Consider the following 115,343-nt stretch of genomic DNA (forward strand, 5'->3'; position numbering starts at 1 on the left):
TCTCCCAAGTCAACTTCTACCAAAGTCCGAACAGATAAGGATGGGCTGCATATTCCAGAACAAGCGGCCCATCCTTCGAGACAGCGCTTTGCGCTTCCTCAGGATGAGGTTGCAAGTGAATGAACGCGTAGACACAATTCAGGACCCTACCATGACCGACGCTATTTCTCCCCGCATCACCCTTGAACAGGACGGCAGCAAAGGCCGCTATGTGGCGGTCGTCGACGGCATCGTCGAACCCGCCGAACTGACCTTTTCCGTCGTCAACGACCACCTCATCATCGCCGACCACACAGGCGTGCCGGACACCATGCGCGGGCTTGGCGTCGGCAAGGTGTTGGTGGAACGGTTGGTGGAAGACGCCCGCAGGAATGAGGTCAAGATCGTCCCGCTCTGTCCTTTTGTGAACGCGCAACGGCAACGGCATCCGGAATGGGCCGACGTGTTTCAGGCCTGAACCTGCCGGACACCTGACGGCTGCAGGCCACTCGGCCCGGGACGGTCGCTCAGTTCGACGGCCCGTCTTCTTCCGCAAGCGGTCCGCAGCCTCTCAGTGCATAGAGCGCGCCCGTCAGCATGTCGCCCGCCTGCTCGAAGGCGGCGGCGGTGACTTCCGGTCCGGCTTCGCTGAGTCCTGAAGCGGCAAGCTTGAGATCGGCAAGGTTCCGGTTCAGCTCCTTGATCTGCTGCGCCATTTCCCAATGATCCTGCAGGTCCGGATTGGCGAGCTGCTTCGACAGGGTCTCGATCCGCCCGTCCAGGCCGTCGAGCCGGGACTTGAACTCCTCCGGCGAGACCTTGAGCCGCGTCAGCGCGGCTTCCGTCACGGTGCCGGCGATGCGCGCGCCGGCCGTATCAACCCGGTTCAGCACGATCAGCGCCAGGACGCAGGCGGCAATGACCAGGAGCGCCGTTGCGTTGACCAGCGCCAGCAGCAACTGGCCGGGCAGCCGCCGGAGGCGCCCGCCAAGACCGGGGGCATCATAATAGGACATCGCACGCTCCTTCGGGATTACCGGCGAATTCGCCGGATCGTCAGCATCTATTCAAGCGTGAGTCCGGGGAACGCACAATGAGCCCGTCCGCCGGAAACCAGCGGGATGGTTGATTTTCTTGGGAGAAGGAATGCGCCGTCAGGATTGTGCGCGAGCTGCGAAATCGCGCGTAGCCGCCTGACCCGACACACTTTTCACGCGAGTGGAAACCGGCACTTAACGGTTGGCGATATAGGACGGCACCCAGCAAACCATCGGCGGATATCCAATGAATTTCAGGCGACTGTTCCTCTTCATGGCGCTCATCTGGATCGCAGCAACCCTATCGAAATTCGCAAACCAGAATTACGAAGCCATCAAGACAGACTACAGTCTGGCTGCGCCGATCCTGCTGTTGTTGACAGGACTTGCGCTGCTCGTCACTGGTGTTCTGACGCTGTTCAGATCTTTCCGGAAATCCTGACCGCGCCGCGCGCAGTCGCAACAGGGCTGCCGGTGCCGCAACATATTTGCGGACATCACAATCGGTCGATCAATGATCGGGGACGGAATCAGTTTTGGGGAATGGTACAGACGAGTGGATTCGAACCACCGACCTTCGGAGCCACAATCCGACGCTCTAACCAACTGAGCTACGTCTGCATAACGGCATGAAGCGGTGCGGACCGAGGTGATCCGGAGCGCTGTTTGCAAGGGCGTCTTCTAACCCCGTTTTTTCCAACCGGCAAGCGGGAATTTTGGAAAATTCCGACCTGTTGAAAAGCAAATGCCCCGGGCAGAAGGTGTGGCCGCAGCAGTCGATGCGCGGCCGGGCCGGCCTCGCTTCTTCAGGAACGCGGGGCGCCGGTGGCTTGCTTTAGTTGACCTTCAGGTCCTTGAAGGACTTTTCGAAGGCTTCCTTGACCGGAGCGGAAACATCGGTGCCGAGCTTGGTGGCCAGTTCCTGCATTTCCTTGCTCTGAGCGCTCAGGGCGTCGAACTGGGAACGTGCGAACGTGGACTGCAGCTCGATGGCTTCGGCCAGGCTCTTCGCGGACATGATGTCCTTGATGAAGGTGAAAGTTGCGTCGGCATTTGCCTTGGCAGCGTCAACAGCCTTGTGGTTGAAAGCAACAACGCCCTGTCGGGAAGTTTCAAACGTGTCTTCCATCAGGTCGGTCGCGTCTTCGGCAGCGTTCTTGACCTTGGCATAGGCTTCACGAGCGTTCTCGATGCCCTTTTCCGTGGCTTCACGGAACACGGCCGGGACTTCCATATTCGGCATGGCAAAAGCCTCGAAGTCAGGGAAAGTAACGCCAGCGGTGGCCGACTTGGCTTTGGTGGCGCGTGCTTTCGGTGCCGGCTTTGCCGGTGCAGTGGTGGTGGTGTCAGTCATGATCTCATCTCCTTGAGTCCGGATGCGATCATTGGTGCAATTTGTTTCCGCCAGCCGTTGCCGGCGGACCTTGTCGTCATCCGCATTCCCTACATAATGCGGATCGTGCTGCATTGCAACATTTTTTTGCACTGCACAACAAACTTACCGTCGGGGAAATATCGGGTTTGCCGCTATCGCCTTGCAAATAAGGCAAGTTGCCGGTTCCAGCAAAATCGCAACCCTGAGCTAAAAATCGCGCGGGAAGCCACGAAAAGGCACCCGAACAGGAATACAACCAAAACATGCGAAATTCAACGCCGCACTGCATATAAATGCGCAGGGCCCTGCCCTGCGCGACTGGTAATGACCTTGAAAGAGGCCCGGACCGGAACGGCTTATTTCTTCTGTGCGGCCGCCATGGCGTCCTGCGCGGCCTTGGCCGCATCCTGCCCCATCTTGGTGGCCGTGTTGGAGAATTCGCGTGCCTGCTCGCCGAGCGCTTCCATCTGCTTGCGCAGATAGTCCTGCTGTAGCTTCATCATGTCCTCGACATTGTTCGCCTTGACGAGTTCCTGGGCAAACTTGAAAGCCGCGTCGACATGTTCCTCGGCATAACCGAGCGCCTTCTTGTTGACGTCGGCCGCGCCGGCCTGGACCTTGTTGGCGTTGTCTTCAGCGTCGGAGACCGCCTTATGGGTCGCGCCCATGAAGTCGTCAAAGGCCTTGCGCGCCTGGTCGACGCTCTTCTCGGCGAAGTCGCGCATCTGGTCGGGAATTTCAAAACCGGTCTTGTTCGTGCTCATGTCGGCGCTCCTTAAGGTCGGCGGAAAGGTCAGGCTGGTCTCCTGAATTCCTTCCATGCCAAAAATTCGTAACACGCAGATGGCAATCCGGCAAACTTGTCCGCCGGGATTAACCACGCCTTCATGTAACCCCTTTAGCAACCTTGCTTTACGTGGACTGTGCTGGTGATAGCTTGTATTAACGGAGTGTTTACCACTTCTGGCAAATCCGGCAGCCGCACGTCCGTCAACCGGTGGTGCAGACCAGTTTGGAGCAGAGCCATGGACGAACAGACCCAATCATTCCTGGAGCTGACGGCCAAGAATGATCTGGTTCAGCTTGCAGCTGACAAAAGAGCCGCCTGGCTCTGGTCGGCCGATGGCGCGCGTGTCCTTTGGGCAAACGCCGCCGGTGCGTCCTTTTTCTCTGCACGCACCGTTTCGGACCTGAAGACCCTTGCCGCGCTCGAGCGCTCGCCCGCACGCCCGCATATCGCCCGCATCGCCGAGACCGGCGCCAGCGACCGCTTCAGCATCGACCGGCTGCGGTTCTACCGCGGGCTGCGCGTCATGCTGCTCACCTGCCAGTGCAAGCGGCTGGTGTTGGACAATGGCGAGGCCGCGGCGCTGATCGTCTGCGGCGACAAGGGGCTGGCGCTCACCAGAGAACCGGTCGCTGCCTTTGCCCAGATGATTGCCTCCGAGGGTGTCACGGCTTTCCTGACGGTGGGTGGCAAGGTCGCAGAGCGGATCGGTCCGCTTGACGGTACACCCGAGGATCTCGACCTTCCCGAAGGCCAGAACGCTGTCTTCGGTCCGCTGGAACTCGGCGGCGGCTTTCACGAAGGCGTTGTGCTGAATCTGCCGGAGCACCGAAAACTCGTCCTTCTGGAAAACGCGCCGCTTGCCGAAGGCGACACGGATCTGGACGAGACCGGGACCGAGGCCGAAGAGGTGGAAGAAACATCTGCGGCCGGCACGGGTCTGCTCGCGGCCGGCCTTGCTGCCGGCGCGGCAATTGCCGGATCGGACCAAGACGCAAAGGACGTCCTTGACGCTACGGAAGATCTCGCTGTTCCCGCCGGTCTGTCCGGAGACCTGCGCGCGGAGGAAGACGCCGGCTGGGTCCGTGCGGACGATGAAGACGATGAGGACCGCGTCGAGGATGCCGGCGCCGACAAGGACACAAGCGTCGAGGACGAAGCGCCGGAAGGCGTCAGTGCCGAAGCGGCTGCAGACGGGACTGACGAAACCGCCTCCGTGGCAGATCTGATTGCCGGCGACGGCGCCGAGAGTGCGGCTGAACCAGCTACGCCGGTCCAGGCAGAGGCGAGCGACGACGGCCGCCAAGAAGAAGTGCAGCCGGAAGAAATCTTGGTCGAAGACGAACAGGCCGAAGACGCACAGTTCGCAGGTTCTGGCGAAGCGGAAGAAGGCAGCGCGCCGGACGAAAGTGCGGACGAGACCGACAGCCAGGCATCAGTCGGGTCTACTTCGGAAGCATCCTCCGACGAAGATGACGCTGCTGCGACCGGCCTCACGGCCGAAGAAGAGCCCGGCGAGGATATCAGCGAGATTGCGAGCGGAGCTACGGGCGAAGCAGCGGTCACTGAGGGTTTCACATTCCAGCCGCGCCGCCGGCCGGTGCGTTTTGCCTGGAAGATGGATATCGACCAGCGCTTCACGTTCCTGTCCGACGAATTTGCCGATGTGCTCGGCCCCATTGCGACCGACATTGTCGGCCTTACCTGGGAAGAGGTTTCCGACCGGTTCGATCTCGACCCGCGTGGGCAGATCGCCCGGGCGCTCGACCGGCGCGACACCTGGAGCGGCAAGACGGTCAACTGGCCTGTCAGCGGTGCGGCCTTGCGCGTGCCGGTGGATATGGCAGCCCTGCCCGCCTTCGACCGCCATCGCAAGTTCGAAGGCTATCGCGGCTTCGGCGTCTGCCGGACCGCGGACGCCGTGCCGGCCCCCGATGGCCTGATGCTGAGCCCGGCGCTCGCCGCCTTCGACCGGGGCACGGCGCAGATCCCGGCGGAAGACGAGACAGTCGCGGAAACCGCCGCACCTGAAGAGACCGTCCCGGAGCAAACCGCGCCGGAGGAGACCGACGCGGTCAGCGATGCGGACGCGTCCATCCACGACGATGTCCCGGACAAGGACGGTTGCTCCGCCGAGGAAGACGGCACTGCCCAGGAGCAAGCGCCTGCAGAACCCGAGCCTGGGAAGGCACCGGCCGCCGAAGCATCCGTGAACGATCTGAAGCCGGCCAAACCGGATTCCTTTGCCGGCAAAACATTCCTCGGCGCGAGTGCCGCGGCGTTGGTGGGCTCGCTAGCGAAGTTTACCGGCAAGTCGGCCCCGAAAGCGCCCGAAAAGCCTGCAGAACGCCACGTAGAGCAGCAGAAGCCGGATCCGGCTGCACCCGAAAAAGCGGCAGAAACGGCGGAAACCGAGCCGGAAACCGTTGCCGAGAAGGACATGGAGGGCCTGCCGGGCGCTGCGCTGGACGACAAGCTGCTGGCGCTGGAATCCGGAAAGGCCGGCGCGCCGAAACCGGAAGAGGCGACTGCGGACGCCGAGGACGCCGACGCTGACGCCGAGATGACGACCGACTTCGCCGAAGCACAAGACGAGGACCTGCTCGAGACCGAAGCCGAAGACACCGTCAGCGCCGAGGAGGCAACCGCTCCGGACATTCGTGACGATGCCGGTACGGATACGGACGAAGAGACTGATGCAGTTGAGGCGGCGGTATCGGAAGAATTGGACGACGACAACGCGGACACTGTGCTGAGCGACGACGCCGCATCAGAAGAAGAGCCGGACGCCGAAGAAGACGCGTTGTCGGACGAAGAGACCGCCGCCGAAGCAGAAGAAGAGCCGGAAGCTTCCCTGGAGGCTGCGGCTGAACCTGTTCGCGATCCGGAACCGACCGGCATTGCCGGCCCGGCCGCGCTGAAACCTGCCGAGATCGAGAGCGCCGTCAAATCGCTGGCGAAAGCCTACAAGCAGAACGAGAAGAAATCCCGCGACCTCTTCGATGAAACCGTGGACGCAGCGGATGGTGACGACGCAGCGGATGCGATTGCCGAAGAGCTGCTTGAAGAAGCCGAGGCCGCGGACACGCTCCTGTCGCTGCCGGAAGAAGCCGATGGCGACGAGGCGGAGGATGACAATCTCGGCGAGGCGGTGACAGAGACCGAAGATGACGAGGATCTGTTCGAACCGGTTCCCGCGTTCGAAGATGCCCACTTCGACCTGGTCGAGGAAGAAGACCGCGAGATCGAGGCGACCGCCGAAGATCTTGAGAAAGTGGACGAGCCGGAAGACGCGGGTGATGTCAGCGACGAAGAACGCGACTTCTTTGAAGAAACCGCGGCCTTCGAGAGCAAGGACAAGGCGGCCGAGACCGATGTAGAGGAAACGCCGCAACCCAAGAAAACCGGGGAAGTCATTCCGCTGGCCACGGTGAAACCGCGGCTGGTGCCGGTCGACACCTCCGGTCTTTCCCGCCCGGAACGGCAGGCCTTCCGCAAGATTGCCGAAGCGCTCGGTGCGCGGCTGGAAGGCGACCTGGACGATTTCGACGCCCCGGACCCCGAAAAGGCACCGGAAGAGGAACAGCTGCCCGAAGTTCCGGAAGCCGGCCCCATCGACCCGAGCCTGCTCGACCGCCTGCCCATCGGCATCGCCATCGCCCATGACCGCGACGTGCTTTATGCCAACAAGGCTCTGCTCAGGATGCTCGGCTACAAGTCCGTCGCCGCCCTTGCTGCGGCCGGTGGCCTCGAAGCGCTCTTCATCGACGACACCGAAGAGCTGCCGGATGCCGAGGGCATGGACGGCGAAGTCGACGAGACCATGAAGCTGCGCCTTGCGGATGGCGGCGTTCTCAATGTCGATGCGCATATGCATTCCGTACCGTGGAACGGCAATCGCGGGCTGATGATCTCCATCACCGAGCGCAAGGCGAAACCCGTGCCGCCAAGCGCTGCGCCCGCGTCGCCGAATTTCTTCGCCGAGGTGCGCGCGGAACTGGACAGTGCGCGCAACCAGATCGCCGAGATGGACACGATCCTGGAAACGGCGACAGACGGGGTGCTGGTGCTTGATCTGCACGGCACGATCATCAAGGTGAACGGCTCCGCCGAAGCGCTCTTCAGCGCCAACCGGTCGGACATGATCGGCGCGCCCTTCACGGAATTCCTGGCCCCCGAAAGCCACCGGGCGGCTGCAGACTATCTTGACGGCCTGACCCGCAACGGCGTCGCCTCGATCCTGAACGACGGCCGCGAAGTGCTGGGCAAGGTGCCGGCCGGCGGGCTGATTCCGCTTTTCATGACCATCGGGCGCATCAGCGGCAACAAGGAAGACGCCAAATACTGTGCGGTGCTGCGCGACATCACCCAGTGGAAGACGGCGGAAGAGGAACTCACCCAGGCCAAGCGCCAGGCGGAGAACGCCAGTTCGCAGAAGTCGGACTTCCTTGCCAAGATCAGCCACGAGATCCGGACGCCGCTCAATGCCATCATCGGCTTTTCCGAAGTCATGATGGAAGAACGCTTCGGCCCGATCGGCAACGACCGCTACAAGGACTACCTGAAGGACATCCGCACCTCCGGCTCGCATATCATGAGCCTGATCAACGACCTGCTGGATCTTTCCAAGATCGAGGCGGGCAAGCTGGACCTCAAGTTCTCCGCCGTCTCGACCAACGACGTCATCAGTGAATGCGTGGCACTGATGCAGCCGCAGGCGAACCGGGAACGGGTGATCATCCGCGCCAGCCTGCCGGAGAGCGTGCCGAACGTGGTCGCCGATCCGCGCTCGCTGCGCCAGATCGTGCTGAACCTCCTTTCCAACGCCATCAAGTACAACAAGTCCGGCGGCCAGGTGATCCTGTCGACGGCGCTGGAAAGCAATGGTGAGGTCGCCCTGCGGGTGCGCGACACCGGTACGGGCATGACCGCCAAGCAGCTGGCCGCTGCGCTGGAACCCTTCCGGCAGCTGCACACCGCCAGCCGTGGTGGCGGCACGGGCCTCGGCCTGCCGCTCACCAAGGCACTGGTGGAGGCCAACCGGGCGAGCTTCCATATTGACTCCACCCCCGATCAGGGGACCCTGGTGGAGATCACCTTCCCGACGCAGCGGGTTCTGTCGGAATAGCGGTTCCAATCAGACGCCGGCACCCACCTCGAAGCGGCTTTTGGCCGGTTGAACGCGTCAAGCGGCAACCGGGTCCGTGCCGTTTTCCCGGTACGCGGGCCGGGTGCGCGCTTTTGCCCCTGCCGGTAACGGTTTCGTGATCAGCTCTGTTCGGACCTGTGCTCGCGTATGGCCGCAGAAAGTAGACTTTTAAACTCCTGTTTTTTCATCGATTTTCCGGAAAATAGTGGAATGTGAACCTCCAGTTAGTTTGGAATCATTCTAAACTATTGATTTTGTTTGCTTTATTGACTTCCCGCGATGTCAACGACATATTCCCGGCCAGCTTCGGGAAGCGATTTTCCGACAAAACCAAACGAACTTCGGGAGTGTTCAAATGCGTTCAACATTGCGTGCCCTGACCGGTGCACTGGCCCTGACGACAGCAGCCCTCACCGCTGCGCCGGCACTGGCTGACGGTGAAGTGAACATCTATTCCTACCGCCAGCCGGAACTGATTCAGCCTCTGCTGGACGCTTTCACCGCCGAAACTGGCGTCAAGACCAATGTCGTGTTTGCGTCTGAAGGTCTGGGTGAACGCATTGCGGCGGAAGGCGCAAACTCTCCTGCCGACGTTCTGCTGACTGTTGATATCGGCCGCTTGGACGGTGCCAAGCAGCTCGGCATTTCGCAGCCGGTCGTCTCCGATGTGGTCAACGGGAACGTCCCGGCCGAATTCCGCGATCCGGAAGGTCACTGGACCGGCCTCACCAACCGCGCCCGCATCATCTATGCCTCCAAGGACCGGGTCGAGCAGGACAGCATCACCTATGAGGAACTGGCCGATCCGAAATGGAAGGGCCGTATCTGCACCCGCTCCGGCCAGCATGTCTATACCGTCGGCCTCGTAGCTTCGATGGTTGCCCATCACGGCGCGGAACAGACCGAAGAGTGGCTTGCAGGCGTTCGCGACAACCTGGCCCGCAAGCCGGCCGGTAACGACCGCGCCCAGGTTCAGGCGATCTTTGCCGGCGAGTGCGATATCGCTCTCGGCAACACCTATTACATGGGCCTGATGGAAACCAACGACAAAGAGCCCGAGCAGAAGGAATGGGCGAGCAGCGTGCGCATCCTGTTCCCGAACATGGACGACCGCGGCAGCCATGTGAACATTGCCGGTGTGGTTCTGACCAAGAATGCTCCGAACAAGGACAACGCTGTCAAACTGATCGAGTTCCTGTCCTCCGACAACGCCCAGAAGATCTATGCCGAAACCAACCACGAATATCCGGTGAAGCCGGGCGTGGACGTTTCCGAGCGCGTTCAGAGCTGGGGTGAAATCAAGAAGGACAGCCTGCCGCTTTCCGACATCGCCGAAAACCGCAAGACCGCCAGCGAGCTGGTCGACAAGGTCGGCTTCGACGACGGCCCGGCCTCCTGAGGCTTTACCGTTTCCGAAGTGAAAAGCGCCGCGTCCCGCGGCGTTTTTTGCATTTTCCGGCATTTGCCTATAGAGCTTCCTGCGAACCATTCTCAACGAATTGACCGGCCTTGCTGCGCACGCCCACCCTCACCTTCGCTGACCGTTTCTGGCAGGCCGCGGCGCTTGTGATCGCCGCATTGGTGCTGTTGCCGTTGGTGGCGATCCTGTGGATCGCGCTGACGCCATCAGGTGAGGTTTGGGGGCACCTGTTGACAACGGTCCTTCCGGGATCGTTGCGGACGACGCTGTTGCTCATGCTTGGCGTCGGCCTCACGACCGGCGTAACGGGGGTGGCGACGGCGTGGCTGGTCACGATGTGCAATTTTCCGGGACGCCGGATTCTCGACTGGGCGCTGCTCGTTCCGCTGGCCGTCCCGACCTATATCGTCGCCTTTTCCTATGTCGAGGTCCTGGACTATACCGGCCCGGTGCAGAGCCTGATCCGGGCGATCTTCGGCTTCAAGACTTCACGCGACTACTGGTTTCCCGAGATCCGCTCGCTCGGCGGCGCGATCTTCGTCATGGGGGCGGTGCTTTACCCCTATGTCTACCTGACGACGCGAGCGAGCTTCCTGATCCAGTCCGCGGTGACGCTCGACGTCTCGCGCACGCTTGGTGCGTCGCCCTACGGCCTCTTCTTCCGCGTGGCACTGCCACTCGCCCGGCCGGCGATCGTTATCGGCATCTCGCTGGCACTGATGGAATGTCTCAACGACATCGGCGCGGTCACCTTCTTCGGCGTGAAGACGCTAACCTTTTCCGTCTACGACACCTGGCTGCACCGCTCCAGCCTGTCGGGCGCGGCGCAACTGGCCATTGCGATGCTCATGATGGTGTTCGCGCTGCTGTGGCTGGAACGCTTCGAACGCCGCAAACAGCGGTTCGACGCAGGCGGTGGTTCCAAGCACAGGCCGCCAACCCGCTTCGACCTGAACCGGTGGCAGATTGCCTTGGCGCTAGTCCTGTGTCTGGCACCGATCTTCGCGGGGTTTGTTGTCCCCAGCCTTCTGTTGGCGGACCTTGCGAGCCGCCGGCTCGACGACCTGTTCTCGCCGGGCTTTCTCGATGCCATCTGGAACAGCTTCAGCCTGGCAGCAGTTGCGGCGCTCCTGACCGTCGTCGTTTCCGTGGCGCTTGCCTATGCCTTGCGGCTGAATGTCCGCAGCCCCTTGAAAGGCGCTGTCCGTCTGGCCTCGATCGGCTATGCGATCCCCGGCACAGTCCTGGCCATCGGCATCCTGATCCCCCTCGCCCGCTTTGACAATTTCCTCGACGCCCGCATGGAGTACTGGTTCGGACTGAACACCGGTCTGCTTCTGCTGGGCAGCGGCACGGGGCTCGTCTATGCCTATATCGTCCGCTTTCTGGCCGTCTCCTATGGCCAGGTTGAAGGCGGGTTTGGACGGATCACGCCGCATCTCGACATGGCCGCGCGCACGCTTGGACGCAATTCCAGCCAGGCTCTGACGCAGATCCATCTGCCCATCCTCAAACCCGTGCTGCTCTCGGCCGCGCTGCTCAGTTTTGTCGACTGCATGAAGGAGCTTCCGGCAACCATCCTGCTACGGCCGTTCGGGTTCGAGACACTCGCCACCACCGTTTACGAGGCCGCTTCGCGCGAAGCCTTCGGCGATGCCGCTCTGCCCTCGCTTGCCATCGTCCTCGTCGGGCTGATCCCGGTGATCTACCTTGCCCGTTCCAGCGCCTCCACCTTCCGCACCAGGCTCTCCAAGCGCCAGTCGGAAGGTGCTGCCTGAGCCTCTGATCCCTTGCCATTGCCGGTGCTGCTGAGCTTGACAGGTCAGCCGCGACCCCGCCCAATGGCAGAATTCTTCAGAGTGTTGTCGGGAAGCGTTCAATGGAAAAGAAACACCAGATCAATCTTTGGTACGCCTTCATTGCCATGATGCTGGTGCTGTCGTTCCAGAGCTGGTGGACAACCTACCGGACAGTCGAACAGATCCCCTACAGCCAGTTCGAGCAGTATCTGAAGGACGGCAAGATCGAAGAGATCGCCGTCAAGGACAACACCATCGAGGGCAAGTTCAAGGAAGCGCTCAAGGACGGCAAGCAATATTTCATCACCACCCGTGTCGACATTCCGCTGGCCGACGAACTCAGCAAATACGATGTGAAGTTCACCGGCGTGGTCCAGAGCACCTTCATCAGGGACCTCTTGTCCTGGGTGCTGCCGGTGCTGCTGCTCTTTGGCCTCTGGATGTTCTTCATCCGCCGTTTCGCGGAGAAACAGGGTCTTGGCGGCATGATGACCGTCGGCAAATCCAAGGCGAAGGTGTTTGTCGAAAAGGATGTGAAGGTCAGCTTTCAGAATGTCGCCGGTGTGGACGAGGCCAAGCGAGAGCTGAAGGAAATCGTCGATTTCCTCAAGGACCCGTCCGCCTATGGCCGTCTCGGTGCGCATGTCCCCAAGGGGATTCTTCTGGTCGGACCTCCGGGCACCGGCAAGACGCTGCTGGCACGCGCCGTTGCCGGTGAGGCCGGGGTGCCGTTTTTCTCGATCTCCGGTTCGGAGTTTGTCGAGATGTTCGTCGGTGTCGGTGCTGCCCGCGTGCGTGACCTCTTCGAGCAGGCACGCAAGGCCGCGCCCGCGATCATCTTCATTGACGAACTCGACGCGCTCGGCCGCGCCCGTGCCAGCGGGCCGATGGGTACGAATGACGAGAAGGAACAGACCCTCAACCAGCTGCTGACCGAGCTTGACGGTTTCGACCCCTCCAGCGGCATCATCCTGCTGGCGGCAACCAACAGGCCGGAAATCCTGGACCCCGCCCTCCTGCGCGCCGGCCGGTTCGACCGCCAGGTGCTGGTCGACCGGCCGGACAAGCTCGGCCGCCGGGCGATCCTCGATGTCCATGTGAAGAAGATCACGCTGGCACCCGGTACCGATCTCGACCAGATTGCCCAGCTCACCGCGGGCTTCTCGGGCGCGGATCTTGCGACGCTGGTCAACGAAGCGGCCCTGCTGGCCACCCGCCGGAACGCGGACGCGGTAACCTTGCAGGACTTCAACGAGGCGGTGGAACGGGTGATCGCGGGGCTGGAGAAACGCAGCCGCATCCTTTCGGACAAGGAACGCCGGACCGTCGCTTTCCACGAAATGGGCCATGCCCTGGTGGCCGCCAATCTGGAAGGCTGCGATCCGGTGCACAAGATCTCGATCATCCCGCGCGGCATCGGCGCCCTTGGGTACACCATGCAACGGCCGACCGAGGACCGGTTCCTGCTCTCGGCAAAAGATCTGGAAAACCGGATGGCGGTGCTGATGGGCGGCCGGGCGGCGGAGGAAATCGTCTTCAAGGAAATCTCCACCGGCGCGTCCGACGACCTGCAGAAAGTGACGGAGGTCGCCCGGGACATGGTCATGCGGTACGGCATGGACCCTGACCTGGGCAATCGTGCCTATGCCACCCAGCGGCAGAACTTCCTCGGCCAGCCGGCGGGCGATACTGCCGAGGTCTCGGAAGCCACCCGGCGCGAGATTGATCTTGCCATCAAGCAGCGGGTCGAAGCGGCTTTCCAGCGCGCCAAGGCGCTGTTGAACGAGCACCGCAAGGAACTTGATGAAGGGGCCGCGCTGCTGCTTTCCAAGGAAACGCTGACAGACGACGACTTCCCGGCAATCCGTCCGCTCAAGGAACGCCGCGAAAGCGCCGCAGCAGAGTAGCGGACCCAGGCGGGACCAGGCAGGATCAGGCGGGATCAGGCGGCGTTCGTCGCGCCGCCCTGGTCTTCCGGCCTTGTTGCCTGCGGCCCGGAAGAAGCGGTTGCCAGAAAACCCTTGGCCCAGGCGTCGAAGTGATCCGCAGGCATCGGCCGGGCGAACAGGAAACCCTGAGCCGTGGTGCAGCCGTTTTCGGTCAGGAAGATCTGCTGCTCCTCCGTCTCGACGCCTTCGGCGACGACCTCGTAATCAAGGCTCTTTGCCATGGCCAGGATCGTCTGGACGATCAAACGGCTGTGCTGATCGCCGGCAAGGCCGGAGATGAAGCTTCGGTCGATCTTGAAGGTGTTGAACGGCAGGCGCTGCAGATGCGCCAGGCTGGAATAGCCGGTGCCGAAATCGTCGATGGCAAAAGTGATGCCGGCCGCCAGCAAGGGCTTGGCCGTCTCCGACACCCGTTCAGGATCCCCCATGGCGACGGTCTCGGTTACCTCCAGCTGCAGCAACTCGGCCGGGAAACCGGTGACCTGGAGGATTTCAAGCACCCGCGCGGTGAACCCGGGCTTTTCCAGTTGGCGGATGGAAACGTTGACTGCCAGGGGCAAGCGCCAGCCCTGATCGAACCAGATGCGTCCCTGCCGGCAGGCAAGGTCCAGCACCTGGTCGCCCAACCGGGTGATCAGGTCGCTTTCCTCGGCAACGTCTATGAAGCAGCCCGGCGACAGCAGGCCGCGTTCGGGATGGTTCCAGCGTGCCAGCACTTCCGCGCCGACCACCTTCATCGACCGGCAGTCGATCTTCGGCTGGAAGACGATCTTGATCTCGTCCCGCAGCAGTGCCCGCTTCAGCTCCGCTTCCAGTCGGATACGTTCGTGGGAATGGGAATCGCGCTCGATCTCGTCATAGAAGCACGCCCGGTTGCCGCCGGTGCGTTTGGCCGCATACATGGCGATGTCGGCGTTCTTCAGGATCGCCGTATAGTCTTCGCCGTCTTCGGGATAGGTGGAGACGCCAATGCTTGCGCCGACCGTCATCGTCAGGCCGTTGATCTCCAGCGGCTGTTCGATGCATTGCACCAGCTGGTCTGCCAGCGCGTAAATTCCGGCCATGGGCGTTTCTGCCGGCAGCACGATCGCAAATTCGTCGCCGCCAAGGCGTGCCACCATCGGCGCGAAAGTCCCCGAACCGCCTGGTGACTTGCCCCCTGGAGTATTGCCGCCTCCAGCCTCTCCGGTCCGGTCCAGGAGACGCTGCAGGCGGGCTCCGACTTCCTTCAACAGTGCATCGCCATGATCGTGGCCGTAGCTGTCGTTGACCCGCTTGAAGCGGTCCAGATCGATGAAGAGAACGGACATGCGGTTCGCCGTGCCGTCACCGCCAAGCATGTTGGAGCTGAAATGCTGGCGAAAACACTCCCGGTTCGGCAGGCGCGTCACCGGGTCGACAAAGGCAAGCTCGTGAATGCGGGCCATGTTGTTGCGGATGGTGGCGACCATGTCGCGGTAGGCGCGCGCCAGAACGCCGATCTCGTCGGAGCGCTCGACCGGAAACGGCGCATCGAAATTGCCGGCGCTGACGGTGTGGGCCGTCTGCGTAAGCGCCTTGATAGGCCGGACGAAATTCTCGGCGAAATGAAAGGTGACCGGAATGCAGAAGATCAGCAGCACCAGTGTGATGACGATGTTGCGGCCCCAGATGGCAAAGAGCATGCCGTTGGCGGGAAGCCGCTTCACGGCAACGAAGGCAACGCCGAGCACACTGCCGCTTTCCATGTCGCGGACCGGCAGTGCAATTTCGACGAGATCGCGCGTCTGCCTGATCTGGTCGTCGCCGGTGCCGAGCGCCAGCTTGATCAGGGGGCGCAGCTCGGTCTCGTCGAAATAACTCGTTTGCGGATCGCTGTCGATAGTGACCGCACGCGCCGGATCGTGCACTTCCGCCATTTCGACCACGCCGCTGGAAGCGATGCTTTCCAGCTCCTGCTCCAGGATCAGGTAGTGGTGATTGGTCAGATGCGGCACTGCCAGGCGGCTGACAGTTGCGCCGATGGCGCGGGCATCGGAGACGACGCGCTGTTCCTCGTCCCGAAGGTCGAGATAGCTTGCCACCATGATCATGACCACCGACAGGACCAGAAACAGGCCGGCGACCAGCAGCACGAACCGTGCGCGCAGGCTCGGCAGCCAGCTTGGCAGGACCTCGATCAGTTTTGTGATGGCCTTCGGTGTTCCCGGCACGCGGCACCCCCTGCGATTACGGGCGCACCATAGGAGAGAAGTCTTGAAGGCCGATTGACCGCACCGTGCGCCAGGCCCTTCCCGCCGTAAACCCAAAGCCCATTCTTAGCCGGTGAAAAGATGTCTCAGCGTATCGGTCGAACGAGCGCCGTTTCGCTTCCATTTCCAGCCCTCCGGCAGGTGTGGCGGCGTTAACGAATTGGCGCCTTTCCCTGTCAATTTTACAGAAGGGTATCAATTCGGGACATTTGAGAACCGGAATTTTTCACCAATGCAGCAATCTTTCGCTGCACCGCATCAAAAAGGTCGAGACCCAACAAAAAAGGGTGCCCGCAGAGCCTGCGGACACCCTTCGATCTTGCGCTCCCGGCGATCTTACGACAGCAACGTTGCCTCGGTCATGCCGCGGACCTCCTCAAGAGAAACGTCCGGTGCCAGTTCGACCACTTTCAAGCCGCCTTCGGCGACGTCGAAGACACCGAAGTTGGTGATCACCCGATCAACGCATTTCACGCCGGTCAGCGGCAGGGAGCATTCCTTCAGGAGCTTCGGGTCACCCGCCTTGGAGGTATGGTCCATGATCACCACAACGCGCTTGACGCCGGCCACCAGATCCATGGCGCCGCCCATGCCCTTGACCATCTTGCCAGGGATCATCCAGTTGGCAAGATCGCCACCTTCGGACACTTCCATGGCACCGAGGATCGACAGGTCGATGTGACCGCCGCGGATCATGCCGAAGCTGTCGGCGGAGGAGAAATAGCTCGTCTGCGGCAGTTCGGTGATGGTCTGCTTGCCGGCGTTGATGAGGTCGGCGTCGACCTCGTCGTCGGTCGGGAACGGGCCCATGCCGAGCATGCCGTTTTCGGACTGCAGCGTCACGTGGACGCCGTCCGGAATGTAGTTGGACACAAGGGTCGGAATGCCGATGCCGAGGTTCACATAGAAGCCGTCTTCCAGTTCCTGCGCGGCACGCTTTGCCATGTCATCACGAGTCCAGGCCATGATGTTGTCTCCCTCAGGCTGCGCGCGTCGTGCGCTTTTCGATGCGTTTTTCGTGGCTGCCGACGATGATGCGGTCGACGAAGATGCCGGCGGTGTGGATCTGGTCCGGATCGAGTTCGCCGATCTCCACCAGTTCCTCGACTTCAACGACGCAGGTCTTGCCGGCGGTCGCCATCATTGGATTGAAGTTGCGCGCGGTCTTGCGGTAGATCAGGTTGCCTTCCTTGTCGGCTTTCCAGGCCTTGACCAGGGAGACATCGGCGACCAGACCCGTTTCCATGATGTAGGTCTCGCCGTTGAAATCCTTGTGTTCCTTGCCTTCGGCAATCAGCGTGCCGACACCGGTCTTGGTGTAGAAGCCCGGAATGCCCGCGCCGCCGGCGCGGATACGCTCGGCAAGGGTGCCCTGCGGGTTGAATTCCAGCTCAAGCTCGCCGTTCAGGTACTGCTTTTCGAAGGTGGCGTTCTCGCCCACATAGGACGACACCATCTTCTTGATCTGGCGGGTCTGCAGCAGAAGGCCGAGGCCAAAGTCATCGACACCGGCATTGTTGGAAATGGCGGTGATGTCCTTGGCTCCGGAATCCCGGAGCGCCACGATCAGATTTTCCGGAATGCCGCAGAGGCCGAACCCGCCGGCCATCACCGTCATGCCGTCAAAGGTCAGCCCCTCCAGGGCGGCCTTTGCGTCCGGATAAATTTTGTTCATGTTTCACTCCCGTATAAGACCACCAGAGCATCCCGCGACCGTAGATCCGCGGGATGATCTGACAATAGAAGCGATCAGCCTTCACCGTTCAACCGGGTTTGGTCGAACAGTTGCCGATCCTGATGCGTGAGGCGCACATTCGCCGCTTGGTTCGAACCGGTCAAGAGATCTTTACCGCATCGCAGCGAAAAATATGAACGGTCCGTCACTTAATCGATTTGAGGTGTTCTCCACCTTGGCCGGCACCCGCTTTGGTGGCGCAACCACGGGGTTTTGCCAGCTGTTTATGGTTTGTAAATTGTTAAAGCCAAGAATAACAGGGCGGTTCGGCAAGGTTTCCGTTTTGCTGACCCCACCTATTGATCAAAGCAACACCGAGAAAGACCACCGCATCCGTGTTCCCGTTCCTGTCGACCCTCTTCAAGATTGCGGCAATCTCCCTGCTGGTCGGCGCGGGCCTGTCCCTCGTCAATGTCAGCGCGGAGGACATCTTGAGCTCGGTCGGCCTCAGCCCGTTGCAGCTCTGGATCTACCTGATCGAGTTCCGTGACTGGGCGATCCCGACCATGATACTCGGCGCCTTCATCGTGGTGCCGGTGTGGCTGCTGATCTACCTGGTCCGCCCGCCGCGGGCCGGTTAGAGCATCTCTTTTGGCCTGATAACAAGCCCCCATTCAGACGAGCGCCCGAAACTCCTCCTCATCCTGAGGAAGCGCGCAAGCGCTGTCTCGAAGGATGGGCGTCAGACTCATGAGCAAGCGGCCCATCCTTCGAGACGGACCTGGCGGTCCTCCTCAGGATAAGGGTGAGAAATAAAATCACCCCTCCGCGCCGAAGGCCGCGCGTTCGTCGCGTTCGCGCTGCACCTGCTGGCGCTTGGTGACGATGGAGGCGGCGATCACGCCGATGGTGACCAGCCCGACCAGGATGGTACAGACCGCGTTGATTTCCGGCGTCACGCCGAGGCGCACCTGCGAATAGATCTTCATCGGCAGCGTCGTCGCACCGGGTCCGGTGGTGAAGCTGGCAATGACAAGATCGTCCAGCGACAGCGTGAAGGCGAGCATCCAGCCGGCGATGACACCGGGCAGGATGATCGGCAGGGTTATCAGGAAGAAGGTCTTCACCGGCGGACAGCCGAGATCTTCCGCCGCTTCCTCGATGGACTTGTCGAAGCCAACGAGGCGCGACTGGACAACGACAGCCACATAGCAGCTGGCAAAGGTCGTGTGCGCCAGCATCACCGTCCAGAAGCCGCGGGACGTGTCCATGGCAACGAACAGCAGCAGCAGCGACAGGCCGAGGATCACTTCCGGCATCACCAGCGGTGCGAAGATCATGCCGGAGAACAGCGAACGGCCGACGAACCGGCCGGACCGCACAAGAACCAGCGCCGCGATCGTACCGATGACTGTCGCCATGCAGGCGGATACAAAGGCGACACGCAGCGTCACCCAGGCCGCATCCAGCAGCTGGTCGTTATGCAGGAGCGACACATACCACTTGGTGGAAAAGCCGCCCCAGACTGTCACCAGCCGGCTTTCGTTGAAGGAATAGACCACCAGCAGCACGATGGGCAGGTAAAGGAACGAGAAGCCTGCCACCAGCGAAGTGATGTTGAACCAGGTGGGGCCGCGCGTCATCCGTCCTTCTCCGCCATTTTCTGCTGCTGATTCTGAAAGAGCACGATCGGGATCACCAGGATCATCAGAAGGATCACGGCGACCGCGGACGAGACCGGCCAGTCACGGTTGTTGAAGAATTCGCTCCAGAGGGTCTTGCCGATCATCAGCGTGTTCGATCCGCCAAGGAGATCCGGGATGACGAATTCGCCGACTGCCGGAATGAAGACCAGGAAACAGCCTGCGATCACGCCCGGGATCGACAGCGGCACGGTGATCTTCCAGAACGCCTTCCAGGGCGGACAGCCGAGGTCTTCGGCCGCCTCCAGCAGGCTGCCGTCAAGACGCTCCAGGCTGGCATAGAGCGGCAGCACCAGGAACGGCAGATAGGAATAGACGATGCCGATGAAGACCGCGATATTGGTGTTGAGGATCGTCAGCGGCTCGCTGATGATGCCGAGCGACAGCAGCAGTTGGTTGAGCAAGCCCTCGTTCTTCAGGATGCCGATCCAGGCATAGACGCGGATCAGGAAGCTGGTCCAGAACGGCAGGATCACCAGCATGAGCAGCGTCGGGCGCAGCGCTTGCGGGCTTCGCGCCATGCCATAGGCGATGGGATAGCCGATGATCAGCGTCAAGAGGGTGGAGATCGCGGCAATGATGACCGACGACAGATAGGACTTCCAGTAGAGGTCGTCCTCCGTCAGCCAGACATAGTTCTCGAAGGAGAAGCCGGAAATGCCGTCCACCAGCCCCCGCCAGCCTTCGCCGAGGTCGAAGGTGGGCGTATAGGGCGGAATGGAAATGGCGACTTGCGACAGCGAGATCTTGAAGACGATCAGGAACGGAGCCAGGAAGAAAACCAGCAGCCAGAGATACGGCACCGCTATCAGCAGCCAGCCGCCAAGCGTTCGCTTGGGTTGGGCGGGAACGTGTTCCTCGGACATCGTTTCCTCCTAACCTTTGAGAATAACGCCGGCGTCCCGGTCGAAGGAGAGCACCACTTCGTCGTCCCAGGTGATCGGGTTTTCCACCATGCGCGAGACGTTGGCGAAGGTGGCCCGCAGCGTGTTGTGGTCCCCCTCGCCGACCTTGGCGTGGATGATGGACATGTCGCCGAGATAGGCAATGTCCCAGACCAGCCCGTCAACGCGGTTGGGGACACCCTTCTCGCGCCGCCCGAGGGCAATGCGGACCTTTTCCGGCCGGATTGCGTACCACACCCGGTCACCGATGGGGGCATCCGTCACCTGGTCGGTCTCGATGGAGAAATCGTCGTTGATCGACCGCAGCCGTGTGCCCATGTCGGACTTTTCGGTGATCGTTGCCTCGATCAGGTTGATGTCGCCGATGAAGTCGGCGACGAATTTCGAATTGGGTGCCTCGTAGATTTCGGCCGGTGTCGCCACCTGCACCAGCTCGCCCTTGTCCATGACGGCGATGCGATCGGCGACGGTCATCGCCTCTTCCTGGTCGTGGGTGACGATCAGGAAGGTCATCTTCAGCTCATCCTGGATGTTCATCAGTTCGAACTGGGTTTCCTCGCGCAGCTTGCGGTCGAGAGCGCCGAGGGGCTCGTCCAGCAGCAGCACCTTGGGGCGCTTGGCAAGCGACCGGGCGAGCGCGACGCGCTGACGCTGGCCGCCGGAAAGCTGGTGCGGCTTGCGCTTGGCGAATTGTTCCAGCTTGGTCAGCCGCAGCATTTCGGCCACCCGGGCATCGATCTCCGACTGCGGCAGCTTGTCCTGCTTCAGGCCGAAGGCAATGTTCTTTTCCACGCTCATATGCGGAAACAGCGCATAGGACTGGAACATCATGTTGGAGGGGCGCTTGAAGGGCGGAATGCCGGCGAGGTCCTGGCCGTCAAGAAAGACCTGGCCTTTGGTCGGTGTCTCGAAGCCGGCCAGCATGCGCATCAGCGTGGTCTTGCCGCAGCCCGAGCCGCCGAGCAGGGCGAAGAACTCGCGCTCATAGATTTTCAGGGACAGATTGTTGACCGCGGTGAAGTCGCCGAACTTCTTGGTGACATTGCGGAATTCGATAAAGGGCGCCTTGTCGGGATCTTCCCATGGGCGATGTGCCCGGCGCACTGGTCCAATCGATTTTTTTGCCAAAACAATCCCCCACCCCTTAGAGGTCGTCCCTTAAAAAAACGCCGGGCCCGCTGGGGCCCGGCGCCTTGGTGTGCTTACTGTCCGCTCTTGACGTTCGTCCAGATGCGGGTGACGACACGCTGCACCTTCGGCGGATAGGGGGTCGTGGTGTAGAGCTTCGCAACGGTCTCTTCGTCCGGATAGATCGCCGTATCGCCGATCACATCGTCGTTCAACAGAGCCTGCGAGGCCTTGTTGCCGTTGGCGTAATAGACGTAGTTGGACGCCTTGGCGGCGACTTCCGGACGCATGATGTAGTTGAGGAACTCGTGTGCTTCTTCCATGTGCGGGGCGTCGGCCGGGATCGCCATCTGGTCAAACCACATCTGGGCGCCTTCCTTCGGGATGGCATATTCCACCGTCACGCCGTTATCGGCTTCGGCCGCACGGTCACGTGCCTGCAGCACATCGCCCGACCAGCCAATGGCAACGCAGATATCGCCGTTCGCAAGGGCGTTGATGTATTCGGAAGAATGATACTTCTGGATATAGGGACGGATTGATTTCTGCAGTTCACCGGCCTTTTCGATTTCCGCCGGATCCTTGCTGTCCGGGTCAAAGCCGAGATAGGCCAGCGCTGCCGGCATCATTTCCGCAGGTGCATCCAGCATGAAGACGCCGCAGTCTTTCAGCTTGGAGATGTTCTCTTCCTTGAAGATCAGGTCCCAGCTGTTCACCGGTGCATTTTCACCAAGCGCCGCCTTCACCTTCTCGACGTTATAGCCGATGCCGGTGGTGCCCCACATGTAGTTGATCGAGTAGTTGTTGTCCGGATCGTATTTCTCGACCCGCGCCTCGATGTCCTTCCACATGTGCTCAAGGTTCGACAGCTTGGACTTGTCGAGCGGTGCGAACACGCCGGCCTGGATCTGGCGGGCAAGGAAGGTTCCGGTCGGAACCACAACGTCGTAACCTGTGCCGCCGGCCAGCAGCTTAGTTTCCAGCACCTCGTTTGAGTCAAAGACGTCGTAAACGACCTTGATGCCGGTTTCCTTGGTGAAGTCTTCCAGGATCGATTCGTCGATGTAGTCGGACCAGTTGAAGACATTCACGACCCGGTCCTGGGCAAGTGCGGAACCGCCCATCAGGCTGAGAACGGCCACACCGGTCAACATGGATTTCAACGTCATTTGAGAACTCCCCTCAGAGTTTTTCGGGAGACCCTTTCCGGGCCTAGTCCCTGAATGCAAACGGACATTCGCGTTGTTTACGTCTTATCTGTCCCGCAGATTGGCTATGGTGCCGGTTTTTGTCCAGCGCCGATTTTGGGCATGCGAAGCGTCACAAATATGTCTGCCGCTCGAGAGACGAAATCTCCCGCCCAAATTCGTTCAGTTCCTCCCGTTTGATCTCCGTCAGGACCTTGTGCATTTCCTTGCCGACCGCCTGTTTCATCAGCTTGGAGGCTTCGAAGGCATCGATCGCCTCGTCCATCCAGGGCGTCAGCCGTTTCTTGCGTTTTTCATAGGCGTTGCCGGTCACCGGCGCAGGCGGATCCTTTTTCTGGCGCAGGCCCTCCATCATGCCGGCGAGCACGCCCGTCAGCACCAGATAGGGATTGGCATCGGCACCGGCGATGCGGTGTTCGACGCGCGCGGCCTCCGGCGTCGAGGCCGGCACACGCAGGGCGACAGAGCGGTTGTCGAAGCCCCAGCAGATCGATGCCGGAGCATAGGAGCCCGGCTGCATGCGGCGGAAGCCGTTGAAGGTGGAGATGAACAGAAGCAGCGCTTCCGGCATGGTCTTCAACAGGCCATTGATCGCATAGCCAAGCCGTTCGCTGCCGGTCTCCGGATCGGCAAAGAGATTGCCCTTCTCGTCTTCCATGGAAACATGGACATGCATGCCGTTGCCGGGCCATTCCACGAAAGGCTTGGCCATGAACGAGACCTTCAGCTCATGCTTTCTGGCGACGCCCGCAACAAGGCGGCGCAGCAGCACGACGTCGTCGGCGGCCAGAAGCGGATTGTTGCGGTGGTGCAGGTTGAGTTCGAACTGGCCGGGCGCAGCTTCCGAGACGGCGGCATCGGCCGGAATGCCCTGGGCCTCGCAGGCCTTGCGCAGGTCGTCGACGACCGGGAACAGCGCTTCCAGATCGGAAAGCGCATACATGTTCTGGCGCGCCGGGCCGAGATGGGTGGAAAAGAGCGGCTTCGGCGGTTCCGTCCAATCGCCGTCACTTTCCTCGAAAAGGTAAAACTCCAGCTCGAAGGCGCAGGTGGCCGTGACCCCGAATTCATCCTTCAGACGATCGACCATGGCCGAAAGCACATGGCGCGGATCGGCCATGAACGGATCGCCGTCCCGGTCATACATGGAGAGCAGCACCTGGGCGGTCTTGCGCTCGGTCCAGGGCACCAGCTTGAGGGTTTCCGGGATCGGCCAGCAGACGCCGTCCTTGTCGCCGGTTTCCAGATGCATGCCGGTGGATTCGACCTCGCGGCCCCACACGTCGAGACCATAGAGGGAGTAGGGAAAGGCGACGCCGCCCTGAAACACGCTCTTCAGTGCCTTGCCGGGCAGCCACTTGCCGCGCAGCACGCCGTTGGTGTCCGGCAGAATGACTTCCAGTGTGTCCAGATCCGGGTGAGCGGCCAGAAAGGCCTCGAACTCCGTCTTCCATCCATGCTCGGCAGGATGGTTCAGGATCTGGTGGGGGAACTCGTTCATTTAATCCCTGCTTTCGACCGGCAGTGACCAGGGACCCGCCCCTGCTCGCAGCCAGCTTTTGTTTGCGTCCGTTTCAAAAATGTGATCACTTTCGTAAAACACTGTCAAGCCGGTACGCGCATTTTGCCCGGCAGCCGCTGTCTGGAGAACGTGATTGGCCGTACGGCGCTCCGCATTGCAATCGGGTCCCGCAAAGCCCGCTTCCGGCACCGCCAGCACCCGCGGCGCCACACGCCTGCAGGTCGACAGCGCGGTCCGTTCCGGCCTGCTGACCGGGCGCTTCATTCCGGGAAAAGCCGTGACGATACGGGGACTTGCCGCGGAACTCGGCGTCAGTCCGATGCCCGTGCGGGAAGTACTTCAGCGGCTGGCGGCCGAAAACGCCCTGGAGGTCAAACCCAATGGCCGCGTCCAGGTGCCGGACATGTCTCCGGGACGGTTCGATGAAGTCATGAAGGCAAGACTGCTTCTGGAGCCGGAATTGGCCGAATTGGCGCTGCCGCACCTCACAGCCCGCGACGCCAAGGACCTCAGGGCCATCGACGACGACATCGACCAGCGCCTCGGCAGCGGCGATGCGGAAGCCTATATGCGCCTCAATCACGCTTTCCATTTCCGCATCTACCGGGCATCCGGCTCGAAGGTCCTGCTGCCGCTGATCGACAGCCTCTGGCTGCAGTTCGCTCCCTTCATGCGCACGGTCTACGGCCGCGTCGGCACCGCCAGCCTGATAGACCAGCACAAGGCGGCGATCCGGGCAATTGAGAAGAACGACATTCCCTCCCTCCGGGCTGCAATCGCCGCCGACATCTCCGACGGCATGGGCCTTCTCGGCAAGGAAATCCTGTCTGACGCATGAGGCAGTTGATCCGTGGCGCAAGCCGTGTCATTTTGTGATCACAAAATCACTCTTCCGGAAACGGTCTACCGGCCCACGGACCTGCCGCGGTTTGACGCGGCCTCCCCCTCAAGCCGCCGCCCGGTGCCGATTTCAACCAGTGGAGCCTTCTGTGACCGCCGAAACGCCTGCCAGCGAAAGTGCAAACCCTATCGACAGCCTGCGCGGCGTGCCGGATGTCGAAGCCGCCCGTGACTGGCTCAACGCGCGCAACATCCAGGACATCGAGTGTATCGTTCCGGACCTTGCCGGCGTTGCCCGCGGCAAGATGATGCCGGTGGAGAAGTTCTTTTCCGGCCCGGTCATGACAATGCCCGCCTCCATCTTCGCCCAGACGATTTCCGGCGACTATCCCGATGACGACGACTGGTTCCAGCACAATCCCATCGACGGTGACCTTTATTTCAGGCCGGACTACAGCACCCTGACCACCGTGCCCTGGGAAAGCGATCCGACCGCCCAGCTCATTCATGACGCCGTCACGCGCCAGGGTGCGCCAGTGGAGACCGCGCCGCGCAACGTGCTGAAGCGCGTCTTGAAGCTTTACGAGGACAAGGGCTGGGAGCCGGTCGTCGCACCGGAAGTCGAGTTCTATCTGGTCAAGCCCAACACCGACTGGGACTATCCGCTCGAGCCGCCGACAGGAAGGTCCGGCCGGCCGGAAGTCGGTCGCCAGTCCTATTCGATTTCGGCGCTGAACGAATTCGACGACCTGATCGACGACATTTATGACCTGTCGGAAAAGCAGGGCCTCGAGATCGACACCATGATCCACGAGGAAGGCGCGGCGCAGATGGAAATCAACCTGCGCCACGGCCATCCGCTGGCGCTTGCCGACCAGGTGTTCCTTTTCAAGCGCACCATCCGAGAGTCGGCACTGCGTCACGACATGTATGCGACCTTCATGTCCAAGCCCATGTCCAACCAGCCGGGCTCGGCCATGCATATCCACCAGTCGGTGATCGACAAGGCGACCGGCAAGAACATCTTCGCCGACGACAACGGCGACGAGACCTCGACGTTCCTCTCCTTCATCGCTGGGCACCAGCGCTACCTGCCGCGGGTCAGCTGCATCATGGCGCCCTTCGTGAATTCCTACCGCCGCTTCTCCAAGACCTCGACCGCACCGGTCAACGTCTATTGGGGTTATGACAACCGGACGGTGGGGCTGCGCGTGCCCTATTCGAACGCCCAGTCCCGGCGCCTCGAAAACCGCGTCCCCGGTTCCGACGTCAACCCGTATCTGGCCATCGCCGCCAGCCTGGCCTGCGGGTATCTGGGCATCGTCAACGGCTTGAAACCGGATTCGCCCAAGTCGGACGACTGTTCGCAGCGCTCGAAGTCGCTGCCGCGCAGCCTGCCCGACGCGCTGGCCAAATTCGAAAAATCCGACGAGATGATCGAGGTCTTCGGCGAGCAGTTCGTCGCCACCTACCGGGCGATCAAATACGAGGAATTCGAAACCTTCATGTCCGTGATCAGCCCCTGGGAGCGGGAATATCTCCTGCTCAACGTCTGATCCAGGACCGACCTATCCTGACTTTCCTTTTGGAGCATTTGCCATGACGGCCCATTCCAACATCTATCCGACCAAGGCGCTGCAGGAACTCGATGCCGCCCACCATTGGCATCCATTTTCCGACATGAAGTCGCTGAACGCGGAAGGCAGCCGGGTCATCACCCATGCGGACGGCGTCTGGCTGACGGATTCGGACGGCAAGCGCATCCTTGACGGCATGGCCGGCCTTTGGTGCGTGCAGGTCGGCCATGGCCGCCGCGAGATTTCGGATGCGGTCTACAAGCAGATGAACGAGTTGTCCTATTACAACACGTTCTTCAAGACGACCCACCCGCCGGCGATCGCGCTTTCCGAAAAACTCGCCAAGCTCGCGCCCGCGCACATGAACAAGGTGTTCTACTGCTCCTCCGGCTCGGAGGCCAACGACACCGTGTTCCGCATGGTCCGCACCTACTGGGACAAGATGGGCAAGCCGGACAAGAAGGTCATCATCGGCCGCTGGAACGGTTATCACGGCTCGACGCTGGCCGGCACCAGCCTCGGCGGCATGAAGGGCATGCACGGCCAGGGCGACCTGCCGGTGCCGGGCGTACACCACATCGACCAGCCCTACTGGTTCGGTGAAGGCTACGAGATGAGCCCGGAAGAGTTCGGGATCCATGTCGCCCGCAAGCTGGAACAGGCCATCGACGAAATCGGCGAAGACAAGCTCGCCGCCTTCATCGCCGAGCCGATCCAGGGGGCCGGCGGCGTCATCATCCCGCCGGAAACCTACTGGCCGGAAGTCAAGCGCATCCTCGAAGAGCGTGACATCCTGTTCGTCTGCGATGAAGTCATCTGCGGCTTCGGCCGTCTGGGCGAATGGTTCGGCGCCGATTACTACGGCATCAAGCCAGACCTGATGCCGATTGCCAAGGGCATGACCTCGGGCTACCTGCCGATGGGCGGTGTCATGGTGTCCGACCGGGTCGCGGAAGGTCTGATGCTGGCGGGCGGCGAGTTCTATCACGGCTATACCTATTCCGGTCACCCGGCCTGCGCCGCCGCCGCCCTTGCCAATCTCGAGATCATCGAACGGGAAGGTCTGGTGGATCGCGTCAAGAATGACATCGGGCCGTACCTTCAGGAACGCTGGCTGAAACTCGGTGAACATCCGCTCGTCGGCGAAGCCCGCATGATCGGTCTCGTCGGCGCGCTGGAACTGGTGCCGAACAAGAAAACCCCGCACAAGCCGTTCGAAAATGTCGGCACGGTCGGCACCATCTGCCGCGACATTTCCTTCGGCAACGGCATGGTCATGCGCGCAGTCCGCGACAGCCTGATCATCTCACCGCCGCTGGTGCTGACCCACGAGGAAGCCGACTACCTGGTAAAGACAGCTGAAAAGACGCTCGACGACACCTATCAGGCGCTGAAGAAGGACGGCTGGCTGGGCTGAGTTCCCCCGTCTCACCGGCCGGCTGCAGGACACGCATGCGTCAATCTGCAGCCGGCCGGATTTCCTTGCCTTTGACATAGCCTCTTGCCAGGAGCAGGGGGCGCGGGGTTAGAAGATCCTGTCAGCCGGTAGCATCACTGCGATCCGGCGGCAGGGTATTTTCGGCAAAGGCTTTCGAGGCAGTCATGCTCCGTCGTTTCTTCGGTCTGGGAAAACGGGATTTTTCCTCCCTTTCGGAACAGGAAATCCTCGCCCTTGCGATCTCGTCGGAGGAAGATGATGCCCGCATCTACCAGGCCTATGCCGAGGGCCTGCGCGAGCAGTTTCCCCAGTCCGCCAAGGTCTTCGACGACATGGCGGCGGAAGAGAACGAGCACAGGCAGCGGCTGATCGATCAGCACCGAGCCCGTTTCGGCGACACCATTCCCCTCATCCGGCGCGAACATGTGCGCGGCTACTATGAGCGCAAGCCCGACTGGCTGGTGCGCCCGCTTGGCCTCGACAAGGTCCGGACCATGGCCGAGGACATGGAAGGTCAGGCCTACCGGTTCTATGTCGAAGCCGCCAAGCGCACGTCGGACGCCGGCACACGCAAGCTGCTCGGCGATCTGGCGGTTGCGGAAAAGGGACACGAGAGCCTCGCCCAGCGCCTTGGCCTCAAGCACACGCCGAAGGACGTGCGCGAGGAGGAACGGCAGACCGAGCGCCGCCAGTTCATCCTGACTTATGTGCAGCCCGGCCTTGCCGGTCTGATGGACGGATCGGTCTCGACCCTGGCGCCCATCTTTGCCGCCGCCTTTGCGACACAGGACACCTGGCAGACTTTTCTGGTTGGCCTCTCCGCCTCGGTCGGCGCGGGCATCTCCATGGGCTTCACGGAAGCGGCCCACGACGACGGCGTCCTTTCGGGACGCGGCTCGCCCGTCAAGCGCGGCATTGCCTCCGGTGTCATGACCGCACTTGGCGGTCTCGGTCATGCCTTGCCCTATCTGATCCCGCATTTCTGGACGGCCACAACGATTGCCGCACTGGTTGTCTTTGTCGAATTGTGGGCGATCGCCTGGATCCAGAACCGTTTCATGGATACACCGTTCATGCGCGCCGCCTTCCAGGTCGTGCTCGGCGGCTCGCTGGTTCTTGCTGCGGGTGTCCTGATCGGGAATGCGTCCTGAGGACACGTACAAACCTCATCCTGAGGAGGACCGTCAGGTCCGTCTCGAAGGATAGGCAATGCACTCCGTGACAAGCGGCCCATCCTTCGAGACAGCGCTATCGCGCTTCCTCAGGATGAGGGAGGAGTTGGAGGCATGGCCCGGAAGCTCCACACAAAACTTTCTCTTTTTTCAGCTCCGCTGTCGGGTAAGCTCGCGACCGGACGTTCCTTGGGCACCAATCCCTGGAACTGGAGGTTATGACATGCTGTTTTCCGTTTTGATTTATGCCAGCGAAGATTTCATCGACGCGCTCTCTCCGGACGAGCTCGCGGCCGTCATGCAGAAGCACGGCGCCTTTCACGAACATACCAAGACCAACCGGACGTTCGCTGCCGCCACCAAGCTGATGTCGACGGGCACCTCCGTCACGATCAGCCGGGAAAGCGAAGAATTCGTCGTCACCGACGGGCCCTTCGCCGAGACCAAGGAACAGTTCATGGGCTTCTACCTGATCGACAGCGCCAATCTGGAGGAGGCTATCGAGGCGGTGAAGATCCTGCCGCTCGACCATGGCCGTATCGAGATACGGCCTGTGGAGTTCTTCGAAGGAGCCGACTTCAAGAATGCCGAGCGCCTGGTTATCAACGCATCTTAGAGCCGCCCGCCCGCGGGTTCTGGCCGCCCTCAATCGCGTCTTCGGCGATATCGACCTTGCCGAGGACGCGTTCCAGGATGCGTCGCTGAGAGCTCTTAATAGCTGGGCACCCGACCAGCTGCCCGACGATCCGGTCGCCTGGCTGATCGTTGCGGGGCGCAATGCCGGCATCGACACCTTGCGCAAGCGGCGCAGGGAAACTCTTTCGCCTCCCGAAGACCTGGAACCAGCCTTTGACGGGCCGCATCCGGAAGACAAGCTCAGCGAGGATCTCGACCGGTCCGTCTACCGCGACGATGTCCTTCGCCTGCTGTTCACCTGCTGCCATCCAGTGTTGCGCCGCGACCAGCAGATCGCGCTTGCCCTCAAGATCGTTGCCGGCCTGTCGGTAGAGGAAATCGCCCGCGCCTTTCTCGTCCAGCCGAAGACCATGGAACAACGCATCACCCGCGCCAAGAAGCGGTTGCAGGCGGCAAGACTGCCCTATGAGGAGCCGGATGCGGCAGGACGCGGCGAACGGCTTGCCGCTGTTGCCAACGCCATCTATCTCGTCTTCAACGAAGGCTATTCGGCTTCGCAGGGACCGGACCTGATCCGCGAGACCCTCTGCGAGGAAGCGATCCGTCTGGCCCGCCTCATCGTACGGCTTTTTCCTGAAGTACCGGAACTTCGCGGGCTTCTGGCGCTCTGTCTGATCCAGCACTCGCGAAAGGCCGCAAGGATCGCAGCCGACGGCAGCGCGGTCACGCTGGATCTCCAGGACCGTTCGCTGTGGAACCGCAAACTGATCGCGGAAGGCAATATCCTGCTGGAAGCCGCCTTGCGCGCGGCGCGTCCGGGGCCATTGCAGATCGAAGCCGCCATCGCCGCGACCCACAGCCAGGCGGCGACATACGCCGACACGGACTGGGAGGAACTCGACCGGCTTTACCGCGCTCTGGAGCATATCCGCCCCTCCCCGGTGGTTGCGCTCAACCGGTCGGTGGTGCTGTCGAAACTGAAGGACCCCGAGGAGGCTCTGGTGCGGCTCGACCGGCTTGCGGAACCGCTCGAACGCTATGCCGGGTTTCATATGGCGCGCGCTGCCTTTCTGACGGAACTCGTCCGGATCGACGAGGCTCAGCAGGCCTATGAAAAAGCGTTTACGCTGGCCGGAACCGCGGTGGAACGGGATCATATCCTCAAGAAGCTGGCTGCACTGGTTCCAGCCTGAGACTACAAACAGCCGGCCTCGAAAATCCTTCGGAAAAAATTTTACCACCCCTGTCGGATCTGCCGAAGTCCGTCCGTCCTTCGATTACCTGGGCCGACCCGGGCAATTTTTTTTCAAGAGGATGGACAGATGAGCAATGCGATGACAACCCATGGTGCCTTCAGCTGGATGGAGCTTCACTGCGGCGACGGCGACAAGGCTAAATCTTTTTACAAGGACCTTCTCGGCTGGGAAACAAAGGACATGGATGTGGGCGTTGGCCCTTACACCACGATCCTGAACGGCGAGACCATGGTTGGCGGCATACCGCCGATGGAGGCGGAAACGCCGCGCTGGCTGCCTTATGTGACGGTTGACGATGTCGATGCCCGCATTGCCAAGGCGAAGTCTCTCGGCGCCACCGTTGCCATGGAGCCGATGAGCGTTCCGAGTGTCGGCCGCATGGCAACGATCGTCGACCCGGTCGGCGGCGTCATAGCGCTCATCACCTTCGAAGCTCCGCCGGAAGCCTGATCTTCATCAAAAGGCCGGTCCGGGTTCAGCAATTGCCATGGCCGGTCTTTCTCTCTCTATTCACGGAAAGGAAATTGCGATGGAGATGATTTTCTCCTTACAGGTCACGCTCGTCTTCGTGGCCATATTCGCTTTGATCCAGGCACCGATGACGGTTGCCGTCGGCCTCAGGCGTCTGAAGACCAACATCATGTTCCTGGATGGCGGCGATCAGGTGCTGACCCGGCGCATGCGGGCACACGGCAATTTCACCGAGACGGTGCCGATGGGGCTCCTGGCGATGGGCGCGGCCGAACTCAGCGGTGCGCCGCACATGCTGCTGTGGACCGTCGGCGGAGGTTTCGTCGCCGGACGCCTGCTGCACTACGCCACCGTCGTCACCTCGGGCGACGGCATCGGCCGGGCCATCGGCATGATCCTGACGCTGGCCCCGCTGCTGATATTTTCCGGCTACGTTCTGGCCCGCTTTGCAGGCTTTTGACCACCACATGGCAACCGGAGCCTGTCAACGCCTCCGGTTGCCGCGTGTCCGTCAGAACCGGTACCAGAGAAACAGGCCGCCATGGCCGCTTTCGCGAGCGCCGCGCTCTTCCACGATGGGGCTTTCAGCCATGCTCCCGAGCAGCACCGAGCCTCCCACCAATCCGCCGACGCCCCAGTTCTCGGTAACGGCGAAACGGGACGAGAAGTCTACCGTCACATCGCGGAACCCTGCATCGGCCTTGTATTGCTTGAGGCCGCTGGCGGCAGCGCCTGCAGCCGTCACCGAATAATAGGCGTCCGCGTAAGCTTCATCGGCGAAGGTTGTCGAGACGTCGAGACCGAAGGCGAGACGCTGCGACGCGTTGATCTCGTAACCAAGACTGAAGGTGGCGGTCGTGCCGCTGTCACCCAACACGTCATGGGCGATTTCCACGCCCGCCCCAAGCGCGTCGCGTTGCAGAAGCAGTCCGTTGTAGCCGCCGCCAAATGCAGCGCCGACCCAGAGTTCCTCATCCACCTCCGGCAGTTTCTTGACGACCTTGTCGGAGACGTCCTTGCGGCCCATGCCATAACCGATGAGCGGCCCGGCATAGAAACCCTCGAAAGGCAACACGTTGGCGGTTGCCGTCAGCCCGTTGAACTTGACGAAATACGGCCCCTTCTCGAAGGACGCTATGAGGCCGGGTGCAAACCCGTAATCCTTGGAACCGAGATAGTCCGGGCCGAAGAAGGCACCGGCACCGAGAAGCACATGCCAGTCTTTCTGGTCATGAGCCTTCTGATCTGGCGTTGTCTGATCCGGTGAACTCTGATCCTGGGCCGCAGCCGTGGATGCGACAAGCGGTAGACTTGCAACGAGCAAAGCCCGCACATAACACTTAGACACCATACTATGACCCTTCAACACTGCGACCCCAGCAATGTTGTCAGTGTCTATATTTTCGGCCGGGCAACGTCAATGAAAATATTGACAGTGTCTACTTATGGAGATTCCGGTTCTGAGCGACGCGAAATATCACCACGGTAACCTGAAGGAAGCGCTGGTTCAGGCCGGGCTCGACATCCTGCGGGAAGAAGGCCTCGCCGCTCTGTCGCTGAGGGCGTGCGCCGCCCGGGTGGGGGTTTCCCACGGTGCGCCCAAGAATCATTTTGCCAGCCTTGCGGTACTCCAGGCAGCGATCGCCTCGGAAGGATTTCGCAGGTTCGCCGCGACGATGCGCTCGCATATGGCCCGTTCGGCAACCGATGCGCGATCCCAGATCCTTGCCTCCGCACGCGGCTATATCGCCTTCGTGGAGGAAAACGCGGACCTCTTCCGGCTGATGTTCACGCTCGAAAGGCAGCTCGACGTCTACCCGGATCTTCTACCGGCCAGCCGCGAAGCCTATGCGGTCCTGCGGGAGGTCAGCGAGGGCCTTGCCCCAGAGAACTGCGAGAACCCCGTGCACCGCACGAGTGTTGAAACCATGCTTTGGACGTTCCTGCACGGTTATGCCAACCTGAAGGCCCACCGCCAGTTCTTCACCGCGAACGCAGAAACGGGCGCCGATCCGGAACTGGAGGACATTTTCCCGAAATTTCTCTACGTCGAACGCGGCGACCGGTAGCGGCACATCGTTTTCCAGCATATTTCCTAAAGAAAATCATCCGCACAGACCGTAAAGACGAGTTTTTAAGCGCAAACATAGGCATTTTTACTTAATGCGCCAAGACACTTGCCAATTTCGTCATCTTTTAAAATCTCAGCTTAACGAATTAATTTAAATATAGAGTTCGAAACCGGCTCCATTCTGACGCAAATAACAAGCCGGGCGCGAGGAAACCGCCATGATCAGGCTGGCAGCAATTTTGGGATTTCTTTTGGTCGCCTCCGCGCTGCCCTCGTTTGCAGAAGACGGCAATGCCGCCAAGTTCCTCGTCATAAATGCAGGGGACAGCAGCGACGGCCAGTGGATCACGGTCGGCGACATCGAGGCCCTCGGCACCGAGACCGTTCATGCCTTCAACCCCTATGAAAAACTGAACGAAGACTTCACAGGCGTCTGGATGAAGGATTTCGTGGCCCATTTCGGACCGGCAGACGCAAGCTCGCTGACCATCAGGGCCATCGACGACTATCAGATCACGTTCAAGAAGGAGGAGTGGCTCGGCACACGCATCCTGCTCGTGACCAGGGTCAATGGCGACTATATCGACTTCGATCAAAAGGGACCCGTCCGGGTCATCTATCCGGATTATGACGAGTCACTGGCAAGTTATCAGGTCAACCTGCCCAAATGGATCTGGATGATTACCGAGTTCTCCATGGAGTAAGATTTGCGGAGGCGATCCTATATTATTGCCGGTGCATTGATTGCGCTGACACTGGTCTCGTCCGGTGCGTATTTCTTTTACGCCCACAACCAGGCGCCTGCGAGAATTGCCGAATCCGTCTCCACCATGCGTATGACGGACGCCATGCGCCTGACCTTCAAGGTGGCGCTGCTGACGGAACGCGGTTTCGAAACCTATCTGCTGGCCGTGCACAATTCCGATGAAGCCCAGCTCCGGCAGGCAAAGAACTACGTCAAGGCCTCGCTCGGTTTCGTCGTCAACGGTTATACTGACCGGGATAACCTGAGCGATCAAATCGTTCCGCTGATCCGGGAGAACCTGGAACTGATGCAGGTACGCGGCCTTGCACCCGATACCGAGTCGCTCCAGACGATCAACGGCAATACCCGCAGCATCTACCTTCTTACCGAGCGGATCGAAAAGCAGATCTGGGTGGATTTTCAGGACGCCTTCCTCGAAATCCAGACAAACGAATGGCTGTTGCGCGCCCAGTACCAGATCATGATCGTGGCGTCAGTCGTGGTTGCGCTTGTTCTCCTGATCATCTTCACCCGTCAGCGCACATTGAACCGGGACCTTGTGGAAACGGAAGCGGGACTTCGGGAAAGCGAGCAGCTCCTGCGGGAAGCACAATCGCTGGCAAGGCTCGGCAACTGGGATCTTGACCTGAAGACCGGCCTCGCCCGCTGGTCGGAGGAGGAATACCGTTTGCTCGGCTACCAGCCGGGCGCGGTGCCGCCGTCTTCCGAAGCCTACATGGCGGCGGTCCATCCCGACGACCGGGAGGCGGTCGCCCGGGAAATGCAGCGCTCCATGGCCCCGGGCGAGGAAGCGCCCTATCGCGTCGTCCACCGGGTCCGGACACCGGACGGCGACCGCTATCTGGAACAGCAGGGGCAAGTCGCCTTTTCCGAGACCAAAGAACCCTTGCGAATGTTTGGCACGACCGCCGATATCACGGAGATCCGCAATTACCAGCTGGAGCTCGAGCGTTACCGCGACCAGTTGGAGAAGCTGGTTGTGGAACGCACCAGCGAACTGGAAAAGGAAATTGCCGACCGCCGCAGGATCCAGGAAGACCTGCGCAAGAGCGAAACACGTCTGCGGCAGATTCTGGACAGCTCCTCTGCCGGCATATCGATCCTGCGCATCAATCCGCTCAAGCGCATCTATGCCAATCAGCGCTTTCTCGACTTGTTTCATGCAGGTTCGATGGAAGACCTCGACACTTACGGTTTCGAGAAGACCTTCGTGCTGGATTCCGACCTTGAAACGGCGGCAGCCTGTGTCGCCCGCGGCGAGGGCTTCAGCCGCTTCGTCATGGAACGCCGGCGTGTGGACGACAGCACCTGGTGGGGACTGCACGACGCCATTCCGATCGAATTCGAGGACTCTCCCGCGACCATCGTCTGGCATTATGACATTACCGACCAGAAGCTGGCGGAAAAGGAACTGGTACAGGCCGAGAAGCTTGCCTCCCTTGGCGGGCTGGTCGCAGGCCTTGCACACGAGGTCAACACGCCGATCGGCGTCGGCCTGACAGCTGCAACCTTCCTGGAGGAAAAGGTCGCAGATATTGCCAAGCTGGTGTCGAACGAAGCCCTGACGCGGCGTGGCCTGGACGAGTTTCTGGACCTGTCGGGACAATCCTCGAAGATCATCGTCTCCAACCTGCACCGGGCCTCCGATCTTGTGCGCAGCTTCAAGCAGGTAGCCGTCGACCAGTCCAGCGACGAGCTGCGGACCTTCAAACTGGTCGACTATCTGGAGGAAATCCTGCTCAGCCTGCTGCCCCAGACAAAGAAGACGCCACACACGATCAAAGTGACGGGCAACCGGGACATCGTACTGACGAGCTTCCCCGGAGCCTTGTCGCAGATCGTCACAAACCTGGTGATGAATTCGCTCATTCATGCCTTCGAGGACGGGCAGACCGGGGAAATCACCATCGACACGACACGTACCGGGCGCATCGCGCATATCCATTACAGCGACACCGGCAAGGGGGTCTCGCCGGAGGTGCTGACCCGGATCTTCGATCCCTTCTACACGACAAGGCGCGGAAGCGGCGGCAGCGGTCTTGGAATGCATATCGTCTATAATCTGGCCACCAAGAAACTTGGCGGCACCGTTGTGTGCGAAAGCATGCCTGGTCAGGGGATTTCGGTTCATCTTACCGTTCCGTTGACACCGCCACAGGACAATAAATGATGAACCCGAACGAAAAGATCCTGTTTTCGGATGAGCCGGAATATGCCGACGACACCGGCCGGCCATGGAAGATCATGCTGGTCGATGATGAACACTCTATCCACGAGGTCACGCGGCTTGCATTGTCCGGTTTCCGGTTTGACGACCGGCCCCTGCAGTTCGTCTCGGTCTATTCGGGACAGGAAGCCCGCCAGGCCATTGTCGAGCACCCGGACACTGCGCTCATCATGCTTGACGTGGTAATGGAGAACGAAACGGCCGGGCTCGAAGTGGCGCGCTTTATCCGCGAGGAGGTGTGCAACAACGCCGTCCGCATCGTGCTGCGCACCGGCCAGCCCGGCCAGGCACCGGAGCGGGATGTCATCGCGCGCTACGACATCAACGACTACAAGGAAAAGACCGAACTCACCTCGCGCAAACTGTCGACTTTGATGTATGCCTCGCTGAGATCCTATCGCGATATCGTCGAGCTGGAGCGCAACAAGCGCGGCCTGGAAGCAGTGATCGAGGCCTCCGCCAGGATCTTCGAGCTGCAATCACCGGAGCTGTTCACGCAAGGTGTGCTCGAACAGCTGAGCGTTCTGGTCCAGGCCGGCCGCGACAACCCGAACTGCCAGACCGACGCGCTTGCGGTCCGCCGGTCCGCAACGGGTTTCGATGTGACCGGCGCTCTCGGCCGGTTCCTGCCCCATGTCGGATCGCCCCTGTCGCAGGTCCGTTCGCGGCAGATTCAGGAAGCGCTTTCCTCGGCGCTCGCCCGCGGCAGCGGCGCGATCACCGAGGACAGTTACACCGGTTTGATCCGGAACAGGGAGGGCGTTGAAAGGCTGCTTTACCTGCGTGCCCAATGCGGCGAACCCAGCGAACTCGACCGGTCGCTGCTCGGGCTTTTCGAGCGTAACGTCGCCATCGCCTTCGAGAATGTTGATCTTCTCAACGAGCTGGAACAGACCCAGAGCGAGATGGTCTATATCCTCGGCGAAACCATCGAGACCCGCTCCAACGAAACCGGCCACCATGTCAAGCGCGTTGCCGAGATCAGCAAGCTGATCGCCCTGGAATATGGGCTCTCGGAGGAAGAGGCCGAAATCATCCGATTTGCCTCGCCGCTGCACGACATCGGCAAGATCGGCATTCCGGACGCGATCCTCAACAAGCCGGGCAAGTTGACCGCTGACGAATGGGACATCATGAAGACCCATACGACGCTCGGCTACGACATGCTGAAATCCTCTCGGCGCCGGGTGCTGCAGGCAGGTGCCATCATCGCCCGCGACCACCATGAGAAATGGGTCGGCGGCGGTTATCCTTCGGACAAGAGCGGCGAGGATATCCATCTCTATGGTCGCATCACAGCGGTCGCGGACGTCTTCGATGCCCTCGGCAGCGAGCGCTGCTACAAGCATGCCTGGCCGCTGGAGGACATCTTGAGCCTGATGCATGAAGAACGCGGCCGCCATTTCGAGCCGCAACTGGTGGATATCCTGCTCAGCCAGATCGACCGGGTACAGGAGATCAACAAGGCGAACCGGGATTGACCTGCCGATAGGGGGCCTCAGTCCGGAAGGCTTTTAAACGACCGTGTGCCGCAGGCCGCCATTGACCTGCATAATCTCACCCGTCATGCCGCCGGACTGTTCGCTGAGGAGATAGGCGGTCGCCCCGGCGACTTCCTCAGCGGTAACGCCGCGCCGCAGGAAGGACTGGCGCGACAGGACCTCGTGCACTTTGCGAAAATCCGGCAGCATGCGTGAGGAGGTTGTCGGAATGGCACCCGCCGAGACACCGTTGACACGCACTTCCTCGTGGCCGAGTTCTGCGGCCAGCGCACGGACGGAATGCTCCAGCGCCGCCTTGGCGACCCCGAGCATCTCGTAGCCCGGAACAACCCTCTCCCCGCCCAGGAACGTCAGTGCGACGACAGAGCGGAGCTTGGGATTGCGGCGCTGCACTTCGCGCACAAGGGCGATGAAGGCGTAGCAGCTGGTGCTGATGGTCTTCAGGAAATTTTCTTCGCTGACCCCAAGAAGCCCGCCCTGGCCGGCGTCGGAAAGATCGGTCTTGGCGAGGCAGAACACCATGCCGGTGAGGTCGGTCAGGTCACTGATTGCGTCGATGGACTTCGGATAGTCCAGGAACCGGATGTCGTGGTGCGGTGCCTTTGCGGTAAGTTTTTCGGGCCGGCGCGACGTCAACACGGTCTGCCAGCCGCTGTTGTGCATGTGCTCGCCGATCGCGAGGCCGAGAGACCATTTGGAGCTGACGCCGACCACAAGCACCTTGTTGGTCTTCTCGACAGGCTTCCTCAGATCGAACAGTGTTTCCAGGGTGCGACTGACGGGCATTGAACGACATTCCTGCTGACGGCCCGGACGGGCCTGCGGCAATGGATTTCAGGAAAAAATGAGGCAACGCCCCGGCGCTTCCGGATAACCGCCACCTTGCCCCGTGTGCGGATTTCCGTCTTCCGGCAGATACTTTGCTGCCGAACCATATGCCGTATAATAAGTCAGACTTGTGACAAGGCGATTCACAGCCTGTAACGGGATGTTTCAATCCACTGAACTACTATTCCCTGCCTCACCCGACATCCTTTGCCCGATAAAGACAAGCAAATGCCTGGGTGGAATGCTTCGAAAAACATGCAAGGACGGACTGAGGCCGGACCTCAATGAGGGCCGGGGTATTCAAGCGGGCAACGCGGCTGAAAAGATTCTCGAAGAGATCTGAAAAAATAGATTTCAGAAAAAGGCTGCCCGGCACTCGGCCGGACAGCTCCAGTCGGATTATTCCGCGGCGACTGCGAGGTCGCGCTGCGAGCGGCGGGCCCAGGGGCGGGTGCCGGCCGGGATTTCGACGACGGTGCCAACCGGCTGCAGATATTTCGTGACTTCCGGCCATTCGCCGGCCTTCAGCGCCTTCAGCACTTCCGGCTTGGAGATCTCGAAGGAGGAGACACCGCAGCGGCGGGCGAGCGGGACCTGGTCAAGAATGTACTTGCCGGTCGCGCGGATATCGCCCTTGTAACCGATCTGCTCGCGCAGGATGCGCGCTGCGGAAAAACCGCGGCCGTCGGAAAAGCTCGGGAAGTCGACGGCGACGAGCGCCAGCCGGTCGAGAAAGGCCTCGATCTCCTCGACATCGTCCCCGGCCTCGACGACTACTGCCGTGCGCCCATCACGGGCGAGATAGCTTTCCGGGTCCGTCAGGAAAAGCGTCTGCGGCACGAGTGCATCGCCCGAGACGGACGCACCGGTTTCCGCATCAGCCCTGACCCAGCTTTCCTCGGCAAAGTCGCCGTCAATGTAAATCGTTGCCATTCTTCGCGTCCTTACAAATCCAAAACGGGAAGCGGTCAGATGCCGCTGCCGTCAACTTCCTTGCCATGGGTCGGCCAGTGGATGCCGCATTCCGTCTTGTCCTGGCCACGCCAGCGGCCTGCGCGGGCATCCTCACCCGGCGCGACCTTGCTGGTGCAGGGCAGGCAGCCGATGGAGGGATAACCTTGCGCGACCAGAGGATGCGGCGGCAGATCGTGGGCCTTCGCATAATCCAGAATTTCGGCCGCTGTCCAGTCCGCCAGCGGATTGACCTTGATGCGGCCGGCGTCCGCCTCGAAATAGTCGAGATTGGCGCGCGATGAACTCTGGAACCGCTTGCGGCCTGAAATCCACGCCTCGAAGCCGTCGAGCGCACGCTCCAGCGGCAGAACCTTGCGGATATGGCAGCAGGTGTCGGTGTCGCTCATCCAGAGCATTCCGACCGGATCCTGCCTGGAAAGGTCGTCCTTCGACGGCTTCTCGGTGCGCACGTCGGTGAGGCCGAGCTTTTCGATGAGTTCATCCCGATAGGCGATCGTTGCCGGGAACAGCTTCACCGTATCGACAAAGAGGACCGGCGTCGTCGGATCGATCTGGGCAACCATGTGCAGCAGCACCGCGCTGTCCGCGCCGAAGCTGGAGACCATGGCGATGCCGCCGGCAAACTGGTGCCGGATCGCGGCCCTGAGGATTTCATGTGCGGTCGCGCCCTCGAACTGGGAATTGAGGGCGGCGACTTCCGCCTGCAATCCCAGTTCCGGGTCGACGCCTAAGCTGAATGTCTCATGCAGCGCCATATAGGGCCTCCTTGAAGGGCTCCTCCCCGACCCGCCGGTAGGCGTCCAGAAAGGTCTCTTCTTTGCCTGCGCGCAGGCCGAGATAGGTATCGACCAGCTTTTCGATGGCATCGACCACTTCTTCGGAAGAGAAGCCGCGGCCGATGATTTCGCCAATGGACGCATTTTCGTTGGCCGAGCCGCCGAGCGTCACCTGGTAGAATTCCTCGCCCTTCTTTTCGAGGCCGAGAATGCCGATGTGGCCGACATGGTGATGGCCGCAGGCGTTGATGCAGCCGGAGATCTTGATCTTCAGCTCGCCGATCTCCGCCTGGCGTTCCGCCGTGCCGAAGCGCTCGGAAATCCGCTGCGCGACCGGGATGGAGCGGGCCGTCGCCAGCGCGCAGTAATCCATTCCCGGGCAGGCAATGATGTCGGTGATGAGACCGGCATTGCCTTCCGCGATCTTCGCCGCGACCAGGCGGTCGAACAGCTTCGGCAGGTCGTCCAGCTTCACATGCGGCAGGATCACGTTCTGCTCATGGGAAATGCGCAGCTCGTCATGGCCGAATTCCTCGGCGAGATCCGCGATCACGTCGATCTGGTCGTCCGACGCATCGCCCGGGATGCCGCCGATCGGCTTCATGGAGAGCGTCACGGAGGTGTAACCCGGCACCCGGTGCGGGTTGAGGTTATGGGCGACGAACTGGGCAAAAGCCGCATCCGTTGCCTTGCGCGCCTCGACAGCGGCAGAGGTCTCGCTGCGAACCTCCAGCGGGGGCGGTGCGAAATAGGCCTCGATGCGGCGCACTTCCTCGTCCGGCAGGCGCAGGACGCCGTAGCGGATCTTTTCGAATTCGGCTTCGATATCCGCCTTCAGCTCGTCCAGGCCGGTTTCGTGCACCAGGATCTTGATGCGGGCCTTGTACTTGTTGTCACGGCGGCCATAGCGATTGTAGACGCGCAGGATCGCTTCCGAATAGGCCAGGAGGTCTTCTTCCGGCAGGAAGTCGCGCACTTTGCGGCCGATCATCGGCGTGCGGCCGAGACCGCCGCCGACAAAGACGACAAAGCCGATCTCGCCATCCGCGTTGCGGGTCAGCTGCAAGCCGATGTCATGCACCTGGACGGCGGCACGGTCGTTCGGCGCGCCGGTGATGGCGATCTTGAACTTGCGCGGCAGGAACGAGAATTCAGGATGCAGTGACGACCACTGGCGCAGGATTTCCGCATAGGGACGCGGATCGGCGATCTCGTCGGCGGCAGCGCCAGCGAAATGGTCGGCAGTCACATTGCGGATGCAGTTGCCGGAGGTCTGGATGGCATGCATCTCGACTTCCGCCAGCTCTTCCAGGATCTTCGGCGTATCTTCCAGGCGCGGCCAGTTGAACTGGATGTTCTGGCGCGTGGTGAAGTGGCCATAGCCCTTGTCATAGGTGCGGGCGATATGGGCGAGCTTCTTCATCTGGCGGCTGTTCAGCGTGCCATAGGGGATGGCAACGCGCAGCATATAGGCATGGAGCTGCAGGTAGAGACCGTTCATCAGCCGCAGCGGCTTGAACTCGTCTTCGGTCAACTCGCCCGCAAGGCGGCGGCGGACCTGGTCCTTGAACTGCTCGGTGCGCTGGTTGACAAAACTCGCGTCAAATTCGTCGTAACGGTACATCTTCCAAGCTCTCCTCAGCGGGCGCTGCCTGCAACGGCGCTGCCCTGCCCTCAATTGTCTCGTCTCAGGCCGATACGGCCTGAGCCTGCTTGCCGAACTCCGGATGGGTGGTCGGGCCGGCGGCCCGGATTTTTTCGCGCAGGCGCACCGGAACGATGACGCCATCCTCGAGCGTGACGTCCATCTCGTAGACGGCGACGACCTTCTGCGCCTTCTCGGCTTCCGCGCCCTCGGCCAGGCCCTCGGCAACGGCGTCCTTGCCCTCGTACACCTTGGCCAGCGTGATGCGCTCGACCCAGGCGCCGTTTTCGGCGAGCCAGACGACATCGCCGTTCAGAAGGCGGTTGGCGGTAATGACTTTCATGGTTGCGTCCACTTTCTTCGTATTCAGGCGGCGGCGAACCGGGCGGCGATCTGCGGCGCCAGGGGTTCGGCCTTGTCCATTGCGGCATGGCCTACGGCCTCGCCGATCACGATCAGAACCGGCCCGTCGATCTCTTCGCGGTTCGACAGCACCGCGAGGTCGGCCAGGGTTCCGGCAAATTGGCGTTCGTCCGGGTGGGCGGCGTTTTCGATCACCGCCACCGGAGTTTCGGGTTTGAGACCGGCGCCGATCATCCTGTCGGCAACGGCAGCCGCGACGGAGCGGCCCATATAGACGGCAACGGTCGCGCCCTTGAGTGCAAGACCTGCCCAGTCCGGCAGCGTTTCCGACCTGGCATTGTGACCCGTTGCGAAGACGAGGTTGGAGGCGACGCCGCGCAGGGTCAGCGGGATCTGGGCGGAAGCGGCCGCGGCAAAGGCTGCGGTAACGCCGGGGACGATTTCGAACCCTATCCCGCCGGCGCGGAGCGCCTCCATTTCTTCTGCCGCACGGCCGAAGATCATCGGATCGCCGGCTTTCAGGCGAACGACCTTGCGGCCCTCGCGCGCAAGATCGACCAGCAGGTCGCAGATCTCTGCCTGCGGCACGGAATGCGCGCCCTTGCGCTTGCCGACGGAAATGCGCTCCGCGTCGCGGCGGCCCATGGCAACGACACCGGCCGGAACCAGAGCGTCATGCACGATGACGTCAGCTTCCTGCAACAGGCGCTGCGCGCGCAGGGTAAGCAGGTCTTCGGCACCAGGACCGGCACCGACCAGCCAGACGAAACCCGGCCCGTCCGCCATGCTGTTGAGCAGCCGCTGTGCCTCTGCGCGGGCAGCATCTGCCTTGCCGGCATAAAGATTGGTGGCAACGGCCCCGGAGAAGAACCGCGCCCAGAAGTCCCTGCGCAGTCCGCCGTCGCGGATCACCTTGGTGGCGGCATCGCGGAAGCTTTCGGCAAGCCTTGCCAGTTCGCCGGTTGCGCGCGGCAGCATCGCCTCGATGCGGGCACGGATGTGGCGTGACAGGACGGGGCCGACACCGGTGGAGGTGATGGCAACGGCAATCGGTGCCCGGTTCACAAGGGCACCGGTGTAAAAATCGCAAAGCTCCGGCTTGTCGACCGCATTGACAGGAATGCCTGCCGCACGGGCCGCATCCACAACCGCCTTGTCGAGATCCCAGTCTTCACGTGCGGAAAAGACCAGCGCGGCACCGGCCAGGTGCTCGCTGCGGAAGTCCTCGGCAATGTGTTCTGCCTCGAAGAGATCGATTGCTTCCCGGAGATCCGTGTCGGCCGTCTTCGAGACGACGACGATGCGGGCGTTGGTTTCGCCTAGCAGACGCACCTTCGCGGCAGCCTCACCGCCATGACCGGCAACGATCACCCGGCGACCGGCCACCTTCATGAAGGCAGGGAACACGTCGAGCCGGTTCTCCGGCTTTTTCAGTGTCTTCGCGATGGTGTCGAGGCGGCGCGCCATTTCAAAGGGTCTCCGGTCCCAGTTTGATGGGCTTAATGTAATGGGAGGCCGTTTCCGGCGCCGGGCACCGGATTTCAAAGCTCGAAGACGAAGCGGAATAGTTTTTTGCGTTTGTCCGCTTTGACCGATTTGCATTCCCGGCACCCTTCAAAGGCGCGATTGCGAAGAAAATTTTTCCAAGGACAAGGGCCTGCCCGGCCTTTTCGCCGCGTGACGGCAGCCGGTAACCGGTCTATGTCTGTGCCGATCGGAACCTGCCATCACGGAGAGCCTGATGCCCCTGCCGTCCGCCCTGCGCCTTGCCGTCATCTCCTGCCTTGCAGCAAGCCTGCCCGCGCTTGCCCAGGCCCAGGAACAGCAGCCGCAACAGCCTCCCCAGGAAGAGTTGTGGCAGACCCGCTGCGCCGGTCCGTCGAGGTCGGCGGAAAAGCTGATCTGCGAGACTTCTCAGAGCCTGCGCGTCAAGGAAAACGGCCAGCTTCTGTTCAAAGCCGACGTTATCTATCCGGCCAACAAGGGCACGCCGGTGTTCCAGATGCAGGCCCCGCTCGGCTTCTATCTGCCGGGCAAGGTCAAGCTCGCCGTCGACGGCAAGCAGATCAGCGAACTGGAAATCGGCACCTGCGACCAGCGCGGCTGCTTCATCTCGGCCGACGCGACACCGGAAATGATCGAGGCCATGAAGGCCGGCACCAAGCTGCAGATCGATTTCGCGCCTGCAGCCGACCGCCGGCAGACCTTCGAGATCCCCCTGACCGGCTTCACCCGGGCAATCGAAGCCATCCAGTAGGGACGAGTTGCAACCGGTCTGCCGCCCATAAAACCTTCTCGTTTTAGCCGCTTCTATCGGCGGGCCGGGAAAGTTTTCTTCTCAAGTCGGACAGCTCGCTCGCCTGGTATCTTGCCTTGCGGTTCTGCCCGACGACGGAAAACTCGACGAACTCCGGACAGGCAACCATCTGGTGGACTTCGTCCTCCAACGGAAATCGCCAGACCAATCGCCTCGCGTCGGTGTCAAGGCTTTCCAGAATGCCCCAACCGAAATGATACGTTTCCTCGGCGCCTTCGCTCCATTGCATGTAGGCCTCCGGGACATGCAAGTCGCACATCCTGGCTGCTAGGTTGGGAACAATTCCCCGGTGGGTAAAGCGTTTTCCCACCACCTCGACCGGAAACGACGTCAACCAGCGTAAAATTCTCAACGTTAGAGCTGATCGCTTTTCGGAAAAAAAATTTGGCGACGGTCTGCCTGCATACAAAGTCGGCCATGCCCACAGCTCTGACTTCTGGATCAAACCGAGTTGCAGCAATGCTAGGATCGCAATCTTTGCCATACGGAAGCTCCAGCTTTTTGCAACTGAATGCACGGCAAACCGATTGTCGGGAGAGATACAAAAGTAAAATTTGCTATCTGACATCTTGAAAATGTACGCCTTTTTGTAGCGCGGCCAGAGGTAAGCATCGTTTATGCGATAGTCATACGTAGGTTTCTTGCAATCGCCGTTGGAAAGCATCGCGATGATTGCAGATTTTGCGACCTGTTCGTCATCAGGCAGTTCGCTTGTCACACGCTCCAACTCTCTTCGCTGCATCTCCAAACCGGTGAAGGGCGAGGACGCCACGATCGCCTCAATCCGGGTATTCCATGCGTCCGAGGGAATCAGTTCCAGATCGGGGTGCTGCGCGATCCAAGCTGCGACATGCAGAGAATATCGAGACAACTCGCCGTACCCCGGCTCCAAAAGTTTTTCCCGCACCACGTCGGCCAGCTTACTCGAGCGGTTGTCAGTTTTCGGGTCCTGAAGGAAAGTCTCGATACGTCTGGCAAGACTTTCGACATTTCTTTCAATTTCGCCGTTCTTGTAATCCGATGGCTCCGGTCCACTGATCTTGGACACTTTCTTTTCGTAGAACGGTCTGGCGAACTCAGCAGCACGTTTCGCCGCATAGTCATCGGTTCTTTCCGGCAGCAGGCGCTCGACTTCCGCGACGACGGCTGCCGACGTCTTGTCCACCGCCTCAATCCGGAATTTATCGCGCAAGTGATCGCAATGCCCCGGCGGCAGACTGTTCAGAAAATCGGACCGCTCCTCAGGCGTGAAGTCCAGCGCGTAAAGCTCACTGTCCAGGTCCTTCAATTCTTCTGCCGGATTTTCATAACGATCCGGTCTGTCCGCAGAATCGGGGTTCCTCCGGTTGAAATCAGCACATTGGTCTACCAGATCGGCAATTTCAGACAGTCCGATCGATCGGGCAGCCCGTGCTGCCTCCTCCATAAACCTCTCTCGCTTCTTGAAACAATTATGGAGGTACTGGGTATGCCCGCCGTTGTGGACCTGTGCGATATAAAAATCCAAGGCGTAGATGTCGAGCAGGTCTTGCCGTAGCGTGTCGGGGGAATACCCTTTCCCAAACAAAGCATTCACATAGTCTACAAGGGCTGAGACCGGCTCGTAAATTTCCCGTTGAAATACTGCTTGAGGCATGAGCAGCGGAAGCGACGGGTCCTTTGCGGTATATTCAGCTGACATCCCGTTACCCTCAAACTTCCAGCCCGGCTGATGCATCAGCCGGCCGGTTCCCATGGTTGTCTTCTGGCTTGCCATCCAGAGACCGGCACCTTTCGGCCTGGACGACAACACCTACCTCTACCAGTGATTGTATAAATTCGTCGATTCGGCAAGCCTGACGTCGAGATCGTTTAAACCGGCGAAACTGGTCTTGCTCAACATCGCAATTAAACCCTCGAGATCCCCTCATCGGCTTCATACGGTCGATGGAAGCGATTCAGCTGCTGAGTCCAATGCACCAGGCCCAGCTGGAATGCGGTCCCTTTTCTTGATGCCGTGACGGAAATCGCTTAGCCTTTCCAGATGACTGGCGGGGTCTCCGCCGCGGCATCGGGGGGAAAGATGCGTTCATTTCTTGCACTGGTTGCGGCCGGACTTTGGATCCTTTGCAGCCTCGGCAACGCCCAGGCGGCCATCGTCGAGAATTTCCGCCAGGGGGGCTGGAACGGCAGCGCCTTTACCGACGACCAGACCGGACACCTTTCGACCTGCGTCGCCTCGGCGGCCTATCGCAGCGGCATCACGCTCTATGTCCAGGTCGACACAACCTACAACTGGGCCATCGGTTTTTCCGCGCCGCACTGGAACATGGATGTCGGGTCAGACATTCCGCTGCAATACCGCATCGACGGCGGTGCCTGGCAGCAGGGTGTCGCCAAGGCGACCTCCAAGGACCTCGCCCGCATGCAGATGCCGGAAAACGGCTATATCATCACCCGCTTCCGGCGCGGCCGGACACTCTATGTCTATGACGGCGCCTACAATTACGAATTCCGCCTGACGGGCACCTCCCGCCTGATGGCACGTCTTGCCAAATGCGTGCAACAGAACGTCGCGCGCTACGGCGCTGCACCGGGTGCGGCCAATGTTGCCGGCACCGCGCCGCAGGGTGGACTCGGCCAGAGCGCACCTGCTGCGACGACACAGGCACAAACCACGCAAGATCAGGCCACCACACCCTCCACCACCGCCTCAGATCCGCAGCTCGCCGTCGAGGCGACCCAGGCGCTCTTCAACCTGATGGGCAGCGCCGGGATCTCGGGCCTGAAACTGATCCCGGACGGCCAGCGCGAGGAAGACCTCAACGGCGTCCACGCGGTCGCCGCCGACGACGCAAGGACACTTGCGGCGCATATCTTCCCGGCCGGAAGCTACCAGTCGGAAGAAGAGCTGATGTCGCTGATCGTCGCCGACAGCCAGAAGAAATGCACGGAAGGCAGCTTTTCCTCAGGCACGGAACGCATCAACGAGAACGGCAGACCGCTTTATACGAGCTATGCCAATTGCGAGGCCGGCGACTATCAGCTGATCGAACGGGTCGCCATCGCCAAGCGCAAGGCGGGCGGCGTCTTCATCTATGGTGTCGCCGACACCTATGTCGGCGAAGGCGGCGGCGCCCCGGTCTCCCCGCCGGAGCTGACGGACCCGGATTTTTTCTCGGCGGTTGCGGGCGCGGCGGAGTGATCGGCCAAAGGCACCTAATTTTCCAGATCGCACCTTGCTCCTGATGTCATCCCTGTGAAAACGGGGACCCAGGAAATGAGTGCAGCCGTTTTTGTAGAGAAACAATTCCGCCCGGGCTCCCCGGTCCCGGCTCTCCGCTTCGCTGCGGCCGGAATGACAGCTGAGATCTTGGGTGCCGTTTTTGGATGTCCTTTGGCGCCGCTCACTCGCTGCCTGCACATGATGGACAGTTCCCTAACCTTTCCATCGTCATCCCGGCCAAGCGCAGCGCGAGCCGGGACCGGGGCGGCAAATGACCTGGTCATTTCGTCATTCAATCGACGGGGCCGGGCTCTCCAGCCCCGTTCTCCGCTTCGCTGCGGCCGGGATGACGACAAATTGCGACAGCGATCGGGTTCAAACAGCAAAAAGCCGGCGAAATCGCCGGCTTTCTTATTTCCGGTATTGCGTCCGTCACATCACGCGGCGAAGTCCTTGATGAAGGCTTCGATCTGGTGGGTGAGCGTCTGGGTGCGTTGGGCCACCAGATTGACTGCCTGGCTGACTTCTCCGGCTGCCTCCTTGGACCTGACGGCGTTTTCCTTCATGCCGGAGACGCTGTCGCTGGCGGTCTGGGTGCTGCTGGAGGCCTCGTTGACACCGCGGGCGATTTCGCTGGTTGCCGCGCTCTGCTCGGTCACCGCGGAGGCAATCGCCGAGGTTTCCGACGTCACGTTGCTCATGATGTCGGTGATCTGCTGGATCGACTGGGCAGCATCGGTGGTCGCTTCCTGGATGGCCGCGATCTGCTGGGTGATGCTTTCGGTTGCCTTGGCGGTCTGGTTGGCGAGTTCCTTGACTTCCGCGGCGACGACCGCAAAGCCCTTGCCGGCCTCGCCTGCACGCGCGGCCTCGATGGTGGCGTTGAGGGCCAGCAGGTTGGTCTGTTCGGCAATCGTCTGGATCAGCTGCACGACTTCGCCGATTTCCTGGGCAGCTGTTGAAAGCGTTGCGACCTTGCCGTTGGTGATGCTTGTCGTTTCCGCAGCCTCGGAGACAACGGCCGACGTCGAGGCGATGCGCTGGTTGATCTCCTCGATCGAAACGGAAAGCTCCTCCGCGGCCGATGCGACGGCCTCGACATTGCCGAGTGCGGAGTTGGAGGCATAAGCGGCGCCTTCCGCATGCGACGTGGTGTCGTCGGCGACATCGATCAGGATGCCGGCGGTTTCCTCCAGCTTCGTCATCGTACCTGTAACATCGACGATCAGGTCGGTGACGCTGCCGCGGAACGAGCGTGTCAGGTCCTCGCGCTGGCGCAGCCGCTGGATGCGCTTTTCGTCTTCTTCCCTTTGTGCGGCGACCAGGTGTTCGCGTTCCGAAGCGCCGTCGCGCAACACCATGATGGCAGCGGCGAGTTTGCCGATTTCGTCGGTGCGCTCGCTCTCGGCAAGATGAACGCCGTAATCGCCCTCGGCCAGTTGGCCAACGGCCGATGCGAAAGAGCCAAGCGGCAGGATGACCGAGCGCATCACAAAGAGCCCGGCTGCGGCAAGGGCGAGAACCACCACGATCAGGTTGGCATAGGTCATCATGTCGGCATTGGCAGCAGCGGTCTGATAATTTGCTACTTCCGCTTCCAGAGCCTTGCGTTTTTCGTCCAGCTCCGCGCCGTCCAGGTTGATCGCAACCTCCACCGCCTTCGTCAGATTGCCGGCTTGTTCTTCAAGCACGCTCAAGTTCCGGATGGTGCCAAAGCTCAGTGCTGCGACAACGACGAATACGACTGCCAGGATGGCAATCATCTTGGATTTCAGACTTTGCAGGTTGGTCATGATCTGCCCGCGTTTATCAGCGGTTGCCCCACGCACCGCCATTTTCTGGGCAGAAGAATCGCCGGTTATGGTAATTGAATGATTAATTCAGGCGATAAACCCTGACAAAATTATCAAAGTTACTCGTTTCAGGCCTCAAATAGACAAAAAGAAAGGCCGGTGAGCCGGCCTTTCATTCGTCAGAACAACAATCCGCGCGCCCGGATTTATTTCATCGCCTGCAGCACGGAGACGAAGTTGGCCACGGCCGCGCCACCCATGTTGAAGATACCGCCGATTTCCGCGTTCTTCACCTGGATGTCGCCGGCAGTCCCGGTAAGCTGCATGGCGGTCAGCACGTGCATGGAAACGCCGGTGGCGCCGATCGGGTGCCCCTTGGCCTTGAGGCCGCCGGAGGGGTTGACCGGCAGCTTGCCGCCCATTTCGGTCCAGCCTTCGAGAACGGCCTTTGCCCCTTCGCCTTCCTTGGTGAGGCCCATCGCCTCATATTCGATGAGCTCGGCAATGGTGAAGCAGTCATGGGTCTCGACGAAGGATAGGTCGTCCAGCGCCAGGTTGGCATCGCCGAGCGCCTGCCCCCAGGCCTTGGAGCAGCCTTCGAACTTCAGAATGTCGCGCTTGGACATCGGCAGGAAGTCCTGCACATGGGCGATGGAGCGGAAGGCGACGGCCTTCTTCATGCCGAGCGCGGTGGCCGGGTCGGTCAGGACCAGGGCTGCGGCACCGTCGGAGACGAGCGAGCAGTCGGTGCGCTTCAGCGGGCCGGCGACGAAGGGGTTCTTTTCGCTTTCCGCGCGGCAGAAGTCGAAGCCGAGATCCTTGCGCATCTGTGCGTAGGGATTGCCGACGCCGTTCTTGTGGTTCTTGGAAGCGATCCGCGCCAGCGCATCGGACTGGTCGCCGTATTTCTGGAAATAGGCATCGGCGATCTTGCCGAAGACACCGGCGAAACCGGCTGGAATGTCACCCTCTTCCTTCAGATACGAGGCTTTCAGGAGGTTCTTGCCGATTTCGGGGCCCGGCGTCGTCGTCATCTGCTCGACACCGACCACCAGCACGAAGCGGGCTTCGCCGGAGGCAATGGCGCGCACGCCCTGGTGCACGGCGGCAGAGCCGGTGGCACAGGCGTTCTCGACGCGGGTCGCCGGCTTGAAGCGCAGCGCGGGGTCCGCCTGCAGCACCAGCGAGGCGGTGAAATCCTGGGTGGAAAAACCGGCGTTGAAATGGCCGAGATAGATCTCGTCGACATCTTCCGGCGCGATGCCGGCATCGTGCATGGCATCGACCGCCACCTTCACGATCATGCTTTCGACCGTTTCTTCCGAATGCTTGCCGAAGGGCAAATGTGCCCAACCCACCATGGCTGCCGTCATGACACTTCCTCCAGGTTATGCCCGCAAGATGGACGCCGGGGTCCCGGCTCGCGATCGCCACTGACAGGCGGTTCCACCTTACGGAAGATTAGCGTGGCTGGACAGTTCCAGCTTCCATGCTGCTTTGCAAGAAGAAAGTGACCTAAACGTAATAACAAATTTCTTTTTATATATATTTCATCTACTTAATTGGCATCGACTAAAGGGATAATGGCTCATGGAATTGGAGAGATTTCTGCAAGGCAGCATGGTTCAGATGCACGTCCGGCGTGCGTTAAAAAATTGTTCACATCCTTGTCACATTGGACATGTACAAGAAAATCGTTCCGGACAAATTTGTGTTTCGACATTTTTCAGTTGCTCCACCGGTCCTGCTCTGCAGGGCCGGTTTTTGCTTTTCGGCTGCGGTTCGACTGATTTTAATGTCTGTTTCGACCGGCAGCGCCCGCAGCATCCCGCTGCTTCGAAATAGGCCATGGCTGCAACTCTCACGATCCGCTGACCGAATCCGATATTCGCACCATTTTTTGAAGCCCCCTCTCTTGACCTTGGGAGCCGCCGGATATAGCCATTCAAAGCGCTTTGAACCCCATTTGACCGCCCGGACTCCATGCAGTACTCAAAGAGGTGCAGGAGAAGACCGATCCGTGCGGAACGGAGACCGGCAATGTTCGAGGAAGTCGAAACGGGCCTGGAGGCTGATATGCCAACGACACTTACGAAAGACCCGGACTGGTGGCGCGGCGCGGTGATCTACCAGATCTATCCGCGCTCGTTCAACGACACCAATGGCGACGGCATCGGTGACCTGAACGGCATCACCGAGCGCATGGACTACATCGCCTCGCTTGGCGTCGACGCCATCTGGCTGTCGCCCTTCTTCACCTCGCCGATGGACGATTTCGGCTACGACGTCTCGAATTATGAAGACGTCGACCCGATGTTCGGCACCCTGGCCGATTTCGACCGCATGCTGGCCGCCGCCCATGAGCGTGGGCTGAAGGTCATCATCGACCTCGTCATCTCGCACACTTCCGACCAGCATCCCTGGTTCAAGGAAAGCCGCTCGTCGAAGGACAATGCAAAGGCCGACTGGTTCGTCTGGGCTGATGCCAAACCGGATGGCACCGTGCCGACCAACTGGCTGTCGATCTTCGGCGGCCCGGCGTGGGAGTGGGACAGCCGCCGCTGCCAGTATTACATGCACAACTTCCTCACCAGCCAGCCGGACCTCAACTTCCATAACGAGGAAGTTCAGGACGCTGTGCTGGGCGCTGCCCGCTTCTGGCTCAATCGCGGCGTCGACGGCTTCCGCCTCGACACGGTGAACTTCTATTTCCATGATGCGGAATTGCGCGACAACCCGCCGCTCAGCGCTTCGGAAATGCCGTCCACGGTCGATCCGACCAACCCCTATGGCTTCCAGGACCATCTCTACGACAAGACCCGGCCGGAGAACCTCGTTTTCCTGGAGAAGCTGCGGGCACTGATGGACGAATATCCGGGCACGACCTCCGTCGGCGAGATCGGCGCGGACGGCCAGGCGGTGGAACTGACCGCTACTTACACGGAAGTCGGCAAGCGCATCCACATGGCCTACAGCTTCGACCTGCTGACGCCGCAGCATTCGGCGCCCTATATCCGCCGGATCGTGGAAGAGATGAATGCCGGCATCGGTTCGGGCTGGGCAAGCTGGGCGCTCTCCAACCACGACGTCAAGCGCGTCGGCAGCCGCTGGGGCGACGGCCTGAACCTCGCCCGCTTCGCACCGCTGGAAACCGCGCTCTGCGCATCAATCCGCGGCACGCCCTGCCTTTACCAGGGCGAGGAACTGGGCCTGACCCAGGCGGATGTGCCCTTCGAGAAGCTGCAGGACCCCTATGGCATCCGCTTCTGGCCGGAATACAAGGGCCGCGACGGCTGCCGCACGCCGATGCCGTGGGTGCGGGACAATACCTTCGCGGGCTTTTCTGACGTCGAGCCCTGGCTGCCGGTCGCGCCGGAACATTACGGCCAGGCCGCCTTCGAGCAGGACAAGGACGAAAACTCGATCCTCAACCGCAACCGTGCCTTCTACGCCTGGCGGCAAGCGCATGCCCCGTTGAAGAAGGGTGACATGACCTTCCTCGACAGCGAGGGGGAGACACTGGTCTTCACCCGCTCCTACCAGGGCGAGACGATCCTGTGCGCCTTCAACCTCGGGCACGATCCGGTGACGATGGCGCTGCCCGGTCTTGAGCTGAGCGATCTGGAAGCGCCGGGCTTCGATGGCGTCGTCGAGGGCAAGGCGATCGTGCTTCAAAGCCTCGATGCGGTCTTTGCCCGCGTCAAATCCTGATTTCATCCTTCAAATCAGCGCCCGGCGCGGCTAAATAGTCGCGCCGGTGCCGTTCCGGCCGTATGCAACATTGCCGGATCCTTCATGACCGACCGCCTGCCGCTTTCCGCTTTCATTATCGCCAAGGACGAGGCCGACCGCATTGCACGGCCGATCGAAAGCGTCATCGGCTGGGTGGACGAGGTCATTGTCGTCGACAGCGGCTCAAGCGACGGCACCATTGCCGTTGCCGAAAGTCTTGGCGCCCGCGTCGTCCATCACGACTGGCGCGGCTACGGCCCGCAGAAGCGCCATGGCGAAGACCAGTGCCGAAACGACTGGCTGCTCAATCTGGATGCCGACGAGGAAGTGACGCCGGGCCTCGCCTCAGAGATTCGGGCGAAATTCGCCGATGGCTCCTACAATCAAGCCGACGGCTGGCGCATCATGATCCGCGACATGTATGCTCATGAGACCGCCCCGGCCGACTGGGCCTACGGCTACCACCAGATCCGACTCTATGACCGTCGCAAGGGCCGGTTCTCGGACTCCACTGTCCACGACACGGTCCGGCCGAACGAAGGCGCCCGGATCGGCAACCTCACCGGCATCATGGCGCACCGTTCGATCCGCTCGCTCGACTTCCAGGTCGGCAAGTACAACCGCTATTCCGGCATGCAGGTGGACGACATGCGCGCCCGCGGCCGCAAACTGCCGAAGAGCCGGCTTCTGACGGAATTTCCGGTCAGCTTCTTCAAGGCCTATTTCGTCCGCAAATACCGGAAATACGGCTGGTGGGGCCTGATCCTCTCCCTCAACTACGCCCATGCAAGGTTCCTGCGCGTTGCCAAGGCCTATGAGGCGGAACTGCTGGAGAAGAAAGCAATCTCGAATAAAGAGGACATCCGGTAAGCACGAGGGTCACCCCGAGGGAATTGGCTTTGCAACCGCACCTGATATGGGCGTTGCGCATATGCAAGAGCCTGGCCGTCTGGGCGAAAGTCAGGGTAAGCGGCGAAGCCGCCAAATCCGGAACGAACCACCTCTGACCTAAGCTGTATCCACCACCACCTCTTCCTTCACCAGATGCCGCTCGACACGGATGGGCTGGCGGACGCCGGCGGTCTGGTGGAAGTGTTCCAGCCGGCGGATGGTGGTCGGGGTCAGCATATGGCCACGGGAGAGCACAAGCTCGTGGCTGCTTTCGGTGAGGGCGTCGTCGACCAGGATGTCGCCGGGCCGCAGAGATCGGATGTAACACTGGGCGATGTGCTTCTTGCGTTCTTCCGGGACGTCGTCCATCAGCACTTTCTTGGCAAGTTCCAGGAGCTTCGGATCGTATTTGCGCCAGTTGATCGTGAGCGCCTCGAAGGCGGCAGCATCGGGGCCGGCCTCCGGGCTCGCATACCAGAGATCCGTCAGCAGTTTGAGCATGCGGGCGATCAGCGGGATTTCCGTTCCCGTCGGGCCGTCCTTTGGAAATCCGGACCCGTTGAAGCCGCGGGCGGAGAGGTAGAGATACTCCGATACCTTCTCCAGCTGCGGAATGTTTTTCAAGAGTTCGCGCGTCTGCGCCGGTGCCCGTTCCAGAACGTCCCGTTCCTGCTCGGTCAGGCTGCGGGCGGCGCGGTAGCGGGCGAGGATCTGCTTGGGCAGAAGCGCCTCGCCAAGCGGGGACAGCATCACCGCCATCTCCAGCTCCCAGGTCTTTTTCATGCCGAGATGCTTGGCCAGTTTCAGCGCCTGCTTGCGCACGGCCCCGGTCCGGCGGAAGGCTTCCGGATGGAACAGCGCCAGCATGTCGATCAGCAGCTTGACCGACCCGGCGAGCGTGCGCTCCAGAAGCATCCGGTCCTTGGCGATCTGGCGGTGGTGAGCGAGTGCCGTTTCCATGGCCGCCACCAGATCCGTCGGCTGGCAGGGCTTTTCCAGGTACATGAAGGCATGGCCTTCGTTCAGGGCCTTTTTGATGGATTCGGCCGATTTTTCCCGGGTCAGCATTACGCGCGCGGCCTGAGGCGCAATCGTTTCCGCCGCTCTCAGAAAAGCCGTGCCGCTGCGGCCGGGAAGATTGAAACAGGAGAAGATTACCGCAACCCCATGGTTCTTCTTCAGAAACGACAGAGCGGCTTCGGATTCCGGAAAGCAGACCACATTCATGTGTTTGCCGAACAGGCGCTGAAAACCTGTCTGCACGCTCTCGTCCGGATCGGCGACGACAATCAGGTCCGTGCCGGTCTCCATTCACGGCTCCTTTCCTGCGAAGGAGGTGACGCGAAACTTCGCAAACCTCAACTTCCGGAATAGGATCTCATGAGACTGATAACAAATACTTGCGGAAACAATGCGGATTTGGCGTCGGGACTTATCAATTCGATGGTGGTTTTTGGACGCCGCCATGCCTTATAAGGCCGCATGCAAGACGTTCTTCCAGACATCCACACTGAAAGTCCGCCCGAACTCACCCCCGCGAGTGCATCCGAGGTGTTGATCGCCGGCGCGGGTCCGGCCGGTCTTTATGCCGCCGACCTGCTTGCCGGAAAAGGTCATGCCGTCACGGTGATCGACCAAATGCCTTCGCCAGCGCGCAAGTTTCTGATGGCGGGCCGCGGCGGGCTCAACCTGACCCACAGCGAGGAACTGGGCGCTTTCCTGAAGCGTTACCGTGAGGCGGAAGCGTTTCTGGCACCGCTGATCGCGGACTTCCCGCCGGAGGCTTTGCGCGCCTGGTGTCACGATCTCGGGCAGGAGACCTTTGTCGGCAGCAGTGGCCGGGTGTTTCCGCGCGCCATGAAGGCTTCACCACTGCTGCGCAACTGGCTCAGGCGGCTCGACCGGAACGGCGTCCAGTTTCTGACGCGCCACAGTCTGAGCGGTGTAGCGGCGGATGGCACGATCGAGGTCACGTCGGATGAAGGGGAGAAAAAATCTTTCCATCCGGGCGCCGTCCTGCTGGCCCTTGGCGGTGCCAGCTGGCCGAAACTCGGCTCGGATGCTGCCTGGGTGCCGCTGATCGAAGCCCATGGTGTCCGCATCAACCGGTTCCAGCCTGCCAATTGCGGCTTCGAGGTCTCCTGGAGCGATTATCTGAAACAGCGCTTTGCCGGAATGCCGCTGAAGCGGATCGCTCTCAGCCATGAGGGGGTAACGGTACAGGGCGAGGCGCTGATATCCGAAAAAGGCCTGGAAGGCGGCGCCGTCTATGCGCTTTCCGCCGAATTGCGCGAGAGGATCAATCAAACCGGGAAAGCGGTGCTCGACATCGATCTGCGACCGCAATTTGCACTCGAAGACCTGGCACGCAAGCTCTCCAGGCCGCGCGGTAAACAATCCGCGGCGACTTATCTGAAAAAAGTGCTGCGGTTCAACCCGGTGGAACTTGCCTTGCTGTTTGAAGCGGGCGAGTTGCCCGGCGAACCGCAGGCGCTGGCGGAGCGGATCAAGGCCGTTCCGGTCCAGTTGACTGCCCCCTATTCCATAGACCGGGCGATTTCGTCCGCGGGTGGCATCGCACTTGACGAAGTCGATGCCCGCCTCATGCTGAAGAAACTGCCCGGCGTCTATGCCGCCGGCGAAATGCTGGACTGGGAAGCCCCGACGGGTGGCTATCTGCTGCAGGCCTGTTTTGCCATGGCCCATCGGGCGGCCGGTGGCATAGCCGAACATCTCTCCGGCCAGCATGGAAAGGGACAGGAATGACGGTTCTTTATGTAGATGCCGATGCCTGCCCGGTGAAGGACGAGGCGCTCCGGGTCGGCGAGCGGCACAAGGTGCCGGTCAAGTTCGTCTCCAACAGCTGGATGCGTCTGCCCGAAAGCGATCTGGTGGAGCGGGTGGTGGTGCCGGAAGGTCCGGACGTTGCCGACAACTGGATCGCGGAACGGGCAACGACGGGCGACGTGGTGATCACCGCCGACGTGCCCCTGGCCGCGCGCTGCGTCAAGGCGGGGGCCCTCGTAATCGGCCCGACGGGCAAGCCCTTCCGCGAGGACGGCATCGGCATGCGCCTCGCCATGCGCGATCTCAACACCCATTTGCGTGAAATCGGCGAGATCCGCGAAAGCGGCCCCGGCTTCACAAGGGAAGACCGCTCGCGTTTTCTCAACCAGCTGGAAACCACCATGCGCGCCGCCAAGCGGTTGTCCGGCGGCGTCTGAACAACGAAAAACTCCCTCTCAAGGCGGGGGAGGAACGCCTTGCGAGGGAGTGCCGGAGGCCCGTAAGGGCGATTGCGCCCGGCGTTATTGACAGAAACGGTACTGTCCCGAATAGGACAGGAAATAGCCGGTGTTCGGGTTGAACGAACGGTACTTGCCGCTGCAGTACTGGTACCAGGCCGGGGTCCACGGCGCCGGGCGGTAGATCACCGGTGCCGGAGCCGGATAGTAGGCCGGCGGAGCCGGGTAATAGGCCGGCGGCGGGGCAACATAGCGCGGCTGGGACAGTGCCGAACCGATGATAGCACCGGCTGCGAGGCCACCGGCGATGCCGACGCCTACCTGCCAGCCCTTGGCGGCATGTGCCGGTGTCGTCTGCGTGGCGAGTGTTGCACCGGCAACAACAGCCAGCGCGGTAGCGGTGATTGCGAATTTCTTGAACATGACGGCGTCCTTCCTGTCTCGTGAGGCCCACATGTCCGCCTCAGTTCATGAGACGACACTACCCTGCCCCCCGGTCAGGCTCTGTGACTGGTGTCACATGCTGTCACTTTGCCATTGCACCAGCATTTGGCTTGTTTGTGGCCAGGGTTTGGCGCGGCCGAAAATCTAGGTACTTGCCGGAACCAGCGCCGCGGCCTACATTACCGGCCATCGGCACGGATCGTGCTGTACGGGACTCACGAAAGACCCGGTTAGACTGACTTCGGCGGGGCTCCATCAAGCACCGCTCTGAAATGACAAGCTTTCCGTTTCTTGTTGACTTCTCGTTTATCCGCGCCGGCCGGAAACGGGCGTCGCATCCAACCAACGGAAAGGTTCTTCCATGCGCGAGAACGGCACCATCAAATTCTTCAACCACGACCGCGGTTTCGGCTTCATCACGCCGGAAAACGGCTCCAAGGACGTCTTCGTCCACATCACCGCGTTTGAAGCAGCCGGCATCGGAACGCCGGTGGAAGGCGCAAAGATCTCCTTCGTCGCCGAAGACGACCGCCGCGGCCGCGGCAAGCAGGCCGCTCAGCTCGAGCTGCTCTAAGATTTCGCTCTGCCCGCCGGCTGACGGCGCGCGGCAGTAGCAGACGTGAAAACGGGGCCATTCGGCCCCGTTTTTTTATTTCTGCCAAAACCAAAAACCTCATCCTGAGGAGGACCGCAGGTCCGTCTCGAAGGATGGGCGGCAAATTCCGGTGCAAGCGGCCTATCCTTCGAGACGCCGCTCACGCGGCTCCTCAGGATGAGGTCAGAGCATAATAGCTGCATGCGGCAACAGCCAGCTCGACTACACCATGCAGTCCAGCAGTTCCTTTTCGCCGATGACGCCGACAATGGCGCCGTCGCTCTGGACGACGATCGGGTCCTTGCTCGACTTCTTCAACGTTGCGACTTCGCGGATGGAGCTCGCGGCGTCGCAAGTCACGGCACCGGCGAGCGAGCCCGGCAAGCTGCCCGGCGGCACCATGATGTCGCGGGCCCGGAGCACGTTGAGCGGGTTCATGTGGCTGACGAACTCGGCCACGTAGTCCGTTGCCGGTGTCTTGACGATCTCCTGCGAGGTGCCGAGCTGGATCACCCGTCCGCCTTCCATGATCGCGATGCGCGAGCCGATCTTTGCGGCCTCGTCCAGATCGTGGCTGACGAAGATGATGGTCCGGTTCAACTCCTTCTGCAGGTCGAGCAACTCGTCCTGCAGTTTGTCGCGGATGAGTGGATCGAGGGCCGAGAAAGGCTCGTCCATCAGAAGGATCGGCGCGTCGGTGGCAAAGGCCCGGGCAAGGCCCACACGCTGCTGCATGCCGCCTGAGAGCTCGTGCACGTATTTCTCGCCCCAGCCGGTGAGACCGACCAGCTTGAGCTGTGCCTCCACCTTGGCGGCCCTTTCCTTGACCGGCATGCCCGCCAGCTCCAGACCGAAGCCGACATTGTCGGCAACGGTACGCCAGGGAAGCAGGCCGAATTGCTGGAACACCATGCCGATCCGGTGGCGGCGCAGCTCCCTCAGATCGTTTTCCGAACAGGTTTCCGGATTGACGTAGCGGTTGCCGTCATGAACCTGGACCTCGCCCCGGATGACCGGGTTGAGACCGTTGACTGCACGCAGCAGCGTCGATTTGCCGGAGCCGGAAAGGCCCATCAGCACGATGACCTCGCCTTCATGGATGTCGAAGGTCGCCCCGGCGACGCCGAGGATCTGGCCGGTTTCGGCCTGGATCTCCTGACGCGTCTTGCCCGCGTCGATCAGCGGCAGCGCCGATTGCGGCTTTTCGCCGAAGACGATGTCGACATCCTTGAAGGAAACGACCGGTGATGTCTGTTGCTCGCTCATCGCTTGCTCCCTTCACTGACGTGGAAGAACCGGTCGAGTACGATGGCGATCAGCACGATGCAGATGCCGACCTCGAAGCCCTTGGCGATATTGACCGTGTTCAGTGCCCGGACGATTTCGCGGCCGAGGCCCGGGGCACCGACCATGCCGGCGATGACGACCATCGACAGCGACAACATGATGGTTTGGGTCAGACCCGCCATGATCTGCGGCAGCGCAAAAGGCAGTTCGATCTTCCACAGGAGCTGCCGCTTGGTTGCGCCGAAAGCCTGCCCCGCTTCGATGAGTGCTGTCGGCGTCGAGGAGACACCCAGCTGGGTCAACCGGATCGGTGCCGGAAGAGCAAAGATTACCGTTGCGATCAGACCCGGGACCATGCCGAGGCCAAAAAGAACCATGGCCGGGATCAGGTAAACGAAGGTCGGGATCGTCTGCATCATGTCGAGAACGGGGCGCAGAAACGCATAGAAGCGCGGCCTGTGGGCGGCCATGACGCCGATCGGAACCCCCATCACCATGCAGACCGCGGCGGAGGCCACGACAAGCGCAAGGGTTTCAGTCGTCTGTTCCCAGTATCCCTGGTTGATGATGAGCAGCAGCGAGACGGCAACAAAAAGCACGAAGGTGATCTTGCGATGCACCACATACCCGAGTGCCGCGGCGGCGACGACGATGATCAGGGGGTGAGGCGCCTGCAGGATCCAGAGAATTCCACCGATCAGCTTTTCAAGGAACAGCGAGATCCCGTCGAATACCCAGTCGACGTTGTTCGTCAGCCAGTCGAAGGCGTCCTCGATCCAAGGTCCGATGGGCAATTTAAATTTGGTCAGCCACTCCAAGCTGGCGCCCCCTCTTCATGTTATCCCGACACGAAGACGCCGGCACGAATGCCGGCGTCCTTTCAGCTGCTGCGATCAGAGGCCGAGCGCACTTTTGACGGCTGCGAAGCTGTCGCCGCCATCAATGGTCTTCACGCCAACGAGCCAGTTTTCGAATGTTGCCGGGTGTTCCTTCAGCCAGGCGGCAGCCGCCTTGTTCGGGTCTTCCCCGTCGATCAGGATAGCACCCATGATTTCGTTTTCCATGGGCAGGGAGAATTCCAGGTTCTCCAGCAGCTTGCCAACGTTCGGGCAGTCCTTGACATAGCCTGCACGCACGTTGGTGTAGACCGTCGCACCGCCATAGTTGGGGCCGAAGACGTCATCACCGCCTTCGAGATAGGCCATGTCGAAGTTGGCGTTCATCGGATGCGGTTCCCAGCCGAGGAAGACAATGTCCTTGTCCCGCTTGGTCGCACGGGCAACCTGAGACAGCATGCCCTGCTCGGAGGATTCCACGACTTCAAAGCCGGACAGCTCGAACTGGTTCTGGTCGATCATGTCGATGATCAGGCGGTTGCCATCGTTGCCAGGCTCGATGCCGTAGATCTTGCCGTCGAGATCGTCCTTGAACTTGGCGATGTCGGCGAAAGATTTCAGGCCCTTGTCATAGGTCTTCTTCGGCACGGCAAGGGTGTATTTCGCACCTTCCAGGTTGGCGCGGACAGTCTCTACGGAACCGTCTTCGCGGTACGGCGCGATGTCACCTTCCATGGTCGGCATCCAGTTGCCGAGGAAGATATCAATATCCTTGTTCTTCAGGGACACGTAGGTCACCGGCACGGAGAGGATCTTCACATCCGGCTCGTAACCGAGCGCTTCCAGAACGACCGAGGTGGCCGCAGTGGTTGCCGTGATGTCGGTCCAGCCCACATCGGAGAAGCGGACGGCCTTGCAGCTTTCCGGGTCGTTGGCCAGGGCCGTACCTGTAAGCAGAAGCCCAAGCGCCAGGCCTCCAGCGAGTTTCGCTGCTACTTTCATATGCATACCTCCTATGGAAAATTTTCTTTTCTTGTTTTTTGCAGGGCGTGTGGTGACGGTCTGGTTTTAGTGCCCTCCGTTTCCTCCTTCCACAGCCTGCCCAAACTCGATCCAAACATCCACGAGAAAAATTTGCAAGTTTTCATTGATTGATTGATCAATTAAAAATAAGACCGAAGGAGTGCAGGAGGTCGAGATGCCCAAGGTCGGTATGGAAGAAGAGCGGCGGCGCAGCCTTATCGATGCGACGGTGGATGCCATCCACGAGCGCGGCTACAGCGACGTGACCATGGCCCAGATCGCCAAGCGCGCCGGTGTTTCCGGCGGCCTGGTGCATCACTATTTCGGCTCCAAGGACCAGCTTCTTGCGGCCACCATGCGCCATCTCCTGACCGAGCTCGGCCGGGCGATCCGCGACGGCCTTGCCAAGGCGGAAACCCCGCGGGAACGCATCAGCGCCATCATTGCCGGCAACTTTGCCGTCGACCAGTTCCAGCCGGCCGTGATTGCCGCCTGGCTGGCCTTCTATGTCCAGTCGCGCACCACCGACAGCAACAATCGCCTGCTGGCGATCTATGCGGCACGGCTTGCCTCCAACCTCACCCATAACCTCAGGTCCTTCATGCCGCAGGACGAGGCGCGCCGCATCGCCGAAGGCACCGCCTCAATGATCGACGGCGTCTGGATCCGCCAGGCGCTGCGCAGCGGCAACACCGACCGGCACGCGGCCATCGCGATGGTCGAGGATTATGTGGAAACCCAGATTGCCGTGCATCTGGCACGCAAGTCCCAGAGCTGACCTACGGCGGAGACCCTCATGAGTGACCAGTTCGATTTCATCATCGTCGGCGCCGGCTCCGCCGGTTGCGCGATGGCCTACCGGCTCTCCGAAGACCCGCGCAACCGGGTCCTGGTGCTGGAATTCGGCGGCACCGATGTCGGCCCGCTGATCCAGATGCCGGCCGCCCTCTCCTACCCGATGAACATGCCGCTCTACGACTGGGGCTATTCCAGCGAGCCTGAGCCGCATCTCGGAGGCCGCCGGCTGGCGACACCGCGCGGCAAGGTCATCGGCGGGTCGTCCTCCATCAACGGCATGGTCTATGTGCGGGGCCACGCCTGCGACTTCGACACCTGGGAAGAGATGGGTGCCAGCGGCTGGGGCTACCGGCATGTTCTGCCCTATTACAAACGCCAGGAACACAGCCATGGCGGCCAGGAAGGCTGGCGTGGCAACAGCGGCCCGCTGCATGTGCAACGCGGCACCAAGTGGAACCCATTGTTCGACGCCTTCAAGAGCGCGGGTGAACAGGCCGGCTACGGTGTCACCGAAGACTATAACGGGGAGCGCCAGGAAGGCTTCGGCGACATGGAGATGACGGTCCACCGGGGCCGCCGCTGGTCCGCTGCCAATGCCTATCTTCGTCCGGCGCTGAAGCGTGGCAACATCACCCTGATCAAGGGCGCGCTGGTGCGCCGCATCCTGATCGAGGACAAGCGCGCGGTCGGCGTCGAATTCGAGACCGGTGGCGAGATTCGCGAGGCAAGGGCTGCCCGCGAAGTCGTACTTGCCGCCTCCTCCATCAATTCCCCGAAGATCCTGCTGCAGTCCGGCATCGGCCCGGCATCCGATCTCTCGGCCCTCGGTATCGATGTCGTCGCCGACCGGCCGGGCGTCGGCGCCAACCTGCAGGATCACCTGGAACTCTACCTGCAGCAGGCCTGCACCCAGCCGATCACGCTCTACAAGCACTGGAACCTCGTCTCCAAGGCGCTGATCGGCGCGCAATGGCTGTTCCTGAAGCAAGGGCTCGGTGCCTCGAACCAGTTCGAGAGCTGCGCCTTCATCCGCTCCAGGGCGGGCGTCAAATATCCCGATATCCAGTATCACTTCCTTCCCTTTGCGGTGCGCTACGACGGTCAGGCAGCGGCCGAAGGCCACGGTTTCCAGGCTCATGTCGGTCCGATGCGGTCCAAGTCGCGGGGCCGGATCAAGCTGACGTCCAGCGACCCGCGCGCAAAACCCTCGATCCTCTTCAACTACATGTCACATGAGGACGACTGGGAGGATTTCCGTACCTGCATCCGCCTGACCCGCGAGATCTTCAGCCAGGAGGCCTTCTCGCCCTATCGCGGCAAGGAGATCCAGCCGGGCGACAAGGTCCAGAGCGACGAGGAATTGAACGGCTTCATCCGCGAGCACGTGGAGAGCGCCTATCACCCCTGCGGTACCTGCCGCATGGGGGCCAAGGATGATCCCATGGCCGTCGTCGATCCGGAATGCCGGGTCATCGGCGTCGAAGGCCTGCGGGTTGCCGACAGTTCCATCTTCCCGCAAATCACCAATGGCAATCTGAATGCCCCCTCGATTATGGTCGGGGAAAAGGCCTCGGATCATATTCTCGGCAAGACACCGCTGCCCGCGTCCAACCAGGAACCCTGGATCCACCCGAATTGGGAAGCCAGCCAGCGATAAGCTGGCGGTTGCAGACAGATACCGGGCAGAGACGAAAGTTACAGGAGCCAAAACATGCGCGCCCAACCGCAAGCGTCCCACTATGTCGGCGGCTCATATCTGGAGAGCCAGAACGGAACGCCTTTCGATTCCCTTTATCCGGCGACCGGCGAAGTCATCGCCCGGATCCACACGGCCGACGATGCCGTGATCGACGCCGCGATCCGCTCGGCTCAGGAAGGCCAGAAGATCTGGGCCGCGACACCTGCAGCCGAACGCGGCCGGGTGCTGCGCCGCACGGCGGAGATCCTGCGCGAGAAGAACCGCGAGCTTTCGATCCTGGAAACGCTGGATACAGGCAAGCCGCTGCAGGAGACCCTGATTGCCGACGCGGCCTCGGGAGCGGACTGCCTGGAATATTTCGGCGGCCTGGCGGCGACCTTGACCGGAGAGCACATCAATCTCGGCGGCTCCTTCGCGTTTACAAAACGCGAGCCGCTCGGCATCTGCTTCGGCATCGGCGCCTGGAACTACCCGATCCAGATCGCCTGCTGGAAATCGGCGCCCGCGCTTGTCTGCGGCAATGCCATGATCTTCAAGCCATCCGAGGTGACCCCACTCAGCGCCCTGAAGCTGGCAGAGGCCTTCACCGAGGCAGGCTTGCCGGCGGGCGTTTTCAACGTCCTGCAGGGTTTCGGCGATGTCGGCGCCAAGATGGTCGCTCATCCGGCGATTGCGAAAGTCTCTCTGACCGGCTCCGTGCCGACGGGCGCGAAGGTGGCGGCTCTTGCGGGCGAGCACCTGAAGAAGACCACGCTGGAGCTCGGCGGCAAGTCACCCCTGATCGTCTTTGAGGATGCGGATATCGAGAACGCGGTCTCCGCTGCCATCAACGCCAATTTCTATTCCACCGGCCAGATCTGTTCCAACGGCACCCGCGTCTTCGTGCATGCGGCGATCAAGGAAGCCTTTGTCACGCGTCTGGCGGAGCGGACCGGCAACGCCGTCCTCGGTGATCCACTGGACGAGGCGACAAACATCGGCCCGCTCGTCTCCCGGCAGCAGTTCGACAAGGTCATGCATTACATGCAGCTCGGTGAGCGCGAGGGGGCGCGGCTCGTCTGCGGCGGCAATGCGGCCACTGTCGACAGCTTCCCTGATGGTTACTTCGTCCAGCCGACCGTCTTTGCCGACGTCACCGACGACATGCGCATTGCCCGCGAGGAGATCTTCGGCCCTGTCATGAGCGTGCTCGACTTTGAAGGCGAAGACGAAGTGATCGCGCGGGCCAACGACACCGAGTTCGGCCTCGCCGCCGGTGTCTTTACCAAGGACATCCAGCGCGCCCACCGGGTAATCGACCAGCTCCAGGCTGGCACCTGCTGGATCAACGCCTATAACCTGACCCCGATCGAGATGCCCTTCGGCGGCTACAAGAAATCCGGCATCGGCCGCGAGAACGGCCACGCCGCGATCGAATATTACAGCCAGATCAAGAGCGTCTACGTGGAAATGGGCGGCGTCGAGGCCGCGTTCTAGTGGTTCGATTCTGACATTTGCATCCCCCTGCTGCTAGTGCTGGAGCAAATGTCAGAATCATAAGAACCACTAGATAAATATATGATTCTAGTGGAGCTTTTGAATTTGACATTTGAGCATCAGCCTAGCCGCGAGCGGGACTCAAATGTCAAATTCGCTCCACTAGATCGCTGCCCGAGGCTCGATTTCCGGAGTTGGTGGCCGATCCTTCGAGACAGCGCTATCGCGCTTCCTCAGGATGAGGTTGGTGTTTGCTGCACCCTCAAGCAGCGTTTCAATCTCTAACACCCTCATCCTGAGGAGCCTGGCAAAGCCAGGCGTCTCGAAGGATGGGCCCCTTGCTCCCGCAAGCCTTTCAATCCGCTTTCCTTCCCCTCCCGGACCTTTTGCGATTGAACTTTGTCCCTCGCCGCCCGAGATATAGCCGAGACAAAGGTCCGGAGCCCCGATGAACAAAGCCGTGCTTGATCCCGCCCCGCGCACATACGCGCCCCATGTCTACTTGCTGGCCCGTTCCGACCGGGGACCGGCCTGCGCGCCGGCCTCGCTGACGTTTGACGAGCTGCATGCCTGGCTGCTGCATGAGGCGACGCGGATCGACAACGTGATGCTCATGTTCGAGGAGTTCATGTGGCGCTGCAAGGCGGCAGGCCTCGCCATCGACCGGGCGACACTGCATATCGGCACGCTGCATCCGCGCGTCATCGGCTTTTCCTGGGTCTGGAACAGCCAGGACTGTTTCTGCGACGAAGTGGCGGCGGACGCCAATGCGCCCAAGACCGAAGCGTTTACCCGCAACCCGCTTTTCCACGTCATCAACGAGGGCCAGACCATCAAGGTTGACCTGGAAAGCGAGGAAGGCGCCAATTCCGCACCGCTGATGCGAGAGCTCGCCGACCAGGGTTACACCACCTATGTCGCCCTTCCGCTCAGTTCCTCACACGAAAAGAGCAATGCGATGACGCTGGCCTCATGCCGGCCAGGCGGGTTTCCGCCGATCGAAAAGGACAAGATCCGCAGCCTGATCGACCTGCTGGCTCTTCATATCGAGCGCCACATCGTGCAGCGCATCGCCCGCAACGTCGCCGACACCTATCTGGGCCCCATTGCCGGCCAGCGGGTGCTGGACGGCTTGATCAAGCGCGGTGATGGCGAGGCGATCAAGGCGGTGGTGTTCATGTCCGACATGCGCGGCTTTACCCAGCTTGCCGACCGTCTCTCCGGTCCGGAAGTGACCGCAATTCTCAACGCCTATTTCGACCGGATTTCAGACGCGGTCCTCAGCCATGGCGGCGACATCCTGAAATTCATGGGCGATGGCGTCCTGGCCGTCTTCGATCAGAAGGCACTCGGCGAGACCGATGCCGCCAACGCTGCAGTAAAGGCCGCGCGGGCGGCGCTGAAGGCCATCGACGACCTCAATCTCGATCCGCCGGAAGGCCTGCCGGATCCGGCCCACTGGCACCCCCTGAAGATCGGCATCGGTCTTCACCGGGGAGAAGTGTTTTTCGGCAATGTGGGCGGCGAGGAGCGGCTCGACTTCACGGTGATCGGCCGGGCCGTCAACGAGACCAGCCGGGTGGAAAGCCTGTGCAAGCCGCTCGGCCGGGAACTCCTCCTGACCGAACCCGTGCGCGAGGCCCTCTCAGGCGAGTTGCAGACCGGCCTCAACGCCATGGGTGAACACGCCCTGCGCGGTGTCGGCAAGCCGGTGGCGATATTCGCGGCGTAAGAGGCTGACCGGTCGATCTCCAGATGTCCTGCCGGCCGCAGCGCAGCGGAAAGCCGGGACTCCATTTCCAATAATGGCGATTGGATTACGCAGAATGCCGAAGGCAGGGCCTGTCCCCTTCCTCTTTGTGGGGAGGACAATCGAGTTTGGAAGAGGCCTGCAGAAAACACTGGCGTCACCCCGGGCGAGCATCGCGAGACCCGGGGCCCACTCGCTTCCAGAGAGCTGGAGTGCTGGCGACTTCTTCATGAAATCTTGCACGTTTCGGCAAGTGGAACTGCGAGTAGGCCCCGGATCTGCGCTTCGCTTGTCCGCGGAGACACTGGTGAGGAGATTTGTCAAACGCACCGAATAAGGAAATATTCCAAATGCGATTGCCCGCCCTTGTGGGGAAGGGGATCGGCCTCACTCTGCGGCAAGACCCTCACTTCGTCAGGATCAGCTTGCCTTGCTTGGTGATCGACAGGCGGTAGGTTTCGTCGTTGTGGCGGATCTGGATCTGGCGCTGGCCGTGGAACAGTTCGCGGGTGTCGAACTCCGATTTTTCTTCGCGCGGCGGTTTGGCCGCAAACGCCTGGCGGGCGCGGCCGATGGATCCCAGGGAAAGGCGATTCTTCTGGCTGTTGGCGGTCGGTGTCATGGCGCGAAATCGGTCCTTGGCCTTTGAATGCCCTCTAAAACCGTATTTTTCTCAGCCGGTTAGAGGGGTGTTGGGACATCGGGTTCGAAAGATGAGTTTCAAACTCAACTTTATACTTGACACTCATACTCAAGTTTTCCTATCAAGGCAATGCCTGATCGAAACGGAACTGGAAATCGCGTCCTCTGGTTTCAAAGTAGTCAGGACCTCCGGGCGACCGGAGGTGACAAATGCCAGGCCAGCCAACCGCCCTCTCCTCTCCCTCAGCGGCCAGCCAGCCCGGCCTTTTCTCCGCAAGAACCGAATACAAAAAAGGCGCCGACCGGATGGTGGCGCCTTCGAAACTTCTTCCTGAAAAACTCAAGCGTTTGCAGCGATCCGCGTATGGGCGGTTTCGATCTTCAAGAGATCGCGCATGCCGAAACGGTCCTCGGAAAGATCGGCGATCGACTTTCCGTCCAGCACTTCCATGAAGGCTTCCAGCGCCTCATGCAGCAGGCCGTTGAAGCCGCAGGACATGATCAGCGGGCAATCCTTGCGGCCACTGTCGAAGCATTCGGCCAGAAGGAAGCTTTCTTCCGCGGCCCGCACCACTTCGCCAACCGAGATCTGCTCGGCGGGACGGGCAAGCATGACGCCGCCATTGCGGCCACGAATGGTCTTGATCAGATTTGCATCGACCAGGACTTTCATGATCTTGAAAAGATGGGTCTCGGACATGTCGAAGCTGGCGGCGATATCCGCTACCTTGCTTGGCTTGTCCGGATTGACGGCGCAGTACATCAGCGCGCGCACGGCATAGTTTGTCTGTTGGGTCAAACGCATGGCCTAGATATGCGGTGCGCGCCCGGAAAGGTCAATGCAAAAAATTGAATGTACGGGACCACTTTTAACGATTGTGCCCCGATTTCCGCCGAATTCTCCCCTTAGCCCAGTGCCTGATAGCTGAAGAAGTCGAAATCCGCGGGCTTTGCCTGGCCCGACGTGTCCATGGCATGCATGCCGACAAAGGCGCCGGTGAAATTGCCGTGAGCGCCACGTCCCGCCGCCTCGTCCGAGAGGATCGTCGCGTCGAAGGCCGGGCCGATCCGCTGCCAGTCGAGACCGTCTGACTGGAACCAGAACCTGAGTGCCATGCCCTCGACCGTCACCTTCAGCCCGACGGGACCTGTCCCGGGAAGCTTCACCGGTTTGTCCAATGGTGCCCGCAGTGCACCTTCCGGTGCATCGCCCGGGCAGCACAGCAGGGTGAGAACCCGGCCGAGATGTTCGTCCATGGTCACCGCCAGATAGAAGAACTGGAAGCGGCCGTAATAGGCGATGAGCCCTGCCGTCTGCTGGATGTTGTCCGGCTGGAAGTCGACCAGCGTCTCGGCCTCATAGTCGTAATCTGTCTGCCGGCGGGCAACGAGAGCCTGTTCGAAATAGCTGCCGAGCGACTCCCGGCCGAAGAGCCGCAGGTGACCCGGCCGTGCGCTCAGCGAAAACAGCCGCTCCGGATAGGGCGTGCGCAGCCACTGGAAGACGGCAGGCATTTCCGCGTTATCAAAGTCATGCCGGGCAGGCACCGCTTCGAAGGGATGCGGCGGCAAGGCGGGGCCTTCGACTTCAAGCTGCGGTGCAAGACCTCCCGCGGCAAGCCGCAGCCAGCCGTCCTCCCCCCAGACGCATTTCTGGATCGCCGTCTCCCGGCCCATCTGGCAGCGGTTCTGACCCAAGCGCGGCCGGCCCATCAGGTGCACCATGTAGGTTTCGCCCGATTGCGTCTCGACGATATCGCCATGACCGGCGCGCTGGATCGGGTTGTCCGGATCGAAACGGGAAGTGACCAGATGAGTGTCCGGATGAAGCTCGTATGGTCCCCCGATGCGCCGGGCGCGGGCCAGGGTCACGGCATGGTCGTAGCCCGTGCCCCCTTCCGCCGTCAGCAGGTAGTACCAGCCGTCGCGCTTATAAAGATGCGGTCCTTCGACCAGCCCCAAGGGTGTTCCCCTGAAGATGTTGCGGATCGGCCCGACGAGTTTTCCCGCCTCCGGATCGAATTCCTGCAGCGCGATCCCGGTAAAGGAATTTGTGCCCACACGGTGATCCCAGATCATGTTGAGATGCCACTTGCGGCCGTCGTCATCGTGAAACAGCGACGGGTCGAAGCCGGAGGAATTGGTGTAGACCGGATCGGACCACGGACCTTCGATCGATGGCGCCGTGACGATGTAGTTATGCGCGTCCTTGAAGGCCCCGTCCTTGCGCTTCACATCCGTATAGACCAACCAGAACTTGCCGTCGGCATGGGTGAGGCATGGGGCCCAGATGCCGCAGGAATCCGGATTGCCGCGCATGTCGAGCTGTTCCGGCCGGGTCAGCGGACGGGTGACCAGCCGCCAGTTCTTCAGATCCTTCGAATGATGGATCTGCACGCCGGGATACCACTCGAAGGTGGAGGTCGCGATGTAATAGTCGTCGCCGACACGGCAGATGGACGGATCCGGATTGAACCCCGGCAGGATCGGATTGACGATTTTCTGAGGTGCGTTACTCATTTACGGCCTCCAAATGGTTTCCCCCCGGAAACGGCTTGGTTTTGTCGTTGTGTGATCAGGTATTCGGGTCGGTCGAAGCGATCGGTTCGGAAATCTCGGGCAGATTGTCCTTCAGGAACACGTCGATGCCAATGCGTTCCTGCCCCTCGATGATCGGTGCACCGTCGCAGAGCGCCTTCAGGACCCGGATCGCGCTGCGGATTTCGTGGCCTGGATCCTGGGCGATGACCGCGTCAAGCACGCCGTCCCGCAAGGCATCATAGGTATAGGGCGTCAGTTCGTGACCGATGAAGGTGACACCGTCGGCCCCTCCGCTTTCGGTCAGCGCCGCAATCGTGCCGCGGTTGCCCGCGCCCATATTGTAGAGCCCGGCAAGGTCAGGGTGCTCGGCAAGCAGTTTCCTGACCAGATCCGCGTTGCGGGCATTGTCGTCCCGGCCTTCGCGCACCTTCAGCAGTTCCAGGTGCGGGAAGTCGCTTTCCAGCACCTCCCGGCAGCCATCATAACGCTCGGCGTGATCGCGCAGCCCCAAGGACCCGGCAATGAAGGCGATCTTCGCCGGCGCCCTGGGCAGGAACCGGCCGAGAAGGCGGCCGGCCGTGCGGCCCGCTGCCATGTTGTCGATGCCGACGAAATGCTGGCGCGTGGACGACGGATGATCGGAGACGAGTGTCACCACCGGAACGCCCCGGTCCTGCAACCGGTCGATAGCAGCCTGTACCTCCGGAAAGGCCGGGGCGACAACCGCGACCCCATCGCATTGCGACCGGTCGAGCAGCGCCAGCGTGCCCGCCACCCGGTGGCCGTCAAAGGCATCGATCGGCTCCACATGCACATGCATTCGGTCGCCGCTCATGGTCTCGGCATGCGACAGTGCTTCCCTCGTGAGGTCTTCCATGAAGGCGTTGGGGCCGTTCGGCAGCAGGAAATGCAGCCGGTAGAGCCTCTTCTTGGCAAGGCCCGCGGCAAAGACGTCGGGTTTATAGTTCAGCGTCTCGACGGCCTGTTTGACCTTCTCGATCGTCACCTTGCGCACGCCAGGGCGCCCGTTCAGCACGCGGTCGACCGTCGCAAGGCTGACCCCTGCCGTGTCGGCCACATCGTGTATCGTAACGCGCTTCATTCCGCCCCCCGGCAATCTGCCATGAGCCGTTTTCCGTCATCCGGTTCGATTTCCCCTCATCCTGAGGAGGACCGTCAGGTCCGTCTCGAAGGATGGGACGCTTGTTCCGGAGTTTTCCGCCCATCCTTCGAGACAGCGCTTGCGCGCTTCCTCAGGATGAGGGGGAACAAGTTGACAGCATCGGAACCGATTGAAGGTTAGCCCAGTCCAGCCACTATACCCATGAATGAGGAGCGATCATCAAAAAATGCTGCGCTGCGCAAGCTCTTCTACGAATTGATGAATGGAGCCGTCAGACCACCTGCCCGGCGGCGTGCCCGGACGACCACGCCCACTGGAAATTGAAGCCGCCGAGATGGCCCGTGACGTCAACCGCCTCGCCGATGAAATAGAGCCCCGGCACCGAAGCGCTTTCCATCGTCTTGGAGGAAAGTTCCTTTGTGTCGACGCCGCCGAGCGTCACTTCCGCCGTGCGATAACCTTCCGTGCCGACCGGCGTCAGCTGCCAGCGATTGAGCTGGTCCGCCGCCCGTCGCAGCACCTTGTCGGACTGGTCGGCAAGACGCCCCTTCAGGGAAAAGGCCTGCGCCAGTTCCTCCGCCAGCCGGTTGGGCAGAAGCAGGCCAAGCGCCGTCTTCAGGTCCTGTTTCGGGCTCTCCTGACGTGCCCGCCGGAGGGTTTCGAAGACGTCGCTGGAAGGTGAAAGGTTCACCGAGATCGGCTGTCCCTCCTGCCAATAGGAGGAAATCTGCAGGATCGACGGACCGGAGAGGCCGCGATGGGTGAAGAGCAGGCCCTCGCGGAAGGAGGTCTTCTGGAACGAGACCACCGCATCCACCGACACACCGGCAAGCTTGCTGCAAAGATCCCTGTTGGCATCCGAGAATGTCAGCGGCACAAGCGCGGCCCGCGGCGCAATCACGCTCAGGCCGAACTGTTTCGCCAGCTCATAGCCAAAGCCCGTTGCGCCCATTTTCGGGATCGAAGGACCACCGGTTGCGACCACCAGCGACCTTGCCCGGAGAGGCCCCTTGGAGGTCGCAACGGAAAAACGGTCGTCCGGCTTCCCGACCGCCTTGATCTCCGTCTCCAGCTGCAGCTTGCCGCCGGCAGCTTCCAGTTCGGTGAGCAGCATGCGGATGATGTCCCTAGCGCTGTCGTCGCAGAAGAGCTGTCCGAGGGTTTTCTCGTGCCAGGAAATGCGATGCTTTTCGACCAGCTTCAGGAAGTCGTGCTGGGTGTAGCGCTTGAGCGCCGAGACGCAGAACCGAGGGTTCTGCGAGAGAAAATTAGCCGGCGAACAATGGATGTTGGTGAAGTTGCAGCGCCCGCCCCCGGAGATCCGGATCTTCTCCGCCGGGCTTTTGGCATGGTCCACCACGAGCACTGATCGCCCGTGCTTTGCCGCCTCAATCGCACACATCAGCCCGGCAGCCCCGCCGCCAAGAACCAGAACATCCAGATCACGCATGGCGGGCTGTATAGCGGGATTTCTCTGAGGGGGTAAGAGCGACGTGAAAGTGTTTTTTCCTCGCCATCATTCCGGACATGTGCAGCCAGAGCTGCACGCTGATCCGGAATCCAGCACGTCAGCGTGAGCATGAGCGAACACTTCTTGAATAAGGGGAACAAGGCCGCGCTGGCGCGCGAAATACGTCTGGATCCCGGATCTGCGCGCAGCGGGGCTGCGCTTGTCCAGGATGACGGTGGAGGTGTTTGCGGCGCTTCAAAACAAAACCGGCGGCCCTTGCGAGCCGCCGGTCTCTTTTAGAAGCTCTTCGAAGCGAAAAACTTACTGCATCTGGGTCAGGACTTCGAAGCCTTCGGAGCCGACTTCCCAGAGGGCGTAGGTGCCCGGAACGTCGCCCTTGGCGTCGAAATTGTGGTCGCCAGCCGCGCCCTTGTAGTCGATGGCCGTGCCGGCTGCGATCAGCTCCTTGGCCTTCTTCCACTCGCCCGGCAGGATCGGTTCGCCTTCGCCGTTGGAAACTTCCATCATGGCGGCAGCGACGTCTTCCTTCTTGCCGCCGGCCTTCTCGATGGCAAGCGCCAGCAGGAAGGCTGCGTCATAGGAGGTGGTCACGAAGATCGCATCCGGGTCTCCGCCGATGGCCTTGAAGGCTTCGTTGAAGACTTCGAGCGACTGCGACTGTTCGCCGACCGGGGAGGACGCGACGAAACCGCTGAGATTTTCGACGCCGAGTTCGTTGATCACCGCTTCGGACTTCATGCCGTCACCGCCGACGAACTTCTCGAAGAAGCCGTTTTCCAGCGCCTGGCGCAGGATGGTGAGGCCGGTGCCGTCGCCATAGTCGAAGATGACCAGGGTGTCGGCATCGCCCTTGGCGAGTTCGGCAAGGTTCGAGCGGTAGGAGGCCTTGCCTTCCTCATGCGCTGCGAACTGGGTGATCTCGCCGCTGAGTTCATCGACGAACTCCGCCTTGAAGGCATTGGCAAGGCCGGTGCCGTAGTCGTTGTTGAGATAGGCAACGGCGACCTTCTCGTAGCCCTGTTCCTTCAGGGTGCGTGCAAGCGCGCGGCCCTGATAGTCGTCGGACGGCACGGTGCGGAAAACGGTGCCCTTGTCTTCGAGGTTGGAGATTTCCGGCGAGGTGCCGGACGGCGTGATCAGGGTAATACCGGCCGGAATGGTGACGGAACCGGCGGCAGCCAGAACGGCACCCGAGCAATGCGGACCGACGATGCCGACGACGCCTTCGATGTTGACGGCCTTGGTGGCGGCGTCCGTGCCGTTCTGCGGGTTGCAGGCGCTGTCGCCGACGACGCCGACCAGATTTTCACCGGCACCGATGCCGCCCTGTTCGTTGACCTGCTCAATGGCCATCTGGGCCGAGTCGATCATGGCAGGGGCCATGGCCGCGATCGGGCCGGAGATGCCGCCGAGCAGACCGATTTTCACGTCGGCCATCGCCGGAGCGGTTGCGAGCGCTGTTGCGGTCATCAGACCGGCAGCAAGCGTAAGAAGCCTGGTTTTCATGATAGTACCTCCTCAAAAATCCGGTCTTCGCCGGAACTCTTGTGTTTTCGGGGCAAATTCGCCGGAACCGGCAGTCTGCCCCGGGGAACGGACCTAAATGTGATCCGCACCCGATTTCTTCGCCCGCCGGTCGCCGCGGAGCGGTTCCGGCAGCAGGCCCTCGGGCCGGAACCGCAGCACCAGCTGCAGCATCAGGCCGATCAGGAACAGGCGGATATATTTCGCCTGGATGGCGTATTCGGGCGGCAGGCGGTCGGTGGCGATTTCCGACATGGACCAGATGATCCACACGACAGCCGCGCCCAGGATGGCGCCGCGGTTGTTGCCGGAGCCGCCGAGGATCAGCATGATCCAGACGAGGAAAGTCGCCACCATCGGATCGATGGCTTCCGGCGTGATCGAGCGGTTGAAATGGGCAAACAGCGCCCCGCCCAGCCCCATCAGAGCCGCGCCGAAGATGAAGGCCTGCAGGCGGCGGAATTCGACATCCTTGCCCATGGCCTTGGCGGCGCCCTCATTGTCGCGGATCGCGCGCATCATGCGGCCCCAGGGCGCGTTGAACTGGCGCTCCACGAGGATATAGGCGGCCACCAAAACCACCAGCACGATGGCAAGATAGGCCGCCTGCGAGGCGAGATAGGCCATGTCCTGAGCCAGCCCCGGAAACTCCGTGCCAGGACGCGGAATGCCGGCGATGCCGCGCGCGCCGTTGGTCAGCGCCGGTTCCGACTTGATCACCAGGCGGATGATCTCGGCAATGCCGATTGAAGCAATCGCCAGATAGTCGGAGCGGAAACGCAGACAGATCTTGCCGATGGGCCAGGCGACGAGCGCCGCGGCCACCATGGCGCCGATCCAGCCGATGACGAAGTGCAGGTCGAAGCCGCCAAGACGGCCTTCGTCGAATTCCGTCGTCAGAACGGCCGACGTATAGGCGCCGACGGCGAAGAAGCCGGCAATGCCGGCATTGAAGAGACCGGCAAAACCCCACTGGATGTTGAGACCCAGTGCCAGCAGCGCATAGATGCCGATGAAGATCGCCATGAAGAGGGCGTAGTTGAGAAGACCGAGATATTCCACGTTCCCGCCTCCCTTATAGAACCTTGCCCTTGAGCAGCCCGGTCGGGCGCACAAGCAGCATGAAGAGCAGGATGGCGAAGGCCATCGCGGCCTTGTACTCGCTCGGGATCACCAGCACCGACAGCTCCTCGGCGATGCCGACGACGAGCCCGCCCAGCACGGCCCCCTCGATGCGTCCCACACCACCCAGAATGGCGGCAGCGAACATCGGCAGCAGCATCTGCCAGCCCATCAGGGCCTTCAGCTCGGTGTTGAGGCCGAGGAAGAAGCCGGAGGCGGCGCACAGTCCGCCCGCGATCACCCAGGTCAGCATCACCACCTTCTTGTTGTCGATGCCCGACAGCAGCGCCAGGTTCGGGTTGTCCGACATGGCACGCATGGCCTTGCCCCATTTGGAGCGGGTCAGGAACAGATGCAGGCCGCCGACCAGCAGGATCATTGCGAGCAGGGTATAGAGCTCCCGGTCGCGGACGCGCAGGCCGAAATAGTCATGCGGACGGACGATGCCGCGGCTGTAGGTTTCCGTATCGACGCCCCAGACGACCTGCACGACGGCACGGATCATCAGGGCGATGCCGAGCGAAGCCATCACGGTGACGATCTTCGGCCGCTCGCGCAGATGCTCGTAGAAGACCTTGTCCACACCGACGGCAACGGCAGCCGTCGCCAGGATCGCGATCGGCAGGGCGACGTAGGGAGAGATACCGAGGCCGGTGACGCAGGCAAGCGCGATGAAGGCGCCGAGGGTTGCAAGATCACCATGGGCGAGATGCGCATAGCGCAGGATGGCGAAGATCAGCGTGATGCCGACAGCACCCAGCGCATAGATCGACCCGAGCACGACGCCCGGAATGACGTAGAAATTGATGAGTTCCATGAATTCCATGCCGCTCAGCCCCCCAGGAACATTTCGGCGACTTCGCGGTCGGCAAGAAGATCGGCACCGGTGCCTTCGTGGCGGTTCTTGCCGGCGGCAAGCACGTAGCCCCGGTCGGCAAAGGCGAGCGCCTGCTTGGCGTGCTGCTCCACCAGCAGGATGGCAACACCGGTGTCGCGCACGTCGCGGCATATCCGGAAGATCTGTTCCATGTATTTGGGAGACAGGCCCGCGGTCGGCTCATCCAGAAGCAGCAGTTTGGGGTCCAGCATCAGCGCCCGGCCCATCGCCACCATCTGGCGCTGGCCGCCGGAAAGCGATCCGGCAAGCGTCTTGCGGCGTTCCTTCAGATCCGGGAACAGGTCATAGACCCGGTCATAGGCGGCGGAAAGATCTCCCTTTTTCAGGAAGCCGCCCATTTCCAGATTCTCGTGGATCGACATTTCCCGGAAGATGTTGTCGACCTGCGGCACGTAGCAGATGCCGCGCTGGACGATGCGATTGGGAGCCCAGCCGGTGATGTCGTCGCCGTCGAACAGCAACTTGCCGCCGCGGATGGTAAGCAGACCGAAGACGGATTTCATGGCGGTGGATTTGCCCGCACCATTGGGGCCGACAATGACGACGATCTCGTCCTGCTCCACCCGCATCGAGACATCCTGCAGGATATCGGCCTCACCGTAACCGCCGGTGATGCCCTCCATGGAAAGAAGCGCTGTCATGCGGCGTCTCCCGTGGTCTCGCCGAGATAGGCTTCCAGGACTTCGGGGTTGGAGCGCACTGTCTGAAAATCACCCTCGATCAGCACCTTGCCCTCGGCCATGCAGACGACCGGGTCGCACAGTTTCTCGATCATTTCCATGTCGTGTTCGATCAGGATGAAGGTGTAGCCGCGTTCCTTGTTGAGGATCTCGATCTTTGTCTCGAGCTTGCGCAGCAGCGTGCGGTTGACGCCGGCTGCCGGTTCGTCCAGCAGCACCAGCTTCGCATCGGTCATCATGGTGCGGCCGAGTTCCAGAAGCTTCTTCTGGCCACCGGAGAGGTTGCCGGCGGGCTCATGCGCAACATGGGTCAGTTCAAGGAAAGCCAGCGTCTCATAGGCTTTCTTTTCCACCTCAGCCTCGGCTGCCTTTACCCGGCCCCATGCAAACCAGTTGGAAAAGAGGCTTTCGCCCGGCTGCGACGGCGGCACCATCATCAGGTTTTCCAGCGCCGTCAGCTTGTGAAATTCGTGCGGGATCTGAAACGTGCGGACCAGTCCCTTGTGGAACAGCTCGTGGCTTTCCAGACTGGTGACATCCTCACCCAGAAACCGGATCGTGCCGCTGGTCGGCTGCAACGCGCCTGCGATCAGGTTGAAAAGCGTTGTCTTCCCGGCCCCGTTCGGGCCGATCAATCCGGTGATGCTGCCTTCCCCGACGCGGAACGAGCAGCCATTCACCGCCCTGAATCCGCTGAAATCCATGACGAGCCGATCAAGCTCCAGCATTCATGCTCCTCGCCGCTCCCAACGGTCGTTCTTCTTTTTCTTTTGCCGCCTGTCCGTTGACCGGACTTCTTCAGAGCGGGCGCAAAATGGCCCGCACCGGCGCGGCGTCCAGCCCTTCTAGCTTCATTGGCAGCGCAATCAACTCATAATCACCGGGTTCCACCGCAGAAAGAGCAAGATTTTCCAAAATCCGCATGTCGCGGGAACGGGCGATCCCGTGGCTCGGCAGATTTTCCGAACCGTCCGGATCGACAGACGGGACATCCACCCCGATCAGCCTCACGCCGGCATCGGCAAGCAGCGTCATCGAGTCGGGCGCCAGGGCGCGGTAGCCGTCCGGCCAGACCAGGGGATCGCGCTCCTCGCCGAGCCGGACCAGGACACGCGGCGGACAGCCCTCCAGAAAAGGTGCCAGGTCCTCCGGCTGGCAGAGCGCTCCTGCCCCGCGTGCATCGATCAGCCTTGCCGGACCGACGAAGTCATGCAGGTCGAGCTGGTCGATGCCAAGGCCGTCCGGGTCGTAGTGAAGCGGCGCGTCCGCGTGAGCGCCGCAATGGCTGGACATGGAAAACTGGCCGACATTCACCGGGCAATCGTCGGAGATCTCCACCGTCCAGGACGCCTCGTAAGGTGCATCGCCCGAATAGACCGCGATTCCCGGCCGCACCGGCGGTGTGATGTCGATAAGGTCAGTCATTCGTCAAGATCCCGAGTTCGGTCCGGCTGGCACGGCTGCCGGGAGAGAACCATGGCAAAGTCAAAGTTGCAAAGTTTTCCGGACTGTACCCGGCACTCTTCCAGAACCGGAGCGGTTGCGATGACTACGCAACAAACCCTTCAATTCTCTGTAAATTTTATCGAGGGCAAATATTCATTCTTTGGAATTTAGACGTATCAGCAGGTCTCGTTAAGATTGCCAGCGGATTTCTTGATTTTGAATTGAATGGTATATTCTCGATCATTAAACTTTCGCAGCGATACTGAATACAACATCGGTATCCGGACAGTTGTCTCTGCCAATTGCCCGGATATGCCCCTGACTTCCACCTTCGTCTCTTGTGGAGATTGAACCTGTCCCGTTTGCCCGATCTATCCCAGACGACGCGCGAAAAAGACGGGTCACTCGGCTCTCTGCCTATGGATATTCCGGACGGCAGAGTGGATCGGGATCTGATCTTTTCCGTTTACGACCGTCTCGACACGGGCATCTGGATATTCGACTTCGATCAGAAGCACATCATCTGGGCAAACCGCAAGGCACTGGAAATTACCGGCTCGGAGACGCTGGAAGAGCTGCGCGCCCGCGACATGGGGGCGGACATGTCCCATTCCGTCGAGCAGCGGCTGCGCCAGTACCAGCAGGATTTCAGCAAGCACGACGTCAGCTTTTCGGAGATCTGGACGCTCTATCCCAAGGGCAAGGCAGAGGTGCTGCAGGTTGTCATGAGCGGCATTCGCCTGAAGGACGGGCGCATGGCCCTTCTGTGCGAAGGCCGGCCGCATCACGAACAGCAGCCGGAAACGCTGCGCAGCGCCGAAGCGTTGATGCACACCACGGTGATGATCTCGCTGTTTTCCGAAAACGGCGCCCCGCTTTACCGCAACACCGCGTCGAGGGCGGCCTGCATCGGTATCGAAACGGAATTCGAGCTCCAATTCGTCGATCCCGGCGAGGCGCAGCGGCTGCTCGAACGCGTCGAAAAGGAACGTTCCGCCGGGCAGGTGGCCAATGTCAGGACCAGCGCCGGCACGCGCTGGCACGAGGTGACGATCCGGGCCTGCCACGATGCCGTGACGGGCCAGCCGGCCTATCTTGTCAGTGAAATCGATGTCACCGAACTGCACGAGACCAAGGAGCGGGCGCAGTACCTTGCCAGTCACGACACGTTGACGGGCCTGTCCAACCGCACCTATCTCAAGGAACGGCTGGCGCAGGTGCTGCGTACGGCGGAAGACACGAGCCAGACGGCAACGCTCTATCTGGTCGATCTCGACGATTTCAAGATGGTCAACGACTCGCTCGGCCATGCAGCCGGTGACAACCTGCTGCAACTCGTCGCCCGCAAACTGAAGGACCTTGCCGGACCGGACGACATCGTCGCGCGGCTCGGCGGCGACGAATTCCTGATCTGCCACCTGGAAAAACCCGGCCTCAACAGTCCGGACTGGTTCGGCCAGTCGCTGCTGCTCGCCTTCTCGACACCGCAGATCCTTGAAAACAAGCCGCGCCGCGTCGGGCTCAGCATAGGCTATGCCCACTACCCGGAGGACGGCGCCAGCATCGACCAGCTCATGCGGCACGCCGATCTGGCCCTTTACCAGGCCAAGACGGAACCCAAGAACAAATGCGTGCGCTTCCGCGAAAGGATGCGGCTCTTGCGCGACGAACACCTGACCATCAAGAAGGACCTGGAACGGGCCATTCGCGACGGCCAGTTCCTGCTTCACTACCAGCCGATCGCCTGCACGCGCACGGACCGGGTCGTTGCCGCCGAAGCCCTTATCCGCTGGCAGCACCCTTCAAAAGGCCTGATCAATCCGGATGAGTTCATCCCGATTGCCGAGGAAACCGGTCTCATCAACGAGATCGGCGCCTGGGTCTGCCACAGTGTCGGCTCCATGCAGGCGGAGCTGGCACGCCGGAACCTCGCCGTGCCGCTGGCCATGAACGTGTCTCCGCGGCAATTGTCCGACCCGGTTTTCCTGTCGCGCATGCAGACGCTGCCGATGGAAACGGGCTGCGATCCGGGCCAGATCTCGCTGGAAATTACGGAGAACGTGCTTCTGGGCGACATTCCGCATGCCTATGACACACTGACTTCGCTGAAGAAGGCCGGCTACAGGATCGTCATCGACGATTTCGGCACGGGTTATTCGAACCTTGCCTACCTGCACAACTATCCGATCGACGGCATCAAGATCGACCGCATGTTCATGGCCGACATCGAAACCGGCGGCGCCATCGTCAAGCTGATCCTGTCGCTCGCTTCGGCCCTCGGTGCCAGCGTCGTCGCCGAAGGTGTGGAAACGATCGGTCAGCGCACCTGGCTGTCGGAAAACGGCTGCAACCGCTTTCAGGGCTTCCTCTATTCCAGACCGGTAGCGGAAGACCAATTCAGATCCATGCTGCAGACCCAGACGCGCATTTCCGCTCTTTGAAGGCGGGGTAACGCTGCCCGTCAGGTCACCTTCGCACGGGTCTTGAACTCCGGCGTGTTCCAGCTCCCGCTTTCCAGAATGTCGCGCAGGATATCGACCGCACCGATGACATCCTGGTGCGACAGATAAAGCGGCGTAAAGCCGAAGCGCATGACGTCGGGCGCGCGGAAATCGCCGATGACGCCGCGGGCAATCAGCGCCTGCATCACCGCATAGCCTTCGGCAAAGCGGAAGGAGACCTGGCTGCCGCGCGCCGCCGGGTCGCGCGGGCTGGCAAGCTCCAGGCCCGGGCACCTGGCCTCCACCTCGGCAATGAAGAGTTCGCTGAGCGAAATGGACTTGGCTCTGATATCGGCCATATCGACATCTTCAAAGACATCCAGCGCCGCATGGAGGCTGGAAAGCGCCAGGATCGCCGGTGTTCCGACCGTCATGCGGGCAATGCCCGTCACCGGGCGGTAATCGAGATCGAAGGCAAATGGCGCTTCGTGGCCCATCCAGCCGGTCAGCGGCGAGGTCACCTTCTCCTGATGCTCCGGCGCGACATAGAGGAAAGCCGGTGCCCCCGGACCGCCGTTCAGATACTTGTAGCCGCAGCCAACGGCGAAATCGGCTTTCGTTCCGGCAAGATCGACCGGGATGGCACCGGCGGAATGGGCAAGGTCCCAGATGGCGATTGCGCCTGCCGCATGGGCTGAACGCGTCAGATCCGCCATGTCGTGCACGCGGCCGGTGCGATAATCGACCTGGGTCAGCATCACCGCAGCGACGTCTTCGGTGATCGCGTCCTTGACCGCTTCGGGGTCAACGATCTTCAGCTCGTGGCCCTTGGCCAGCAGCTCCTTCAGACCCGCGGCAACATAAAGATCGGTCGGGAAGTTGCCGTTGTCGGACAGGATGACCTTTCGGCCCGGTCGCAAGGACAAGGCCGCCGACAGCACCTTGAAGACATTGACCGAGGTGCTGTCGCAGGCCACGACCGAGCCCTTCGGCGCGCCGACCAAGCGGGCGATGCGGTCGCCGGTGCGGGCCGGAAGGTCGATCCAGCTGTGCGTGTTCCAGGCGCGGATGAGGCTGGTGCCCCATTCCTTCGTCACCACCTCGCTGATGCGTGCGGGAACATGTTTCGGCAGCACACCGAGCGAATTTCCGTCGAGATAGATGACGCCCTCCGGGATCTGGAACGCGTCCTTCTTGGACGCCAGGACATCGGTCAGGTCTGCCGGGTGCTGCGAGGTCATGTGAGGCTCTTGTCTGGAATAGTTGCATTTGAAAGGAAGCCGCACGCTATCAAAGCGCCATTTCGCAAACAACTGTTTCCGTGAACCGTTTCACCCGCCCGGCAACGGCGAAAGAAAACGCCTGTTCCGGGGGCATGTCGCAAATAACACAAAAATGCCCGTTTGAATGGAGGAGCGCATGACGCTATCTGTTAGCCTGAAATCCAGGCGCCGGAGAACCGGCGCTCCGACGAAAGCGGTCTCCAAATAGATGTTCATCAGCGTCTTCGATATCTTCAAAATCGGCATCGGGCCTTCCAGTTCGCACACTGTCGGCCCCATGGTCGCCGTCCATCGTTACCTCGACAGGCTGCGCGGCCTGGCAGGTGCCGAAAGCCGGGCTGCGCGGATCACCGTCACCCTGCACGGCTCGCTCGCCTTCACCGGCAAGGGCCATGCGACCGACAAGGCCGTCTGCCTCGGCCTTCTGGGCGCCCGTCCCGACACGCTCGACCCGGACCAGGTCGAACCGATGCTGGAGGTCCTGGCGCAGGAACAGAAGCTGGTCATCGCCGGCCTGCCGGAGCTGCATTTCGATCCTGCGCGCGATGTCATCTTCGACTATGGCCCACCGCTGTCGCTGCATGCCAACGGCATGACCTTCCATCTACTGGATGCATCCGGCGCGATCATCGACACCTTCGTCTATTATTCGATCGGCGGCGGTTTCGTCGTCAGCGAATCCGAATTGCGGAAGACCTCCAACGAGCCGGTCAACGAGCTCGCCAAGCAGGATGTGCCCTTCCCCTTCGCGACGGCAAAACAGATGCTGGCGATGGGACGGGAGGCCGAACTTTCCATCGCCGAAATGAAGCTGCAGAACGAATGTTCCGACAAGCCGCTGGAAGAGGTCGAGGAAGGCATCGACCGGCTGTGGTCGGCAATGGATTCGTGCATCAACCGCGGCATCACGCAGAGCGGCATCCTGCCGGGCGGCCTCAAGGTGAAACGCCGCGCAGCCGACATTTACCAGAAGCTCATCCGCGAAGGCCGGACGAACCCGCCTTTCGAACATAACGTGGTCGACTGGCTCGGCGTCTATGCCATGGCAGTGAACGAGGAAAACGCCGCCGGCGGGCGTGTCGTGACAGCCCCCACCAATGGTGCGGCCGGCGTCATTCCGGCGGTCACCCGCTATTACCTCGACCATTGCCCCGGTGCCGATGCCAAGGGCGTGCGCACCTTCCTGCTGACGGCGGCGGCCATCGGCGGCATCATCAAGTCCAACGCCTCGATCTCCGGCGCCGAAGTCGGCTGTCAGGGCGAAGTCGGATCAGCATCCGCAATGGCGGCGGCGGGCCTTTGCGCGGCGCTCGGCGGCACCAACGAGCAGATCGAGAACGCGGCCGAAATCGCTCTGGAACACCATCTCGGCATGACCTGCGATCCCATTGCCGGCCTTGTCCAGGTCCCCTGCATCGAGCGCAATGCGCTTGGCGCGGTCAAGGCGGTGACGGCGGCCTCGCTGGCCCTGCGCGGCGACGGCTCGCATTTCGTGCCGCTGGACGGCTGCATCGAGACCATGCGCCAGACCGGCATGGACATGATGGAGCAGTACAAGGAGACCTCGAAAGGCGGCCTGGCGGTCAACATCGTCGAGTGCTGATCCGTGGAAATGGCGTTAACGTAAGCTGATCGATTCGGCGGCAGCTTTTGCCGTCGGCCCCACCTTGCGAGTGAGCCATGCCCGTATCCGTCACGCCCTTCATCGCCGGTCTCCTGGCTCTGCTTTATCTTCTTCTCAGCGCACGCGTCATCGCGGTGAGAAAGTCCGAGCGGATCGGCATCGGGGACAAGGGCAACCTCGCCCTGCTGCGGCGGATGCGGGTTCACAGCAACTTCGCAGAATATGTGCCGATTGCGCTGCTGCTCCTGCTCATGCTGGAAATGATGGGTGGCGCCCCCTGGCTGCTCTGGACGCTTGGCGCTGCACTCCTTGCCGGTCGCGTGCTGCATGCATATGGCGTCAGCCGGGATCCCGAACCACTCATATTCCGCATGACCGGCATGGTGCTGACCTTCGCCATGATCGCCATCGCGGCCCTCGCCGACCTGGTCCTGTCGGTGAACGGCAACCTGCTCACGTGATCAGATCTGCTGCAGCCGCGTCTTGTGGGCGTGGGCGATGTGGAGGCGGGCTGCGGTTTCGGCGGCAGCGCTGTCGCCCCCGGCAATCGCCTTGACGATGGCCGCATGTTCTTCCACCGCCGTCTCGCGCCGCTCGGGCGTATCCAGCGTGGTGCCCGCCATTAGGATCAGCGACAGGCGCAGATGGTCGATCTGGTCGACCAGGTAGCGGTTGTGCGAGGCCAGGCACAGACGCCGGTGGAATTCGCGGTTGGAACGGACCAGACTGTCCTTGTCGGCAATGCGCTGGCGGTCTGCGGTCACCAGGTCCTGCAGGATCTCGATTTCCGGTTTGGAGGCATGCTTTGCGGCAAGGCCTGCTGCGGTGCCTTCCAGCACCTCGCGCATGAAATAGACCTCGTTGATCTGGCCGTGATCCAGCGTCGGCACCACCATGCCGCGGTTGGGCTCGTGCACGGCGAGCCCTTGCGCCTCCAGCCGCTTCAGCCCCTCGCGGATCGGCGTTCGCGAGACGCCGAATTCCTCGGCCAGATCCGCCTCGCGCAGGCGGTCGCCGGGCTTCAGAACCCGTTCCTCGATAAGGCCGATCAGCCGGTGATAGATTTCAGATCCGTTCATGTCATCTGGTTATCGGCAAGCGCAGGTTCGCGCAAGTGACCGTAGCGTCACCGAACTGCCCCTTTTCGCCCCTCCATCTGAGGAAAAATTACACTGTCAGAAGGCCCATTTAACTTTCCGCCTTTAATAAAATTGTATTTTTCTTGACCGTTCCAACGAATAGACTTGGCCAAAACATCGAATGCGAATGTAATATCGAAAGGTCGCACCAACCCAAAACCAAACAACTGCAGGATCTTTTCTTCCAGACGAAACGAAAGCGCGAACATGTATCGCCTCGTTATTACAACCTGCATTTTTATCCTGTCCGCGTGCCTGCACGCGGGAGCGTCCTGCATCGGTGTCATTCCGGCCGGCGCGGAACATTTGTTCTGGCTTGAGGTGATCCGCGGTGCCAGGACCGCGGCTGCGGAGCACAAGTTTCAGACCTATGTCCGCTCTCCCAACACGGAACGCAACGAAGCCGGACAGATCCTCATCATCGAAAAGGCGCTGGACGAAGGCTGCAGGGGTATCCTGGTTGCTCCGAACACCACCGATGTCACGTCGAAAATCCCGCGGCTGGCGGAAACCGGAACGCCGGTCGTCTATTTCGACCGGGACATGGGCGGATCGCCGGCAAGCATCATCAAGACCGACAATTTCGAGGCCGGAGCCCTGGCAGGGCGGGAACTGGTCAAGCGCATGAACAACACCGGCCGGGTGGCGGTGCTGCGCATGCATATCGAGGTGACATCGACGACCGACCGGGAAGCCGGATTCCTGAGCGCCATTCAGGACAGTGGCCTGCGGGTGGTGCACGAACAATATATCGGGGCGACCGTCGAGGAAGCCCGCGAATACACCTCCATGATGGTTCATAGCGGGCTCGGGTTCGACGCCATCTTCACGCCGAATGAATCGACGACGCTCGGCACCTTGCTGACACTCAAGCAATTGAAGCTCGCAGGCAAGGTTCATCATGTCGGGTTCGACTTCACGCCCGTCCTTCTTGCGGCGCTCAGGAAAGGCGAAATCTCTGGCCTGATCCTCCAGCAACCCTACAAGATGGGGTATGTCGGAACGCAGATTCTGATCGAAGCGATGCAGGGAGAGAATGTCCCGAAATCGATCGCGATCCCCGCCTACTACGTCGATGCGGCCAACATCGACGATCCGGAGATCCAGGCGATCGTCGACGTCGATTACGAGTAGTTTCCAGCGAACTCAGGTGCCTGAAAGATACAGCCTGCCGCCAACAACCGGCTGGCCCGCCCCTGTCGTTTCCGGAAAGGTCGTCGGAAGCCCCGCCTTCAGCCGCGCCCCCAGAAAGGCCATTGCCTGGGCTTCCAGCGCATCGCCGTCGATCCGGTAGTTATCGGCGGAGACGACGTCGCCTTCAAGCAGACCTTGCAGGGCCTGCATCAGCACCGGATTGTGCCTTCCACCACCGCAGACAAGCCAGAGCCCGGGTGTCCTTGGCAAAAGCTTTTCCGACAGGGCAATTGCCCTTGCGGTGAAGGCAAGCAGCGTCGCCGCGCCGTCCTCGAGCGGGAGCCCTTCGGCAAAAGCACCGGAAAAGCTGTAGCGGTCGAGGGATTTGGGGCCGGGCTCGCTCAGGAAGGGATGCGACAACGCGGCTTCAAGCCGGGCCTCGTCCACTTGCCCCCTGGCAGAAATTGCCCCGCCTGCATCATAGTCCCCGGCACCGTGCCGTCGGACCCAGTCGTCCAGAAAGGCATTGCCCGGTCCGATGTCGAAAGCAAGCAGGCTGTCGCCGTCGATATAGGTGAGGTTGGAGACCCCGCCGATATTGAGGAAACAGAGTGGCTCACGGTCTTCGCCGACCAAGGTCTTGGCAAGGGCACGGTGATAGACCGGCACCAGCGGCGCTCCCTGCCCGCCGGCTGCCATGTCCGCCAGCCTGACATCTCCGATCACCGGCAGGCCGAGCACATCGGCAAGCATCTGCGGATTGCCAAGTTGCACGGTCTCGCCCGCCTTCGGGTCATGCCAGACCGTCTGCCCGTGGAAGACAACCGCATCGGGGGAAAGTCCGTGTTCGTCTAGGAACACTCCGATGGCCGCTGCATGGTCCTCGGTGACCGCCGCCGCAATCTCCGGCCAGGCCTGCCGCGCGGAGCCCTTCAGCGCGGCTGTTTCCAGCACACGCCGCTTCGTTTCCGGCCTGTAGGCCGATGTCTCGGCCGGGCCGAACCGCGCAATCGTCTGGCCATCCGTTGTTATCTCCGCCAGGTCGATGCCGTCGGCGGAGGTGCCGGAGATGGTGCCGAGGATGGACCAGGCTGTCACAGGCTCTCCTGAACCGCCTTGAGGCCGGCTTCGGCAATGTCGAACAGTTCGTTGATCTGCGCCTCGGTGATGATCAGCGGCGGGCAGAAGGCCATGGCGTCGAGCATGGCCCGCGAGATCAGCCCCTTTTCCTGGAAGACCGCATTGGCCTTTCCGCCAAGCGCGCCCGGTGTTGCCGCAAGCGCTTCATGGCGAAGTTCCGCCGCCCCGATGAGACCGATGCCGCGGGTCTCGATCACCAGCGGGTTTTCGGCAAGGCCCGCAAGGCGCTTCTGGAAGGCCGGGGCGATTTCCCGGACATGGCCGACAAGGTCACGCTCCTCGATGATCTTGAGGTTTTCCAGCGCCACGGCCGCCGCCACCGGATGACCGCTGCCGGTATAACCGTGGCCAAGCACGCCGATCTTGTGGCTTTCGTCGGCAATCGGCTGGTAGACCTTGTCGTTGATGAGAAGCGCTGAGATCGGCTGGTAGGACGAGGACAGCGCCTTCGAAAGCGTCATCATGTCCGGCTGCAGATTGTAGGTCTCGGTGCCGAACATGTTGCCGGTGCGGCCGAAGCCGCAGATGACTTCGTCGGCGACAAACAGGATGTCGTATTTCTTCAGGATCGGCTGCACCGCCTCCCAATAGCCGGCAGGAGGAACGACGACGCCGCCGGCGCCCATGACCGGTTCGGCGAAGAAGGCGGCAATGGTTTCCGGACCTTCGGCGAGGATCAGGTCTTCCAGGTCCTGCGCGCAGCGTTTGGCAAAGTCCGCCTCGCTTTCGCCGTCCTTCTTCATGGTGCGGTAGTGCGGGCTGGTGGTGTGCAGGATCTGCGGCAATGGCAGGTCGAAGGAGCGGTGGTTGTTCGGCAGGCCCGTGAGGCTGGCGGAGGCGACGGTGACGCCGTGGTAGCCGCGCATGCGGGAGATGATCTTCTTGCGCTGCGGCTGGCCGAGCGCGTTGGAGCGGTACCAGATCAGCTTGACGGCCGTGTCGTTGGCCTCGGAGCCGGAGTTGGTGAAATAGACCTTCGACATCGGCACCGGGGCCATCTCGATCAGCTTCTCGGCAAGCTCGATCGACGGTCCGTGGGTCTTGTAGGTGAAGGTGTGGTAGTAGGGCAGCTTTTCCATCTGCCGGGTCGCGGCTTCAACAAGCCGCTTTTCGCCGAAGCCGACGGCAACACTCCACAGGCCCGCCATGCCCTCGATATAACGCTTGCCATTGATATCCTCGACATAGATGCCCTCGCCCTTGTCGATCACCAGGGCGCCGGTCTCTTCCTGGCGCCTTGCATCGGCATAGGAATGAAGCTGAAAGGCGATGTCGCGGGCTTCGAGGGAATTGGGCAGCTGTGCCATTGAGGCCTCTTATGGGAAAGTTGGTGTGTATCGGCCGGACGACTCAACATCTCCGGCAGGGTGCCACACGCTAATGCGGCGAACGAATGCAGGCAATCTGGGCTGCGTCAGATTTCGGAAAAACGGACCAATCATCCGGATCTGCTAAAAGGCCTGTTTCAGCGAGTGCCGCGCGTCACAGGCGGTTTCCCGGCCTGCATCCTATCTTAGTCTTGTTCGTAACAAGGACACCTACCGGCCGGATACTCGGCCCCCCAATCGCATTCGGCCGGTGGTCTGGATGGGTGGAAGCGTTCGCTTCCGCCCGTTCTGGCTTTGCGTCACGAAAAGCTTGGTCAGTGCCCGGTTGCCTCGGCGGGAACACGTGAAACTGCTTCCGTGGCGGTCCAAAGCGCAACGTCGATCGACTGCCTGCGCCCGCGGATCGGAACGGCCTGCAAACGCGGCGGTGTCAGAGTTTCCCGGCCGGCGCCGGTCGCAGCTTCCACCAACGCCGCCGACAGTGCGACAGAAGCCTCGAAGGACTTGCCGACCTCCATCAGCCGGCTGGCCACGTTTACGCAATCGCCGGTCGCGGCGATCTGCTGTTGGTTTTCGTGGCCGAGCCGGGACAGGACCACAGGGCCGAAATGACCACCCACGCGGACCTCGCGAATATCCGCTTCCAGACCGGAGGCTGCGATCCAGACGCGCACCGCGCGGACGAGATCGAAGGCGCAGAGGCAGGCGTCAGTGGCATCCTGCGGCCGGGGATCGGGAATGCCGAAACCGATCATGGCTCCGTCGCCCATGAAATCGAGGACAAGGCCGTTGTTGCTGCCCGCCTCGTTGACGACAAGCGTGTGAAACTGCTTCAGAACATCGCGTGTGCGAGCGGGGCCAAGCTTTTCGCTGAGACCCGTGTAACCGGCCAGATCGACGAACAGGATTGCCGCATTCTGCTCTCGCGGTTCGGCAAGAAAGGCTGGGTCTTCGGCAATGCGCTGCGCCAGATGCGGTGCCTGGAACCGGCTGAGCGCTTCCCGTGCGGCGACCAGACGGCGCATGCGGAACCAGTCGAAACCTTCCCGCATCACCGCCAGGCCGATCACCGGCGGCACGCTGGCGGCAATCGGCAAGGCACCGTTCAGCCAGATGCCATTGTTGAAGCAGACCACGGCCACCACCAGCCATCCGACAAGCAGCAACAGATAGGCGATGGTCGCGGTGGCGAGTGGCAGAAAGGCGATCACCACCATACCGAGAAGGGTGATGGCAACCGCTGCCAGTGCGTCGAAACGGCGAACCGTGCTGTCGCGCAAAAGAACCGACCCGTCCAGCAGGTTGGATATGCCCGTCGCCAACACCTCAACGCCCGGCAGGATCGGGTCGAAGGGCGACGAGAAGCGGTCGCCGACACCCGTCGCCGTCACGCCGAGGAGCACCATGCGTCCGTTCAGCCTGGACCTTTCATCCCCATAGAGGAGCGCCTGTGCGCTGACCGTCTCGATGGTCTTTCCCTTGCCGTAATAATTGAGGGGTTGCTGCCATTGCAGATCGAGCGGCTGCAGCCTTCCATCGAGGCGGACGCCTTCCGCCGTGATGGAAGGCATCTTGCCGAGATAGCTGGCGATGGCCTGCAGACCGAAGGACGGCGCCAATCCATCGCTCGTGTTGAAGATCAAGGGAATGTGACGCGGCGTGCCACCGGGGTCGGTGGCGACATTGACGAGACCGACAGCGGCCGCTTCTGCAAAGGGGCCATAGGGCCGCAGCTCGTTCTCCGGGGCGGGCACCAGCACGGTTGCCGCCCGTTCCAGTGGAAACAGGCCGCCTGCGGCAATAACCGTCGGCAATCCGGCCATCGCGGCCGCCAGTTTTGCATCGACGTCTTCGTTCGTCGGACCGGTCAACAGGATGTCGATGGCAAGAGCCCTCGCACCAGCCTCCCGGATGCCGTCCACAAGCCGGGCGAGATACGTCCGGTCGACCGGATACCGGCCGATGGCGTCGACGGTGGCGTCATCGATCGCGACGATGGCAACCGTCTCCGGAGCTTCACGCGGACCGTTTATCTGGATGCGCAAGTCGAGCAGCACCGTTTCGAGCCGGTCGACGAGGCTGGCTTGGCCGGCCACGTGGATCTCGGCCAGCCATCCCGCCCAGAGCGCGCCGCAAATCAGCGCCAGCACCGCAAGGCCAGCATAGAGCCTGGATCTCATCGGGCGAAACGGGACAACAGGCCCGCGGCCCTCTCCTGCGACCAGGTTGCCGGGGTAAAGGGCACGCCCGGCGAGACATCAACGCCTTCACCCGGGGCGAGCACCACCTCGTCCGAACCGTCGGGACGGGACACAGCCACATGGCCGCGAACCACGAAGACCGAGGTCCGGTCCGAGGAGACATCGACCGCATAGACCGTGCCGCGGACGGCGGCAATGGCATGGGGCGTGCGCACCTGGAAGGGGCCGCTGCCGGGATCGACGTCGATCAGCACCGCTTCACCGCTCACATCGACCCCGTCCGGCCGGATCTGGCCGCTGTTTTCATCGATGCGAAAGGCGGAAGCAGCTTCCGCCTCGATCACGAGACCGTTGGCACACTGAAAGACGACCCGCGGCGGGTTGGGCAGCTCCGCCCGTGTGCAGCCCGGCACCGGCTGCGCCATCGCAGGCGAGAGGACCGCGAACAGAACAAGGCACAGGGCCGTGGCGATGAACCCGGCCAGCGCACCTGTCACTCCAAATCGACTTTTTGACATCCGTTTCTCGATAAGCTTGTCAAGGGCCGGGACTACATCCCATAAGATATGCTCATGGTATGACATATAGACCGTTGTAGCCACCGTTGTGCTGGCGGCAAAACTCCAAGGAAAGTGCGAGACATGGCCAATGACGAGGGATTGAACAAGGAAAAGCTGCTGGGACAAAGCTTTATTTTTCAAGCCCTTGACGAGCAAAGCCGGCGGGACCTCGCAGCCTTTGCCCATGTGAAACGCTTTTCCTCAGGCGAAACGATCTTCGACATGGGGACGCCCGGCCAGAGCATGATGGCGATTGCGGAGGGCACGGTCAGGGTCAGCATGCCGACACCGAATGCGCGCGACGTCACCTTGTCGGAACTCCATGCAGGCGATGTCTTCGGCGAAATCGCACTGCTGGACGGGGGCGAACGGTCTGCGGCTGTGCGTGCGCTGACCAATTGTACTCTCGTGGTACTGGAGCGCCGGTCGCTGCTGGAAGTGCTGCAGCGCGACCCCAAACTTTCCATCCGCCTCATCGAACTGCTGTGCCAGCGGGTCCGCCGTTCCGACGAGCGCATGATGGAGATCGCCTTTCTCGGGCTGCCGGAGCGGCTGGCGCGCCTGTTGCTGCGCCTCACGGTGACGGCACCCGGAAGTGCCGACAAGCCGTTGACCAAGCTGTCGCTCTCCCAGTCGGAAATTGCCGGCATGATCGGCAACACGCGGGAGAACGTGAACCGGTGCCTGCGCAAATGGCAGCGCGCCGAGCTGGTCGAACTGAAGGAAGGCTGGCTGATCCTCCGCGACCGGGAAGGGCTGGAAGATATCGCGGCGGCCGAATAGACTGCCGCCAGAAACAATTTTGCTATTAAATTCAATTTCTTAATTTGTTTTTATTCCGGACGGTGTCGTGCGTCACAGGTCCCGGTTCCTGGTCTCACTTAGGTAATGGTCATCGGCGGACGAGATGCCGCCGGTACCAAACCAAGGAGATCTAAATGTTCAAGAAAGCCATTTTCACGACCGTCGCCGCTGCCGCCCTGGCCGCGACCGCTTTCGGCACTTCCGCCATTGCCGGCGGTTACGGCTACGGCAACAATTACGGCAACAGCTACGGCAACAATCATGGCGGCGGCTATGGCGGCTACCAGCAGGAACGCACCTACGACAACGGCCGCAAAGGCAACTGGCAGCAGCACGTCGACTGGTGCTACGGCCGCTACAATTCCTACCGCGCCAACGACAACAGCTACCAGCCCTATGCAGGTCCGCGCCAGCAGTGCTGGTCTCCCTACTACCAGGGCTGATGAACGGACCTGATCGCCTCATCCGGTGAACGCCACGGGGCGGAAGCTGAACGCAATGCGACGGGCAAGAGCCCCTTCCGCTCCGCCGGCCTTCCGGTCACCCCAAACCCAGGACATCAGGCCCAAGACTTCAGGTCCAAGACTTCAGACCCGTCCCTCTTCGTCGGGACCGCAAACCCAGAAAAGGAAAGTTGAAATGATCAGGAAATCCATGATCTCGGCCACAGCTGTCGCCGTTCTGGCCATCACCACCGCCTTGACCGGCACCACTGCAGCTTCGGCCGGCGGATATGGCTACGGATACAAGCACGGCCATCACAAGAAGATCATCATAAAGGTGCCGGCCGCGATCGGCTGGAAGCAGCATGTCGCCTGGTGCCACGACCGCTACCGCTCCTACCGGGACTGGGACAACACCTTCAAACCGCATCACGGTCATCGTCAGCAGTGCTGGTCGCCTTACTACCGCGGCTGATCTGCAGGAAGTCTCTCCGGTCAAGCCGGCTTTCACACCGAAGCCCGTGCGACCTTCCCATATCCCCCGGCCCGGCGCCGGGGGATTGCTTTTTGAGCCCCGGTTTCCGGCACTTTTCTCAGTGCCGCGCGTCACAGGCACGCTGCCGGGTCAATCCCCAACTTGCTGATATTGGCGGAAAAATCGCCGCTCCAGGAATGAAGGAAAAGGCATGTTTCGAAAAACATTTGTTACAGCTCTGACAGCCACGCTGATAGCGGCCGCAGGGACCACCGCCCTCACCGGAAGCGCCTCGGCGGGCGGTTATGGCTATGGATATGGCAATGGCGGCGGCTATGGTGGCTACCACCAACCGAATGTCCGCGTGCGCAAGCAGATCGTCCGCCGTCACAAGGCTCACCACGGCAAGACCCCGCACGAAAAATGGTGTTATGGCAACTATCGCTCCTACCGCGCCTTCGACAACACCTTCCAGCCCTATGACGGTCCGCGCAAGTTTTGCGTATCGCCGTTCACCGCCGAGCGATCCGAGCCGCCGGTCGATCTGACGGCAAAGGCAGTCGTGCCGGCCGACGGGCTGCGCGACGAATTCGGCAATCTGCCGGAAACTCTGCCGCAGGGCGAAACTGCACCGCAGCTGACGGTTGCGCCGCCGGCCAGTGCCTCGCCGGAGGCCAACCTGACGCCCGGCATCGACGAGACCCTGCGCGATGAATTCGGGAACCTGCCAGAAGTCCTCCCGGCAGCTCAGCCGAATGCCCGCAATGGCGGAGCCACCACGCCAGAAGCCAATGCGGCACCGGACACTGCACCCGGCGCTGAGATACAGGCAAATGGGGAAGCTCTGTCTAACGCCCCCGCAAAGGCCGAAGTCGAAGCACGGGGCGTCGACCCCGCACGGGCAGTTGGCGGCGAGAACACCGATCCGGCAGAGCTTGCAGCACAGGCCGATACGGCCGAAAGGGATGCGCCTCAATCGGCCAACTGACGGCCGGCCTCCCCGGCATTCGCCCTCATGGCACCTGCAATCCCCTGGCGTCCGCGCCGGGGGTTTGTGTTTCGGTCTATCGAGTCCGGTTTCCGGTCTTAAATTCCGTGTTTTTTCAAGAATGCGCCAATCGCTTCCACGCAAACCTGCCAGGCCGGCTCCTGGTCGACCAGAATGTGGTTGCGGCTTTCCAGCGCCACAAATTCAGCCCCCGGAATGCCGTCGGCAACCGCCCGGCCAAGGTCGAGGGGAATGCGCTGGTCGTATCTGGAATGAAGGACAATGGTCGGGGTCGTCACCTCGGCGAGCCGGTGACGGACATCGATGTAACCAAAAGCGTCCTGAAAGCGGGCGGCATTCCTTGGGGATGTCGTCAGACGCTGGAACTCGTCGAACCAGTCCAGGGTTTCAGGGCTCGCGTCCGGCATGAAAGTCTGTGAAAAGATATGCCGGTAGGCCGGGTTGTCCGTTCCCCAGCCGAGTTCCGTCAGTGTCAGCACCGCTTCGCGCCGTGCCTGTTCTTCAGGACTTGCCAGATAGCGCCATCCGGCCGCATAGCCGCTGATCAGGATCAGCGCCGAGACGCGTTCGGGATGGCGGACCGCGTATTCGACAGAAACCGCGCAGCCCTGCGAAATGCCGAGCAGCGGAAACCGCTCCAGGCCGAGCGTGTCGGCCACTGCTTCCAGATCCTCCACAAAGGCGTCGAAACCAAGATCCTTTACGTCCCAGTCGGAGAGGCCGCAGCCGCGTTCGTCATAGCGGATGAAGGTGCGTTGGCGGGCAAGTTCGGCAAAGCTGCGCCCCCAGATCGGGCTCGACCAGTCGAATTCGAGATGGTTCAGCCAATTGGCGGCCTTCAGGATCGGCGGGCCCGAACCGATGCTGGCATAGGCGATCTTGGTGCCGTCGGCGACCTCGCAAAATCCGATCCGCTGTGCTCTCAGCGCCTCGGCCCGGGCCTTGCGGATACGATATGCAGGATCGGTCGGCCGGAAGACTATCTCGTCGCGGCCGCCAGCCGGGGGTGAGACGGCAGTCTCCACCGCCACCTGACCGGCCTCGGCAGGCCGGCTTCGACCAAGCGTTTGCCGATAGGCTTCCGCGCCGTCGGGGTCCTCTTCCTGCCACAGGCGCTGCCATTTGCGGCCGGAGACCGTGCTCGTTTCCGGATGGGTCGCGAGGCGTTTGTAGACGTCGACCTGGGCAACCCGGACGTCTTCGCGCTCGGCCGTCAGCCAGGCGTCGAAGGCTTCGTCGCCGGCCCCGTCCAGTCCGTCGAGCAGCATGTCCCCGAGCCGACCTGCCATCTCTTCCAGCTCGGTCAAACCCGCCGGATTGTTGCGGTCGCGCAGGCGCGCATGGATCTGGAGGATATCGACGCCGATCCCTTCGGCATCGAACTGAACGCGTTCACGGTCGGCAATGATCCTGAGCCGGTCGGGTGTATCCACCGCCCGGCGCAGTTTGCTCAGCGCCCAGCGCAAGGCGGCCTTCGGATCGTCGGGCAGGTCCCAGAAAAGTTCACACAGTCGCTCGCGCCGATGCGGACGCCCCGTCGCGATGAGGAAAGCCAGCAACGCCCGTGCCTTGCGGGAGGCAGGCAGGGGGACCTCCTCGCCCAGCGCCTTGACACGCAGCTCTCCAAGGAGCGAAATTTCCAGAGAGTGGGACATCTATGTCACTGAACTTTCTCTATAAATGTTCCCCTCGAGTGTCTTACCATCGAAACGGTGACAGTGACAACAATGCCATGATGGTCCCCACAGGGCGGACCGGGCCGGACCCCGTCAACCTCCAGACAATGGTGGACTCGCGGTGATCTGCGGCAAGGCACAGACTGGCAACAACGTTTCGGATTTGGCGCGGAACGCTCGCAAATATTTCACGCCCGGTCCCGAACATTTCACAAAAGTGCAATAAATTAACCGACACTTTACCTGCCTCAAGATTTTGAGAACATTTTTTGGGCAGCTTGGAGATCCGCCTTGATTTGACCATTGTTTCAACTTATGAATCGCTCATCGATATTGCTAGACGAACTTTGTGACTGCGCGGCTTGCCGCGGCCTGAACGATCTTCCCCTTCAACGTCGACCTAACCGCTTTGCTCCGCGCGTTGCGAGGCTGGCACCCACTAAAATGACCGATTGAAAGGTTATCGTTATGACCGTTGGAACCGTTAAGTTCTTCAACACCACCAAAGGCTACGGCTTCATTTCTCCGGACAACGGCGGCGGCGACGTCTTCGTTCACATCTCCGCAGTTGAGCGCGCCGGCATGCAGAGCCTCGTCGAAGGCCAGAAGGTCAGCTTCGAAGTCGTGCAGGACCGCCGTTCCGGCAAGTCCGCCGCCGACAACCTTCAGGAAGCTTAATGCTTCAAGCGCCTTTGCGCCGTGACCACGGATGTACTGGCACGCACAGAGGCGCAACCGAAAGGCCGGGTCACCCCGGCCTTTTTTGTGTCTGTAACAATCTTCGCCCATATATCATCCAGCTATCGGATGGAGACGACCGGATGCCCTCGTCCAAGGACTATGACAGCCCTATGCGGACACGGCGGGAAACCGCGGAAAGCAAGGCGGAAACAACCAGGCGCATCGCGCGGGAAATCAGCCTGACCGAGACCGAGGAACGGGACGCCAAAACCGCGCGTCTCAAGGCGGCCCGGCTGGCGAGCTTGTCGCCCAAGACGGAATCTGCCGTAGATTGAAACCATTCCCTGCAAACCGGTTTGCAGGGATTCGATTACCCGGTGCACTTCAACATCAGCGACGGAGCGATCTGGGGTTCGGCTTGCGTTGTCTTGCGCAGCCTCTTGATCCCTTGGCCTTGCCCGCTGGAGCATGGCTTGACGCCCAGCCATGCTCCAGGGCTTCTTCCATGGCTACAGCGTGTCGCGTTCATTTGAATTCACGTGACCCGCTTTACCTCTTTCTTGACGCACGTCTTTTTGCGAAAAACCGGAACCCGCTTTTTCGCGACGGCTCTAGGTCCGCAGGACCTTTATCAGAGCAGCCAGCTCCTCGTCGGCAAGGCCGGCCTTGTCGGCGCGCTGCAACCAGCCATCCACAACACCCGGTATTTCCGTGTTGAGACCAAGTTGCCGGGAACTTGCCAATATGCGGCGCACGGCGGGAACGGAGATCCTCAACGGACTTTCCGTGACCCGGAAATCCCCTGAGGCGATAACCTCGCCCTCGTGCTGGAAGAAGGCACCGAAACTCGGCGAGATGGCATTCACCAGCCTGGCGTAGGTGGCCACATCGATCTGCGATGCTTCTGCGATCAGCGCACCGTGCAGGAAGCCGGCAAACGACCCGTAGACATAGGACAGCGTTGCCAGGTCCATGTAGGCTGCAGCTTCGGGTTCTTCACCGAGGTAGACGGGATTGCCTGCAAGAACTTTCAAGAGCGGGAAGGCCTCTTCAAAGCTTGCCTTTGCACCCGATACGAGCAGCGGTGTGTTGTCCTCTCCCATCTGGCTTGGCGCTGCCTGGATGGCGCCGTCGAGATATCGCCCGCCCTTCCCGCGCACATGGGCTTCAACGCGCCTCACATCGTCCGGACCGCCGGTTCCCAGATTGATGACGAGCCTGTCCGCCAACGCATTCGAAACATGTTCTGCGGCCAAAACGGCGTCGACCGCATCATAATCGAAGACACAGACGATCGTTACCGGGCTCGCCGCGATGGCCTCTGCCGGGGAAGCGGCAAGGACCGCTCCGCGATCCACCAGTGCCGCCGCTTTACCGGCGCTACGGTTCCAGATGCTGACCGATTTACCTGCCTTGATCATGAGGTCCGCCAGGGTAAAGCCCATGGGTCCAAGGCCAATGATTGTTACGTCGCTCATCCAAACTCTCCTTTTGAGGTTGTGACCGGAGAGTTAGAAGCGCACTGTAAATGGAACAAGTACCTACAAATTTGTAAGGTACTCACCCTTTGGTAAGAATTGCGGCAAAAGCTGGAGAAAATTGATTTGTCCAAACGGGATTACGATTGCGGCATCGGACCGGCCTTCGAGGTTATGGGCGGTAAATGGAAGGCGGGCATCCTGTGGGAACTTGCTGCGGGACCGGTCAGATTCGGCGAGTTGCGCCGTCGGCTGCAAGGCATCAGCGAAAAAATGCTCATACAGCAGCTGAGGGAACTTGAGCGCGATCTTCTCGTCACGCGCAAGGTCTACCAGGAGGTTCCACCGAAAGTGGAATATGAACTCACCGACTGGGGGACCAGCCTGAACGGAGCACTGTCTGCGGTCGCAGATTGGGGCGAAGCCTACGCAAGGGCGACAGGCCGATATCCTGCTTTGCCCTGATTGACGAACAGGAAAAGAGCCCACATTGTCTGACGGACAAAGCTGACGCTTCGAAAGCGGAACCCGACATGCGCTCTTTGTCATCTGGACGCATCGAGCATAGACGAATGGATTTTCGGAAATTGAAGGAAGAAGATCGAATCGCGGGCATAGCGACTACGCGAATAGTGGCGTTCAAGGCGCAAGCGGACGAGGTCTTCGAGACAGCCCGTCCGAAAACCAGGGCAGCGCTCGCAAACGGGGCCGGCCATTATCTCGACGGTGTACCGATGCACTGGATGCGGGACTGGCCGCAACCCTTCCCGGTCCTCGTTTCGGAGGCTTCGGGTGCCACGATCCGGGACATCGACGGCAACGTCCTCGACGATTTCTGCCTCGGCGATACGGGCTCGATGTTCGGCCATTCGCCGGAACCGGTCGTCCGGGCCATAAAAGCGCAGGCCGGCAAGGGCCTGACCTATATGCTGCCGACCGAAGATGCCCTCGCTGCAGGAGAGCTGCTCGCCGAGGTCTTCGGCCCGATGCGCTGGCAGATCGCCACCACGGCAACCGATGCCAACCGCTTTGCACTCCGTGTCGCACGCGCGGTCACGGGCCGCAAGAAGGTGCTGGTCTTCAACGGCTGCTATCACGGTACCGTGGACGACGCGATGGTGACACTCGCTGACGGCCGCACGGTGATACGCCCCGGTCTGCTCGGCCAGGCGAGCGATCTGTCGCTCACGGGCGTCTGCGCGGAGTTCAATGATCTTGATGGCGTGGAGGCTGCCCTGGCCGGCGGCGACGTCGCGGCGATACTCACCGAGCCGGTGATGACGAATTCCTGCATGGTTCTGCCGGACAGCGGCTTTCACGACGGCCTGCGCGAACTGGCGACCCGTCATGGCGCCTTGCTGATCATCGACGAGACGCACACGATCTCGTCCGGTCTCGGAGGCTATACGCGCGTCCATGGCCTCCAGCCAGACATGTTCGTTGCCGGCAAGTGTATCGCCGGCGGCATGCCGACGGCGATCTGGGGCATGAGCGAGGCCATCGCAGCGCGCTATCTTGAGGTCAATGCCAACCGGCCGTCGGGCCATTCGGGCATGGGCACGACCCTTTCCGCCAACCCGATGCAGTTCGCCTGTTTGCGCGCGACGCTGTCGGAGGTGATGACCGGGGCGAACTACCGCAAGATGGAGCAAGGAGCCGCCCGGCTGGCGCAGGGCCTCGGCGAGGCTATCGCGGCACACGGCCTGCCGTGGCAGGTGGTGCGGGTCGGAGCCCGCGTCGAGTTCATCTGCCATCCCGACCCGCTGAAAAACGGTGCAGAAGCCGCATCCGCCCATCATCCGGAGCTGGAGGCGGCTATCCATGCCGGTCTTCTCAATCGCGGCTGCCTGATTGCCCCCTTCCACAACATGATGCTGATTTCACCGGCGACGGAGACGGCGCAGATCGATCGTCTCATCGATGCCTTCGACACGGTCATCAGCGAACTCAACGGATAGAACCTTGACCACTCAAAGCCCGAACGGGACCTCACCGGCCGAAGCGGAAGCGTTTCTTCAAGCCCATCCGGACATCGAGGCCATCGACATCATCCTGCACGATTCCAACGGCATCGGCCGCGGCAAGATCATTCGCCGGCATGAGCTTCTCAGCCTCTATGCCTCCGGCCGGCACATGCCGATCTCCATTCTCGGCCTCGATATCTGCGGCGAGGACGTGCACGAGACCGGCCTGATCTGGGATCAGGGCGACGGCGACCTGCGCGGATGGCCGATCCCCGGAACCTTGAAACGTCTTCACAACACCACGCCGCCGCGCGCGGAAGTCCTGATGTCGCTCTTTGAGCTCGACGGTCGGCCGATGACCTCCGATCCCCGGCATGCGCTGCAGTGCCAGGTCGATGCGCTTGCCGCCGAAGGCCTGCAGGCGTCGGGCGCCTTTGAACTTGAGTTCTTCCTGCTTTCAACTGAGCGCGGCCCGGATGGACGGGTGATGCCGGCCGCCGATGTCCTTGACGGACGCCAGAGCCACAAGACGGAGGTCTATTCCGTCGATCACCTGCACGGCATGCTGCCGCTGTTCTCGGACATCTATGCGGGCGCCGAAAAGGCCGACATCAAGGCCGAGACCATGATTTCCGAATATGCCCCGGGCCAGTATGAGCTGACACTTCATTACCGCGAGGATGTCATGCAGGCCGCGGACGACCTGATCCGCTTCAAGCGCATCGTCCGCGCCCAGGCACGGGCGCATGGGGTGATCGCGTGTTTCATGGCAAAACCGGTGGAGCGCTACGCCGGCTCCGGCATGCATTTTCACGTCAGCCTGCGCGATGATGCCGGTCGGAATGTCTTTATCGAAGAGACGGAAGGGGCCTGGTCGCCGACCCTGCTCCACGCCATCGGCGGCCTGCGCGAGACGATGGCCGAATCCATGCTGGTCTTTGCCCCGCATGCCAATTCCTGGCGCCGCTTCTCCTCGCAATCCTATGCGCCGGTCTCCCCCTCCTGGGGTCATAACAACCGCTCCGTCGCCCTTCGCGTGCCTGCCGGCAGCAAGGCAGCAAGGCGGATCGAACATCGCCCGTCCGGCGTCGATGCAAACCCCTATCTGGTGGCGACTACCATCCTCGCCGGCATTCGCCATGGTCTGAACAACCGCATAGATCCGGGCCCCGCTATGGAGGGCAACGCCTATCAGGGCGAAGATGATCTTGCCATTCCGCGCGACTGGGGCGAAGCCATCCGCGCTGCAAAGGGCTCGAAGTTCCTGACCGAGGCGCTCGGCGAAGACATGCACCGCACATTCACGGCCGTGAAGGCGGCGGAATATGCACGCGTTGCCCGCACCATCTCCGACGTCGACTACGATCTCTATCTGCACACCGCCTGACAGACAGAGACACAACGCCTCCTGCCGGCACCGATTGCCGGCAGAGCGGACAAACCGCGCCCGCGCGAAAAGCAAGCCGCCTTGCAGTGTGCGTTTCGTGATGTTCAGTCCCCGACCTGAGACACAGGTAACCTACCGTTCCGCACACACAGGTGACGGTTTTTACCGGAGGCAAGGGTTACACTTTCGTGTCGAACAGGTTTGATGCGGGCAATTTCAAGAGCGGAATGACAGCGAAGCTCTCGGTCATTCATATTCCGCCTTGGAATGGACTTTCATCTACGGCCGGATTAATCGGCTGAACAAATCCCTGTCAAACACACCTTTTCTATGCAAAAGGCAGGTCGTCCGTAAAGACGATGCTTTCCACGTCATAGAGGTAGTTGCGTCCCAGATCGCCATCATCGATGAAACGATCCATCACAGCTACATAAGTGCCGCGATCCTCGAAAAAAAACTGGTCCCTGGAGCCGCGGATAATCACGGTGTCGAATCCGTCCCCCGCATAGATGCGGTCATTGCCGCCTCCGAGAACAAAGGTGTCGTTGCCGGGGCTATCGCGGTATTCGTTTACCGTTTCATCGTCGATGAAAATATTGTCGTCCGACCCTGCAAAGGCGATGTGCTCGACGTCGTAGAGATAGTTTCGCCCGAGGTCTCCGTCGGCGGCGTTACGGTCCCACAAGAGAAAATGATCCTCTCGAATTTCGAAAATGAAATCGTCCTTGCCGCCGGTGACGACAAAAGTGTCGTAGCCCGCGCCGGCGTGGTATCGATCCTTCCCGGCTCCCGCTCTCACGAGGTCGTCCCCGCCCCCTGTGGTGATCAGGTCATCGCCGGCGCCATTGTTGACAATGTCGTCGCCATCGCCTGTCTGGACCCTGTCGTTGCCCTCTCCGTCATCAACGAAATTGTCGCCGTAAAGGTCGTAGATCAGGTCATCGCCGTCTCCGCCGTAGGTGGTATCGTCACCCTGGCCACCGACCACACGATCTTTCCCGGCCCCGGCAATGACCAGATCGTCCCCATCGAAGACGTAGATGTTGTCGTCCCGCGCGCTGCCGATGAACCAGTCGTTGAGGTTTGTCCCCCGGTCAATATCCGTTTCGGGCGAGGAAAAGAGCACATGATCATGCCCAAGTTGCGAAGCCCCTTCGTACTCCCGTATTTCGATCTCTCCGAGCCCGTTGGTGGCGATAACGTTGTAGTATCCGCCGTAACTCAGGTAGGCCGCGTAGCCGCCGGCAGCATTCAGAAGTACATCCATCTGCAGTTGGGGCAACTCGGACAAGGAAGCGGAAAAGGCCGAAGCGAACCAGGCGCTTTCCTGAATGCCGGTTAGTTTCAACTCGATGACCGGTGCTTCGACAAGCTCATACAGTCCGGGCGAAACCCAGCCCTGCATCTCGTAATCGCCGACGTAGCCCTTAAAATAGTTGATCTCCATGCCGTCGCTGCCGGCAAAGGCAGCATCGCCAAAGATGCCATTCTGGCTGAAGCCGGTCTGTGCGTCCGGGCTCAGTCCGAGTGCGGCGGGATCGAAGTGCCAGTTGAGCGTATAGTCATGGACATCGGTGCCGAAATTCATCATTTCGTCGAAGACGAAGGTAATTCCCGATTTCTTGAGCAGGATGACATCGCGCTCAAGCATGATGTCGTCATAAGCGTCTCGAAGTTGCTGGTAGTAGTCTTGCCGAGTAATTCCGCCCGGCAGCGGCGGCGGCGGACTGTCCGGCACGAAGCCGAACTCCCGCTCCATCGACACGAAAGAATATCCTTCCTCGTCGATGACCGTCTTGACGAGCGTGTCGCTGTCGGAACTGTATCCGTCGACGGACACGATGTTATGGGCTTCCGACGTCTCGAAATACACTTGTTTGAGACTGCCCCCACCGGAAAAGTCGAACCCGAAGGGATTGAGCCCGTCGTAACTGTACGGCCCCCCGGAATCGACCAGGATCCGTTCGCCGAACATGCTCAAAAGCACGTTGGTATTGTCGTAGTGACCGTGCGACACGAGCGCGGGACTTGCGTCTACTAAGAGGCGAAGGTCGCGCTCGTTCTCCCAGATGTATTCGGGCCTTACGACGATATAGCCTGCGTCGCCGAAATAGTTGAGGTCTTCGGGACGCTGACCTTCGGAACCATCGCTGAGGATCCATTTCGCAACTTCGGAGTGCAGTTCCTCCATCTGGGTGATCTGGTTGATCACGTAAGAGCCCGAAATGCCGCCGAAATAGGAATCTCCGACTTCGCTGATGTAGAGATCGTAGCGGTCATCCTCGGGCCTGCGCGTCAGCAGGTCGAAATCGAGCATCTTGGCGATCAGCGTCTCCACGTTGATATCGAGCTCGTACCCTTGCGAAGAAACACGCTCGATAGCCTCCAGGACGAGACCGATCGCCAGCCGGTGATAGGTAAAGGACTGCTCTGCTGTTACGCCGTCTTCGGTGAAGATTATCTGGTCGAGAGCTTCCTGGACGATTGCGAGTCCGTCATTGAGAAGCGTTTGGGCATCCGGCTCGTAGAGCGGTGACTGAGGATCGACATTCCCGAAAATCGTGGCATAGGATGAAATCGCCATCGAATGGAAGAACCTGTGGTTGTTCGCCTCCCATTTTTCCGTCAGGGACAGTTGATATAGCAGCTGATCTCGCTGGATCTCGATGGAGTTGGAAAGTGTCTCGAGCTCTTCCGCCGTAAACTCAATTCCATACGGATTTCCCGGTTTCAGGTAGGTTTCATACCAATAGGAAATATTGGCCAGCCGGAAGGCGTTCGTTCCATCGTGATAGGTCAGGTCGTGCGTAGGACTGGCTGGATCGCTGTTGTCCGTTGCAAAATCGAGGATCAGGTTCTTGATAAATGCGGGAAATTCATCGAACTCTCCCGCCTTGAATGCCGCCTCACCGCCATAGGCCCATCCCATCGACTGATAATAGGCCGACCAGATACGGGACTCGAACGGATCCTCCGTCCAATCAGGGTTTTCAGGTATGTCTGTCGGTCCGAAGGCCTTGACGATTTCTATCTGGCCACGCTTCCAGAGCTCTATAAACTTCTCTGAAGTATACCTGCTCTGTTCACGCGGCCATAAAATGACATTATACATGACAACTATACTCTTTAACTGACGACAATTTAGGCATTAATGGAAAATTCACGTTTACGACCGTAACAAGTGACTTTTTTTGGCACAAGCATATATTTTGCGCTGCGATATCAAAAACTCGATAAAGGCAATTTATCTTTTTAAATCAAAATTATAGGTTAAATTTTGCATCGCAACCCAGACAAGTCCGGCATCAATTTGCTTGCCCAATGCACGAATAATAGGCGCAAAAAATTCAGAACTACCTGCCTGCAACGCCTGCGAAAAGTAAATCTCGAGAAAAGCCGAGCGGAACCTGAAAACGCCGGCAAAAATCAAGGCAGATCGCGGTGTTGCGTCGTCTAGAACGCATGCAACCAAATAGGTCTGCATCAACAGCGTCTTACCGCGACGCACAAATATTGGTCGGTCAGCTCATGCTGCAGTCCCGAAAATTTTGCAGCGCAGCACAAATTATCAGCAAGCCTTCCTATTGCAGCGCAAACAAAACCCGCGCTACCGTTTGTTTAAGATTTTATTAATTCGGTGTTTGGATCGCGATTTACGCAAGTGGAGTTCAGTCAATGATCCCGGATGAACTGCAAAAAGCGAGCTTGAGCCTATCCGAATGGCTGGACGATCGGGCGCTCCCCATGTGGTGGGAAGTCGGTGCCGACAAGGTTGCGGGCGGCTTTTTCGAAGCTATCGGTCTCGACGGACAGCCCTGCCGCATTGAACGCCGCGCGCGTGTCCAACCCCGGCAGATCTACTGTTATGCGGAAGCAGGCTCGCGCGACTGGGACGGGCCGTGGAAAGCAGCCGTGCGTCATGGACTGAAGTTCTTCGACGAGACTTTTCTCCTGGCTGACGGCTTTTACGGTGCGCGCGCATCGGCAGACGGAACGCTGATCGACAACAGCTTCGACCTTTACAACCAGGCCTTTGCGCTGTTCGCCCTGGCACAGCTAGCCAAGTCGTTCCCCGAACAGGCTGAGGTTCATGAAATGCGGGCTGCAATTCTGCTTGGCAGATTGAAGCAGCACTTCGCCCATCCCGTCGCCGGCTTTGAGGAAGACAGCCCGCGTGCGCTGCCCTTGTGCTCGAACCCGCACATGCACCTTTTCGAGGCAGCCCTGGCTTGGAACGAGTTTGGCGGTGTTCATGCCTATACCTTCGGCAAACTTGCCGACGAGATTGCGGAGCTATGCCTGACGCGGTTCATCGATCCGGCAACGGGAGCCTTGCGGGAGTTTTTTGACGGCGACTGGCAACCTTTCAGCGAAGACAAGGGGCGGACCGTAGAACCGGGCCACCAGTTCGAATGGGCCTGGCTGCTCGTGCGCTGGGGAACTCTGCGCAACCGACCGGACGCGCTCTTGAAGGCCAGAAGGCTGTTCGACATCGCCGAGGCTTACGGCATCTGCGGTCGCCGCAGGGTCGCCATCATGGCACTCAACGATGATTTTTCCGAACGGGATGGAACGGCAAGGCTCTGGCCCCAAACCGAGTGGATCAAGGCATCGATGGCCCTTGCAAGCGTGTCTGCCGGTGCCGAGCAATCCCGCTACTTCGCTTCCGCGCTCACTGCCTGCGAGGCGTTGCAACAGTTCCTCGTCACGTCTGTTCCAGGTCTCTGGCGCGACAAAATGCTGCCGGACGGCAGCTTCGTCGATGAACCCTCACCTGCCAGCTCCTTCTATCACATCCTGTGCTCCATTTACGAGTTGAGCGACCGGCTCGAAGAGCTCGGGCACACCAACACCAACCCAGCTGTGAACGGCACGATCAAGCTTGAAAGGAAGATGGCTTGAAAACCCGGGAAGCCGCCCGAGCCGAGCTCACCGTGAATATGCAGCCATCAACAGCCCTCCATGATATGGATAAAAATTGCACACGAAAGACGCATCAGTTAAATTTTTAGACAAATCTAAGCTCTCTTTTGAAGCAAAACTCACAAAATTTGTGCTTTTAAAAATAGATATTTTGACTTAAATTTTCATTAAGTTTTAGTTACGCAAAACAATCAATAAAAAAATACAACCTTACTTTAGGGCAGGAAATCTAAACACAGTCAATAGTACTAAACCGTCAAAAGCGGATCGGTATGTCTTACTTTTTTTGATGGGATGTGTTGGGATGGTTGCCAAATTCGGAACAAGCGGGCTGCGGGGCCTGTCGACTGAACTCGTCGGCGATACGACCCTGGTCTATACACTCGCATTCGGCCGGTATCTTCTGGAGACAAACCAGATATCGGATTTCGACACCGTCTATCTCGGCCGGGATTTCCGAGACTCCAGTCCCGAAATCCTTCAGCTGTGCGCGAGCGCCCTCAGCGAACTCAACTTGCGTGTGATCGATTGCGGCAGCTTGCCGACACCAGCTCTCGCCTTTCACGCAATGAGGCGTGGTTGCGCCAGCCTCATGATCACCGGCTCCCATATTCCGGCCGACCGTAACGGCATCAAATTCTACCGTCCCGACGGTGAAATATCCAAGGTCGATGAAGTGGAAATCACGCGCTTTGCCGCCCTGATCACCAAGACGGATCTGGTTGCGGTAAAGCGGTCTCCGACAGTCCCCGTGCCGAGGGACGATGCGGCCATGGCCGGCTTCAAGGCACGGCTGAGAACTTTCCTGGAAGCCGGTGCTCTTAACGGCCTTCGCGTCGGCGTTTACCAGCACAGCACCGTTGCCAGAGATCTGCTGGTCTCCATCCTGGACCATTACGGGGCGCAAACGGTCACTCTCGGCCGTTCCGAAACATTCATTCCCGTGGATACCGAAGCAGTCTCGCAAGAGACCAAGAGCCTCCTGAAAGCATGGGCATCCCAGCATCAACTCGATGCAATCGTTTCGGCTGACGGCGATGGTGACCGCCCCCTGGTGGCGGATCAGACCGGCACCCCCTTGCGCGGAGACCTTCTCGGATTGATCAGCGCGTTGCATCTGGGTGCAGACGCAGTCGTTACGCCGATCACATCCAATTCGAGCATCGAGAAATACACGCCGTTCGAAACCTTCCGCACACGCGTCGGATCTCCCTTCGTGATTTCCGGAATGGAGGCCATTGCAGCGAACGGAAAGTCCGCCGTTGTCGGGTTCGAGGCAAATGGCGGCGTGCTGCTGCAATCCGGCTTCGATTGCGGGAACGCGCATTTCGAGGCGTTGCCGACGCGTGACTGTTTTGTGCCGATTCTCGCAACACTCAAGAAACTTGCCACTTCGGGCGAAGATCTTGAATCAGTTGCCGGCTCCTACGGCCTGAATACCGCCCTTGCGGACCGGCTGGAAGACTATGCCACCGAACGCAGCGCCAGCCTTATCTCCTACCTGACCCAAACCAAAGAAAACTTGCGGGACTTCCTCGCTCCGCTCGGGAGCCTCGTCTCGATCAACACCGTCGACGGATTAAGGGTGACGCTCGACGGGGAGCGGATCATCCACTTGCGCCCCTCCGGCAACGCTCCGGAAATGCGCTGCTATGTCGAAGCGGCCACGGAAGCCGAAGCGGAAGCACTCTTGTCGGATGGCCTGAATTTGCTGGCGGCCTGGACTGGACCCAACGTCCTGCAGGAACGGCTAACCGCGTGATCGCCCGAACCGAGGCCTGTGCGTGAAGGACCGTCAGGACCGCACGTTTCCCGGTTTCAAAGATGAACGATTTTCTTTTCAAGAATGAGGTGAATGATTGCCATGATCGACTCAAAGTCCAAAGAAGGTACCTTCAGCATCAGCGTGGTTGGTGCCGGGTATGTCGGCTGCGTGTCCGCGGCCTGCCTTTGCAACGACGGCTACGATGTCGTTGCAATGGACGTCAGCGCCAACACGATTGCGCATCTGGCGAATGGCAAGTCGCCTATCATCGAACCTGGTCTCGATGAACTGATTGCAGCCGGTCACGAAAAGGGCATGCTGAAGGCAACCACCGACATCGAGGAAGCAGTCCGTTCCACGAACATGACCTTCTGCTGCGTCGGTACACCCAGCTTGCCGAATGGTACCCTCAATACCAGCTACGTGAAGCAGGTGTCGGAAGACATCGGCCGCGTGTTGCGCGACAAGGATGAATTCCACATCGTCGTCATGCGCTCCACCATTCTTCCCGGAACAATGGAAGACGTCGTGCTGCCCGCGCTGATCGAAACTTCCGGCAAGGTGCCGGGCGTGGATTTCGGCGTTGCCTATTATCCTGAATTCCTGCGGGAAAGCACCGCTATCGACGACTATTACAGCCCCGGTGCGATCGTCTTCGGTCAATATGGCGACGACACACGCTCCATCGAGGCCCTAAAATCCCTGGTCGCCCATATTCCGGTCATGCCGCACGTCATCCCGATGCGCAGTGGCGAAATCGTGAAATATGCGAACAACTGCTGGCACGCGGTAAAGATCAGCTTCGCAAACGAGATCGGCAACCTGTGCAAGGTCAAGGACATCGACAGCCACGACGTTCTCGAAGTCCTTTGTGCAGACACGCGGCTGAATATCTCCAAGGCCTACATGAAACCCGGCTTTGCATTCGGCGGCTCCTGCCTGCCGAAGGATCTGCGCGCGCTGACCGGGTTCGGCCGCTTGAACAATGTCCCAACCCCGATGCTGGATGCAGCCTACAGCGCCAACCTGCTGCAGATCGATCGCGCCAAGAAGCTGGTCAACAATGCCGGCAAAAACACCGTCGGCTTCATGGGTGTGACCTTCAAGGAAAACACCGACGACCTTCGCGAAAGCCCGATGGTCGAACTGGTGGAAACTTTCCTCGGCAAGGGCAAGCAGATCAACATCTACGACCCCAATGTCGTGAAGAGCGAAAACGGTGGCCGCAACTATCTGGCACATATTGCCCCGCTCGTGCGCGACACGATCGACGATGTTGTGGCCCGTTCCGAAATCGTCGTCATCGGCAACAAGTATCCGGGTCTGGCAGAGTCTCTTTCGGCAACCAACAAGGAACTGACGGTGATCGATCTTGCCCGCGTGCCGATGCAGCCTTCGGCAAACCTGACCTATCACGGTCTTTGCTGGTGACGCTTTGAATATTCGGAAACTGAAGAACTCGAGCGGCGGATCTTCCGCCGCTCATTTTTTCTATCAGCACTGTTCTTCTGCCTAATTTGTGGGTGTTTGCTCAAAATTTGGACGACACCACAAACAGCATCATTAAAAACCCGTTAAGGCGGTCGGAAAGTGCGGCAAAAATGTTTCTATAGTTACCAAAACTTAATTCAGCCTCATTAATTTAGGTTCAGTTCTTGCCTGCCGGAGCTGGCAGATAGTACAAAAAACTCAAGAATGACAGGGTTTCAGGCGCTTTAATCGGGGCGATAACGTTTTGAATAGTAAGTCCTTTAAGCCATTGAGCAAGATTGCAGGGGCAGCCTTTCTGGCCGGTCTGCTGGCGAGCTGCGCCAGCCCGCGGACCATACTGGACAGCGGAAGCCGCGCAGAGCGCGACAATCTCAACAGATGGGCCGAAGTCCAGTACAACAAGGCGCTTGTTGCCGCGGACAAAAAGCTGGCAACGACGCCGGAAGACGCGGATGCAATTGAAGTCAAGGGCATCGCCGGACGCAAACTCGCCCAGATCCACGAAGACAGGGGTGAAAAGAAAGAAGCCTACGCCGCGCTTGAGGCATCCGCCGCAGCAGGGTACAGCTCGTCACTGTCCCGCCTTGCGCAGCTGCATAGCGACGGCGTCTATGTTCCCAGGAATATTCCCGCAGTCGTGCCGGGTTATGCGAAGCTCGCAGAAGAAGACAAGTCCATTCGCGCTTCGCTTCTTCTCGCCGACCTCGCCCAGCAGGGCAAGCTTCGCGGCAGCGGCCTCAATACCGATCCGTCGTATTGGTATGCAAAGGCCTCCTCCATTGGCTCAGTCAAGGCAAAAGACAGCCTGGCGAGGCTCTACGCCGCCCGTGGACGTCTCAACGAGGCCAAGCAACTGCTTGCCAGCCAGGGGCGGACCAAGGCTCTTGGCAAATATCTGACGCTTGCCAAGGATACGCTCGACGGCCGCGACGGTGTCCGGAAAAACCTCAACGCGGGCGTCTTCTGGTTGAATGCCGCAGCCGAGATCAATGCCGAAAGGGCTTCAAGCGTCGCCGTCAGCTTTTATCGCAAGACCGAATCCGAAACCGAGCGTGCTGCGGTGCTGCCCTTCATGCTCTCCGTCCCGAGCGCCCGCATCAACGATCTCATCGCCGACTACGAGACGCTCAGCAACGAAACGACAAAACGTGAAGTTTTCGCGCAGATCCGCTCGGCCGCGGACGAAGGCAACGGCAAGGCCGCCCTGCTGGTCGCGCGTGTATTGCGCGGAAACAGCAATTCCATTGGCGACGAGGCACTGCGATATTACGGGATCGCCGCCGCAAACGGTCAACAGGGCGCGGTTCGACTGCTTGTCGATCAGGCCTCCTTCGGAAGCGTCGGCAATCCTGCCACGGACCGGATCGTGAAGACGCTCACCGACGTTGCGAATGGCGGCGATGTGGACGCAGCCATCGCGCTCGCCCGCTTCTATCAGCTGGGCGGCCCAACCCCGAAGGATCCGCAAAAGTCATTCGCCTGGAACAAGAAGGCCGCAGATGCGGGCAACCAGGAAGCCCAGTTCAATACCGGTGTTGCCTTGGCGGAAGGCACGGGAACCGCAAAGGACATCGCCGCGGCTCGACGTTATCTCACGGCAGCTGCCGATGGCGGCAACAGCGCCGCAAAAGCCTATCTGCAATCCTTGCCGGCCGAATGACCACGGCTTACAGCAACGAAAAAGTGGAAGAGCCGGGAAATTTCCCGGCTCTTCCACTTTCTGACCCAAAAGGTCCAGGCGACGTGAAGCGTGTCGCGTTCAATTGAATTCACGTGACCCGCTTTATCTCTTTTTGACGCACGTCTTTTTGCGAAGGACCGGAACCCACTTTTTCGCGACGTACTCTAGCCCTTGGTTGTCGCAAGCGCCGGAACGAGTTCTGCTTTCGCAGTGTCCTGACCTGGATCTAACAGCCTCTGCAGCGCCCGCGACAACGTTGATCCTTCCGACAAGCGCAATGGCGCGACGAAATCGCTTTCCTTTACCAGTCTTGCCTGCGTTGCCCCGGCGAGCGCTGCGATGGACCCGGGATCCTCGACAGCCGCAAGTGTTGTTTTCGCCAAACGCGCCAGAGCGCCATCGCACATCGACGTCAGGTCATCGCCCTTTTCCGCACTGATGGCGGCAAGGCCACCAAGTGGACGAAGGGCGTAGACATGGTAATTGCGAGCCTGACTGCCGCGTGAGATTTCAAGCGACAGGTGACCGTTCGCATCGACCTGGCACAGCCCGATCCTGGCGCTTTCGTGCGACCATTCGACGAGGCCCCGATCCCGGCCGAAATATCCGGCTGCTCCAACTGCAAGCGCTGCCCAGTAGCGGTGATTGTTGCGGCGTGACTTCGGGCCGGCCTCAAACCGGAAAAAATGCACGGTTGTCTGCGCCACGCCAATCAGCCAGTTGCCTATAACCGCGCGCTGCTCTTCGGAGAAAGCGCCGTTGCGGTCCAGGTGATCGATCGTAAGGCTGATTTCGGCCATGAAGCGGCTGCGCGACAGATGAGCGTCGTCACTCTTCATCTCGGTCAACGCACCAGCACTTGCCCAGCGCGTAAGATCTTCAGCGGCGCAATTTTCCAGTTCCGGCTTGCCGCTGAAGGCTTGTCCGCCAACAATCTGCAGAAATCGCCTGACCGGTTTCATCTGAAGGTCGCGCTCGCGCCTGGCGAAGCCGTCGACCGTGTCCTTGGCGCCCGATTGTATGTATTTGGAACGGGTGTCGAGCGTTACGACCGGCTCTGGGACCGTTATGCAGGTCTGGCCAGTCGTGCCCTCGGAGATCTCAGGCGCGGCGGGCGCCTGCCCCAGACCGGCAAGCGTGACCTGAGGCACGGCAGCAAGGCTCGAGAGGACGGTTTGCGCAACAGCGGGACGCAACAAGCCACCTGCGAGAACCACCGCGCAGAAGGCGAGACACAAACCGGTCCGGGAGAAATTTTCAAGACAACGCGACATCGTGCACCCAAAACGTTTGGCGCACACTACGCAGCGGCAGCTTTCAAACCCGTTGGAGAAAATCCTAAAGTTTTAGCGAATATCCGGCTTCTTATATTTTGCATCGCAGCACATTCGCTCTCACGCTCTCCGGTTGACGATCCGCGTGTGCTGCGACTGCACAAAGACTATGCGAATGCTGCTATTTTCCGCACAAATTGACGCAACGTTGCTCCAAATTAAACACCTATTAACTTTATCGTTTCGTTCCATTGGAGCTAATATGCTGCACGGCAACATTTTTGAGTTTTGTAAAGTCCATAGCCATGCGTATCGTGTCCAGAATTGCAGGAACGACGTGCTTCTTCCTGCTGTTGTCCACCGGCATCGCCGTCACTTCTGCTGCAGCGCAGCAGAAACGGACAGATATCGTCGACCAGGCCTTTTCGACGCTTGGAGAGACCGCCGGAGAGTTCGACATCGTCGACAAAATCGATGTGCGCAAGGCGGAGCTCATCGTTTCGCAGAATATTGCCCTGGCAAAGCACACAAACCTCATCGACGAGGCTACGCAGTCGGCGCAAATTGCTTTGAAGGTCTACGAACAGCTCGACAACCTCGCCAGATCCCAGGCCCAGATCAGCTCGGTGCTCAGCGACATGATCAGCGAGGCCAAGCTGGCAAAAGACAGGCTTGGCGCGGCTGGTATTTCGCAGGACATGATTGCCGGTTTTCTTATCGAGCTGTTGTCGAACAAGATTATCGAGACCGATCTGACCGAGAAGCAGATCCTCGATATCAGCGTTCAGATCAACGAAAATTTCGCCAAGTTGGAGGATCCCCGATTTACGCTCAGCGCGCTTTACAACCGGGCGCGCACGGAGAAGAAGCTGGGGAAGGACATCAGGCTGTTCGAAGCCGTCCTGCGCATTTCAAACGAATTGATCCGGGTCGAAGCCGCCAAACTTCTCGGGGAAGTCGATTTACGGAAACAGGCCGACGAAATTATTGAAAAATCGATCGAAATTCTCAAGTCCGAGCACCCTGAAAAGGCACTCATCCTTGCGGAACGCATGGTAGAAATTCATTCGCAGCCGGAGCTCGTACACCGGTTCCTGATACCTTTCGGCAATTCCTTCGCCTCTTCCGATCTCTATGATCCCGCCTATTTCGCAAGCTATGCTGAAATGGAGCCTGCGGAACTCGCCGACAGCCTTGAGCGAGGCCTGCGCAACAAATCGCTGAACAGCGTCGAGCTCATCATCAACCTTGTCGCGCGCTTCGACGGCAATGAGGTTTTCTCGCGCAATCTGGCCGTTGGACTGACCCGTGCGCTGGCACGTGAGAACCAGCTGGATATGGCGCTCTTCACGACGTTCTGGACGTCCGCTGATCAGATGCCATCCGGATCACCGCGCGACACGATGCTTCACGAGATCAGCATCATCCTGTCCTCTCAGGGACGGGGATTTCCTGCCCTGGAAGCGGCCGGCAGGATTAGGGACAGGCAACTGCGAAACGTTGCCCTCCAGGCCGCGTCCAATGAATTGGCGGTTGCCGGCTACAATGTCGCCGTCGAGACCACGGCCAGAAAGATACTCGCCAGCCTTCCATCCGGAGATTTGCAGGCCGGCGATCTGGCTCTGCTGAGAAACCTTTGCGAAACTCTCGGAGCGTCGGGACTGGTGAATCTGCTGGAGCAGGTCAAGTCACTTACCCAGGACGGTGACGTTGCCCTGGCAGCGAACAGGCAGTTGCTCCGCGTGGCGGTCGATCGTCGTGACGGGGATGCACTCCAGGCGCTGCTTTCGTCTTCGGCACCGTTTGCAGAAGCCGACCGTGTCTGGGCTCAGGCTTATGCCGCCGCACTCCATGGCGACGTGGCTGCCGCTGCTGCCGACCTGAAACGGGCGCAGTATCTTGCGAGCGAAGGTACCGATGCGAGAACCACCTTCGGCAACATGACCGCCTTCGGGTCGTACCTTCGAAAGCCGGACCTGCTGCAGGCGCTTCTCACGGAAACCGTGTCCGATCTTTTGCCCGCCTCGCAAGCCGACCTGCTCCACGGGTTTGTCCGGGCCCAATTTGAGAAAGATCCCAAGGCGCTGGCCGAGATGGAGGTCGTTAGCCCGCTTCTGACCCGGATAGCGCAGGATACAAGTCTGGCAGCCCGGGTACAGGTCACCATGGCCAAGACTTTCGCCATGCTGGGCGACGTTGAAAACACCGGTCAGCTGATCACCATGAGTGATGGCTGGCTTGATCCCGACCAGGTGCTCCAGGAGGAAATCACTGCGCTTGCCATGGCTGGCAGATACGAGGAGGCGAGAGCGGAAACCTCGCGGATTGGTCAACATGACTTGGCGCAAGCTGCCCTGGCCGGTGTGATCAGGATCGAGGCCCGCCTCGGCGACGTCGAAGACAGCGCCCGGCGTCTCAAGAAGATCGACGATTATCGCCTGCGCGTCGGCACTTACCGCGAAATCGCAGAATGGATGGCGCACGATCTCGACAA

The 115,343-nt window shown here is 60.8% G+C and carries 96 protein-coding genes, 1 tRNA gene and 1 pseudogene (1 of these 98 running past the window's edge); 48 read left to right on the top strand and 50 right to left on the bottom strand.

Going from position 1 to position 115,343, the window contains the following annotated elements:
* Positions 1-151 precede the first annotated feature (151 nt).
* Positions 152-457 (top strand): GNAT family N-acetyltransferase, encoded by a 306-nt coding sequence (locus ACX3M4_RS11920; RefSeq protein ID WP_459358796.1) that lies wholly within the window; start codon positions 152-154, stop codon positions 455-457.
* A 49-nt stretch (positions 458-506) separates the two neighbouring features.
* Here ACX3M4_RS11920 and ACX3M4_RS11925 read toward each other — a convergent pair whose 3' ends face one another.
* Entirely contained in the window at positions 507-995 is a 489-nt protein-coding gene (locus ACX3M4_RS11925; protein ID WP_459358797.1) for a hypothetical protein, read from the bottom strand.
* A gap of 268 nt (positions 996-1,263) precedes the next feature.
* On the opposite strand from ACX3M4_RS11925, the gene ACX3M4_RS11930 reads away from it, so the two are divergent.
* On the top strand, positions 1,264-1,458 hold the full coding sequence (locus ACX3M4_RS11930) for a hypothetical protein (protein WP_459358798.1): 195 nt from the start codon (positions 1,264-1,266) through the stop codon (positions 1,456-1,458).
* A gap of 102 nt (positions 1,459-1,560) precedes the next feature.
* Here ACX3M4_RS11930 and ACX3M4_RS11935 read toward each other — a convergent pair.
* The 3 genes from ACX3M4_RS11935 to ACX3M4_RS11945 form a co-directional block, all read right to left on the bottom strand.
* Positions 1,561-1,637, bottom strand: a tRNA-His gene (locus ACX3M4_RS11935).
* 214 nt (positions 1,638-1,851) lie between these two features.
* Positions 1,852-2,370: a phasin gene (locus tag ACX3M4_RS11940; RefSeq protein WP_459358799.1), complete on the bottom strand. Its 519-nt coding sequence runs from the start codon at positions 2,368-2,370 to the stop codon at positions 1,852-1,854.
* 377 nt (positions 2,371-2,747) lie between these two features.
* Positions 2,748-3,155: a phasin gene (locus tag ACX3M4_RS11945; protein ID WP_459358800.1), complete on the bottom strand. Its 408-nt coding sequence runs from the start codon at positions 3,153-3,155 to the stop codon at positions 2,748-2,750.
* Between the two features lie 261 nt (positions 3,156-3,416).
* Between ACX3M4_RS11945 and ACX3M4_RS11950 the strand changes: the two genes are divergently transcribed.
* The 4 genes from ACX3M4_RS11950 (at position 3,417) to ftsH (ending at position 13,453) form a co-directional block, all read left to right on the top strand.
* The gene (locus ACX3M4_RS11950; protein ID WP_459358801.1) at positions 3,417-8,306 is read left to right on the top strand and encodes a PAS domain-containing sensor histidine kinase; all 4,890 of its coding nucleotides are present in this window, start codon (positions 3,417-3,419) and stop codon (positions 8,304-8,306) included.
* Between the two features lie 376 nt (positions 8,307-8,682).
* The gene (locus ACX3M4_RS11955) at positions 8,683-9,726 is read left to right on the top strand and encodes a Fe(3+) ABC transporter substrate-binding protein (RefSeq protein WP_459358802.1); all 1,044 of its coding nucleotides are present in this window, start codon (positions 8,683-8,685) and stop codon (positions 9,724-9,726) included.
* Between the two features lie 110 nt (positions 9,727-9,836).
* Positions 9,837-11,525, top strand: coding sequence for an ABC transporter permease (locus ACX3M4_RS11960; protein WP_459358803.1), 1,689 nt, complete (start codon positions 9,837-9,839; stop codon positions 11,523-11,525).
* A gap of 101 nt (positions 11,526-11,626) precedes the next feature.
* A complete protein-coding gene (gene ftsH / locus ACX3M4_RS11965; protein WP_459358804.1) occupies positions 11,627-13,453 on the top strand; it encodes an ATP-dependent zinc metalloprotease FtsH in 1,827 nt (608 codons plus the stop codon).
* A gap of 35 nt (positions 13,454-13,488) precedes the next feature.
* Here ftsH and ACX3M4_RS11970 read toward each other — a convergent pair whose 3' ends face one another.
* The 3 genes from ACX3M4_RS11970 to ACX3M4_RS11980 all read right to left on the bottom strand — a co-directional run bounded on the left by ACX3M4_RS11970 (position 13,489) and on the right by ACX3M4_RS11980 (position 17,401).
* Positions 13,489-15,687 (bottom strand): putative bifunctional diguanylate cyclase/phosphodiesterase, encoded by a 2,199-nt coding sequence (locus tag ACX3M4_RS11970; RefSeq protein WP_459358805.1) that lies wholly within the window; start codon positions 15,685-15,687, stop codon positions 13,489-13,491.
* 375 nt (positions 15,688-16,062) lie between these two features.
* Positions 16,063-16,692 (bottom strand): CoA transferase subunit B, encoded by a 630-nt coding sequence (locus ACX3M4_RS11975; RefSeq protein WP_459358806.1) that lies wholly within the window; start codon positions 16,690-16,692, stop codon positions 16,063-16,065.
* A gap of 13 nt (positions 16,693-16,705) precedes the next feature.
* Positions 16,706-17,401, bottom strand: coding sequence for a CoA transferase subunit A (locus tag ACX3M4_RS11980; RefSeq protein WP_459358807.1), 696 nt, complete (start codon positions 17,399-17,401; stop codon positions 16,706-16,708).
* Positions 17,402-17,760: 359 nt separating this feature from the next.
* Between ACX3M4_RS11980 and ACX3M4_RS11985 the strand changes: the two genes are divergently transcribed.
* The gene (locus ACX3M4_RS11985; protein WP_459358808.1) at positions 17,761-18,042 is read left to right on the top strand and encodes a DUF6460 domain-containing protein; all 282 of its coding nucleotides are present in this window, start codon (positions 17,761-17,763) and stop codon (positions 18,040-18,042) included.
* A 177-nt stretch (positions 18,043-18,219) separates the two neighbouring features.
* Here ACX3M4_RS11985 and ACX3M4_RS11990 read toward each other — a convergent pair whose 3' ends face one another.
* The 5 genes from ACX3M4_RS11990 to ACX3M4_RS12010 form a co-directional block, all read right to left on the bottom strand.
* On the bottom strand, positions 18,220-19,044 hold the full coding sequence (locus ACX3M4_RS11990; protein WP_459358809.1) for an ABC transporter permease: 825 nt from the start codon (positions 19,042-19,044) through the stop codon (positions 18,220-18,222).
* Positions 19,041-19,970: an ABC transporter permease subunit gene (locus ACX3M4_RS11995; RefSeq protein WP_459358810.1), complete on the bottom strand. Its 930-nt coding sequence runs from the start codon at positions 19,968-19,970 to the stop codon at positions 19,041-19,043. The genes ACX3M4_RS11990 and ACX3M4_RS11995 overlap by 4 nt, the downstream gene beginning before the upstream one ends.
* Before the next feature lie 9 nt (positions 19,971-19,979).
* Positions 19,980-21,137, bottom strand: a complete 1,158-nt coding sequence (locus ACX3M4_RS12000; RefSeq protein WP_459358811.1) for an ABC transporter ATP-binding protein — start codon at positions 21,135-21,137, stop codon at positions 19,980-19,982.
* Between the two features lie 74 nt (positions 21,138-21,211).
* The gene (locus ACX3M4_RS12005) at positions 21,212-22,300 is read right to left on the bottom strand and encodes a polyamine ABC transporter substrate-binding protein (protein WP_459359419.1); all 1,089 of its coding nucleotides are present in this window, start codon (positions 22,298-22,300) and stop codon (positions 21,212-21,214) included.
* Between the two features lie 157 nt (positions 22,301-22,457).
* Positions 22,458-23,846, bottom strand: a complete 1,389-nt coding sequence (locus ACX3M4_RS12010; protein WP_459358812.1) for a glutamine synthetase family protein — start codon at positions 23,844-23,846, stop codon at positions 22,458-22,460.
* A 154-nt stretch (positions 23,847-24,000) separates the two neighbouring features.
* Between ACX3M4_RS12010 and ACX3M4_RS12015 the strand changes: the two genes are divergently transcribed.
* From ACX3M4_RS12015 to ACX3M4_RS12050, 8 genes are all read left to right on the top strand, one after another.
* On the top strand, positions 24,001-24,705 hold the full coding sequence (locus ACX3M4_RS12015) for a GntR family transcriptional regulator (RefSeq protein ID WP_459358813.1): 705 nt from the start codon (positions 24,001-24,003) through the stop codon (positions 24,703-24,705).
* Positions 24,706-24,856: 151 nt separating this feature from the next.
* On the top strand, positions 24,857-26,263 hold the full coding sequence (locus ACX3M4_RS12020; protein ID WP_459358814.1) for a glutamine synthetase family protein: 1,407 nt from the start codon (positions 24,857-24,859) through the stop codon (positions 26,261-26,263).
* 43 nt (positions 26,264-26,306) lie between these two features.
* Positions 26,307-27,701 (top strand): aspartate aminotransferase family protein, encoded by a 1,395-nt coding sequence (locus ACX3M4_RS12025; protein WP_459358815.1) that lies wholly within the window; start codon positions 26,307-26,309, stop codon positions 27,699-27,701.
* Positions 27,702-27,886: 185 nt separating this feature from the next.
* Complete coding sequence (mbfA, locus tag ACX3M4_RS12030; RefSeq protein ID WP_459358816.1) at positions 27,887-28,873, top strand: iron exporter MbfA; 987 nt, start codon at positions 27,887-27,889, stop codon at positions 28,871-28,873.
* A 244-nt stretch (positions 28,874-29,117) separates the two neighbouring features.
* Positions 29,118-29,510 (top strand): YciI family protein, encoded by a 393-nt coding sequence (locus ACX3M4_RS12035; RefSeq protein ID WP_459358817.1) that lies wholly within the window; start codon positions 29,118-29,120, stop codon positions 29,508-29,510.
* Positions 29,479-30,723, top strand: a complete 1,245-nt coding sequence (locus ACX3M4_RS12040; protein ID WP_459358818.1) for an RNA polymerase sigma factor — start codon at positions 29,479-29,481, stop codon at positions 30,721-30,723. Before ACX3M4_RS12035 ends, ACX3M4_RS12040 begins: the two co-directional genes overlap by 32 nt.
* 129 nt (positions 30,724-30,852) lie before the next feature.
* Entirely contained in the window at positions 30,853-31,236 is a 384-nt protein-coding gene (locus ACX3M4_RS12045) for a VOC family protein (RefSeq protein WP_459358819.1), read from the top strand.
* Positions 31,237-31,315: 79 nt separating this feature from the next.
* Positions 31,316-31,717 (top strand): MAPEG family protein, encoded by a 402-nt coding sequence (locus tag ACX3M4_RS12050; RefSeq protein WP_459358820.1) that lies wholly within the window; start codon positions 31,316-31,318, stop codon positions 31,715-31,717.
* A 51-nt stretch (positions 31,718-31,768) separates the two neighbouring features.
* Here ACX3M4_RS12050 and ACX3M4_RS12055 read toward each other — a convergent pair whose 3' ends face one another.
* Positions 31,769-32,581: a MipA/OmpV family protein gene (locus tag ACX3M4_RS12055; protein ID WP_459358821.1), complete on the bottom strand. Its 813-nt coding sequence runs from the start codon at positions 32,579-32,581 to the stop codon at positions 31,769-31,771.
* Between the two features lie 121 nt (positions 32,582-32,702).
* Here ACX3M4_RS12055 and ACX3M4_RS12060 point away from each other — a divergent pair, with 121 nt between their 5' ends.
* The 4 genes from ACX3M4_RS12060 to ACX3M4_RS12075 all read left to right on the top strand — a co-directional run bounded on the left by ACX3M4_RS12060 (position 32,703) and on the right by ACX3M4_RS12075 (position 37,802).
* Positions 32,703-33,326: a TetR/AcrR family transcriptional regulator gene (locus ACX3M4_RS12060; RefSeq protein ID WP_459358822.1), complete on the top strand. Its 624-nt coding sequence runs from the start codon at positions 32,703-32,705 to the stop codon at positions 33,324-33,326.
* Between the two features lie 220 nt (positions 33,327-33,546).
* Positions 33,547-34,032: a molybdopterin-dependent oxidoreductase gene (locus ACX3M4_RS12065; protein WP_459358823.1), complete on the top strand. Its 486-nt coding sequence runs from the start codon at positions 33,547-33,549 to the stop codon at positions 34,030-34,032.
* Positions 34,033-34,035: 3 nt separating this feature from the next.
* Complete coding sequence (locus tag ACX3M4_RS12070; protein ID WP_459358824.1) at positions 34,036-36,264, top strand: PAS domain-containing sensor histidine kinase; 2,229 nt, start codon at positions 34,036-34,038, stop codon at positions 36,262-36,264.
* Positions 36,261-37,802 (top strand): response regulator, encoded by a 1,542-nt coding sequence (locus tag ACX3M4_RS12075; protein WP_459358825.1) that lies wholly within the window; start codon positions 36,261-36,263, stop codon positions 37,800-37,802. Before ACX3M4_RS12070 ends, ACX3M4_RS12075 begins: the two co-directional genes overlap by 4 nt.
* A 33-nt stretch (positions 37,803-37,835) precedes the next feature.
* Here ACX3M4_RS12075 and ACX3M4_RS12080 read toward each other — a convergent pair whose 3' ends face one another.
* The 6 genes from ACX3M4_RS12080 to cysG form a co-directional block, all read right to left on the bottom strand.
* Entirely contained in the window at positions 37,836-38,609 is a 774-nt protein-coding gene (locus tag ACX3M4_RS12080) for an enoyl-ACP reductase FabI (protein WP_459358826.1), read from the bottom strand.
* Positions 38,610-39,050: 441 nt separating this feature from the next.
* Positions 39,051-39,584 carry a DUF934 domain-containing protein gene (locus ACX3M4_RS12085; protein WP_459358827.1) on the bottom strand — a complete coding sequence of 178 codons (534 nt, stop codon included), beginning with the start codon at positions 39,582-39,584 and terminating at the stop codon, positions 39,051-39,053.
* Between the two features lie 35 nt (positions 39,585-39,619).
* Positions 39,620-40,381, bottom strand: coding sequence for a phosphoadenylyl-sulfate reductase (locus ACX3M4_RS12090; protein WP_459358828.1), 762 nt, complete (start codon positions 40,379-40,381; stop codon positions 39,620-39,622).
* Positions 40,368-42,026: a nitrite/sulfite reductase gene (locus ACX3M4_RS12095; RefSeq protein WP_459358829.1), complete on the bottom strand. Its 1,659-nt coding sequence runs from the start codon at positions 42,024-42,026 to the stop codon at positions 40,368-40,370. The genes ACX3M4_RS12090 and ACX3M4_RS12095 overlap by 14 nt, the downstream gene beginning before the upstream one ends.
* A gap of 64 nt (positions 42,027-42,090) precedes the next feature.
* Positions 42,091-42,390 (bottom strand): DUF2849 domain-containing protein, encoded by a 300-nt coding sequence (locus ACX3M4_RS12100; protein WP_459358830.1) that lies wholly within the window; start codon positions 42,388-42,390, stop codon positions 42,091-42,093.
* A 23-nt stretch (positions 42,391-42,413) separates the two neighbouring features.
* Positions 42,414-43,877, bottom strand: coding sequence for a siroheme synthase CysG (cysG, locus tag ACX3M4_RS12105; RefSeq protein ID WP_459358831.1), 1,464 nt, complete (start codon positions 43,875-43,877; stop codon positions 42,414-42,416).
* Between the two features lie 274 nt (positions 43,878-44,151).
* Between cysG and ACX3M4_RS12110 the strand changes: the two genes are divergently transcribed.
* Entirely contained in the window at positions 44,152-44,667 is a 516-nt protein-coding gene (locus ACX3M4_RS12110) for an invasion associated locus B family protein (RefSeq protein ID WP_459358832.1), read from the top strand.
* Positions 44,668-44,710: 43 nt separating this feature from the next.
* On the opposite strand, the gene ACX3M4_RS12115 is transcribed toward ACX3M4_RS12110, so the two are convergent.
* On the bottom strand, positions 44,711-46,483 hold the full coding sequence (locus ACX3M4_RS12115; protein ID WP_459358833.1) for a DMP19 family protein: 1,773 nt from the start codon (positions 46,481-46,483) through the stop codon (positions 44,711-44,713).
* A 306-nt stretch (positions 46,484-46,789) separates the two neighbouring features.
* Between ACX3M4_RS12115 and ACX3M4_RS12120 the strand changes: the two genes are divergently transcribed.
* A complete protein-coding gene (locus ACX3M4_RS12120) occupies positions 46,790-47,911 on the top strand; it encodes a hypothetical protein (protein WP_459358834.1) in 1,122 nt (373 codons plus the stop codon).
* A 458-nt stretch (positions 47,912-48,369) separates the two neighbouring features.
* On the opposite strand, the gene ACX3M4_RS12125 is transcribed toward ACX3M4_RS12120, so the two are convergent.
* Positions 48,370-49,725 carry a methyl-accepting chemotaxis protein gene (locus tag ACX3M4_RS12125; protein ID WP_459358835.1) on the bottom strand — a complete coding sequence of 452 codons (1,356 nt, stop codon included), beginning with the start codon at positions 49,723-49,725 and terminating at the stop codon, positions 48,370-48,372.
* A gap of 206 nt (positions 49,726-49,931) precedes the next feature.
* Positions 49,932-51,098 carry an acetyl-CoA acetyltransferase gene (locus ACX3M4_RS12130; protein WP_459358836.1) on the bottom strand — a complete coding sequence of 389 codons (1,167 nt, stop codon included), beginning with the start codon at positions 51,096-51,098 and terminating at the stop codon, positions 49,932-49,934.
* 703 nt (positions 51,099-51,801) lie between these two features.
* Between ACX3M4_RS12130 and ACX3M4_RS12135 the strand changes: the two genes are divergently transcribed.
* The gene (locus tag ACX3M4_RS12135; RefSeq protein ID WP_459358837.1) at positions 51,802-53,436 is read left to right on the top strand and encodes an alpha-glucosidase family protein; all 1,635 of its coding nucleotides are present in this window, start codon (positions 51,802-51,804) and stop codon (positions 53,434-53,436) included.
* A gap of 84 nt (positions 53,437-53,520) precedes the next feature.
* Positions 53,521-54,327, top strand: a complete 807-nt coding sequence (locus ACX3M4_RS12140; RefSeq protein WP_459358838.1) for a glycosyltransferase family 2 protein — start codon at positions 53,521-53,523, stop codon at positions 54,325-54,327.
* Positions 54,328-54,465: 138 nt separating this feature from the next.
* Here ACX3M4_RS12140 and ACX3M4_RS12145 read toward each other — a convergent pair whose 3' ends face one another.
* Entirely contained in the window at positions 54,466-55,659 is a 1,194-nt protein-coding gene (locus ACX3M4_RS12145) for an HD domain-containing phosphohydrolase (RefSeq protein ID WP_459358839.1), read from the bottom strand.
* A 171-nt stretch (positions 55,660-55,830) separates the two neighbouring features.
* On the opposite strand from ACX3M4_RS12145, the gene ACX3M4_RS12150 reads away from it, so the two are divergent.
* Positions 55,831-57,114, top strand: coding sequence for a BaiN/RdsA family NAD(P)/FAD-dependent oxidoreductase (locus ACX3M4_RS12150; RefSeq protein ID WP_459358840.1), 1,284 nt, complete (start codon positions 55,831-55,833; stop codon positions 57,112-57,114).
* The gene (locus ACX3M4_RS12155; RefSeq protein WP_459358841.1) at positions 57,111-57,572 is read left to right on the top strand and encodes a YaiI/YqxD family protein; all 462 of its coding nucleotides are present in this window, start codon (positions 57,111-57,113) and stop codon (positions 57,570-57,572) included. Before ACX3M4_RS12150 ends, ACX3M4_RS12155 begins: the two co-directional genes overlap by 4 nt.
* Before the next feature lie 84 nt (positions 57,573-57,656).
* On the opposite strand, the gene ACX3M4_RS12160 is transcribed toward ACX3M4_RS12155, so the two are convergent.
* Positions 57,657-58,016, bottom strand: coding sequence for a BA14K family protein (locus ACX3M4_RS12160; RefSeq protein WP_459358842.1), 360 nt, complete (start codon positions 58,014-58,016; stop codon positions 57,657-57,659).
* A gap of 382 nt (positions 58,017-58,398) precedes the next feature.
* On the opposite strand from ACX3M4_RS12160, the gene ACX3M4_RS12165 reads away from it, so the two are divergent.
* A complete protein-coding gene (locus tag ACX3M4_RS12165; protein WP_459358843.1) occupies positions 58,399-58,611 on the top strand; it encodes a cold-shock protein in 213 nt (70 codons plus the stop codon).
* 243 nt (positions 58,612-58,854) lie between these two features.
* Here the strand turns inward: ACX3M4_RS12165 and choV are convergent, their stop codons facing one another.
* From choV to ACX3M4_RS12180, 3 genes are all read right to left on the bottom strand, one after another.
* Entirely contained in the window at positions 58,855-59,898 is a 1,044-nt protein-coding gene (choV, locus tag ACX3M4_RS12170; protein ID WP_459358844.1) for a choline ABC transporter ATP-binding protein, read from the bottom strand.
* Positions 59,895-60,737, bottom strand: a complete 843-nt coding sequence (gene choW, locus ACX3M4_RS12175) for a choline ABC transporter permease subunit (protein WP_459358845.1) — start codon at positions 60,735-60,737, stop codon at positions 59,895-59,897. Before choW ends, choV begins: the two co-directional genes overlap by 4 nt.
* 75 nt (positions 60,738-60,812) lie before the next feature.
* Positions 60,813-61,757 (bottom strand): choline ABC transporter substrate-binding protein, encoded by a 945-nt coding sequence (locus ACX3M4_RS12180; protein ID WP_459358846.1) that lies wholly within the window; start codon positions 61,755-61,757, stop codon positions 60,813-60,815.
* A 196-nt stretch (positions 61,758-61,953) separates the two neighbouring features.
* On the opposite strand from ACX3M4_RS12180, the gene betI reads away from it, so the two are divergent.
* The 4 genes from betI (at position 61,954) to ACX3M4_RS12200 (ending at position 67,483) form a co-directional block, all read left to right on the top strand.
* Positions 61,954-62,556 carry a transcriptional regulator BetI gene (betI, locus tag ACX3M4_RS12185; protein ID WP_459358847.1) on the top strand — a complete coding sequence of 201 codons (603 nt, stop codon included), beginning with the start codon at positions 61,954-61,956 and terminating at the stop codon, positions 62,554-62,556.
* An 18-nt stretch (positions 62,557-62,574) separates the two neighbouring features.
* A complete protein-coding gene (gene betA, locus ACX3M4_RS12190; protein ID WP_459358848.1) occupies positions 62,575-64,233 on the top strand; it encodes a choline dehydrogenase in 1,659 nt (552 codons plus the stop codon).
* A 54-nt stretch (positions 64,234-64,287) separates the two neighbouring features.
* Entirely contained in the window at positions 64,288-65,751 is a 1,464-nt protein-coding gene (gene betB / locus ACX3M4_RS12195; protein ID WP_459358849.1) for a betaine-aldehyde dehydrogenase, read from the top strand.
* Positions 65,752-66,199: 448 nt separating this feature from the next.
* Positions 66,200-67,483, top strand: coding sequence for an adenylate/guanylate cyclase domain-containing protein (locus tag ACX3M4_RS12200; protein ID WP_459358850.1), 1,284 nt, complete (start codon positions 66,200-66,202; stop codon positions 67,481-67,483).
* Between the two features lie 424 nt (positions 67,484-67,907).
* On the opposite strand, the gene ACX3M4_RS12205 is transcribed toward ACX3M4_RS12200, so the two are convergent.
* The 11 genes from ACX3M4_RS12205 to kynB form a co-directional block, all read right to left on the bottom strand.
* Positions 67,908-68,123 carry a hemin uptake protein HemP gene (locus ACX3M4_RS12205; RefSeq protein ID WP_459358851.1) on the bottom strand — a complete coding sequence of 72 codons (216 nt, stop codon included), beginning with the start codon at positions 68,121-68,123 and terminating at the stop codon, positions 67,908-67,910.
* 360 nt (positions 68,124-68,483) lie between these two features.
* Positions 68,484-68,948, bottom strand: coding sequence for an Rrf2 family transcriptional regulator (locus ACX3M4_RS12210; RefSeq protein ID WP_459358852.1), 465 nt, complete (start codon positions 68,946-68,948; stop codon positions 68,484-68,486).
* A 101-nt stretch (positions 68,949-69,049) separates the two neighbouring features.
* Positions 69,050-70,663 carry a glycoside hydrolase family 43 protein gene (locus ACX3M4_RS12215; protein ID WP_459358853.1) on the bottom strand — a complete coding sequence of 538 codons (1,614 nt, stop codon included), beginning with the start codon at positions 70,661-70,663 and terminating at the stop codon, positions 69,050-69,052.
* A gap of 55 nt (positions 70,664-70,718) precedes the next feature.
* On the bottom strand, positions 70,719-71,786 hold the full coding sequence (locus ACX3M4_RS12220; protein WP_459358854.1) for a LacI family DNA-binding transcriptional regulator: 1,068 nt from the start codon (positions 71,784-71,786) through the stop codon (positions 70,719-70,721).
* Between the two features lie 292 nt (positions 71,787-72,078).
* On the bottom strand, positions 72,079-73,257 hold the full coding sequence (locus ACX3M4_RS12225) for a BaiN/RdsA family NAD(P)/FAD-dependent oxidoreductase (RefSeq protein WP_459358855.1): 1,179 nt from the start codon (positions 73,255-73,257) through the stop codon (positions 72,079-72,081).
* A gap of 321 nt (positions 73,258-73,578) precedes the next feature.
* The gene (locus tag ACX3M4_RS12230) at positions 73,579-74,784 is read right to left on the bottom strand and encodes an ABC transporter substrate-binding protein (RefSeq protein WP_459358856.1); all 1,206 of its coding nucleotides are present in this window, start codon (positions 74,782-74,784) and stop codon (positions 73,579-73,581) included.
* A gap of 93 nt (positions 74,785-74,877) precedes the next feature.
* Complete coding sequence (locus tag ACX3M4_RS12235) at positions 74,878-75,864, bottom strand: branched-chain amino acid ABC transporter permease (RefSeq protein WP_459358857.1); 987 nt, start codon at positions 75,862-75,864, stop codon at positions 74,878-74,880.
* Positions 75,865-75,877: 13 nt separating this feature from the next.
* Positions 75,878-76,750, bottom strand: a complete 873-nt coding sequence (locus ACX3M4_RS12240; RefSeq protein ID WP_459358858.1) for a branched-chain amino acid ABC transporter permease — start codon at positions 76,748-76,750, stop codon at positions 75,878-75,880.
* 5 nt (positions 76,751-76,755) lie between these two features.
* A complete protein-coding gene (locus ACX3M4_RS12245; RefSeq protein ID WP_459358859.1) occupies positions 76,756-77,463 on the bottom strand; it encodes an ABC transporter ATP-binding protein in 708 nt (235 codons plus the stop codon).
* A complete protein-coding gene (locus tag ACX3M4_RS12250; protein WP_459358860.1) occupies positions 77,460-78,230 on the bottom strand; it encodes an ABC transporter ATP-binding protein in 771 nt (256 codons plus the stop codon). Before ACX3M4_RS12250 ends, ACX3M4_RS12245 begins: the two co-directional genes overlap by 4 nt.
* A 70-nt stretch (positions 78,231-78,300) precedes the next feature.
* Complete coding sequence (kynB, locus tag ACX3M4_RS12255; protein ID WP_459358861.1) at positions 78,301-78,927, bottom strand: arylformamidase; 627 nt, start codon at positions 78,925-78,927, stop codon at positions 78,301-78,303.
* A gap of 461 nt (positions 78,928-79,388) precedes the next feature.
* On the opposite strand from kynB, the gene ACX3M4_RS12260 reads away from it, so the two are divergent.
* Positions 79,389-81,389, top strand: coding sequence for a putative bifunctional diguanylate cyclase/phosphodiesterase (locus ACX3M4_RS12260; RefSeq protein WP_459358862.1), 2,001 nt, complete (start codon positions 79,389-79,391; stop codon positions 81,387-81,389).
* Between the two features lie 20 nt (positions 81,390-81,409).
* Here the strand turns inward: ACX3M4_RS12260 and kynU are convergent, their stop codons facing one another.
* Positions 81,410-82,630, bottom strand: a complete 1,221-nt coding sequence (gene kynU / locus ACX3M4_RS12265) for a kynureninase (protein WP_459358863.1) — start codon at positions 82,628-82,630, stop codon at positions 81,410-81,412.
* A 250-nt stretch (positions 82,631-82,880) separates the two neighbouring features.
* Here kynU and ACX3M4_RS12270 point away from each other — a divergent pair, with 250 nt between their 5' ends.
* The gene (locus ACX3M4_RS12270; RefSeq protein WP_459358864.1) at positions 82,881-84,275 is read left to right on the top strand and encodes an L-serine ammonia-lyase; all 1,395 of its coding nucleotides are present in this window, start codon (positions 82,881-82,883) and stop codon (positions 84,273-84,275) included.
* Positions 84,276-84,352: 77 nt separating this feature from the next.
* Complete coding sequence (locus tag ACX3M4_RS12275) at positions 84,353-84,757, top strand: MAPEG family protein (RefSeq protein ID WP_459358865.1); 405 nt, start codon at positions 84,353-84,355, stop codon at positions 84,755-84,757.
* On the opposite strand, the gene ACX3M4_RS12280 is transcribed toward ACX3M4_RS12275, so the two are convergent.
* Both ACX3M4_RS12280 and ACX3M4_RS12285 read right to left on the bottom strand, forming a co-directional pair.
* Positions 84,758-85,375, bottom strand: a complete 618-nt coding sequence (locus ACX3M4_RS12280) for a GntR family transcriptional regulator (protein ID WP_459358866.1) — start codon at positions 85,373-85,375, stop codon at positions 84,758-84,760.
* A gap of 47 nt (positions 85,376-85,422) precedes the next feature.
* Positions 85,423-85,644 carry a hypothetical protein gene (locus ACX3M4_RS12285; protein ID WP_459358867.1) on the bottom strand — a complete coding sequence of 74 codons (222 nt, stop codon included), beginning with the start codon at positions 85,642-85,644 and terminating at the stop codon, positions 85,423-85,425.
* Here ACX3M4_RS12285 and ACX3M4_RS12290 point away from each other — a divergent pair.
* The gene (locus tag ACX3M4_RS12290) at positions 85,643-86,569 is read left to right on the top strand and encodes a substrate-binding domain-containing protein (protein ID WP_459358868.1); all 927 of its coding nucleotides are present in this window, start codon (positions 85,643-85,645) and stop codon (positions 86,567-86,569) included. The genes ACX3M4_RS12285 and ACX3M4_RS12290 overlap by 2 nt on opposite strands.
* Before the next feature lie 12 nt (positions 86,570-86,581).
* On the opposite strand, the gene ACX3M4_RS12295 is transcribed toward ACX3M4_RS12290, so the two are convergent.
* The 4 genes from ACX3M4_RS12295 to ACX3M4_RS12310 form a co-directional block, all read right to left on the bottom strand.
* Entirely contained in the window at positions 86,582-87,667 is a 1,086-nt protein-coding gene (locus tag ACX3M4_RS12295; RefSeq protein WP_459358869.1) for an anhydro-N-acetylmuramic acid kinase, read from the bottom strand.
* Positions 87,664-89,016 (bottom strand): aspartate aminotransferase family protein, encoded by a 1,353-nt coding sequence (locus tag ACX3M4_RS12300; RefSeq protein WP_459358870.1) that lies wholly within the window; start codon positions 89,014-89,016, stop codon positions 87,664-87,666. The genes ACX3M4_RS12295 and ACX3M4_RS12300 overlap by 4 nt, the downstream gene beginning before the upstream one ends.
* 335 nt (positions 89,017-89,351) lie before the next feature.
* Positions 89,352-91,217 (bottom strand): CHASE2 domain-containing protein, encoded by a 1,866-nt coding sequence (locus ACX3M4_RS12305; RefSeq protein ID WP_459358871.1) that lies wholly within the window; start codon positions 91,215-91,217, stop codon positions 89,352-89,354.
* On the bottom strand, positions 91,214-91,756 hold the full coding sequence (locus ACX3M4_RS12310) for a FecR domain-containing protein (protein WP_459358872.1): 543 nt from the start codon (positions 91,754-91,756) through the stop codon (positions 91,214-91,216). Before ACX3M4_RS12310 ends, ACX3M4_RS12305 begins: the two co-directional genes overlap by 4 nt.
* A 123-nt stretch (positions 91,757-91,879) precedes the next feature.
* Between ACX3M4_RS12310 and ACX3M4_RS12315 the strand changes: the two genes are divergently transcribed.
* From ACX3M4_RS12315 to ACX3M4_RS12330, 4 genes and pseudogenes are all read left to right on the top strand, one after another.
* The gene (locus ACX3M4_RS12315; protein WP_459358873.1) at positions 91,880-92,581 is read left to right on the top strand and encodes a Crp/Fnr family transcriptional regulator; all 702 of its coding nucleotides are present in this window, start codon (positions 91,880-91,882) and stop codon (positions 92,579-92,581) included.
* Positions 92,582-92,736: 155 nt separating this feature from the next.
* Positions 92,737-93,045 (top strand): BA14K family protein, encoded by a 309-nt coding sequence (locus ACX3M4_RS12320; protein ID WP_459358874.1) that lies wholly within the window; start codon positions 92,737-92,739, stop codon positions 93,043-93,045.
* Positions 93,046-93,409: 364 nt separating this feature from the next.
* Positions 93,410-93,520, top strand: a pseudogene (locus ACX3M4_RS12325) (BA14K family protein); the annotation flags it as partial.
* 211 nt (positions 93,521-93,731) lie between these two features.
* Positions 93,732-94,508, top strand: coding sequence for a BA14K family protein (locus ACX3M4_RS12330; protein WP_459358875.1), 777 nt, complete (start codon positions 93,732-93,734; stop codon positions 94,506-94,508).
* Positions 94,509-94,606: 98 nt separating this feature from the next.
* Here the strand turns inward: ACX3M4_RS12330 and ACX3M4_RS12335 are convergent, their stop codons facing one another.
* Positions 94,607-96,184, bottom strand: coding sequence for a bifunctional AfsR/SARP family transcriptional regulator/alpha/beta hydrolase (locus ACX3M4_RS12335; RefSeq protein ID WP_459358876.1), 1,578 nt, complete (start codon positions 96,182-96,184; stop codon positions 94,607-94,609).
* A 489-nt stretch (positions 96,185-96,673) separates the two neighbouring features.
* Here ACX3M4_RS12335 and ACX3M4_RS12340 point away from each other — a divergent pair, with 489 nt between their 5' ends.
* Both ACX3M4_RS12340 and ACX3M4_RS12345 read left to right on the top strand, forming a co-directional pair.
* Positions 96,674-96,883, top strand: coding sequence for a cold-shock protein (locus ACX3M4_RS12340; protein ID WP_459358877.1), 210 nt, complete (start codon positions 96,674-96,676; stop codon positions 96,881-96,883).
* Positions 96,884-97,026: 143 nt separating this feature from the next.
* Positions 97,027-97,221 carry a hypothetical protein gene (locus ACX3M4_RS12345; RefSeq protein ID WP_459358878.1) on the top strand — a complete coding sequence of 65 codons (195 nt, stop codon included), beginning with the start codon at positions 97,027-97,029 and terminating at the stop codon, positions 97,219-97,221.
* Between the two features lie 276 nt (positions 97,222-97,497).
* On the opposite strand, the gene ACX3M4_RS12350 is transcribed toward ACX3M4_RS12345, so the two are convergent.
* Positions 97,498-98,364, bottom strand: coding sequence for an NAD(P)-dependent oxidoreductase (locus tag ACX3M4_RS12350; protein WP_459358879.1), 867 nt, complete (start codon positions 98,362-98,364; stop codon positions 97,498-97,500).
* Positions 98,365-98,490: 126 nt separating this feature from the next.
* On the opposite strand from ACX3M4_RS12350, the gene ACX3M4_RS12355 reads away from it, so the two are divergent.
* The 3 genes from ACX3M4_RS12355 to ACX3M4_RS12365 all read left to right on the top strand — a co-directional run bounded on the left by ACX3M4_RS12355 (position 98,491) and on the right by ACX3M4_RS12365 (position 101,715).
* A complete protein-coding gene (locus ACX3M4_RS12355) occupies positions 98,491-98,829 on the top strand; it encodes a winged helix-turn-helix transcriptional regulator (protein WP_459358880.1) in 339 nt (112 codons plus the stop codon).
* 107 nt (positions 98,830-98,936) lie between these two features.
* Entirely contained in the window at positions 98,937-100,322 is a 1,386-nt protein-coding gene (locus tag ACX3M4_RS12360; protein ID WP_459358881.1) for an aspartate aminotransferase family protein, read from the top strand.
* Positions 100,285-101,715 carry a glutamine synthetase family protein gene (locus ACX3M4_RS12365; protein ID WP_459358882.1) on the top strand — a complete coding sequence of 477 codons (1,431 nt, stop codon included), beginning with the start codon at positions 100,285-100,287 and terminating at the stop codon, positions 101,713-101,715. Before ACX3M4_RS12360 ends, ACX3M4_RS12365 begins: the two co-directional genes overlap by 38 nt.
* 328 nt (positions 101,716-102,043) lie before the next feature.
* Here the strand turns inward: ACX3M4_RS12365 and ACX3M4_RS12370 are convergent, their stop codons facing one another.
* Both ACX3M4_RS12370 and ACX3M4_RS12375 read right to left on the bottom strand, forming a co-directional pair.
* The gene (locus ACX3M4_RS12370) at positions 102,044-104,827 is read right to left on the bottom strand and encodes a heparinase II/III domain-containing protein (RefSeq protein ID WP_459358883.1); all 2,784 of its coding nucleotides are present in this window, start codon (positions 104,825-104,827) and stop codon (positions 102,044-102,046) included.
* 132 nt (positions 104,828-104,959) lie between these two features.
* Entirely contained in the window at positions 104,960-105,199 is a 240-nt protein-coding gene (locus ACX3M4_RS12375) for a hypothetical protein (protein ID WP_459358884.1), read from the bottom strand.
* Positions 105,200-105,390: 191 nt separating this feature from the next.
* On the opposite strand from ACX3M4_RS12375, the gene ACX3M4_RS12380 reads away from it, so the two are divergent.
* The 4 genes from ACX3M4_RS12380 to ACX3M4_RS12395 all read left to right on the top strand — a co-directional run bounded on the left by ACX3M4_RS12380 (position 105,391) and on the right by ACX3M4_RS12395 (position 111,554).
* The gene (locus tag ACX3M4_RS12380; RefSeq protein ID WP_459358885.1) at positions 105,391-106,617 is read left to right on the top strand and encodes an AGE family epimerase/isomerase; all 1,227 of its coding nucleotides are present in this window, start codon (positions 105,391-105,393) and stop codon (positions 106,615-106,617) included.
* Positions 106,618-106,942: 325 nt separating this feature from the next.
* On the top strand, positions 106,943-108,400 hold the full coding sequence (locus tag ACX3M4_RS12385; RefSeq protein WP_459358886.1) for a phosphomannomutase: 1,458 nt from the start codon (positions 106,943-106,945) through the stop codon (positions 108,398-108,400).
* Between the two features lie 102 nt (positions 108,401-108,502).
* Entirely contained in the window at positions 108,503-109,834 is a 1,332-nt protein-coding gene (locus ACX3M4_RS12390) for a nucleotide sugar dehydrogenase (protein WP_459358887.1), read from the top strand.
* A 328-nt stretch (positions 109,835-110,162) separates the two neighbouring features.
* Complete coding sequence (locus ACX3M4_RS12395) at positions 110,163-111,554, top strand: tetratricopeptide repeat protein (RefSeq protein ID WP_459358888.1); 1,392 nt, start codon at positions 110,163-110,165, stop codon at positions 111,552-111,554.
* A gap of 185 nt (positions 111,555-111,739) precedes the next feature.
* Here the strand turns inward: ACX3M4_RS12395 and ACX3M4_RS12400 are convergent, their stop codons facing one another.
* Complete coding sequence (locus tag ACX3M4_RS12400; RefSeq protein ID WP_459358889.1) at positions 111,740-112,771, bottom strand: alginate lyase family protein; 1,032 nt, start codon at positions 112,769-112,771, stop codon at positions 111,740-111,742.
* A 383-nt stretch (positions 112,772-113,154) separates the two neighbouring features.
* Between ACX3M4_RS12400 and ACX3M4_RS12405 the strand changes: the two genes are divergently transcribed.
* On the top strand, positions 113,155-115,343 hold the 5' portion of the coding sequence (locus ACX3M4_RS12405) for a right-handed parallel beta-helix repeat-containing protein (RefSeq protein ID WP_459358890.1). Its footprint extends 1,777 nt past the window's final position; only the first 2,189 of its 3,966 coding nucleotides appear in the window; it begins with the start codon at positions 113,155-113,157; the stop codon falls past the right edge of the window.

The organism is Roseibium sp. M-1, from assembly GCF_054515675.1.

Excerpts from the sequence above, each read along its gene's own strand:
- ACX3M4_RS11955 (WP_459358802.1), top strand. The coding sequence starts at position 8,683 with ATGCGTTCAACATTGCGTGCCCTGACCGGTGCACTGGCCCTGACGACA.
- ACX3M4_RS12010 (WP_459358812.1), bottom strand. The coding sequence starts at position 23,846 with ATGAACGAGTTCCCCCACCAGATCCTGAACCATCCTGCCGAGCATGGA.
- ACX3M4_RS12345 (WP_459358878.1), top strand. The coding sequence starts at position 97,027 with ATGCCCTCGTCCAAGGACTATGACAGCCCTATGCGGACACGGCGGGAA.
- ACX3M4_RS12080 (WP_459358826.1), bottom strand. The coding sequence starts at position 38,609 with ATGCCCGTCAGTCGCACCCTGGAAACACTGTTCGATCTGAGGAAGCCT.
- ACX3M4_RS12210 (WP_459358852.1), bottom strand. The coding sequence starts at position 68,948 with ATGCGTTTGACCCAACAGACAAACTATGCCGTGCGCGCGCTGATGTAC.
- ACX3M4_RS12130 (WP_459358836.1), bottom strand. The coding sequence starts at position 51,098 with ATGACGGCAGCCATGGTGGGTTGGGCACATTTGCCCTTCGGCAAGCAT.
- ACX3M4_RS12245 (WP_459358859.1), bottom strand. The coding sequence starts at position 77,463 with ATGACAGCGCTTCTTTCCATGGAGGGCATCACCGGCGGTTACGGTGAG.
- ACX3M4_RS12100 (WP_459358830.1), bottom strand. The coding sequence starts at position 42,390 with ATGAAAGTCATTACCGCCAACCGCCTTCTGAACGGCGATGTCGTCTGG.
- betB (WP_459358849.1), top strand. The coding sequence starts at position 64,288 with ATGCGCGCCCAACCGCAAGCGTCCCACTATGTCGGCGGCTCATATCTG.
- ACX3M4_RS12380 (WP_459358885.1), top strand. The coding sequence starts at position 105,391 with ATGATCCCGGATGAACTGCAAAAAGCGAGCTTGAGCCTATCCGAATGG.
- ACX3M4_RS12305 (WP_459358871.1), bottom strand. The coding sequence starts at position 91,217 with ATGAGATCCAGGCTCTATGCTGGCCTTGCGGTGCTGGCGCTGATTTGC.
- ACX3M4_RS12320 (WP_459358874.1), top strand. The coding sequence starts at position 92,737 with ATGTTCAAGAAAGCCATTTTCACGACCGTCGCCGCTGCCGCCCTGGCC.
- ACX3M4_RS11995 (WP_459358810.1), bottom strand. The coding sequence starts at position 19,970 with ATGTCCGAGGAACACGTTCCCGCCCAACCCAAGCGAACGCTTGGCGGC.
- ACX3M4_RS12040 (WP_459358818.1), top strand. The coding sequence starts at position 29,479 with ATGCCGAGCGCCTGGTTATCAACGCATCTTAGAGCCGCCCGCCCGCGG.
- ACX3M4_RS11940 (WP_459358799.1), bottom strand. The coding sequence starts at position 2,370 with ATGACTGACACCACCACCACTGCACCGGCAAAGCCGGCACCGAAAGCA.
- ACX3M4_RS11930 (WP_459358798.1), top strand. The coding sequence starts at position 1,264 with ATGAATTTCAGGCGACTGTTCCTCTTCATGGCGCTCATCTGGATCGCA.
- ACX3M4_RS12155 (WP_459358841.1), top strand. The coding sequence starts at position 57,111 with ATGACGGTTCTTTATGTAGATGCCGATGCCTGCCCGGTGAAGGACGAG.
- ACX3M4_RS12370 (WP_459358883.1), bottom strand. The coding sequence starts at position 104,827 with ATGTATAATGTCATTTTATGGCCGCGTGAACAGAGCAGGTATACTTCA.
- ACX3M4_RS12310 (WP_459358872.1), bottom strand. The coding sequence starts at position 91,756 with ATGTCAAAAAGTCGATTTGGAGTGACAGGTGCGCTGGCCGGGTTCATC.
- ACX3M4_RS12095 (WP_459358829.1), bottom strand. The coding sequence starts at position 42,026 with ATGTACCGTTACGACGAATTTGACGCGAGTTTTGTCAACCAGCGCACC.
- ACX3M4_RS11990 (WP_459358809.1), bottom strand. The coding sequence starts at position 19,044 with ATGACGCGCGGCCCCACCTGGTTCAACATCACTTCGCTGGTGGCAGGC.
- ACX3M4_RS12165 (WP_459358843.1), top strand. The coding sequence starts at position 58,399 with ATGCGCGAGAACGGCACCATCAAATTCTTCAACCACGACCGCGGTTTC.
- ACX3M4_RS12085 (WP_459358827.1), bottom strand. The coding sequence starts at position 39,584 with ATGGCAACGATTTACATTGACGGCGACTTTGCCGAGGAAAGCTGGGTC.
- ACX3M4_RS12065 (WP_459358823.1), top strand. The coding sequence starts at position 33,547 with ATGATCAGGCTGGCAGCAATTTTGGGATTTCTTTTGGTCGCCTCCGCG.
- ACX3M4_RS11950 (WP_459358801.1), top strand. The coding sequence starts at position 3,417 with ATGGACGAACAGACCCAATCATTCCTGGAGCTGACGGCCAAGAATGAT.
- ACX3M4_RS12300 (WP_459358870.1), bottom strand. The coding sequence starts at position 89,016 with ATGGCACAGCTGCCCAATTCCCTCGAAGCCCGCGACATCGCCTTTCAG.
- ACX3M4_RS12180 (WP_459358846.1), bottom strand. The coding sequence starts at position 61,757 with ATGAAAGTAGCAGCGAAACTCGCTGGAGGCCTGGCGCTTGGGCTTCTG.
- ACX3M4_RS11920 (WP_459358796.1), top strand. The coding sequence starts at position 152 with ATGACCGACGCTATTTCTCCCCGCATCACCCTTGAACAGGACGGCAGC.
- ACX3M4_RS12290 (WP_459358868.1), top strand. The coding sequence starts at position 85,643 with ATGTATCGCCTCGTTATTACAACCTGCATTTTTATCCTGTCCGCGTGC.
- ACX3M4_RS12250 (WP_459358860.1), bottom strand. The coding sequence starts at position 78,230 with ATGCTGGAGCTTGATCGGCTCGTCATGGATTTCAGCGGATTCAGGGCG.
- ACX3M4_RS12240 (WP_459358858.1), bottom strand. The coding sequence starts at position 76,750 with ATGGAATTCATGGAACTCATCAATTTCTACGTCATTCCGGGCGTCGTG.
- betA (WP_459358848.1), top strand. The coding sequence starts at position 62,575 with ATGAGTGACCAGTTCGATTTCATCATCGTCGGCGCCGGCTCCGCCGGT.
- ACX3M4_RS12385 (WP_459358886.1), top strand. The coding sequence starts at position 106,943 with ATGGTTGCCAAATTCGGAACAAGCGGGCTGCGGGGCCTGTCGACTGAA.
- ACX3M4_RS12375 (WP_459358884.1), bottom strand. The coding sequence starts at position 105,199 with ATGCAGACCTATTTGGTTGCATGCGTTCTAGACGACGCAACACCGCGA.
- ACX3M4_RS11925 (WP_459358797.1), bottom strand. The coding sequence starts at position 995 with ATGTCCTATTATGATGCCCCCGGTCTTGGCGGGCGCCTCCGGCGGCTG.
- ACX3M4_RS12335 (WP_459358876.1), bottom strand. The coding sequence starts at position 96,184 with ATGTCCCACTCTCTGGAAATTTCGCTCCTTGGAGAGCTGCGTGTCAAG.
- mbfA (WP_459358816.1), top strand. The coding sequence starts at position 27,887 with ATGCTCCGTCGTTTCTTCGGTCTGGGAAAACGGGATTTTTCCTCCCTT.
- ftsH (WP_459358804.1), top strand. The coding sequence starts at position 11,627 with ATGGAAAAGAAACACCAGATCAATCTTTGGTACGCCTTCATTGCCATG.
- ACX3M4_RS12360 (WP_459358881.1), top strand. The coding sequence starts at position 98,937 with ATGGATTTTCGGAAATTGAAGGAAGAAGATCGAATCGCGGGCATAGCG.
- ACX3M4_RS12315 (WP_459358873.1), top strand. The coding sequence starts at position 91,880 with ATGGCCAATGACGAGGGATTGAACAAGGAAAAGCTGCTGGGACAAAGC.
- ACX3M4_RS12280 (WP_459358866.1), bottom strand. The coding sequence starts at position 85,375 with ATGAACGGATCTGAAATCTATCACCGGCTGATCGGCCTTATCGAGGAA.
- betI (WP_459358847.1), top strand. The coding sequence starts at position 61,954 with ATGCCCAAGGTCGGTATGGAAGAAGAGCGGCGGCGCAGCCTTATCGAT.
- choV (WP_459358844.1), bottom strand. The coding sequence starts at position 59,898 with ATGAGCGAGCAACAGACATCACCGGTCGTTTCCTTCAAGGATGTCGAC.
- ACX3M4_RS12230 (WP_459358856.1), bottom strand. The coding sequence starts at position 74,784 with ATGAAAACCAGGCTTCTTACGCTTGCTGCCGGTCTGATGACCGCAACA.
- ACX3M4_RS12075 (WP_459358825.1), top strand. The coding sequence starts at position 36,261 with ATGATGAACCCGAACGAAAAGATCCTGTTTTCGGATGAGCCGGAATAT.
- ACX3M4_RS11980 (WP_459358807.1), bottom strand. The coding sequence starts at position 17,401 with ATGAACAAAATTTATCCGGACGCAAAGGCCGCCCTGGAGGGGCTGACC.
- ACX3M4_RS12205 (WP_459358851.1), bottom strand. The coding sequence starts at position 68,123 with ATGACACCGACCGCCAACAGCCAGAAGAATCGCCTTTCCCTGGGATCC.
- kynU (WP_459358863.1), bottom strand. The coding sequence starts at position 82,630 with ATGACCTCGCAGCACCCGGCAGACCTGACCGATGTCCTGGCGTCCAAG.
- ACX3M4_RS12035 (WP_459358817.1), top strand. The coding sequence starts at position 29,118 with ATGCTGTTTTCCGTTTTGATTTATGCCAGCGAAGATTTCATCGACGCG.
- ACX3M4_RS12390 (WP_459358887.1), top strand. The coding sequence starts at position 108,503 with ATGATCGACTCAAAGTCCAAAGAAGGTACCTTCAGCATCAGCGTGGTT.
- cysG (WP_459358831.1), bottom strand. The coding sequence starts at position 43,877 with ATGGCGCGCCGCCTCGACACCATCGCGAAGACACTGAAAAAGCCGGAG.
- ACX3M4_RS12270 (WP_459358864.1), top strand. The coding sequence starts at position 82,881 with ATGTTCATCAGCGTCTTCGATATCTTCAAAATCGGCATCGGGCCTTCC.
- ACX3M4_RS12125 (WP_459358835.1), bottom strand. The coding sequence starts at position 49,725 with ATGACCAACCTGCAAAGTCTGAAATCCAAGATGATTGCCATCCTGGCA.
- ACX3M4_RS12135 (WP_459358837.1), top strand. The coding sequence starts at position 51,802 with ATGCCAACGACACTTACGAAAGACCCGGACTGGTGGCGCGGCGCGGTG.
- ACX3M4_RS12060 (WP_459358822.1), top strand. The coding sequence starts at position 32,703 with ATGGAGATTCCGGTTCTGAGCGACGCGAAATATCACCACGGTAACCTG.
- ACX3M4_RS12090 (WP_459358828.1), bottom strand. The coding sequence starts at position 40,381 with ATGGCGCTGCATGAGACATTCAGCTTAGGCGTCGACCCGGAACTGGGA.
- ACX3M4_RS12115 (WP_459358833.1), bottom strand. The coding sequence starts at position 46,483 with ATGGCAAGCCAGAAGACAACCATGGGAACCGGCCGGCTGATGCATCAG.
- ACX3M4_RS12365 (WP_459358882.1), top strand. The coding sequence starts at position 100,285 with ATGCCTTCGACACGGTCATCAGCGAACTCAACGGATAGAACCTTGACC.
- ACX3M4_RS12275 (WP_459358865.1), top strand. The coding sequence starts at position 84,353 with ATGCCCGTATCCGTCACGCCCTTCATCGCCGGTCTCCTGGCTCTGCTT.
- ACX3M4_RS12285 (WP_459358867.1), bottom strand. The coding sequence starts at position 85,644 with ATGTTCGCGCTTTCGTTTCGTCTGGAAGAAAAGATCCTGCAGTTGTTT.
- ACX3M4_RS12200 (WP_459358850.1), top strand. The coding sequence starts at position 66,200 with ATGAACAAAGCCGTGCTTGATCCCGCCCCGCGCACATACGCGCCCCAT.
- ACX3M4_RS12050 (WP_459358820.1), top strand. The coding sequence starts at position 31,316 with ATGGAGATGATTTTCTCCTTACAGGTCACGCTCGTCTTCGTGGCCATA.
- kynB (WP_459358861.1), bottom strand. The coding sequence starts at position 78,927 with ATGACTGACCTTATCGACATCACACCGCCGGTGCGGCCGGGAATCGCG.
- ACX3M4_RS12340 (WP_459358877.1), top strand. The coding sequence starts at position 96,674 with ATGACCGTTGGAACCGTTAAGTTCTTCAACACCACCAAAGGCTACGGC.
- ACX3M4_RS12160 (WP_459358842.1), bottom strand. The coding sequence starts at position 58,016 with ATGTTCAAGAAATTCGCAATCACCGCTACCGCGCTGGCTGTTGTTGCC.
- ACX3M4_RS12225 (WP_459358855.1), bottom strand. The coding sequence starts at position 73,257 with ATGCGTGATCTGGATGTTCTGGTTCTTGGCGGCGGGGCTGCCGGGCTG.
- ACX3M4_RS12145 (WP_459358839.1), bottom strand. The coding sequence starts at position 55,659 with ATGGAGACCGGCACGGACCTGATTGTCGTCGCCGATCCGGACGAGAGC.
- ACX3M4_RS12350 (WP_459358879.1), bottom strand. The coding sequence starts at position 98,364 with ATGAGCGACGTAACAATCATTGGCCTTGGACCCATGGGCTTTACCCTG.
- ACX3M4_RS12120 (WP_459358834.1), top strand. The coding sequence starts at position 46,790 with ATGCGTTCATTTCTTGCACTGGTTGCGGCCGGACTTTGGATCCTTTGC.
- ACX3M4_RS11945 (WP_459358800.1), bottom strand. The coding sequence starts at position 3,155 with ATGAGCACGAACAAGACCGGTTTTGAAATTCCCGACCAGATGCGCGAC.
- ACX3M4_RS12140 (WP_459358838.1), top strand. The coding sequence starts at position 53,521 with ATGACCGACCGCCTGCCGCTTTCCGCTTTCATTATCGCCAAGGACGAG.
- ACX3M4_RS11975 (WP_459358806.1), bottom strand. The coding sequence starts at position 16,692 with ATGGCCTGGACTCGTGATGACATGGCAAAGCGTGCCGCGCAGGAACTG.
- ACX3M4_RS12025 (WP_459358815.1), top strand. The coding sequence starts at position 26,307 with ATGACGGCCCATTCCAACATCTATCCGACCAAGGCGCTGCAGGAACTC.
- ACX3M4_RS12150 (WP_459358840.1), top strand. The coding sequence starts at position 55,831 with ATGCAAGACGTTCTTCCAGACATCCACACTGAAAGTCCGCCCGAACTC.
- ACX3M4_RS12330 (WP_459358875.1), top strand. The coding sequence starts at position 93,732 with ATGTTTCGAAAAACATTTGTTACAGCTCTGACAGCCACGCTGATAGCG.
- ACX3M4_RS12045 (WP_459358819.1), top strand. The coding sequence starts at position 30,853 with ATGAGCAATGCGATGACAACCCATGGTGCCTTCAGCTGGATGGAGCTT.
- ACX3M4_RS12220 (WP_459358854.1), bottom strand. The coding sequence starts at position 71,786 with ATGAAGCGCGTTACGATACACGATGTGGCCGACACGGCAGGGGTCAGC.
- ACX3M4_RS12110 (WP_459358832.1), top strand. The coding sequence starts at position 44,152 with ATGCCCCTGCCGTCCGCCCTGCGCCTTGCCGTCATCTCCTGCCTTGCA.
- ACX3M4_RS12215 (WP_459358853.1), bottom strand. The coding sequence starts at position 70,663 with ATGAGTAACGCACCTCAGAAAATCGTCAATCCGATCCTGCCGGGGTTC.